This window comes from Novosphingobium sp. NBM11 (genome assembly GCF_015390225.1).
In the GTDB taxonomy this organism is placed as follows: Bacteria; Pseudomonadota; Alphaproteobacteria; order Sphingomonadales; family Sphingomonadaceae; genus Novosphingobium.
In genome coordinates, this window is sequence record NZ_VUOG01000001.1 from 3,252,443 (window position 1) to 3,366,971 (window position 114,529).

Here is a 114,529-nt window from a genome sequence, read left to right on the forward strand (position 1 = left end):
AGGCGCGTTCTGGCTTCATGGTTGCCTTACTGGACGATGAAAGTCTTGAAATAGACCGCGTCGACTCCGCCGAAACCTTCGGCCGAAGTCAGCACCTTGTTGATCGTGGCGGTCAGCCGCTTCTGCAGGCGATCCTTGCCTTCGGCAGTGTGGATGTCTGCTTCGGGCGTGTCGGCCAGATCGGCGAGGATCGCGGATCGGAGCGCCAGTTCATGCTTCTTGAGCCACAGCATCACGCGATAGTCGCGGCGCGTGGAAGCAGCGATGCTGGTCTGCACAAGCGCGTCGGAATCCCTGAGGTTCGACGTGAAATCCTCGGCGAAGCTGAAGTAAAGCGTGCGGTATTCGCTGCCGCCGTCACCCTCGGCGCCTTCGGCCGCCGCGCCCTCACCTTCGCCTTCCTTGGCCACGGGCGCGAAGGGATCCTTGGCGCCCTTGCGGATCAGCTTGGGCGTGTTGTCTTCCTTCTTGGCTTCGTGCGAGCCGCCGATGATCCCGGCCGCGACAAGACCGTAAGCCCCGCCGCCGCCGACGGCGATCAGGCCAACGGCCATGCCGATCTTCATCATCATGCCACCGCCCTTCTTCGGCTTGGCTTCCTTGTCCTTCTTATCGCTCATGCGAGGTCCTTCGATCGGTATTCGTGGAATGGTGGGGCGCGTCAGGCGTAGATGCCGTCAGCGTTGGGATCGGTTGTGGTTTCCTGACCGCCGACGCGCGGCGCGGCGGTCCGGGGAAGCGTATCGGCGATCGGCGCACGACCCTGGCGGCCCTGCGCGTTCGCGCCGTCGGCCGAGGTCTGCGTCTGGCCGCCGGCGTGGCGCTGCTGCGCTTCCGATCGCGGCGCGTTGGCGTCGGCGTTGGTGGAGCCGGCTTCTGCGCGGCTGGCGGCGGCCACGGCAGGGGCAAAGGCCGGGTCGGCGCTGCTCATCGCAACGGAGAGGCCATTGTGTTCCTGGCGGAACTGCAGCGAAACCTTGCCGAATTCGGCGTGGGCGAGCGAGACGCCGACCGTGCCAATGCCGGCTTCTTCCTTCGCGCGGGCGATCGTTTCCACCAGCGTGGCGAAGTTGACGGGCTGTGCCGCCGAAGCGCCGTTGGCTGGCGCGGCGCCCTGGGGCTGCGCGGCGTTGACCGGCGCGCTCTGAACGGCGGCAAGCGAGTAGCCGTCGGTCGGCAGGGCATCGCTCTCTACCTTGGTGGCGGAGACGGCGGCGGCAAGCGTGGCGGACTGTGCCTTGTGGGAGGTTTCGGAAGGCGCCATCGCCTGCGCCAGCATGTCCGCCGTCTGCGGCGCTGCGGCGTGGGCTGCGGCCTGAGCCTTGTCGCCGGTGGTCGCCGCCGGTGCCGCGCCTTGCGGTTCGAGCGTGAGCTTGGCGGTCGCGACGTCTTCGGGAATGCCCAGGGCACCGGCGATCTGCGCGCCAGCGGCCTTGGCCGTTTGCGCGATGGCGACGGGCAGGGCGGGAGCGGTTGCGGCCGCGCTTCCGTCAGCGGTGGCTTCGGAAGCGCCAGTGGCGTTTCCGTTCGCCTGCGTTTGCCGCAGAAGGCTGGCGATCAGCGAGGGATCGATGCTTGTCGCTGCCTTGGCCTCGGCATCCTTGCGATCCTCGTCCTTTTCGGATGCGTCATCGTCATCGTTGCCGGATGCCTTGCCGGCAACCGGCAAGGTTTTGCCGCTTGCCGGCAAATCGTCTGCCGGCTTTGCCGTATCGCGTGCGGTGGACACGGTACGATCATCGTTCGCATTGCGAGCGGCGGACGCCCGGCGTTGATCCAGAACGGCCTGAAATGCCGGACTGCCTGCATTCTCGTCGATCGCGGACAGTGCGGCATCGCTGCCTGCACGCGCGGTCGTCGCAGAATTGAAGGCGGCAATTTCGAACATCGCGGACTCCCTGGTGGTTCCGCGATCTTCTATTCAAGGTTCGTGCCAAATGCCTTTTTTGCCGTCAATGCCACGGTGTTGGCCGCCGTTTTGCGGGCAATGAGCTGGGATTGGGCCTCGACCCTGTCCTCCACCGCCGCCCGCCTGCGTTCGGCTTCAGCGGCTTCGCGCGCCTTGGCATCGGCGATGGCGCGCGCCCGTTCCATGTCGGCGCGGGTTCCATTGGTAACCTCATCCAGCCCGCGCACGAACTGGTGCAGGTGCTGGAGCGCGGCCGCGTCCTGGGCGTCGCTGCGCGCGGCATAGTCGAGCGACATGCGCGCGGTGCGTTCGGCCAGCCCCTGCAACTGGGCAAGGGTGCCCTCCGCGAGCCCGGCTTCGACCAGCGCATTCCGTCGCGCGATGTCGCGGATGCGTTCCAGGCGTTGCAGGCGCGCAAGTTTGGCGCGTTCAGCCTTCATGGTCCAGCAGCTTGGTCAACGCGGCGACGCTCGCATCGAGCGGGACGATTTCGGGCGCGGGCTGGCACAGGAACTGCGTCAGCTCGTCATGCATGGCGATGGCGCGATCCAGTTGCGGGTCCGCGCCCGATCGATAGGCTCCCATCAGCACAAGATCGCGATTGGCTTCGTAACTGGCGATCAGCGCTCGGAAATCGCGCGCCAGCTTCTGGTGCTGCGGCGCGGTGATGTCGTTCATCACGCGGCTGAGCGAGGCGGCGATGTCGATCGCCGGATATTGCCCGCGCTGCGCGAGATCGCGCGAGAGCACGACGTGGCCATCGAGAATCGAGCGGGCGGTATCGACCACCGGATCGTCCTGGTTGTCGCCGTCCGCCAGCACCGTGTAGAGTCCGGTGATCGAACCGCCACTGGCGGCAGAGTTGCCGGCGCGTTCGACCAGCTTGGTGATCGTCGCCAGCGCGGACGGCGGATAGCCGCGCGCCGCGCCGGGTTCACCCAGCAGCAGCGCGATCTCGCGCCCGGCATGGGCCACGCGAGTCAGGCTGTCCATGATGAGCAGGACGCGCTTGCCCTGCGCGCGGAAGTATTCGGCCAGGCTGGTGGCGAGCAACGCCCCGCGAATGCGCAGGTTCGGCGCGTGATCCGCCGGAACGGCCACCACGACGCTGCGCGACCGCTTTTCGCCATTCATGTGGCGTTCGACGAAATCGGATACTTCGCGCGCGCGCTCGCCGATCAGGCCGACGATGACGATTTCCGCTTCGGCCCCGTGCGCGACCATGTCGAGCAGGACCGATTTGCCGACGCCGGAACCGGCCATGATGCCGATGCGCTGGCCGACGCCGAACGTGGTGATGGCATTGAGCGCCCGAACGCCGGTATCGAAGGTCTGGCGGACCGGGCTGCGATCCAGCGCGCCGGCGCGGACGCCGCCCGAAGGCCATTCCTTCTGCGCAACGATCGGGGCGCCGCCATCGATCGGCTTGCCTTCGCCATCGACCGCGCGCCCCAGGAAGGCTTCGCCCACCGGCAACATGCCGGGGCGGCCTTCGGGCCGCACGCGCGCGCCGGGGCGCAGCAGTACGGGATCGCCGAGCAGCATCATCAGGGTATTGCCGTTGCGAAAGCCGATGACCTCGGCCGCCAGCGAACCGCGTCCGTGCATGATCCGGCACTGCGTGCCGATCGGCACGGACAATCCGGTCACTTCCAGCATGCCGCCATCACAGGCGGTCAGCAGGCCATAGCGCGCAGGCGCCAGGTCCGGATCCGCCGCGGCGAAGCGGTGGAGCATCGCCAGGGCGGGGTTCATGCGGGAAGGAGGGATGGCGTCCGGCGCGAGCGCGGGATTCAACATGCGCGAAGCGCCTCCTGCAATGCGATGCGCCATTGTTCCGGCCCATCCTCGACGCCGCCTTGCGCGCCTTCCACGCGGATGGAGCCGCGTTCGAGGGCGGGATCGGGTTCGAAGTGCCAGTCTTCGGGCAGGTTATGGGCAACCAGCGCGAGATCCTCGGGATGCAGCCTGATCACGCGTGCGTCCTGCGCGCGCGCGAGCATTCCGGCGGCGATCCGGACCCGTTCGGTCAGCCGATCGGGCGCGATGGCGGCTTCGTCCAGCACGGACTGGCACAAGGCCAGAACCGTTTCTCGCAGCCGTTCATGCAGCAACGCAAGCTGATCGCCATCCATCCGCGTCATCGCCATTTCGATCCGGTGGCGCGTTGCGTCGGCGATCGCGGCTTCGGCTTCGGCGGCGCTGCGTCCCTCGGCGTGGCCCTTGGCATAGCCATCCGCGAAAGCGCGGGTGACCGGATTTTCCGGTTCCGGTTCGGGGACGTGTTCGACAACGGGGGCAGGCGGCGTGTGGGCGCGACGCGCCAGCGGCGATACTTCCATGCGGCCGCCGCCAACGAAGCGCTTGTCCGGGGCAAAGCCTACGCGCCGTTCCGTCAATGCGGAAAGCGCAACCGCGCGGGTCGGCTCAGACATAATCGTCGTCGCTCGCGCCGAACACGATCACGCCTTCGGCAGCCAGCCGGCGCGCGGCCGTGACCATGGCCTTCTGCGCCTCGATCACTTCGGCCATCTTCATGCGGCCCCGCTCGTTGATCTCGTCGCGCACGCCATCGGCGGCGCGCGAGGACATGGCATCGAAAAACACCTCGCGTTGCGTGTCCGGAATGCCCTTCAGCGCGGCGATCAGCGTGTCGCTGTCCACTTCGCGCAGCAGGGAACCCATCGACTTGCTGTCGAGCACGAACAGGTGCTCGAACTTGAACATCTCGTTCTCGATCTGCTTGGCGAGCTGTTTGTCGATCTTGTTGATCTCGGGCATCACCCGCTTTTCGACCGCGCGTGCGGCGGCGTTGATGATGTCGGCCGCTTCGCGCGGCCCGCCCATCGTCATCACCGACTGGCCATGGCATTCGCCGATCCGGCGATTCAGCATCTGTTCGAGCATTGCGATGGCATCCGGCGAAACCGGCCCCAGCGTGGCGATGCGGTGCACGACCTGCGGCTGGATGTTGTCCGGCAGCGCGTGCAGCACGGCGGCGGCCACTTCCGGGTCAAGCTGCACCAGCAGCACCGCGATCGCCTGCGGATGTTCGTCGCGGATCAGCGGGGTCAGCACCTGGGGCGTCAGCCAGCGCGCAAGTTCCAGCGGCGAGGTGCGCGGCAGGTCGGCCGGCGTGATGCGCTGCATCAGGCTTTCCGCCTTGATCTCGCCCACGGCGCGGGTCATCAGCGAACGGACCTGGCCGATGCGGTCGTGCGCGGTCAGGCCAAGGCGTTCGGTGCGTTCGACGAAGCCGGTGATCGCCTGCGCGATCGCCATCGGGCCGATCTCGCCCAGCGCGCACATCTTCTCGCCCAGCGTCCGCAGCTCTTCGGGTTCCAGCTGGCCAAGGATTTCCGCGGCCTGCTCGTCCTCAAGCAGCATGACCATCACCGCGGCGCGTTCGGCGCCGCTGATGGGAGACAGGTCGCTCATACCGCTTCCTCCGTGTTTTCCTTCAGCATCTGGCGCAGGGCGGCAACGGCGCTGTCAGGCTTTTCCTTCACCAGCCGCTGGGCGATGCCAACCTGGCGGCTCAGCAGTTCGGTATCGACGACGCCCGTGGAGGCGTCCTGCGCCGGGCGCAGATCGGCCTTGGCGACCAGCGGCTTGGGGGCGGAAACGGCGCCTTCGCCATCCTCCGCTGTCTCTTCATCGTCGTTTTCAGCCTTGCTGCGCTTCGATGCGGCCGGATCGCGCTTCAGCGCCTTGATCAGCGGGCGCACGCCCAGCAGCAGCACCAGCAGCACCGCGAGCAGTGCAACGGCATTGCGCAGGATCGTGGCGAACCACGGCGTCTCGTAGAACTTGGGCGCTTCGACAACCGCCGGCTTGAAGCTGCGGATGGCAACGGCGACCTGGTCGCCCCGCGTCGGGTCCGCGCCCACGGCGGCGCTGACGAGCTGCTTGATCTGTTCGATATCGGCGGGCTTGGCCTTGGCCATCGCCTCCTGGCTCACGGCCACGGCAACCGACAGGCGCTTGATCTTGCCCGGCGCCACGTTGGACACGGCCACTTCGCGGCCCAGTTCATAGGTCCGCGTGGACGAGCTTTCGCCATTGGAGGGCGGTGTGGCGGGCGTTCCGGGCGTGCCCGGATTTCCCGGCGCCTGGCCATTGGCGGCCTGCGCCCCCTGAGCCGGCGTGCCTTGCGGCGCACCCGGCTGGGCGGTGGTCGCCGGTGGTGGCGTGTTCGACAGTACGCCCGGTACGCCGATTGCGCCGGCCGCGCCGGCCGACTGGGAAGCGGACTGCGATTCCGTGCGGACCGCGCCCTGCTTGTCATAGCTTTCGCGGGCCGAGGTCACCTGGTCCATGTCGAGATCGACCTGGATCTCGCTCGAAAAGTTGCCGTCGCCCAGCATCGGGGTCAGCAACTGGGAAACCTGCTGGCGGAGCTTGTCCTCCATGCGGCCCTGGATTTCGATGCGGTCGCTATCACCCGCCTTGGCGGCGGACAGCAGGCGGCCATGCTGGTCGATCACCTTGACGGAATCGACCGACAGGCCGGGCACCGACCCTGCCATCAGATTGACGATCGCGGAAACCTGGCTGTCGGAAAGCTGGCGGCCACGGGCAAGCTTGACCATGACCGATGCCGAAGGCGCCACGTTGTCGCGCACGAACACCGACTTTTCCGGTTCGGCAAGATGGACCCGCACGGCTTCCACGCCGTCGATTTCCATCATCGTCAGTTCCAGCTCGCGCTCGCGCGCGGCCTGAAGGCGCTGGCCTTCCAGCGTCCGGCTGGCGCCCATCGGCAGCTTGTCGATCATCTGCTGCCCGGTTTCGGGCGCGGCGATCGCCCCGTCCGAGGCAGCGACCATGCGGGCCTTGTAAAGATCGCTTTCCGGCACGGTGATCGCGCCGGTCGAATTGTCGATCGTGTAGGGGATCGACGCCTTGTCGAGCGCGGCGACCACTTGCGCGCGTTCGTTGTCGGAAAGCTGCGAATAGAGCATCCGCTGCGGGGCAGGGGCCATGGTCATCCACAGCACGCCGGCAAGCCCGGCTGCCGACATGCCGGCAAACCAGGGCAGGGCGCGGCGAACCGACGTCTGGCCCATGAAGGCGCGCAGCCGTGCCGAAGCGCCGCCGAGCGCGGGATCGGTCAGCGGCGTCAGCACCGAAGGAGTACTGCCGCCAGCGACAGCGGGAACAAGGTCACTCATTTATCAGACCCCCATCCGCATGATGTCCTGGTACGCGGACAGCAGGCGGTTGCGAACTTGGAGCGTGGCTTCGAAGGCGACGCCGGCTTCTTGCCGGGCGAGCATGACCTTCGCGACATCGGTCACTTCGCCACGTTCGTAGGCTTCGCTGACCGCTTCCGCCTTGTTCTGCGTGGCGCTGACGCTGTCGAGCGCGGACTTGAGTGCTTCGGTGAAACCGCCGGCCGGACCACTGCTCTGGGTCTCGGCCGCGCCCGACGCGGCTGCATCGGGCTTGTGGATTTGCTGAAGCAGGTTGGAACGATCAATGATCTGCTGACGCAGCGCGATGATCTGCTGCACCCCGGCGGCACTTCCGCCGATTCCGTTGATACCACTCATCGACGACCTCCAGCGACTGCGATGCCGGCTTCACGGAAGCTGGCAAGGCGATAGCGTAGCGTGCGTTCCGAAATGCCGAGCTGGCGTGCCGCGGCCACGCGGCTGCCGCCGCAGGCCTCGAGCGTGGCCAGGATTGCCCGCGCTTCGGAAATCTGAACGATGTTGGAAAGCTTGGCTCCGGACGCGCCCATGTCGTCCGCGACGATTTCGGCGGGCGCGGCCGGTACTGCCGGGTTGATCGGCGTCACCGTGCCCGGCATCGGTGCGGCCTGCGCGCCGTTGCGATCAGTGACCAGGCGGGCAGGGCGATCGAACACGATGTGCTGCGGCAGGATTTCCGGAGCATCGCCTGCAAGAAGCAGCGCGCGGCGCACCACGTTTTCCAGTTCGCGGACGTTGCCCGGCCAGGTGTGCTGGGCCAGCAGCGTGATCGCGGCATCGGAAATCCACGGCGTGTTCATGCCGCGCGGAACGTGGCGCAGCATCATCGCGAAGGCGAGCGGCGCGATATCTTCCGGGCGCTCGCACAGCGCGCCCAGCGAGAGCGGGAAAACGTTGAGGCGGTAGTAAAGGTCCGCGCGGAAGCGGCCTTCCTCGACCTCCAGCGGCAGATCCCGGTTAGCGCAGGCGATCACGCGCACGTCAACCTTGACCGGCTGCGTCGCACCCAGCGGCAGGACTTCGCCTTCCTGCAGGGCGCGCAGCAGCTTTGCCTGGAGCGAAATCGGCATCTCCGCGATTTCGTCGAGCAGCAGCGTGCCACCGTCGGCGGCGCGGAAGAAACCTTCGCTGGCCGCGTTGGCGCCGGTGAAGGCGCCCTTCTGGTGACCGAACAGCAGCGCTTCCAGCATCGTTTCCGGCATCGCGGCGCAGTTGATGGCGATGAACGGCTTGTCGGCGCGGCGCGAACGATCGTGGATGAAGCGGCTCAACACTTCCTTGCCGGTTCCGGTCGGGCCGTTGATGAGCACGGGAATGTCGCTCGCGGCGATGCGTTCGGCCAGGGCGAGGACGGAGAGGCTTTCTGGATCGGCGGCTACGGGCGTGCCGGCGGGGGCGGCACAGGCAAGCAGCGCGGCGAGCGCGCCTTCCGAAGCTCCATCGACATAGCGCAGCGTGAACTGGCGGCCTCCCGGCGCGCGGATCAGTTCGTTGTGCGGTGCGCGTTCAAGGGCGATCGCGATCTTTCTGGGATCATGCTGCACGCATTCTTCCGATGCGTACACATACGTACCAGCGCTGCTGCCGAAGCTCCCGACAATAGCATCCGCCCGCTGAACCAGTGGCGCGTTAACGCTTCCGGCTTGTTCAGAGACGTTCAATCCGTCCGTATGTTGATCCATGTTAATGGCCCCCGTCTTAACCATATCTGGTGACGGTTTGCCTCTAAATCCTAAATGAACCATTAACCTCAGTGTTCGTACTTAGGCGTTGAGCGTAGTTTTTTGCACGCCGCGCATTTTTTCCCCTTAAAAACCCGATCCCCATGCCGGTCTTTGCCTCGACAGCCGCGTTATCCCCGTGACTCGGCGGTCCTCTCGGGAACGATCCTCACTGGAGACTGACATGACCGTTATCAACACCAACATCAGCGCACTGCGCGCGGCGAATGCTTCGAACTCGGCCAGCCAGATGCTGGGCACTGCCATGCAGCGCCTGTCCACCGGCACCCGCATCAACAGCGCGAAGGACGACGCCGCCGGCCTCGCCATCGCCACCTCGATGACCTCGCAGATCACTGGCATGAACCAGGGCATCCGCAACGCCAACGACGGCATCTCGCTGGCGCAGACGGCTGAAGGCGCGCTGGGCGAAGTCACCAACATGCTGCAGCGTATCCGCGAACTGGCCACCCAGTCGGCTTCGGGCACCTATCAGGACAGCACCGACCGCACCTACATGCAGACGGAAGTCGACCAGCTGACCTCGCAGATCGATCAGGTCATCACCAACACCAAGTTCAACGGTGTTGCTCTGTTCGACGGTTCGACCGCGACGGTGACGATCCAGGCCGGCGCGAACGCCAGCGACACGGTTGACCTCTCGATGACCGACCTTACCACGCTGGCTGCCAGCGGCGGCGGGACCGGTTCCTACGACGTTTCGACGGCGACGGCTGCCAATGGCCTGCTGACCTCGCTGAACACGGAACTGGAAGATATCTCGAAGGCCCGTTCGACGCTGGGTGCCGGTCAGAACCGCCTCCAGTCGGCGGTCAACAATCTGACCAGCAACGTCACGAACCTGTCGGATGCCCGCTCGCGCATTCAGGACACCGACTACTCGGCGGAAACGACGGCGCTCGCCAAGGCCCAGATCCTGAGCCAGGCTTCGACGGCGATGATCGCCCAGGCCAACCAGAGCCAGCAGAACGTTCTCTCGCTGCTCCGCTAAGCCTGACGCAACCTGACACCTGCCTCCACCAGGTGGCGGCCCGGCGATCGCGAGATCGCCGGGCCTTCGGTGTTTTCAGCGCGGACATGCGTCTTGCCTTCTTGACTCCGCGCGCGCGAGGCGATTGGCCGGAGCCGTGGCTTCGTCTGGCAAATATCTCGTGCGGTCCGCCGCCATCCGGTTCCGCCGCCGCCTGCGCGAAAGCGAGGCGGCCTTTATCGTGCTCGCGCTGCTGGCCGGGCTTGCGGCCGGTATCCTCACCAATGCGCAGCAGTTCCTGGCGCACGGCATCCAGCACTTCTTCTATGGCGTCACGATCAACCGCCTGAGCGCGCTGGGATCGATCCATCACCCCTGGCGCCTGCTGGCGCTGCCGATCGGCGGGTTGTTGCTGGTGTTCCTGGCGCGATGGCTCCATCGCCGCCGCCGGACGCTGATCGACGTGGTCGAGGCGAATGCGCTGCACGGCGGGCGGTTGCCACTGCCCGACAGCCTGATCATCGCCGGGCAGACCATCGTATCGAATGGCGCGGGCGCTTCGGTCGGGCTCGAAGCCGCCTATGCCCAGATGGGTGGCGGCATCGCCTCCGCGCTGGGGCAGTGGTTCAAGCTGCGCCGCGCGGATCTGCGCACGCTGACCGGGGCAGGGGCCGGCGCGGCCGTCGGCGCGGCTTTCGGCGCGCCATTGGCCGGCGCGTTCTATGCCTTCGAGATCGTGATCGGAACCTACACCCCGGCCGCGATCGCACCGGTGGTCACGGCCGCGTTGTCGGCCGTCTTCGTCACGCGCCTGCTTGGCGTGGAGCCTTATCTGATCGCGACGACGGCGGACCGGGTGCTGCACACGCCCGATTACCTTGTCTATGCGGCGCTCGGGCTGGTCTGCGCCTCCATGGGCATCGTGGTCATGCGCCTGGTCACGGCGATGGAGCTGGTGGTGCAAGCCTGGACGCGCATCGGCGTGTGGCGGCCGGTGATCGGCGGCTTCCTGCTCATGCCGATCGCCTGGCTCTCGCCGCAGGCGCTGTCGGCCGGACATGGCGCGCTGCACCTCAACCTTCTGCTGCATCCGCCGATCATGTTTCTGCTGACCGTGCTGGCCCTGAAGATCGCGGCGTCCGTGATCTCGCTCAGCTTCGGTTTCCGCGGGGGGCTTTTCTTCGCCTCGCTGTTCCTCGGTTCACTGGTCGGGCAGATTTTTGCCGGTGTGGGCAACATGCTGTTTCCGGGCTTGGCGATCGATTCCAACGATGCGGCACTGGTGGGCATGGCCGCATTCAGCGTGTCCGTGGTGGGTGGTCCGATGACGCTGGCCATGCTGATGCTGGAAACCACGCACGATTTCGCGCTGATGGGCGTGGTGCTGACCGCATCGCTTATTTCCAGCGCCGTCACGCGCGAAGCCTTCGGCTATTCCTTTTCCACCTGGCGCCTTCACGTGCGCGGATCGATCGTGCGAAGTCCGCGCGACATCAGCTGGGTCGTGGACCTTCACGCCGGCCGCATCATGCGCAAGGACTGGGTCAGCATCGCGGACGACAGCACCATTGCCGCGTTTCGCGCGGCGATTCCGTTGGGGTCGGCCAGCAAGGCCGTGCTTGTCGATCGCGGAGGGCGTTATCGCGGGATCGTTCCCACGGCGCTGGTCTATCGGTCTGATCTCGACCTGGATGGCCTGGTCAGTTCAGTAGCCACGCTGGTCGACACCACGCTGCATCCCGAGACGGGCATTCAGGAGATGCTGGCCCTGTTCGATCGGCTGGCCGTGGATGAAATGGTGGTGGTCGATGCCGCCCAGCACGTCGTCGGCGTGGTTACCGAGCGCCATGCCCGCCGGCGCTATTTCGAGAAACTCGAAAGCGCGCAGCGGGACATTTTCGGCGAAACCTGAAGGACAGGCGTCAGTTCACCAGCAGGATGGAAATCCGGCGGTTGCGCGGATCGGACGGGTTGTCTTTCACCAGCAGTTCGCGGTCGGCAACGCCTTCGATCCGCCGGAAGCGGCTTTCGGCCACGCCCTGGTGCATCAGCGCCTGTCGCGTGGCTTCGGCGCGGCCGGCGGAAAGCGACCAGTTGTTGGCGGCCTGACCGGGCTTCCACTGCACCGAATCGGTATGGCCGCGCACGGTGATGCCGGATGGATCGGGGCCGATCGCCTGGCCGATTGCCTGCAACAGTTCGGTCGCGTCGGGCGTCAGCAGCGTGGTGCCGAGGCGGAACATCGAGAAGTTGGCGTCGTCGACCAGGTCGATGCGCGTCCCTTCGGTGGTGTCCACCATGCGGACCTGCCGGGCAAGCTGGCGCAGCTTGGCGTTGGCGGCCAGCTTTTCCTGCAATTTCTTCTCGACGGCCGTGCGTTTGGCCTTCGATCCGCCGTCCTTGGCGCCGCCGGTGGCGTCGCGCGGCACGGTCAGAGTCTTGGTGCCGGTCTGCGCGGCCTTGTGCGGATAGTTGTCCGCGTCGGTGATCGAGGAGCCGCCGAGCAGGCCATAGGAGCCGGCTTCGCCTTCCTTCATCTTGACCAGGGTGGGCGTGAAGTAATCGGCAAGGCCCTTGCGCTGCTTCTCCGTGGTTGCGCCCAGCAGCCACAGCAGCAGGAAGAAGGCCATCATCGCGGTCACGAAGTCGGCGTAGGCGACTTTCCACGCGCCGCCATGGTGGCCGCCGGCTACCACCGTCACCTTCTTGACGATGATTGGCGCCGGAGGCGGCTCGTTCTTGCCTCTGGGAGGTTTGGCCATGGTTCAGCCTTCCCTTAGCGGCCGCGCAGCGCGTCGAGCAGTTCGGACAGGCCGGGGCGGAAGGCGTGGCCAAGACCCGACCGCGCGCTTTCCACCACCAGCGGCTGCGGCCACCCGTGAAGCGAAGCGATGATGACCTGCTTGACCGCCTGGAAGATCATCTCGTCCTGATCGAGCACCTGCTTGAGGCGGCTCGCCAGCGGGGCGACGATGCCATAGGCCAGCAGCACGCCCATGAAGGTACCGACCAGCGCCGAACCGATCATGCCGCCCAGGATGGCCGGCGGCTTGTCGATCGAGCCCATGGTCTTCACGACGCCCAGAACCGCCGCGACGATACCCAGCGCGGGGAGGGCGTCGGCCAGGCCCTGCAGCGCGTGCTGCGGTTCGGCTTCTTCATGGAAGTGCGTCTTCATCGCGTGATCCATCACGTCCTCGACGGCGTGGACTTCCAGCGTGCCGGAGGAGACGACGATCAGGGTCAGCGTATCGCAGATCAGCGAAATCAAAGGTTTGTTGGCGAGAAGTCGCGGGAATTCCGCGAAAATCGGCGAGCTGGCGGGATCGGTGACATGGCTTTCCAGCGCCACCGGCCCGTCCGACCGCAGGATCTTCATCAGCTTGGTGCACAGGATGATCGCGTCGATGTGATCCTGCTTGGTGTGCTTCGGCCCCTTGAACACTTTGGCGAAACCGCCGCCGATCGCCTTCAGCTCGTGCATCGAGTTGCCCGTGACCAGCGCGCCGACAGCCGCGCCGCCGATGATGAGCATTTCGTGCGGGATCGCCTCCATGACCGGCCCCAGCGCGCCGCCAGTGATGGCAAAGCCGCCGAAGACCATGACCAGCAGGATAATGATGCCGATACCAGCGTACATGGAAGTTCAACCCTTCAGAATTCGAAAGCGGTGTGGTTCGGGATCAGCTCAACATGCTGAACAGCGAGAGGCCCGAAAGCTTGGTGAAGCTTGCCTGGCTGGCTTCGAGCACGGTCGAAAGTTCCTGCAGCCGCGTGAAGGCTTCGGTGATGTCGGTGCCACCGATGTCCTTCTGCTCGGTCGCGCGCGATGTGGCCATCGCCGTCTGCCGCTGGACGTTGATGTCGATCCAGGACAGTCGCGAACCGACCACCGTTTGCGCGGTGGTGACCGAATCCAGCCCCGCCTGGAGCGACGTCAGCGCATTGTTGGCGGCGGTGGTGGCCCCGGCGCCCCCCGCGTCGAGCGCGTCGGACAGGGTCTTCACTACCGACATGATGTCGGTCTGCGTCCCGTTCACGTTGAACGACAGAAATTCCGGACCGGTCACGCCGCGCGTGACGGTCTGCCCGTCGCCGAGCGCAAGCTGCCCGGCCGAACCGGTACCGATATAGGAGGCGTTGCCCGAAGCATCGACAGTGTAGGCATCGCCGCCCGTCTGGCCACCGAACAGCGCGTGCCCGGCGGAATCGCGCGTATTGGCGAGCGCCACCAGGTTGCCTTGCAACTGCTTCAGTTCGGTGCTGATGCTCGAACGCTGCGTGTCGGACATCGTGCCGCTCGCGGCCTGCGTCGCCAGCTGCTGCACGCGGATGATCGTGTTTGAAAACTCGGTCATTGCCGAATCCGCCAGATTGAGATCCGATGTCGCGCGGTTGGCGGCGTCGGTATCGATCTTGGACAGCGTGTCGGTGCGCGACAGCGCGCGTAGCCGTGATGCCGCGACCGGATCGTCCGACGAGGTCGTCAGCCGATTGCCCGAACTGATCTGCGTCTGCAGCTTTTCCGCCTGGGCGCGAAGCGACGTGAGGTCGAGCGTCGAGCGGCTGTAGAACGCGCTGGTGCTGGTAGCGAAAGTGGTCATGATATCACCTGATGCCTATCAGCGTGTCGAAGATGTTGGAGGCTACCTGCATGACGCGCCCAGATGCCTGGAACGCCTGCTGGTAACGGACGAGATTCACCGCCTCGCTATCGAGATCGACGCCGGACTGTGCGGCCAGCGTGGTCTTGGCGGAATCGGAAATGGTCTTCAGTGCGTCGCGCGTGACCGTGCGGCCCGATACGGCCGACGAGACGTCGAACAGGATCGAGTCCATCTTGCCTGCCGGGTCGGCGTTGCCGAGCGCGTTGCGCAGCGCGTCAAGGTTCGTCGTGTCGAGGCTCTTGGCCGCTGAGCCAGCCGGAGCCGTGGCGATTTGCGAGCCGTTTGTCAGCGCCAGCGAGAAACTGGCCGCATCGGTGCCGGAGAACATGGCCACGCCGGGGTTGCCGTCCACGTCCACGCCGCCGGTCTGGACGCCGTTCACCGTGGTGACGATGTTCGCCGCGAGCGCATCGAGATCGCCATGAAGCTGCGATAGCTTGCCGAGCGCGAGGTTCTGGCCGGCCAGCGAACCGCCGGAAAGGGCAACGCTGGCGCCCGACGCTGTCGAGAACGTGATCGTGCCGTCCGCGGCGGTCGCGGCGGCCAGCGCGTCGGTGGACCCGCCGTTGACGATCGCAGGGCCGGCGGCGCCGCCGATCTGCACTTTCACGGTGCCGTCCGGCGAGAACGTGGTCGCGATGTCGCCGTACTGGCTCATCTGCTGCAACAGATTGTCGCGCTGGTCGAGCAGCGAGGTCTGGTCGCTGGTCGCGTCCGATGCCCGCGCGAGGCGGACGTTGGTGCGGGCCAGTTCCTGCGCCAGGCGGTTCACCTCGGTCACGCCCGCGTTGGCTTCGAAGTGCAGGCCGTTGCCCACCGCGTCGAGCTGCTGCGAGGCGATCTGGAAGGTGTTGGTCATCGTCCGCGCGCTTTCCACGACGGATGCGCGCAGAGAACTGTCGGTCGGATCTTCCTTCAGCTTCTGAAGGGTGGATTCGAACGACGTGATCGAATCATAGACGTTGGACTGTTCCAGCGCCGTTTCGACGTTGCTGAGGCCGGTTACTTCCGCATCGGCGCGCGCCGTGTCGGAGCCGGTCCGGCGCACTTCCGATTGCCGGAAGGCATCGGCGTTGCGCACCACCTGGCTGACGCGGACGCCCGACAGCGAAACATCGGACGTCTGTCCGAAATAGCCCGTGGTCGAAACCTCGGACATCTTGGCCGTGCGGCGGACATAGCCTTCCGTCGACGCGTTCGCGATGTTCTGGGCGGTGACGTCCAGCGCGATCCGTGCAGCTTTCGCGCCGCTGCGGGCAATCGAGAGAAGGTCTGACGACATCGCCGGTTACTCCTTTTTCGCCGAAGCCTGCGGGAAGCGGGCGGCAATCTGCGCCTCGATCTGCTTGGCGAAACCAAGCGTGCCCGTCTTGGAAGCGATGTCGGCGAACTGTTCATCGCGCATCGTGGTAAATGTTTCGTTGCCACGGCCCGCGAAAGGATCGTCCTCGCCGGCAAAATTCGTCTTGTGGGCCGCCGACAGCATCTGCCGCAGGAAAATCGCCTCGAAACCCTGCGCCGCCTGGCGCAGTTTCCCGCGCTCGGTCGAGAGGGCGTCGGTGGCGGCGGATACCACGCCGCCGACGTTGATCGGGAGAATGCTCATATCACCACCATTTCCGCCTTGAGCGATCCGGCCTGCTTCAGCGCTTCCAGGATCGCGACGAGGTCCGAGGGCGTGACGCCCAGCTTGTTGAGGGCATCGACGATCGACGACAGCGAGGCGCCCGGCTTGAACAGGGCGACGTGCGCCTGCTGTTCCTGCACGTCGATCTGGCTGTTCGGCGTTACCGTGGTGCGGCCGTTGCTGAAGGGCGCGGGCTGCGAAACCTGAGGTTTTTCGTCGATCTTCACCACCAGCTTGCCGTGGCTGATCGCGGCCGGCGCAAGGCGCACGGCGCTGTTGATCACCACGGTGCCGGTGCGGCTGTTGACGATCACGCGCGCGGGGGTTTCGGCCGGGTTGACCTCGATCATCTCGACCGCGGCCATCGTGCTCGCACGCGCGTCGGCGCCTTCGGGCAGGTGCAGCGCCAGGGTCACGCCGTCTTCCACCGACGCCATGCCGGGATAGCGCGCGTTGATCGCGTCGCGCACGCGCGATGCGGTCAGGAAGTCCGCGTTGAACAGGTTCCAGCGCAGGATCGGGTTGTCGTCGAAGCCGGTGGCGACCGCGCGTTCCACGCTTGCGCCCTCGGCGATCCGGCCGACGGTGGGAATGTTCACGGTGACTTGCGAACCGTCCTTGGCGGCGACGCCCAGGCCGCCGACAGCCAGGTTGCCCTGCGCCATCGCATAGATCTGCCCATCCGCGCCGTAGAGCGGCGTCATGATGAGCGCGCCACCGCGCAGCGACTTGGCCTTGCCCAGCGTGGAGACGGTAACGTCGATGCGCTGGCCGGGCTTGGCAAAGGCGGGCAGGTCGGCGGTGATGAGCACGGCGGCCGCGTTCTTGAGACCCGGCGACACGCCCGGCGGCAATTGCACGCCCAGCCTGCCAGCGGTGCCTTTCATCGCCTGCGTCAGGTATTCCAGGTTGTCATCGCCCGTTCCGGCCAACCCGACGACGATGCCGTATCCGGTAAGCTGGTTGGTGCGGACGCCCTGAAACGCGCCCAGATCGCGCACGCGCTCGGCATGGGCCGCCACGGGGGCGACAGCGGCGAGCGCGGCGGCGAAGGCGGCGGTCAGGGGAAGGAGCAGGCGGCGCATGACGGACCTCGAGGAAAGCCTCAGAAGGGGCTGAGAATGTTGAAGAACTTGCTGAGCCAACCTTCACGGCTGGCCCGCTGGATCGCGCCGTTTCCGGCATATTCGATCCGCGCGTCGGCGACTTGCGTCGAAACGAGGCTGTTGTTCTGGTCGATGTCGCCAAGGCGCACGATCCCGGAAAACTGAACCCATTCCTGACCCTGGCTCAACAGCAAGCGCTTTTCCCCTCTGACGAGGGCGGTGCCGTTCGGTCGCACTTCCGCGATCGTGACGGACAGCGAACCCCCGAGAGAGTTCGTCTGCGCGGCATTGCCCTTGCCATTGAACGACGATCCGGCCGACGCTTTAAGGGCGTTGGGGTCAAGAAACGACAAAGGGCCTGCACTCGGCGGTACGATATTGGCGCTGCCGGCACGGTCGGTCTTGGAACTGGCCGACTTCGAGGTGGTCATCTGTTCGACCAGCACGATTGTCAGCGGATCGCCGACCGCGTGGGCGCGGCGTCCTTCGACCAGACCCGCATACCCGGCCGACGCATTGAAGATGGCGCCGTCCGCGGGGCGCGGGGCGGGCTGCTGCGGCAAGGTGGCGCCGAAGCCGACCGGCGGCTTGCGACCGGCCCATGCCGGGCCTGCGACGTTCAGCGCGAGCAGCGCCGCACCGACAAGCAGGGCCTTGCCGGCGCGCGCGCGATTGAAGGGAGCAAGCATCATGGTCACAGCGTCTGGTTCGCGTTCTTGAGCATTTCGTCGACGGCGGAGATCATCTTGGAGTTGATCTCGTAGGCGCGCTGGGTCTCGATCATGTCGACCAGCTCCTGCACCACGTTGACGTTGCTCGCTTCGAGGAAGCCCTGCTTGATGTGGCCGCGGCCGTTGTCACCGGGAATGCCGATCTGCGCGGTGCCGCTGGCGGCGGTTTCCATCAGGAAGTTGTCGCTGCTGGCGCGCAGGCCCGCCGGGTTGGCGAAGCTGGCGACCGTCAACTGACCGAGCTGCGTCGGTTCGGCGTTGCCCGGCAGCGTCGCCGATACTGTGCCGTCCTGGGCAACCGTGATCGCCGATGCGCCTTCCGGAATCGTGATCGTGGGCTGCACGACATAGCCCTGCGCGGTGACGAGCTGGCCTTCGGCCGAACGGCTGAAGTTGCCCGCACGTGTATAGGCCAACTGACCGCCCGGCAGAGTCACCTGGAAGAAGCCGTCGCCATCGAGCGCCAGATCCAGCGCGTTGTCGGTGTTCTGCAGCGATCCCTGCGATTCGATGCGCGTGGTCGACTGGATGCCGACGCCGGTGCCGAGGTTGAGGCCCGTGGCATAGGCGGTTTCGTTCGACGATTGCTGGCCGGCCACGCGCGCGTCCTGATAGGCCAGCGTGGCGAAGTTGGCGCGATCGCGCTTGAAGGCGGTCGTCCCGACGTTGGCGAGGTTGTTCGCGATCACGCGCATCCGCGTGTCCTGCGCCTCAAGCCCGGTGCGGGCGACGTGAAGGGCTGAACTGGGCATCGTTCGGTACTCCGTTAGCTGCTGATGCGCATGAGAGCGGCGCTGTTTTCATCAACCTCGCGCGCGGTCGAGATCAGTTTGGTGCGGATGTCGAAGCTGCGTTGCGCCTCGATCATCTGGACCAGGACGTCGGCCGGATTGACGTTCGACTGCTCGAGCGATCCGGTCACGACGCGGGCATCCTCATCGCCGGGCAGCACGCCGCCGCCTTCGACGCGGAAGAAGCCGTCGATGCCCTTCTTGATGGTCGATCCATCGGTGCTGACCAGCTTGATCCGGTCCACCACCTGCGGCGGGGTGTCAGGCGTCGCCGGGTCGGCGGCCATGACGCTGCCGTCGGGCGCGACGGTTATCTTCGAACCGAGCGGCACGGTGATCGGCCCTCCACTGCCGATCACCGGCCGCCCGTCGCCATTGACGAGCAGCCCGGTCGCGTCGACCGAAAGATCGCCACGACGGGTATAGGCCTCGGAACCGTCGTCCGCCTGGACCGTCAGCATGGTCTTGCCGTTCATCGCGATATCCAGCGGATTGTTCGTCGCGATGATCGCTCCCTGCTTCATGTCCGCGCCATAGACCTCGCCGTCCGTCATGGCCCGCGCCTCCAGGCTGGGGCCTTTCAGGGTCATCGGCGTGGTCGTGAGCATTTCGGCACGGAAGCCCACGGTCTGCGAGTTCGCCATGTTGTTGGCGATCATCCGCTGCTTCGTCATTGACGTGCTCATGCCCGAATAGGCGGTGTAGATCAGGCGGTCCATGGTTTAGCCTCAGCTCCGCAGGTTGATCACGGTCTGCGAGATCTGCGTGGCCGTATCGATCGCCTTCGCGTTCGCCTGGAAATTGCGCTGGGCCGTGATCAGCCCGACCAGTTCCTCGGCGATGTCAACGTTCGAACGCTCGACCGCGCCGGCGAGAAGCCCGCCGTACTTGCCGGTCGAAGGCGTGCCATAAGCGGCCGGGCCGGAAATGCCGGTCGCGCTCCAGTTCGAGGAGCCTTCCTGGCGCAAGCCAGTGGGCGTGGTGAACGAGGCCAGCGCGACCGTGCCGATCACAGTGTTCGAACCATCGGCGTAGGACGCCGTGACATCGCCGTTCTCGGCGATGGTGATGCCGGCATATTCCGAACCGGCGCCGTTGGTCAGCGGGATCTGCGCGTCGGTCAGCGTGGAGCCGCCCGGAGCATAGATCTGCAGGCGGTTGTTCGTGTCGTCATGGATATAGCCATTGCTGTCCAGGTCGAACGAGCCGTTGCGGGTGTAATAGGTGTTGCCCGTTACCCCATCGCGCGTGGTGAAGAAGCCTTCGCCCGTGATGGCGACGTCGAGCGCGTTGCCCGTCAGGTCGGTGGCGCCGGCCTTGAAGTTCTGCTTGATCGCCGAAACCTGCGCGCCGATGCCGATGGTCATGGTCGGCGAAGTCTGCGCGGTGGTGGCCACGATATCCGCGAAATCGGTACGGCTCGATTTGAAGCCGTTGGTTTCAGCGTTGGCGATGTTGTTGCTGATGACGCCAAGATCGGTCTGGGCGTTCTTCAGGCCGGTGAGTGAAGTGTAGAAAGACATGGTGGAGGTCCTTTCCGGTTGAAGGTCTTAGCTCGCCGTGCCCGTGAGCTTGGTGTTCAGGGTGGCGATCTGGCTGGAGATGGTCTTGAGCGTGCTGCTCATGTCGTTCGAGGTCGAAAGGCTCGAGAACTGCGCGAGCTGCGCGACCATCTGGGTGTTGTCCACCGGGGCGGTCGGGTCCTGGTTCTGAAGCTGCGTGGTCAGCAGTTTCAGGAAGTCACCCGCGCCCAGCGAGCCCCACGAGTTCTTGGCGGTGGACGTGTTGGCCGTCGAACCGGTGCCCGACGTATTGGAAACGCTGCTGGTCATTATTTCATCCTCATCGTATCGAGCATCAGTTGCTTGGCGGTTTGCATCGCCTCGACAACATTCTGGTACTGGCGAGAGCTTTCGAGCATCTCGACCATTTCCGCACTTTCATCGACCGGAGCGGACCAGACATCGCCGTTCTGGTCGGCGAGCGGGTTGTCCGGCTGGTGATCCTTGATCGGCGTCGCGGACGAACGGTACACGCCGTTGACCTTGACGGTGGCAAGGCCCGTCGACCGGTCCAGTTCTTCGGAGAAGACGGGACGCAGCGGGCGGTAGGCCGTGCTTTCGCTGGACGAGACCGTGCCCGCGTTAGCGAGGTTCGATGCCGCCGCGTTCATGCGCACGAGCTGCGCGGACATCGCGCGGCCAGCCACGTTGAACAGCGTCATGGGGGAGGTGTTTGGGCCTGCCATGGTTATTCGCCCTTGAGCGCGCGCGTGACGTTGTCGATGCGTCCGCGGATGAAGGAGAGTGTCGCGGTGTATCCCACCGCGTTTTCGGCGAAGGCGGTCTGCTCGGTCGCCATCTCGACGGTGTTGCCGTCAAGGCTGGGCATGACCGGCACGCGATAGCGCGTGGCCGATGCCATCGCCTGGTCTTCGCTCGCGCCCGTGGCGCGCGCCTTCAGCGCGGCCTGGAAATCGATGTCCTTGGCCTTGTAGCCCGGTGTTCCGGCGTTCGCGATGTTGGACGTCAGCAGGCCCATGCGCTGCGAACGCAGCTCAAGCGCCTTGCCATGTATCCCGAAAAGACTGTCGCTCATCGTCGGTCAGCTCCGCATAGGTGTTGCCGACATCGATTTTGCAAGCATCGTGCCAAATCGTTTTGCCGCTCCCGCGCATCGTCCAAACGGCAAAATCGCGGCGCATTTCCGGCAAGGGATTGCCGTTTGGCGGCGGATACCGGCAAAGTTCGGCCACTCCCTGAAACCTCGGAAAACAAAGCCGTTCTTCGCCCCGAGCAGGAGTTCCTGATCCATGGATTTCACGCATTTCTACAATCCCGCCGCCGCCGTCATCGTCTTTGGCGGCACCGCGCTGGCCGCGGTGCTGCGCTGTGGCCTGTCTGCGACCGTAACGACGGGGAGGGCGCTGACGGACCTGTTCCGGCCGCGCTTCCGTGCCGATGCCGTCCGCGCCGTCCTGGCCGGGCAGGCCGCCGACATTCGCGCCAATGGCCTGTTGCGTGCCCAGCCTTGCCGCAGCGGTGATCGCGAGTTCGATGAAGCCACCAACGCCATGCTGTCGGCCCGGTCGGTCTCCGGCCTGCTGGAAAAGCACGAGGCCTTTCGCGCCACGCGCCGGACGAAAGCCGGCGAGGCGGCGGGGATGCTGGCGCAGGCGGCCGATCTGGCGCCGGTGTTCGGCCTTGCAGGAACGCTCGTATCGCTGACGCAGCTGCCGGCCGACGGTGTGGCACGCGGCGCTTTTTCCAGCGCCATCGGGATGGCGGTGCTGACCACGCTTTACGGGCTGATCTTCGCCAATCTGGTGCTCGGTCCGCTGGCCAAGATGGTCGAGCGGCGCGCGCGTGACGAAGAAGCTGCGCGTCAGTCGGTGATCGACTGGCTGGTTCAGCAGGTCGCGCTCGCCACGCCGCGCCATGCGCGCCATGAGGCGGATCACCATGGTGGCCACACCGCTGCGCGCCACGGTGCGGACGAACATGCCGCTGCGGCGACGCGTGCGGGGGAAGCGGCATGATCGTTCGCCCGTCGACCGGCTGGCAGACCATTCTGGCCGATCTGTCGATGATCCTGTTCATGATCGCGGCTTCCGCGCTGGCCAACACGCCGGAGAAAGCGCAGCCCGTGGCGAAAGCCCATGCCGCCGTCGCGCATACCCCGCCGCCGGCACCTGTCCAGGCCTCGGTTCGCGCCGAGCCGGTGGGCGTGTGGTCCGATGGCGCGGGCGCTCCGCCTTTGGCGCAATGGCTTGCCGATCAGGGCAGCGATCCGCGTTTGCGCGTGACGATCGTGGTGCGCCATGGCCCAGGCGACCAGGCGGCCGCGTTCGCGCGCGCCGCGGCGCTGGCGCAGAGCGCGGGCGAACGCGGCAAAAACGCGCGCGTTGTCGTGGAGCCGGGCATCTCGCGCGGGGCTACGGTCACGCTTGGCTTCGATACCGAAGAAAGCGCATCGGCAACCTGATGGATGGCACGATGTTTGCTTATTTGCGTGAGACACTTACTTATCCGGGGTCCTTACCCATGACGCGCAAGATTCCTTCTTTCAGCCTTCTGGCCATGGCGCTGGCTGGCGCCGCGATCGGCACGCCGGCACAGGCCCAGCGGGCCGGGCTTGCCGATCTGACCGATATCGACATCGCCGTGGCGCGCTTTACCGGTTCGCCGATCGGCGTGCCTGGCGGCGCTGCCTTGCCGGTGGATCGCCGGATGCGCCTTGCCGCCTGCCGTGCGCCACTGGCGCTCTCCTGGCGGGGCGGCACGCGCGATAGCGTGATCGTTCAGTGTCCGGACGCCGGCAGCTGGCGCATTTTCGTGCCGGTGGTCGGCCTTGCGCCGGCAACCCGGCAAGAAGCTGCCGCCCCGGCGGTTCTGCGCGGCGAAGCCGTGACGGTTTCCGTGACGGGCGAGGGCTTTGCCGTCTCCCAACCCGGAGAAGCCATGGATTCCGGGGCTGTTGGCGCGTGGATACGGGTCAAGACCTCGGCCAAATCCGACCCCGTGCGTGCGCAGATCGTGCGTCCGGGACTGGTGGAACTACCGATCGAATGACCGCCATTCGGCAATTTTTTTCCGGGTGGCCTTAACGCACCGGCTTCAACGCCGTTCTTGGGCATGAGAAACGCTATAGGAGCGGGACCATGCCATCATTTGAAATCGGACCGACGCGCCCGGTTGGCGCGGTTCAGGTCAAGACTGTGAACACCGAGACTGGCCTGCAATCGGTCAAAGCGGACGATCAGCCGGCAACCTCCGGCAGTGTGGCTTCGTCCACACCGCAGGTGGAAACCAGCGAAGCGGTCAAAGCCGGCACTGCGCCGGTCAACTCCGAACGGGTTGCGGAAATCCGCAAGGCGATCGAGAGCGGCCGCTATCCCCTGATCCCCGCCAAGATCGCTGACGCGATGATTGCTGCCGGTATGCTCTGGAGGAGCCCGCAATGAGCCATGAAGCCGCCGTCCGTCCCATCGAAATGCGCGACACGCTGCGGCAGATGGTTGCCGTCCTGCAAAAGGAACGGCACGCGCTTGCCGGCCTTGACGTGGATGCGATCATGGGATGCGCGGTGGACAAGGGCAACCTGTGCGGGCGCCTGGGTGACGCTTCACCGGAACTGGTCGATGAGGAATGCCGCGGCCTTCTGGATGCTGCGCGGCGCCTTAATGAAGCCAACCGCCGCGTGCGCAACCTGATCGCCTCGAATGTTTCGGCGCGTCTGGACGCGATGGTGGGGGCACCGACGCTTTACAATGCGCATCGCTCGACCCGCCGGCTGAACTACCGGGCCTGATATTTATTTCCCTGCGCCCCTTAATCGGGGTGTTTGGCACGATATTTGCTGATCCCTTTCCTGAAGCCGCTTTCGAAATCGGAAGCAGCGTGACGGAAAGGGATTTTTGTGAGTTCAGTCCAGTCTCCCGCCGGGCCGGCCGCATGGGCCGCTGCCATGGATGGAACAACCGGGCCGGGCGATGTGCGCGCCGCCATCTCGCGCGCCGCACAGGCGACGGGGGTCGACTTCGGCTACCTGCTGGCGCAGGCACGGCTTGAATCCGGCCTTAATCCCAACGCACGCGCGCGCACTTCCAGCGCCACCGGGCTTTACCAGTTCACCAATTCCACCTGGCTGCGCACGCTGGACAAGCATGGCGCGGATCATGGCTATGACTGGGCCGGCAGCGTCATCGAGAACGGCAGCGTCCGCGATCCGGCGCTGCGCCAGCAGATCATGTCGATGCGCTCCGATCCGCAGCTTTCGGCGCTGATGGCGGGCGAACTGGCCAACGACAACCGCAACTATCTGTTCGGCGTGCTGGGGCGGCAGCCGGGGAATTCGGAACTCTATCTCGCGCACTTTCTCGGCGCGGAAGGGGCGGGACGCTTCCTGACCGCCATGGCGACCGATCCCTCGCAATCGGCGGCGGCACTGTTGCCGCAGGCCGCGGCTTCGAACCGGTCGATCTTCTATGACGATAGCGGCGCGCCGCGTTCGCTGCAGGGGGTGATGAGCCTGCTCAGCGGCCGCCTTGCCGCCGCCGGTGGCGCGACGGGCAGCGACATGGCCTGGGCCGGCGGCTATTTGCCGGCAGCGTCCGGCAACGCCATGCCGGTCGATAGCACGCCCACGTTCACGGGTGGCCCGATCGCGCAGGAGTTTCAGGCGACGGCCTATGCCGCCGGCCAGCAACCGGTCCGTCCGGCTTCCTCGATGGCAGACACGCTGCGCGATGCCTTCGCGCTGAACGACGCTTCCGCCACGCCCAGCCATGTCCGCGCCGCCTACGACCGGCTCCGCTCTTTCGGACTCTAAGCCACGATGCTCAAGCGCCTAGGCTCACCCAGTGCTCTCGCCTTGCCGGCGGGGATTCTCACGCTCATCGTCCTGATGATCGTGCCGATCCCGTCGTTCATGCTCGACGTGTTCTTCGTCCTCAACATCGCCCTTTCGGTGGCGATCCTGATGGCCTCGATGAATGCCGAGAAGCCGCTGGATTTCTCGTCCTTCCCATCCGTCCTCCTGTTCGGTACCCTGTTGCGCCTCGCGCTCAACGTCGCCTCCACGCGCATCGTGCTGGTCAACGGGCACCAGGGCGGCGCGGCGGCCGGCCATGTGATCGAGGCGTTCGGCGCCTTCCTGATCGGTGGCAACTTCGCCGTTGGCCTGTTCGTATTCATGATCCTGATGATCATCAACCTGATGGTGGTGACCAAGGGTGCTGGCCGCGTTTCGGAAGTGTCCGCGCGCTTCACCCTGGATGCCTTGCCGGGCAAGCAGATGGCGATCGACGCCGACCTTGCCGCTGGGCTGCTCACCGCCGACGAAGCCAAGGCCCGTCGCCGCGAAGTGGCGACCGAGGCGGACTTCTACGGTTCGATGGACGGTGCCAGCAAGTTCGTGAAGGGCGATGCCATTGCGGCCCTGCTGATCCTGGCGGTCAACATCATCGCGGGCTTCTGTCTGGGCATGATCAGCCACGGGCTGACCGCCGGCGATGCTGCTCAGAAATACGTGACGCTGGCGGTTGGCGACGCGCTGGTGGCGCAAGTCCCCTCGTTGCTGCTCTCCATTGCCGCCGCCGTGATCGTGACCCGCGTGTCGGATACCCGCGACCTTGCCGGGCAGATCGGCGGCCAGCTCGCCGATCCGCGCACCTGGCTGCCGGTTGCGGTGATCTTGGGCGCGATCGGCATGATACCGGCGATGCCGCAGTCCATCTTCCTGCCGGCTGCCGGACTTGCGGGCTGGCTGTGGTGGGCGCTGAAGAAGCGCGCGGAACGCCCCGCGCCTGAAGTGGTCGAGGAGGAAATCCCGGTCGATCCCTCGCGCATCACGCTCGAAGAGGTCAGCGACCAGACGCTCGTCACCATCGAGCTGGGCTATGGCCTTGTCCATCTGGTCGATGACCGGCGCGGTTCGCCGCTGGTTGCCCGCATTACCGGCGTGCGCAAGCAGCTCAGCCAGACCTTCGGCTTCATCGTGCCGCAGTTCCGTGTGCGTGATGCGCTCGATCTGCCGCCGAACGATTATCGCATCGTGCTGGGCGGCGTCACGCTGGGCGGGGCGAGCATCAAGGGCGAGAAGATCCTGGCCATCGATGTGGGCGAGGCCCGCGAGAACCACGGGCTGCAGGGCGATGCCACGCGCGATCCCAGCTTCGGCTGCCCGGCGCTGTGGATCGATGCCGCCCAGCGCGACCATGCCATCGCCGAAGGATTCCTGACGGTCGATGCCAGCACGGTCATCGCCACGCACCTCAACCAGCTTCTCGGCGAACGCCCGCAAGTGCTTCTGGGACCGGACGAAGTTCGCGCCATCTTCGACGCGGTCAAGGTCCGCGCGGCCGGCCTGGTGGAAACGATCTACCCTCAGCCGCTGTCGCTGGGCGCCGTCACGCGCCTGTTCCATGCACTGCTGGAAGACGGCGTCAGCATCGCCCATCCGCTGCCGATCCTCTCGGCCTTGAGCGAAGCGGTGCTGCAAACGACCGAGCACGATCGTCTGGTGGACATCCTGCGCGCGCGCCTTGGCGCGATGATCGTCGCACGGGTGTGCGGGCCGAACGATCGCCTGCCGGTGTTGACGCTCGACGGTTCGCTGGAACAGATGATCGTGCAGGGATTGCAGGACCCGGTAACCGGCCAGCCAGTGATCGAGCCCGATCTCGCGCGCGGGATCGGCGAACGGGTGGCGCAGATCATCAGCGATCGCGGGCCGACCGCGTCGCCGGTGGCGCTGGTGGTCCAGCCCCGCGCGCGCCGTGCGCTTTCCGCGCTGCTGCGGATGCGGGCCCCGACCTGTCTTGTCATTTCGATCTCCGAACTGCCGCCGACGCAGCCGATCGAGGTCATTTCCGTCATCGGAAACGAGGCGCCCAGGCCCGTTCCCGCGCTTCCCCAACCGTCAGTGCTGCACCCCGAGGGCCTTGCTGCATGAAACATGATCAACGTCGATTTGCCGCCGCGCGTGCCTACCGTGACGATACCGCGGATCGTATCCGCCGGTTTCTGCCCATGGTCCGGCGCCTGGCGTGGCACATCCATGGGTCCGGGCGCGCCGGCATGGAACTGGAAGATCTGGTGCAGGCCGGGCTGGTCGCCTTGACCGAATGCGCCCAAAAGCACTCTGGCCCGACGGAGGATGGCTTTGCCGCCTATGCCAAGATGCGCGTGCGCGGGGCCATGGTTGATCTGGTGCGTCGTGTGACGCCGCTTTCGCGCAGCGTTTCCGAACGGCGCAGGATGCTGGCCGATCATACCGCGACGCTGCGCAACGAACTGGGGCGCGATCCCACCGATGCCGAACTGGCCGCCGCCATGGGCCTTACCGACCAGGAGCTTGCCACCTTGCACGCCGGGAGCGAACCAGTGCGCTTTGAAACGATCGATAGCGCCTATTCCGACAGCGACCCGGCTTTCGCCGACGACCGCCCGGACAGCTTCGCCTTGCTGGCCGATGAACAGATGCGCGCGCGGGTGGCCTTCGCCATCGCCGCGTTGCCGGAACGGCTCCAGCTCGTCATCCAGCTCTACTTCGTCGAGGAACTGAACCTCGCCGAAATCGCGCAGGTGCTCGACGTCAGCATTCCCCGTGTCCACCAGCTCAAGGCGCAGGCGCTCGAAAAGCTGCGCGCCGCGCTGGGGGACGAGGCCGACATTCTCTGATCGGCTCTTGCCGTGCCGGCTCCCATGATTTAATCGATCGGTTAAATCATGGGAGAGCAAGATGCGGATTGATGCGGGCATGGCCGCCGTCGTTACCGGCGGCGCTTCGGGACTGGGGCGCGCCACGGCAGAGGCGCTGGCCGCCAGCGGAGTCCAGGTCGCGATCTTCGATCTGAACGAGGAACTGGGCCAGGAGGTTGCGAGCGCGATCGGGGGCTTGTTCTGCAAGGTCGATATTACCAGCGAACAATCGGTGGTGGCCGGCTTCGAAAAGGCGCGCGCCGCGCACGGGCAGGAACGCGTCTGCGTCCACTGTGCCATGGCCAATCGCAAGGGCAAGACCGTCGGCCGCAACAAGGAGACCGGCGAGTTCGTGCGCCTTTCGACCGAAGACTACGAATTTGCTGCGCAGGGCATCCTGATCGCCAGCTACCGTGTCGCCTCTTTGTCGGCGCTCGGCATGGCTGGGCTGGACCCGCTGGAGGACGGCGAACGTGGCACCATCATTCTCACCGCCTCGGTCGCCGCGCAGGATGCGCAGGTGGGGCAGGTCGCCTACGGTTCGCTGAAGGCTGGCGTGAACGGCCTTGTGCTGCCGATGGCGCGCGATCTGATGGACCTTGGCATCCGCGTGAACTCGATCATGCCGGGCATCTTCGGCACGCCCTTGCTGGGCCGCCTGCCGGAAAAGGTGCTGGATGGCCTCAACGCCTCGGTCCCGTTCCCGAAGCGGCTGGGCAAGCCCGAGGAATTCGCCTCGCTGGCGATGGAACTGGTGCGCAATTCCTATTTCAACGGCCAGAACATCCGCCTTGACGGCGCGATCCGGATGGCGCCCCGCTGATGCCCATTCGCCTATGCCGCAAGGCTCAGGCGCCCGATGGGGTCTGGGCCTGCTGCTCCACCACGATGGGATCGCCCACGCCGATGCGCTTGCCGTCGGTGATGATGACCTTGTCGCCCAGCTTTGCCTGTTCGAACAGGCGCTTGGCAAAGGCATCCGGCACGCCGATGCAGCCGTTGGTGGCATAGCCCCTTTCCACCTTGCTGCCGTGGATCGAGACGCCGTCGTTGGTCAGCCGCAGCATGTAGGGCATGGGCGCGTCATAGATGTTGGAAACGTGATCGGCGTCCTTTTCGGTGATCGGGAAGACGCCGACAGGAGTGGGCTTGTCGCCATAGCCCTTGAGGATCGCGGTCGCGCCGATCTCGTGGCCGTTGCGGAACACGGACAGGGTGCGCGCCGCGAGATCGACCGTCACGACCAGCGGTCCTGGCTCGCCCTTGCTTTCGTACCAGAAGAACTGGCCGAACTTGATCGGTTCGTCGATTTTCAGGATGGACTTGACCACAAAGGGATCGTCGGCCGGCGGTTGCGGAGCGGCGGCGTTAGCGGCAGGCTGTGGTGCCGTGGCGGCGGGTTTGGCCGGCGCGGGCTTCGCTGCCTCGTCCTTGTGGGGGAAGAACACTTGCGCCGCATCCTGCCCAACATGAAACGCCAGCATCGAGGCGAGCGACATGGCAACGAAACCGGCGGGCACGCGAATCCAGCGCTTGCGCAGCAGGTTCATCGGTCCTTCGTCTGTCACAGGTGCCGGCCTTTCATCGCCTTCGGTCGCGAACCGAGCGTCCATGCTTCGCGCGGCCTTGCGCACGGCTTAACATACAGGGCTGAAAGGGAAGTAAACCCGATTGTTCCTCCCGCTATCGGCGGCAGCCGTTACTCGCTGCGGACGGTGATGTCCTTCGATACGAGGTCCATCGTGCCGTAGCTGGTGAAGAAGCTGGCGTCCGCCGCATCGCGCCCCACGCCGATCACCGCGAAGGCGTCGGGCGTGATCATCCCCGTGGCATCGACGATGCGCCAGCTTCCGCCCTGGCCCGCCGGATCGGCAAGGAACACCTCGGCCACGGCGTGAAAGTCCTGCGGCGATACACCGGGGCCATAGCCGGACGCGAAACGGGCGGGGATGGCCGCCGCGCGGGCAAGGGCGATCAGCGTATGGGCATAGTCGCGGCACACGCCCCGTCGCTCGACGAAGCTGTCCAGCGCGGTGGTCGCGGAATTGCTCGATCCCGGAACGTAACGGAAGTGGCCGGCGATCCAGGCGCGCATCGCCTCCACCTTCGCACCGCCCGCCAGTGCGCCGAATTCCTCCTGCACGAAGGGCTGGAGCCGGCTGGCCGGGCAATAGAGCGAATCGAGCAGATAGGGCACCGCCTCTCCCGGCAGGCGGTGCGGCGGCAGCCCGGCTAGCGACGCCAGGTCGAAATCGTTGCGCAGCACTTCGATCCGCGCATCATAACTGACCGAGAATTCGCCGTCGTGGTGAACCCATATCCTTTCGCCGATGCCATCCTGCGCCCCCACGCGCAGAAAGTGCGGGGTGGGCGTGCTGGCGATGTTTGCGGAAAGGATGGACTGTTGCGAGGTCGGGGCCGCTTCGATCTGGAGCAAGGCATCGGTTGCGCCATACATGCGGCAGGAAAGGCGGGTGGCTATGGTGAGGATCATGATCGCTCCAATGGTTTGACCGCCCATGCGTTCCGATGATGTCAGCCGCGTGAAAGGAAAGGCATGGTACGCGCGATTCGATGGACATGCCGGGAAATCTGATCGCTGCCTTGCCGCCGGCGCTGACCGGTGCCCCGCCGCTGCTTCTGGCGGCGGGCGGCGCGATCGTGCTGGTGATGATCGCCGGCATGATTCGCGGCTTTCTGCCGGTAACCGGGCGGCTGCTGGGCTTTGTCGGCAATGTCGCGTTGCTGGCGGTGTTCGCGCTGACGGTGGTGCGCTTCGTCCATCTCGATCCCACGTTCGATTCCCTCACCTCGAACATCGGGATGCCGGCGCAGACCGTGGCGGGTGGCGAAACGCGCATTCCCCTGGCGGCCGACGGGCACTACTGGATCGAAGCGCGCGTCAACGGCGTGCGCCAGCGCTTCATGGTCGATACCGGGGCCACCATCACGGCGCTGTCCGAAGATGCCGCCGCCGCCGCCGGCATCAGGCCCGATCCGTTGCGCCTGCCGGTATCAGTGCGCACGGCGAACGGAGAAGTGGAGGCGCGCATGGCCCGGGTGGGCGAATTGCGCTTCGGATCGATCGTGGCGCGCGACATGGACGTGATCGTCACCGGATCGACCGGCGGCCTCAATGTGCTGGGCATGAACCTGCTGTCGCGGCTGAAGTCGTGGCGCGTGGAAGGCGGGGTGCTGATCCTGAGTCCCAAGCATCCGCAGAAGGCGGCGGATACGCCATCCTGAGCCGCGGGATCAGGATGGCCTGGCGACGAACAGGAACGTCAGTCGTCGCCACGCCGCTTCCATCGGCCCCTGGCGGAACCGGGCAAGCCACCACGCCGGCCAGGCCAGCATCGCGATCCAGCCGAGTACGACGAAGGCCGGCAGCCACATGCGCAGAAGCTCGGGCCCGAGGCCCAGCCCCCAGCCCGAAAACACGGCACCCATCAGCACCGTGGTCCCCAGGTAGTTGGTGAAGGCGCAGCGTCCGGCGGCTGCGAGGCGGCGGGCGAGCGGATGGGCTCTTGTGCCCGGCCAGCACAGCATCAGCGCGGCGAGGTAGCCCAGCGCCATGATCGCGCGCGGGATGGCCGCAATGTGGTCCATCACCCCCAGCATCGCGCGTGGCGGGAAGTGATGCGCCCAGATCCACCAAAGGACCGGCAGCGTCAGCATCCCGCCGATGCCGATGCCGGCCACCGCCAGGCGGACGATCGCCTGCCGACTCCAGCCGCTGGTGAAAAAGCCGCTGCGGAACAGGGCGATGCCCACCAGCATCAGCGGCAGCGTTTCGGTCGCGGTCGCCAGCGCGATCTTGAACGGCAGGAAAGGCGCCAGAGCAAACCGCAGCCGGATCGCCTGGAGGAAGCCGGCGTTCAGGATCTGCGTGTCCTGCGCCATCGATTGCGCGATCCGCGCCATCATCGCGGCCTGTTCAGCCTGTTCCGCTGCGGTGCCATGCCCGGACAGCACGCGCTGTTCGGCCGCTATGCCGGGTAAGTCGCCGATGCCGTCCAGTCCGTGTGCGGCGCAGAACACCGCGATGGCAATGGCGGCCAGCGCGGCAGGCCGCAGGCGGCGCAACACCAGCGCGCCCAGGCCGCACAGGGCATAGGGGAACAGGATGTCCCCCCACCACAGCAGCAGGTAATGCGCATAGCCGAACAGGGCGAGCCAGAACAGCCGGCGGGCCTGCATCGCATCGCCGTTCAGCCCGCGCCGTTCGGCGGCTTCGATGAACAGCATCATGCTGGCCCCGAACAGCAGCGTGAACAGCGCGCGCATCTTGCCTTCGAACAGCAGGAACGAAAGCGCGAACCACGCATCGGCGCCGGGTTCGACGCGGGGCAGGGCGGGGGAGAAGCTGGCCAGCGTCGGCCCCCAGAACCCGGTGATGTTGATCGTCAGGATGCCCAGCACGGCAATGCCGCGCACGAAATCGATCGCCGCGATCCGCGAAGGATCGCCGCGCGATGGAGATGCGGGGGAAGCGGACTGGTCCGAAGCGTGATCCGTCAAAGCCTTACGGCTTTATCACCAGGCACGCGATGCCACCAGCCTTGAGGCCGTCGCACGCCCTTTCCGCTTCCGCCTGCCCGGCGTAGCCGCCGGTGAGCAGGCGCGTCACGCCGCCGGAGGGAATGTCGATCCGGGGATGGCCGGCCACGCCTGGCCGGGCCTTCACCCGGCTCCACAGCGCATCGGCATTGCCGCGCTGCGAGAACGCGCCCAACTGGATACGCCAGTTGCCTGTGGCGTGGGGGGCGGGCGCCGGTGGCCGGGCCGCAGCGGGCGGGGGCGGCGCCGGCCGGGATACGGCCGGACGCGGCGGCATGGGCGTTGCCGGAGCCGTCGCCACGGTGGAAGCGGGGATGCTCGTGGTGGGCAGCGGTCTTGGCGCGGCGGATCCGGGCGTCTGCAATGCCGGGGCTTTGGCGCCCAGATCGCTGGCGGCGAGTTGCACGCTGCGCGCCTGCTCCGCTTTCCGTTCGAGATCGCCGGCCAGCGAAATGCCCATTTGTCGCTGCTCCAGCGGAATCACGGTGTCCATCGTGGCAAGGCTGGTTGTCGCCTGCGGCAGGCCGCTGGCAGCGGCGCGCGTCATCAGCGCATAGGCGCGCACCCAGTCCTTGCCGACGTAGTCGCCGTTGAAGGCGGCAATGCCGAGGATGTACATCGCGCGCGGCTCTCCGCGATCGGCTGCCGTGTTGAGCCATGGCAGCGCCTCCGTCTGGCGGCCCGACTGGAATAGCACGATGCCATAGTTGTCGCCGGCCTGCGGATGCCCCTTGCGGGCGGCGCGGCCGAAATAGAATTCGGCCTTTGCCATGTCCTGCGGCACGCCTTTGCCCAGCCGATAAGCCTGACCCAGGTTGAACTCCGCGTCCGCATCGCCCCTGGCGGCGGCGGTTTCCCATTGACGGACCGCGCCCGCGAAGTCCTGCCTCTGCCAGGCTTCGACGCCGGACTTGACCACGTTGGCGTTCGCACCGCTCCCCGTTGTCTGGGCATGGACGGACATGACCGGCACAGCCGCGCAGGCTGCCATGATGGCAATTCCTATGGTTATTCCCGCTTTCGGTCGAAGCACGGCAAGGCCCCCGCTCGTGTAATAGCTGCTGCTGATGCGATGGTATTTGTGATCGGTTAACCCCGCATTAGCAAAGAATTCCGGCCTTGCGAGCCAGATTGCCACGAAATCGGGGGCGTGTTGTCCCTTCACCGTCCCGCGCTGCATTAACGGAAATTTCAGTCTGTTCTGCGATCTCCCGTTCAGGACCGTTTCGGTATAAGAGGGGGATACCCATTGCGCGTATTGGCTTTGGCATCGCAGAAGGGCGGATCGGGAAAGACCACCCTGTCCGGTCATCTTGCCGTGCAGGCGCAGCGCGCCGGCGCCGGCCCGGTCGTTCTCATCGACATCGATCCGCAGGGATCGCTGGCTGATTGGTGGAATGAGCGCGAGGCGGAATACCCGGCCTTCGCCCAGACCACCGTGGCCCGTCTGGCCGCCGACCTTGCCGTTCTGCGCCAGCAGGCTTCAAGCTGGCCGTAATCGATACACCACCGGCGATCACGATGGCGATCCAGTCGGTTATCTCCGTGGCGGAACTGATCGTCGTGCCCACGCGCCCCAGCCCGCATGACCTGCGCGCCGTTGGCGCCACGGTCGATCTGTGCGAGCGCGCCGGAAAGCCGCTGATCTTCGTGGTAAACGGCGCGACGCCCAAGGCACGCATCACCTCCGAAGCGGCGATCGCGCTGTCGCAGCACGGCACCGTAGCCCCCGTAACGCTGCACCACCGCACCGATTTCGCGGCCTCGATGATCGATGGGCGCACGGTGATGGAAGTCGATCCCAAGGGGCGTTCGGCGCAGGAAGTCACCGCGCTGTGGACCTATATTTCCGAACGGCTGGAACGCAATTTCCGCCGGACGGTCTTCGCGGTGCCCGCCCAGCCGGCGCCGGTCATTGGCGCTGCACCACGCGCTGCCGGGGGCTTCGGCCGCCGCGTCAGCGGTTCGTGAAGGGAGGAGCCCGATGACCGAACCTCGTGCTTTCGCTTCGCTGACGCCAAGCCTTCTTGCCCGCAAAGGCGGCGCGCGTCCCGCGATGCGCCCGCAGCTTGCGCCGATTTCCTATGACGAACAGCACCGTGTCGGGCTGGGAGGCGGCCATGCTCCTCTCGACGATCTGGGCTGGAACGATATGGGCGAAGCACCGTCGCATGGCTCACCCCATGGTGCGCCATTGCCCGATCATGCCGACGCCGCGCCTGCCGTGCCCGAAGTGGTGCGCCAGATGAAGACGCTCGCGCAGGCCGTGGCCGAGGAAGCTCCGGTTGTGGAAGAAGTTTCGGCCGCAGAGCCGGTATCGGCGCCGTCGGAACCCGAAGTTGCGCCGCAGCCGGCGCGTCGCCACGGTGTTGCCCTCGCTTCGGGCCGCAAAGCCGCTTTCACGCTGCGCCTCGACGCCGATCGCCATTTCCGCCTGCGGCTTGCCAGCACGCTGGAGAACCGCAGCGCGCAGCAGGTCGTGACCGACGCGCTCGACCGCTTTCTCGAAACCGTGCCCGGTCTTGAAGACCTGGCCTGCCGCGCCAAGCGGCCTTGATCCGTTTGCCAGGGGATTTTCCGATCATGCAGCCCTCGATCGATTTTACCGCACCGTGCGCTGCCCCGCTTCGCCGGCGGCTGCGCATGGGGTTAGCCACCGCGCTGGCGGCGGGCCTGCTTGCGGGTTGCGCGGCCGGAGGGCCGCATGCCGACAAGATTGCGGCGAATGCCCGTGCGGAACTGGGTGGCGGCCATGCCGACAAGGCGGTCGCGCTGGCGGAAAAGGCGGTGCTGTCCGATCCGCGCAACGGTGCCTATCGCCTGTTGCTGGGGAACAGCTACTTGCGCGCGGGCCGCTTCGAATCCGCGCGGCAGGCCTATGACGAGGCGATGGAACTGGGCGAGGACAGCGGCAAGGCCGCGTTGAGCCTTGCGCTGGCGGAAATCGGCATGGGCCGCAGCAACGAGGCGGTCGATACGTTGAACAGCTATCGCGATGCCATTCCGGTCGAGGACTATGGGCTGGCGCTGGCGCTGGCCGGCCGCACCGGCGAAGGCATCGAACTGATGGGCAACGCGCTGCGTACCAGCGGGACCAATCCCAAGATACGCCAGAACCTGGCGTTCGCGCTGGCGCTTCATGGCGAGTGGAAGGAAGCCCGGGTGATGGCTTCGTTCGACGTGCCGGCCGACCAGCTTGATGCGCGCATCCAGCAATGGGCGGCCATCGGCAATCCCGAGGACGTGCGCCGCCGTGTGGCGTCGCTGATCGGGGCACCGGTGCGTGAAGATGCCGGCCAACCCACGGCGCTGGCGTTGGCCAACTTCCCGGAAACGGCGCAACTGGCCGCTGCCGCTGCCGCGAAGGCGGAAACGCCCAAGGCAGGAGACGCTGGCGCGGCCCCCGCGCTGGCCAAGGCTGCCGTCGAGGAACTGCCGGCGCTCGATACCGCGCCCGCGCCACGGGTGGCCGATGCTTCGACGCAGCCGCGCCCCGCGCAACTGGCGATGATCGACGCGCCCGCAGCGAAAACCGCGCCAGTCGCGGTGATCCAGCCGCAGGCGCGCCCCTACCGGATCGCCGCAGCGGCGGCGCGTCCTTCCGCGCGCCCGGTGGCAAAGCCAGTGGCGATGTCCGCGGCAAAGCCGGCGGTGCGTCCCACGGTCGCACCGGGCACGCATCTGGTGCAGCTTGGAGCGTTCTCCACCGCCGATGGCGCGCGCCGGGCCTGGCGCCACTTTACCTCGCGCAATCCGGCTCTCGCCAGCTACCGTAACGTGACCACCCAGGTAACCGTGAACGGCCGTCGCTTCTGGCGCGTGCAGGCGGCGGGCTTCGTTGGACAGGCTTCGGCCGCCACGCTGTGCCGCTCGGTCAAGGCGCGCGGCGGCGCGTGCCTGGTCATGGCAGCGCCGCGCGTGGCTCCGCCGCAGCCGGGCCGCACCACCGATACCCGTCTCGCGCGGTTGCGCTGACGGGCTTCGGCCCGCCCGCGTTCAGGCGATCAGCTTGCCGCCCTTGAACAGGGCGTTGACCCGGCCTTCCACCGGCCGTCGGTCGAACGGCGTGTTGCCGGCGCTGGCTGCCATCTTGTCCGAATCGACAATCCAGGGACGGACCGGATCGACCAACGCGATATCGGCTTCCCAGCCCGCTTCCAGCCGCCCCGCATCCACGCCCAGCAGGCGCGCGGGCGCGCCCGCCAGCAGATCGAACGCGCGGGCCAGATCGATATGACCATCGCGCACCATCGTCAGCGTCAGCGGCAACAGCGTTTCCGCCCCGGCCATGCCCGGTTCGGCATCGGCAAAGGGCAGGCGCTTATCCTCGGGGCCGCGCGGATCATGGCCCGATGCGATCACGTCGATCGTGCCGTCGGCGATCGCGGCGATCACCGCCTTGCGATCGGCATCGCTGCGCAGCGGCGGCGAAAGGCGGCAGAACGTCCGGAAATCGGCGAGTTCCAGATCGGACAGCATGAAATGCGCCGGGGTCACGCCCGCGCTGACCGGCACGCCGCGGGCCTTGGCCTTGCGTACGAGATCGAGCGCGCGCGCGGTCGTCACCTGCCGGAAGTGGACGTGGCACCCGGATAGCTCGGCCAGCGTGATGTCGCGCGCCACCGCCAGCGCTTCGGCCTCGGCCGGGGCGGACGGCAGGCCCAGCCGGGTCGCCATCTCGCCGGCGGTGGCCACGGCCGCGCCGGTGACGCCGGCATCCTCGGCATGGGTGATGACGACCAGCCCGAGCATCGCGCAATAGCGCAGCAGCCGAAGCATCACGCCCGAATCGGCGATCCAGTTCCGCCCGGTCGCGACCGCGCGTGCGCCGGCCTCGCGCATCAGGGCCAGTTCGGCGAGTTCCGAGCCTTCCAGCCCGCGTGTGGCGGCGGCGAGCGGGTGGACCCAGAAATCGGGCTTGCCCGATTGCGCGGCAAAGCGGACGCGCGCCGGATGGTCCAGCGGCGGCCCCTGATCGGGCATCAGCGCGGCGCGGGTGATGCCGCCGAAGTGGAACGCCGGCTTGTCGATGGCGAAGACGCCCAGATCGACCAGACCGGGCGCGATCAGCGCGCCGCGCGCGTCGATCACGTCATCGCCTTCCGCTGGCGAAACATTCCCGATCGCCACGATCCGCCCGTTCTCGCAGCGCAGCGCGCCGGCAACGGGTTCGCCTTCGGGCAGCACCAGCCTTCCGCCGGTGATGGTCAGCGGGCGCGGGGTCATGCAAGGACTCCCTGTTCTTCGGCCCAGCCGGGCACGCCTCTCGCGCGCCGTGTCAGCACGTCCAGACAGGCCATGCGGATGGCGACGCCGCGTTCCACCTGCCGGGTAATCAGGCTGCGGGTGGGATGGTCGGCCACCTGGCTGTCGATCTCCACGCCCCGGTTCATGGGGCCGGGATGCATGACGAAGGCATCGGCTTCCGCCTTGGCGAGCCGGTCGAGCGTCAGCCCGTACAGATGCCGGTATTCGCGGGGGGAGGGGATGAACTGGCCGCTCATGCGTTCCTGCTGGAGCCGCAGCATCATGACCACTTGCGCGCCTTTCAGCGCCGCGTCGAAATCGTGGAACGGCGTCACGCCCATCGCCTCGATCTCGGCGGGCATCAGCGCGGGCGGCGCGCAGACGCTGACATCGCAGCCCAGCGCGGTCAGGGCCAGGATGTTGGAGCGGGCCACACGGCTGTGCAGGATGTCCCCGCAGATCGTCACGCGCAGGCCGTTCAGGTCGCTGCCGGGGGCGAGCTTCAGCGCATGGCGGATGGTCAGCGCGTCCAGCAGCGCTTGCGTGGGATGCTCGTGCTGGCCGTCGCCCGCGTTGAGCACCGGGCAATCGACCTTTTCGGCGATCAGCCGCACCGCGCCGGAACTGGCGTGGCGGATGACGATGGCGTCCGCGCGCATCGCGTTCAGCGTCATCGCCGTGTCGATCAGCGTTTCGCCCTTCTTCACGCTGGACGTGGCGGCGTGCATGTTGACCACGTCTGCCCCCAGCCGCTTGCCCGCGATCTCGAACGACAGCAGCGTGCGGGTGGAATTCTCGAAGAAGGCGTTGATGATGGTCAGGCCGGAAAGAACTTCGGCGCGCTTCTGCGATTGCCGGTTCAGCTCCACCCACTGTTCCGCCTCGTCCAGCAGGAACAGGATCTCGTGCCGGGCAAGCCGGCCGATCCCGGTCAGATCGCGATGGGGGAAGGCAAGGCCGCCGGCGGGATAGCGGGCCGATGGCGGTGCGGCGGGGGAGGTGGGGGTCGATGGGTGCATCGAAGACCACGCCCTAGACCCGCGATGGAGGCATCTCAAGCCTTGCGGCTGGAACTCTTCGCGTTCCGGCCGTAGATATCCCCCATGAAGTTCGCTCGCTCGGCCTGGAAGCTCCTCGTCGCCGTCAAGGACGCTCTCGTCCTCCTGTTCCTCCTGCTGTTCTTCTGGGCGCTCTATGCGGTGCTCACGCTGCGTCCGGCGCCCGGCATGGTGCGCGAAGGCGCGCTCTATCTCGTGCTTGATGGCCCGGTGGTGGAGGAGCGCAGCCATATCGATCCGTTCGGCCTGCTCACCAGCGGCGAAAAGCCGCGCCGGGAATACCGCGAACGCGACATCGCGCGCGCGATCGAGCAGGCGGCCACCGATTCGCGGATCAAGGCGATCGTGCTGGATCTCGAAAAGTTCGGCGGCGGGCGGCAGGTGCATCTCAGCCATATCGGCGCGGCGATGGACAAGGCCCGGGCGGCGAAGAAGCCGGTGCTGGTCCGCGCGGTGATGTACCAGGACGATGGCGTGCAACTGGCGGCCCATGCCAGCGAGGTCTGGGTCGATCCGATCGGCGGCGCGATCGTGACCGGCCCCGGCGGCACCAACCTTTATTACAAGGCGCTGCTCGACCGGCTGAAGGTGAAGGCGCACGTCTTCAAGGTCGGCACGTACAAGAGCGCGGTGGAACCCTACATCCGTGACGATGCCTCGCCCGAAGCGAAGGAAGCGCTAAACGCGGTGTACACCGCGCTGTGGGACAGCTGGCAGGCCGAAGTGAAGAAGGCCCGGCCCAAGGCAAATCTGGCGCTGGTGACTGGCGATCCGGTGAAGTGGCTGGCCGAAAGCAACAACGATGCGGCGCAGGCCGCGCTCAAGGCCGGGTTGGTCGACAAGCTGGGCGATCGCATCGCCTTCGGCAAGCGCGTGGCCGAACTGGCGGGCGCCGATCCTGCGGCCGGGCTGGGCGCGTTCCGCTCCACCGACATGGCGACCTATCTCGCCGACAAGCCGGAACCGCGCGAAGGCAAGGCGATCGCCGTGGTGACCATTGCCGGCGAGATCGTCGACGGCGACGCCGGCCCGGGAACCGCCGGCGGTGACCGCATTGCCGCGCTGCTCGACAAGGCGGCGGCCAGCGATGACTACGCCGGACTGGTGGTGCGCGTCGATTCGCCCGGCGGCTCGGTGCTGGCCTCGGAACGGATTCGCGCGGCTATCGAACGGATCAAGGCGAAGGGGCTGCCCGTGGCGGTTTCCATGGCGAATCTGGCGGCGAGCGGCGGGTACTGGGTCTCCACGCCCGGCCAGCGCATCTTCGCCGAACCGGATACAATTACCGGCTCGATCGGCATTTTCGCGGTGATCCCGACCGTCGAGGACACCATCGCGCAGTATGGCGTCCATGCCGACGGCCTGCGCACGACGCCGCTGGCCGGCCAGCCCGACCTGCTGGGCGGGCTGACACCGGCGTTCCAGGGGCTGCTGCAAGGCCAGATCGAAAACAACTACCGCCGCTTCATTGGCCTTGTTGGCGCATCACGCCACAAGACGCCCGAACAGGTCGACGCGATCGGCCAGGGCCGCATCTGGGACGGCGGCACCGCGCGGCAGAACGGGCTTGTCGACCAGTTCGGCGGGCTGGACGATGCGCTGGCGTGGACCGCCAAGGCGGCCAAGGTCGACAAGTGGCATCCGGTTTTTCTGGGATCGGGCGATGGTACGGTGCGCAGCCTGCTGGAACAGATGGTGAGCGACGACGGGGACGCGGCGGCGGCACCGTCGGGTGATCTTGCCGGCTTCGTCTCGCTGCGCCAGCAGGCGCTGGCCGACCGGCTGATGGCCGATGCCGCGCGCTTGCTCTCGGGTCGCGGTGCGCAGGCCTATTGCCTGGAATGCGCGGTCGACTATCGGTCCGCAGCGCGCCCCGCACCGCTTCCGGGACGGGGGTGGCTGGCCTTGCTGGCGCGCCTTGCACCCTGATCGGAAGGCTTCCCGCGTACCGCATTGCCCGATCAGTGCCCGTTGAGGCCCAAGGCGCTTGCCCTTTTCCCGCCGCTGCGATAGGGGCACCGCCTGCTTTTCGCCGGATGCGGGCGTGGCGGAACTGGTAGACGCGCTGGATTTAGGTTCCAGTATCGCAAGATGTGGGGGTTCGAGTCCCTTCGCCCGCACCAGCCGCTGCGCCATGCTCCGACCCGAGGACGACGCGCCGCGCGGTGCGTCAATGACGTACAGAAAGTTGGATCAGGATGCAGATCGTCGAGACCACCAACGAGGGCCTGAAGCGCGCCTACACCGTGACCATCCCGGCCGCCGACATCGCGTCGCGCGTTGAAGGGGAAGTGAAGAAGATCACGCCGCAGGTGCGGATGCCCGGCTTCCGCCCCGGCAAGGTGCCCGCGAACCTCGTGCGCAAGATTCACGGCCCGGCGCTTCACCAGGAAGCGCTCAACACCACCATCCGCGCGGCGCTGGACCAGCTCGTCGCCGATCACAAGCTGCGCCCCGCCGTGCAGCCCTCGGTCGCGCTGGGCGATGGCTATGCCGAAGGGCAGGACGCCGAACTGACCGTCGCGCTCGAAGTCCTGCCGGATATCGCCGCGCCGTCGCTCGAAGGGCTGAAGCTTGAAAAGCTGGTGGTTCCCGTGGGCGAGGATCAGGTGGACGAAGCCGTCAACCGCATCGCCGCCGGGCAGAAGAAGTTCACCGACGCGCCGAAGAACGCCAAGGCCAAGGAAGGCGATCAGCTGATCATCGATTTCCTCGGCAAGGTCGATGGCGTCGCGTTCGAGGGCGGCACCGCCGAGGACCAGGCGCTGGAAATCGGTTCGGGCCGCTTCATCCCCGGCTTCGAGGAACAGCTCACGGGCGTGAAGGTGGGTGACGAAAAGGTCATCACCGTCACGTTCCCGGAAGACTATCCGGCCGAGAACCTGAAGGGCAAGGAAGCCACCTTCGACATCACGGTGAAGGCGGTGAAGCACGGCGGCGAGTTCGTGGCCGATGACGAGTTTGCCAAGATGCTCGGCCTCGAAAGCCTGGAGCAGCTGCGCGGCCTCCTCAAGGGCCAGCTCGAACAGGAAACCGCTGGTCTCACCCGCACCCAGATGAAGCGCGCGCTGCTCGATCAGCTGGCCGCCGGCCACGATTTCGCCGTGCCGCCGTCGATGGTCGAAGCCGAATTCGAGCAGATCTGGCAGCAGCTGACCCACGAAGCGAGCCACGAGGAAAACCCCGAGGAAGCGCTGAAGGAGATCGAGGCGGAGAAGGAAGACTACCGCAAGATCGCCGAACGCCGCGTCCGCCTGGGCCTGCTCCTTTCCGAAATCGGCCAGGCCAACGGTGTGCAGGTTTCCGCGCAGGAAATGGAAATGCTGATCCGCCAGGCGGCCCAGCAGTACCGCGAGGAAGATCGCCAGCGCTTTATCGAATACGTCCGTTCAGAGCCGCTTGCCGCCGCGCAGCTGCGCGCGCCGCTCTATGAGGACAAGGTCGTCGACTTCCTGTTCGACAAGGCCGAAGTGGCCGAGCGCGAAGTGACGCGTGACGAGCTGCAGGCCGCGATCGAAGCCGAAGAAGGCGTGACGCCGGCGGCCGAAGCGAAGCCCGCCGCGAAGAAGAAGGCCCCGGCCAAGAAGAAGGCAGAAGCCGCCGCCGAGGAAGCGCCCGCCGCCGAAGCACCTGCGGAGGAAGCCAAGCCCGCCGCGAAGAAGGCCGCGCCGAAGAAGAAGGCGGCCGCTCCCGCCGAAGCGCCGGCCGAGGAAGCCGCTGCCGAAAAGCCGGCTCCCAAGAAGAAGGCTCCCGCCAAGAAGAAGGCCGAAGAGGCCTGATCTTTGGCGCTGTCGCCCCCTTCCGGGGCTGACTGACGAAACAGGAAGGGCGTGCCGCACAGGGCGCGCCCTTTTTGTTTGTCGCGATCCTGTCATGCCCGTGTCGCATGCGTCGCCACGATGCGGACATACGCGCGGGAGTGATCGTCGATGGCCGAAGGCTGGCGGAAATTGCGCGTGGGCTATCGCTGCGGCCGCGCGCTCGGTTCGCTCGTTCTCGTGTTGATGCTGTCGGTGCCCTGGCGGCTGGCGGGGCGGTGGCGCACGTCGCGCCGGGCGATCGAGAACGCGGCGTGGGACATTCTGCTGCGAGGCTTCGGCATTCGTGTCCGGTGCCATGGCGATCGTCGTCTGGCGCCGGGGACTCTGGTGTTGGCGAATCACCTGTCGTGGGTCGATATCGCGGTGCTGGCGCGCGTGGCGGACGTGGGTTTCGTGGCCAAGGCCGATGTTGCCGGCTGGCCCCTGCTGGGTATTCTGGCGCAACGGCACGGCAGCGTGTTCGTCGACCGCCATCGCCGGGCGGGCGTGGTCGAGGCGCGGGGGGAGCTTGTCGTGCGGCTGGCGTCGGGGCGCTCGCTGGTTCTCTTTGCCGAGGGTACGACCAGTACGGGCGAAGGCGTGATGCCGTTCCATGCCAGCATGGTTCCGGATGCCACGGCGGATCGTGGCATGATCTGCCCGGTCACGCTGGCCTGCCGCGATCCGCGCCAGCGGGCGTTGGTCGCCTGGGTCGGGGACGACGCCCTGCTGCCGCACGCGCTGGCGCTGGCCGCTGCCGGGGGCGCGACCATCGATGTCGATTTCGGCAAACCGCTAGGCGGCGGCGATCGCAAGCAGGTCGTCCGTGAAGCGCAGGCCCGAATCGCGCTGCGCCTTGCCGACCTGCTGGGCGGTGGGGCCGCCCCGACGGAAGATCAGGCCGCCACGCTGAAACGGGCGGCGTAGCGTTCCGAGATCAGCTCCACTGGCATCACCACGCAGACGTCGATCGTGTTGAATTCACGGTCGACGAACGCTCCGTCACCGAAACGCGCGCCCGCGCGCAGATAGCCCTTGATCAGCGGCGGCAATTGCACCAGCGCCCGCCGCTCGTCATAGCTGCCGCGCGGCAGCCGTTCGAGCGCGATGCCCTTGCCGGGAAGCACCGCAGGCCGCTGGTAGTCTGGCGCAAGGCAGACGTGATGGAGGTAGGACAGCGCCGCCGCGTGCGCGTCTGGGTCGATGCCGGGGAACGAGGCGCAGCCGAACATCAGCCCGATGTCATGGAGCGCGAGATAGTCCGCGATGCCGCGCCAGAGCAGCGAGATGGTCGCGCTGGTGCGATAGGCGGGCAGCACGCACGAACGCCCCAGTTCGAGCAGTTCGCCGCCCCCGCTACGCGCACCGGCCAGCCGGGACAGGTCGAACTCGCCTTCCGAATAGAAGCCGCTGGCCTTGCGCGCCACGCTTTCGCGCAGCAGGCGATAGGTCCCAACCACCAGCGGCCCCCTCCCGCCATCTTCGGCGCACCCGTCCTCGTCGACCACGAGCAGGTGATCGCACAGCGAGTCATAGGGATCGCTGTCGATGCAGGATTCGCCGCCGGCGGATGGGCCGCTGACGGGAATGTTCGCGCCCATCTCTGCGGCGAAGACCTGCCAGCGCAGTTTCTGCACGGCCACCAGATCGCCGTGGTCGCGCGCCAGCCGGACCGAAAGTCTGCGAAGTTGCGTGTGCGAACCCATGGTGTCCTCCGATCCTTGATCGTAGGGTGCCTTCGTGACCGCTGCGCGTCGAAGCGGTGACAGTTTGACGGCATGGACGGCGGTTTCGCCACGGTTCCGTCAAGATCGCGCGGGACATTTTCGCGTTTCATCCGCCGATGGGGACGGTATTTCCGGCATGGACGGGTTAACGCCCTTGAACATCTTCCCGTGGCACGCGACATAGACGCGGCAACCACAAGAGGGATTCATGCTCGACCTGTTCGGCCACAACAGCGGCGCCTATGGCGCTCAAGGCAAGTTCACCACCGATCCTGTCACCGGCGCGCTCGTTCCCGTCGTCGTCGAACAGACCAGCCGCGGCGAACGCAGCTTCGATATCTTTAGCCGCCTGCTGCGCGAGCGCATCATCTTCGTGACGGGCCAGGTAGAAGACCACATGGCGGCCCTGATCACCGCGCAGCTGCTGTTCCTCGAATCGGAAAACCCGTCGAAGGACATCTCGATGTACATCAACTCGCCGGGCGGCGTCGTCACGGCGGGCATGGCGATCCATGATACCATGCAGTACATCCGCCCGCGCGTTTCCACCGTGTGCATCGGCCAGGCCTGCTCGATGGGCAGCTTCCTGCTGGCGGCGGGCGAGCCGGGTATGCGCATCGCACTGCCCAACGCGCGAATCATGATTCACCAGCCGTCCGGCGGGGCTCAGGGCATGGCCTCCGACATCGAGATCCAGGCGCGCGAGATCCTGCGCATCCGTGAGCGGATGAACAAGCTCTACGTCAAGTACACCGGCCGCACGCTGGAAGAGATCGAGCGGGCGATGGATCGCGATACCTTCCTCGAAGCCGACGAGGCGCAGAAATTCGGCCTTGTCGACAAGGTTTTCGAATCGCGTCCGGCCACCGACCAGACCGGTGTTGAGGAAGGTTCGGGCGGCGCGCCGGCCGCCTGAAGGGAGTATCTTGCAGGGCCGCGAGGCGCTTAACCTTGGCGAAAGGCGCCGCGCGGTAACCTGATTTTCGCTTTGAACGTGTCCGGTTGATTAATGCCCTTGGGGTAGTAGGATGATCGGGCCGGCCTTCCGTGGGAAGGCGCCTGGGATGATAGAATGACGAAGCTTTCCGGATCGGATACCAAGAGCACCCTGTACTGCAGCTTCTGCGGCAAGAGCCAGCACGAGGTGCGCAAGCTTATTGCAGGGCCGACCGTGTTCATCTGCGATGAATGCGTCGAACTGTGCAACGACATCATCCGTGAAGAGACCAAGGCCGGGATCGCCGGGAAGAAGGATGGCGGCATACCCACGCCGCGTGACATCTTCGAGACGCTGAACGATTACGTGATCGGCCAGGACCGCGCCAAGCGCGTGCTCTCGGTGGCCGTCCACAACCACTACAAGCGCCTCAAGCACAGCGGCAAGGGCAGCGAGGTCGAACTCTCGAAGTCGAACATCCTGCTGGTCGGGCCGACCGGTTCGGGCAAGACCCTGCTGGCGCAGACGCTGGCCAAGACGTTCGACGTGCCGTTCACGATGGCCGACGCCACCACGCTGACCGAAGCCGGCTACGTGGGCGAGGACGTCGAGAACATCATCCTCAAGCTGCTCCAGGCATCGGACTACAATGTCGAGAAGGCGCAGCACGGCATCGTCTATATCGACGAGATCGACAAGATCAGCCGCAAGGCGGAAAACCCCTCGATCACGCGCGACGTTTCGGGCGAGGGCGTGCAGCAGGCGCTGCTCAAGCTGATGGAAGGCACCACCGCCTCCGTTCCGCCGCAGGGCGGTCGCAAGCATCCGCAGCAGGAATTCCTGCAGGTGGACACGACCAACATCCTGTTCATCTGCGGCGGCGCCTTCGCGGGGCTGGAAAAGATCATCGCCGATCGCCTGCAGAAGCGTTCGATCGGGTTCGGCGCGCACGTCGCCGATCCGGACAAGCGCAAGGTGGGCGAACTGCTCCAGAAGGCGGAGCCGGAAGACCTGCTCAAGTTCGGCCTGATCCCCGAATTCGTCGGCCGTCTGCCGGTGATCGCCACGCTCAACGATCTCGATATCGAGGCGCTGGTGAAGATTCTGCGCGAACCCAAGAACGCGCTGGTCAAGCAGTACCAGCGCCTGTTCGAGCTGGAGGACGTGCAGCTTACCTTCACCGACGACGCGCTGGAAGCGATCGCCAAGAAGGCCATCGAGCGCAAGACCGGAGCGCGCGGGTTGCGGTCGATCGTCGAAGGGCTGCTGCTCGATACGATGTTCGACCTGCCGACGCTGGAAGGCGTGACCGAAGTGGTCGTCGACAAGGATGTCGTCGATGGCCGCAAGGAACCGGTTCAGGTGCTCAAGGGCAAGGAAGAAGCGGCCTGACGGCAGCGCTTACCCTTCGCTGAACTTCTGAAGAAGCGGGGTTCCTTCGGGATGCCCGCCTCTTTCGCGTTCAGCCCCTTTTCCGGATTCAGCCGTCGCACCCGTGCGCGCAATCGAGCATGGGCTGGGCTTCGATCTGGACGGTGGTGTGGCCGATCCCGAAATCGTACTCCAGTTCGTGCGCCAGTTCGCGCAGGAAGCCGTCGCCGGGGTGGCCTTGCGGCATGACCAGATGCGCGGTCAGCGCGGTTTCGGTCGTGCTCATCGGCCAGATGTGCAGGTCGTGGACGGCGGTGACCCCGGGCTGGCCACACAGGAAGCTGCGCACCGCGCCTTCGTCGATGCTGGCGGGCACGCCGTGCAAGCCCATCTTCACCGAATCGCGCAGCAGGTCCCACGTGCCGATGGCGATCACCGCCACGATGATAAGGCTGGTTACCGGATCGATCCAGGCGAAGCCGGTCATGGTGATGAGGAAGCCGGCCCCGACGACGCCCGCCGAAACCGCTGCGTCGGCGGCCATGTGCAGATAGGCGCCGCGAATGTTGATGTCGTGCTTGCTGCCGCGCATGAACAGCAGCGCGGTGGCGGCGTTGATGACGATGCCGATCGCGGCGACGATCATCACCGGGCCGCCGGCCACCGGTTCCGGCTCGATCAGCCGCCGGACCGTTTCCACCACGATCGCGCCCAGCGCCAGCAGCAGCAGCGAGGCGTTGGCCAGCGCCGCCAGGATCGAGCTGGACTTGAAGCCATAGGTGAACCGGGCGGAGGGCGGCCGTGCGGTGAGCACGCTGGCGCCCCAGGCGATCACCAGGCCCAACACATCCGAAAGGTTGTGCCCGGCATCGGCCACCAGCGCCATCGATCCGGCCACGATGCCATAGGCGGCCTCGACCACGACGAAGCCCAGGTTGAGCGCGATGCCGATCGCGAAGGCGCGGCCAAAGCTAGCCGGGGCGTGGTGATGCCCGTGCCCGTGGCTATGCCCCGAGCCGTGGTCATGCCCGTGGTGATCGTGATGGTGGTGATGGCCGACTGACATGATCGCCTCCTAGCCCGGACCGGGCCGGCAGGAAAATGCTTTGCGGATGCGATGATATGCCAGGGGGCCTGTAAGCCGGGTTCTGTCCCGCCGACGGTATGCCATTCGGCACCGTATCGGCGGGGGCAGCCATTCCTCTCGGCGACACGTTGCCGTGCCGCTCCAGCAACCAACCCGGACATTGCAGGTCCGAAGACCTTGGCGCGAAACACGCCTGCCGGTTGCCCGGCGCGCCGTCCCTATTCGGTCTTGCTCCGGGTGGGGTTTGCCGTGCCGCTTCCGTTGCCGGTCGCGCGGTGCGCTCTTGCCGCACCCTTTCACCCTTGCCTGCGCCTTGCGACGCATAGGCGGTCTGCTCTCTGTGGCACTTTCCCTGACCCCCGCTTGCGCGGAAGCCGGCGGGCGTTACCCGCCACCCTGTTTCGTGGAGCCCGGACTTTCCTCGGCATCTTGCGATGACGCGGCTGCCCGGCCCCCTGGCGAAGGGTCACCTAGCATGGCCGAGGTCGCGTTCCAACAGCAGCTCGAACAGAAGGCCACCGATTTGTCCGTCGATCTCGCCGGTGATCTTGTGCGGACGCCAGCGCCGCTGGAAGGCGCGCACGGCGGCGCGGCCGTCGGATATGTCGTAGCCGAAGCGTTCTAGCGCGAGAAAGAACGCCCCGTCGTTGTCGTAGAGCAGCCGCATCGTCGGCTTGGGGATGGGCAGCGCCAGACGATAGCGGGCGAGCAGCGGCCAGTCGAACAGTTCCCCCGGATCGTCCTTGCGCGCCGGGGCGATGTCCGAATGGCCCACCACGTTGGCACGGGGAATGTTGTGGCGCTTCACGATGTCGGCCAGCAGCGGGATCAGAGCCTCCATCTGCGCGTCCGGGAAAGGGCGGTATCCCCACTCGTGCCCCGGATTGACCAGTTCGATGCCGATGCTGGCCGAATTGACGTCGGTAATCCCGCGCCAATAGGACCGGCCGGCGTGCCAGGCACGCTTCTCCTCGGGCACCAACAGCGTGACCGTGCCGTCCTCGTCGATCATGTAGTGCGCGGAAACTTCCGCGGCGGGATCGCACATGCGGTCCAGCGCTTCGGCGGCGGTGCGCATCCCGGTGTAGTGGAGCACCACCATCGACACCGGCAGCTTGCGCTCGTTCCAGTTGGGCGAGGGAACCTCGCGATGGATCAGCCACCGGTTCATCGCCATGCGGGGGCGCCTCTATGCCGCGGGCACCACCGCGCCCATCACCAGGGCGTCGTCGGAAAGGTGATACTGCAAGCCGCCGCCCATGCTGGCCACCAGCTGGTGGAGCATCGCCGCCGGCGCGGTGCGGCTGGACAGTTCCTCCGGCCCGGCGCTGCCATCCAGCGCGCGGCCGATCGCCGGATCGAAAGCAATCCGCTGCCCCGACGCGCGCACCACGATCTCGCTCGTTCCGTCGCGCGGCTCCGCGCCGATGTCGAGCGTGCCGCCGCGCACCAGCGAATCGAGCGCGATCAGCGAGAGGTTGAGGAGCACTTTCACCGCCGGCTTGGGCAGGCTGTCTCCGCCCAGCACCCAGTTCACCGTCACGCGGCCGTTGTTGCCGACCAGCGCGTCGACCAGCGCCTTGGGTTCGGAAAGCGGCACCGAATCGCCGAAGCCGCCGGCCGCGCCGAAGGCCAGCCGGAAGAAGCGCAGCTTGTCGGTGGAGATCTTGGCACTCTGTTCCAGCAGTTCGAAGCAGCGCTTGCGCATCTCCGGGTCTTTTTCATCGGCCAAAAGCTCAAGCCCGTTGGAGAGCGCGCCTACCGGGCTGAGCATGTCGTGGCACAGCCGGGAGCAGAGCAGGCTGGCGAGTTCGAGTGCTTCGGTAGTCATGATCCGGCGCTTGCTTTCGGGAATGGAGTGTTCGGGGCTGACGAAATTGACACGGTGGCGCGCACCTGATCCGTCCCGGAACGGGATGGCCGGCAAAGCGGCGCGTGCGCGGTCCTCTCGGCATATCGGTACGGCATCGTTGCTTCCGCCTTAACCTTCTACGGTGTCATAGGAAAGCGGTTCGAAACCGGATGGCGCATCCTTCCACAAGGTGATGCGCCCGCGCGCCACGATGGCCCAGACCCGCCCATCGCCGGCGGCATTGACCTGGTCGGTCTGGGATGGACGCGCCAGGCCGTTGGGGTGGGAGTGGAAATAGCCGACGATGCCCGGCCCGCCGGCGCGGGCGGCCCGGTGCGCGGCGATCAGGAGGACCGGATCGATCTCGAAATGCCGCAACGGATCGGCGGCCACGTTGGCGGTCGCCACGGCGCGATGGACATGGGTTCCGGTGCCGAGCAGCAGACCGCAGGCCTCGCCGGGCGCAGCCAGCCGTTCGGCGCGGAGCATTTCCGAAAGGGCTTGGCGGTGAAGGGTGTAAGCGGAGGGCATGGCAAGCGGTCGAAAACCCGAATACGAGACGGTGGTCGAGCATATCGGAAGTTTACGACCTGACAGCTGCTGTCAAGCAGGAGCGGGCGGCGGCGCGTCCGGTGATGTCCGCCATTCGCGCCAAAGCGCGATGCGCTGAAGGACGCTCCCGCCGGTCAACGACGGCAAGGCATCCAGCGGGAAGAAACGCGCATCTTCCAGTTCCCGGTGCTCCGCATGCGGTTCGTCATCGGTAATACCTGCGACCAGTTCTACCCGGTTGCGCCAGCCGCCCCGGATGGTCATCACGTCGGTCGCGAACCAATGCGCCTTGTGCAGCCGGCATCCGGTTTCCTCGAAAAGTTCCCGCGCGGCAGCGGTGACCGGGTCTTCGCGGCGGCGCAGCCCGCCGCCGGGGAGCATCCAGTGCTGCGGGTTCTGGTAGCTGTGGCGGACGAGCAGCAACTGCCCATGCCGGTCGAACGCCAGCGCATTGCACCCATGCACTTCCGCCCGCGTCCAGCTCCATACCGTAGTGCGCATCCGATGGGCGACCGTCAGCAAGCGGCGATGGATTGGAGCGGGCAGCCTGGAAAGCATGAGCCGTGTTCTGGGTTATCCGGAGGGCCATGACAAGCTGGGACGCCAGCGTGCACTGCGATGGCGTTCCCGGTAAGCGCCGCCTTCGGGCGAAAGCGTCCTGCACGGCGGTGCCCGGATATTCGCAGATGCACATTGTGCGCTTGCGTTGCTGCACCGCGCATGTAGTACTATTCCAAAATGGAGGCATCGGGAGAGTGTGCGTTCGCGGTGCGACCCGTGTTCGTGCCCGCAATGTGGAAGGTATTGAAGAAATTGCCTTTTAGGGTTTTGCTTTTTTCGGCATTGTATCCGCCGCACGTGCTCGGGGGTGCGGAAAATTCGGCGCGCAATCTCGCCGAATGGCTGCGTGCGCAGGGTGTGGACGTTGGCGTGGTCCGCGCAACCGATGAAGGCGAAGCTCCGGGCGAAGACGTGACGCCCACGGGCATCCGCATCTGGCGCGTCGAAACGCCGCACATCTATTCCACGGTGCGGTTCCCTTCCGCGCCGGCATGGAAAAAGCCGATCTGGCATTTGCAGGATCATCTGGACCCCCGTATCCGTAAGCCAATCGGCGCGGTCCTGGATCAATTCAAGCCCGATCTTGTCAACGTGCACATTCTCCAGGGCCTGGGCTATCCCGCACTGCTGGAAACCGCGCGCCGCCGCATCCCGGTGAACTACGTCTTGCCCGACCTTGGTCTTGCCTGCGTCAGGATGTCGATGTTCAAGCGTGGCAAGGACTGCGTGCGGCAATTCACCGGCTGCCGGCTTTCCTCGTGGTACAAAAGCAAGCTCGTCCAGCGGCAGGAGGAGATCTCCTTCGTTTCGCCTTCGCACGCCAATCTTGAAACGCTTTCGCGGTTCTTTCCGGTGCGGAACTATCGCAGCACGTCCATCCTGAATCCTAACGCCTATCCCAAACCGCGTGTGGAACGCTCGTCCGCGCCTGGGCTGCGCCTGCTCTATGCTGGCCGCATCCACGAATCGAAAGGGGTGGACTTGCTGTTGCAAGCGGTGGACCGGCTGGCCGATCGCCATGCCGTTACCCTTTCCATTGCGGGCAAGGGGCAACAGGAAGCGGAATTGCGCGAAACCTATGGCGGCAAGCCGTGGTGCCGTTTCCTGGGTTTTCTGTCGCAGGGCGATCTTGCGGACGAGATGATGCGCAGCGACCTGCTTTGCATTCCGTCGATCTGGGCGGAGAATTCGCCGGGCGTGGTCATCCAGGCGCTGGGTCTGGGATTGCCGGTGCTGGGCAGCAACTGGGGAGGGATACCCGAACTTGTCCATGATGGCGAGAACGGGCGGCTGGTGACGGAATCGACGGCGGACGCCTGGGCGGTCGCCATCGAAGACTGCATCCTGCACCCGGAGGAACTGGAGCAATGGCGCGCCAAGGCCCTGGCCCAGGCACAGGACTTCGATCAGGACGCTATCGGCGCGCGGTTGCTCGCCTGGATGAAGGAAACCGCGTTTCGCGGCCGTATCGACGGCGTTTCGCCGACCGATGCCCCGTCATAGGCGCGCTGCATCGTGGACTGCCTGGGCCACGATGGCATAGCTCCGGTCCCAGTCATAGAGCGATGCGATATCCGCTCGCTGTGCGCGGCTGACATCCGCGCGATGGGCTTGTTCTATGCCTGCGGCAATGGCTTCTGTATCGTTCGGGTCAACCCATGCGCAGCCTTCGCGGGCTACTTCGCGAAACACCCCGATGTCCGATGCCACTACCGCGCATCCGCAGGTCAGCGCTTCGATCAGGGGGAGCCCGAAGCCCTCGGTCAGCGAGCAGAACAGCAGTGCCCGTGCGCGCAACAGCAGGTTCACCAGCGCTGTGTCGTCTATCCGGCCGACGAACGACGCGTTCCTGACGCCAGCCCGGGCGGCGAGATCCTGCGCGGGCGATTCGGGACCAACAAGCCATACGGGCGCGTCGGCGTCCGGCCCTGCCTTGGCCTGCCAGGCGGCAATGGCGGCAAGCATGCGGGGCAGGTTCTTGTGCCAGCGGTTGTTGGTAAACAGCACAAGACCCGATCGCGCTGCAGCGGGGTCGGTATCCACCGCCTGGGCAAAGACCGCGGACAGGCCATTGGGTGCGACCCTGATGCGCTTGCGCGCTTCGGGCCAGCGTCGCGTGATTTCGGCCGCAGAGGCATCAGACACGGTGAGCACCGTGCCGAGCGCGGCAGCGGCTCGCGTAACCGTGCTGTAGTATAACCGCTTGCGAAAGCCGCCAGGTTCCGCGGCGCCGAAGTGGATGAGGTCGTGAATCATGAAGACCTGCCGGCGGCCGGCGAGCGGGGTGCCGTTGTAGCCGGGCGTGAACAGCACGTCGGCCTCCGCTTTCCGGAAGGCGCGGGCCAGCGTGAGGAAATCCGTGGGCGCGGAGGGCTTGGCGGCATCCTGCACATCGATAACGGAAAAATCCTTTGCCAGCCGGTTGCGGTATTCCGACGCCACGCGCCCGATTCCGTGTGGGGCGATCCACCGGCTGTCGAAAAGAACGCGAGTCATGAGCCCCCCATTGCTGTCGCATGGCGACCTAGATGGTTTGTGTGCGGCGCACAATATTGCTATACGCCGTGTCGGGGATCGCTTCGGGCGTTTGCGGAGCAATGGTAATGGCGGGCGTTAGGTGAGGGTCGCTGCGTTTAACGCCGGCTTGCGGATCACTGGGCTAGGTTCACGATTTGTCCTGTCGATGTTCATGGCCCGGTTCATGACATTGCAGGACATCGGTACGTTCGCATTGCTGACCGGCGTGACCGGCCTGTTGCCATCCGTGGCGGGACTCGGTCTCAATTTCTTTCTGTCGCGCGCGCTGGTCGGACTGGATCACGAACGTGCGATCCGGCTGACGTTCGACCGCATGGTGATAACGTTGATCGCCTCGTTAATCGCCTGCGCGCTCGCCGTCGTGCTAGCCGGTGCCGGCCTGGTGGATATTCCCCTGCCGTTGGCGATCGTTTCGGGCATCATCATTCTGGAACTGGCCGGTTTCGACATCCAGATGGCTCTCCTCGCGCGCAGTCGATCGACATTCGCGAATTTCCTGTTGTTCTTCAGAACGGGGTTCTGGCCCCTGCCGTTCATGATGGCGGCTTACGCGTTTCCGTCGCTCAGAAACGTGACCGACCTGGGTGTGTTTTGGCTTGGTGGATTGGTCGTAAGCCATATCGTGACTTGGGTGGTCTATAAGAAGTCAATTATTTCAGTATTTAAGTCCGTTTCCCAATGGAAAGCGGATTTTCTTCGCGGCCTGGGGTCAAGTATATGGAAGATCTATCTCAGCGACCTGGGGCTAGCGGGAAGCGTCTATATAGATAGATTTATCATAAGTTATTTCTTGGGGTTATATTTCGTTGGTGCATATTTTTTCTACTCATCAATAATAAATTCTATTTATATCGTTTGCATGGCTGCTACTGTGCAGATATATCAACCTGAGATGCGAAAAGCCTTCTCCGAAGGTGGTATTAATCAGCTGCATGTTGATTTGGTTGAAAAATTGAAGAAAACTGTTTTAGTGACATTTGTAATGTTCGCGATTTCCATGCCAATGATTTATGCTGTATGCTTGGTGACAGGTAAAAGCGATATAATGAAGTATTTTTATATTGTTCCGATTCTCATGGTATCTTATCTTGCAAAGATAGTATCGGATTTTCTTGGCGTGGCTTTGGCGTCGGCCGAGCATGATGGATACTATGCATATTTTAATATGGTGAATCTGGTTATCACATCGGTGCTTTGTGTGATTCTGGTATTTGCCCTGGGAGTTACCGGCGCGGCGCTTGCAAACCTGTTTGCGGGCCTTGCGATGGTTGCCATCCGGGTCATGCACTGGAGAAAAGTGGTAGTGTGATTCTTCTGTTTCAGGGTCGAGATCCTTGTTCGATGTGATCAAATCAGATTTCCGGCGCTATTCGAGAGCGGTGGATCCAGGTCGCAAGCGGCCGAGGGTCTTTCTGTTCTTGTTGATATTGTTTCTCAATCCTGGCTTTCAATTCGTGTTGCTGTGCCGGTTGCAGCGTTGGGTCGCCACGATCCCGGCGGTTGGCAAGCTCCTGCGATTTCTGCTGTGGTACGTAACGACGCGGCAGTTTTGTTGCGACGTCGATCCGCATGCTTCGATCGGTCCTGGATTTTACGTGCCGCATCCCATCGGCATCGTGATCGGCGGCAAAGTGCGGATTGGCGCAGAATGCACGCTGCTCCAGAACGTGACGATCGGGCGCGGCGTGGGGGGCGACGCGGATCCGGTGATCGGCGATCGCGTGTTCCTCTACACGGGCGCGGTCGTTTCCGGGGCAGTGACCATCGGCGATGATGCGCAGATCGGCGCCAACAGCGTGGTGGTGCGCGACGTTCCGGCCGCGACGTTTGTCGGTGGCGTTCCTGCCCGAACGATCAAGCTACTGCCCTAGGTCATATTTTCCAGCGGAGGTTGAGCGCATGCGAATTCTGCTGATTTCCGCACTCTATCCGCCCCTGATGCTGGGCGGTGCGGAGGACAGCGCGCGCAACTGGGCCGCGTGGCTCGTGGCCAATGGCCACGATGTCTCGGTCATTCGTTCGGCCGACCGCGACGAGGCGGAACGCACCTATGTCGAAAGCGACGGCGTGCGGGTGCACGTATTGCGCGTGCCCTTCGTGTATCCGACCTTCCGGTTCGGCGAGGCACCCGCGTGGCAGAAGCCGATCTGGCATCTCCAGGACCATTTCTCGAAGGGGTGCAACGCGGCGGTCGGGCGCATTCTCGACCAGGAGCAGCCGGATTTCGTGAATGTTCATCTCGTGCAGGGGCTGGGCTATTCGATCCTCTCCGAAATCGGGGCGCGACGGATACCGCTGGTGTTCACGCTCCATGATCTGGGGCTAGCCTGCTTGCGCATGTCGATGTTCAAGAACGGCGAGAATTGCCCGGGCCAATGTCTGCCGTGCCGTATTTCGGCACGCCGCAAGCGCTCCCTGGTCGAACGGCAGCACAAGGTGGCGTTCGTATCGCCTTCGCGCGCCAACCTCGAGACGTTGGAGCGTTACTTCCCGCTCCAGGCCTACCCTTGCGCCGTGCATCTCAATCCGAATGCCTATCCGGTGCCCCGCGTCGCGCGGACCGAAAGTGCGGAATTACGCCTGCTCTATGCTGGGCGCATTCATTCGTCCAAGGGAGTAGACATCCTGCTGGAGGCGGTCGCGCAACTGGCGGATCACTTCCCGGTCCGCCTTGCTCTGGCAGGGCGCGGGCAGCAGGAAGCGGAACTGCGCGCACGCTATGGGGACAAGCCATGGTGCCGGTTCCTGGGCTTTGTGTCTCAACAGGAACTGGCGGATCACATGGCGCAGAGCGACTTGCTCTGCGCTCCGTCCATCTGGGCGGAAAATTCGCCCGGTGTAGTGGTGCAGGCCCTGGCGACCGCCTTGCCAGTGATGGCCAGCGACCGCGGCGGAATTCCGGAGCTGGTGCGCGATGGCGTGAACGGACGGCTGGTGAGCGTGACGTCCGCTTCCGAGTGGGCCAAGGCCATCCGCCGCGTGATTGTCGGCGAGGAAGCACTGGCGGACTGGCGGGCATACGCGCGGGAAAACGCGAGGAAGTTCGCGCAGGACACGATAGCGCGGCGGCTGCTTGCGTGGATCACCGATTTTGTGGGTCAACCGGCGTAGAGCGTGTAGGGCTGCACTTTGCCGCCGCGCGCGGTGGCTTCCAGAATCCGGACATCGTGCCCCAGGAACGCGGCCCCGCTCAGCCGGCCGGACATGTAAGCTCCGCTATCAAGGCACAGGCGGCCGGGCGCGCCATACACCGCTTCTCCCGGCGTATGCCCGTGTACTATCAGGCGGGAATCGTCCTGGTCCGTTTCAAGGAATTCGCTGCGGATCCACAGCAGGTCGCGCAGGCTTTGCGCGTCCAGGTCCACGCCGGGGCGCAGGCCGGCATGAACGAAAACGATGTGGTTGACGGTTATGAACGGTTCCAGCCGGCTCAGGAAATCTAGGTGCTGGCGCGGCAGTGCCTGCGCGAGCGCGGTGCGCGCGGCGGCCCACGGCTCGGGCATGTTCATCGGCGGTGGCGCCACTCCATAGGAGCGAAGCGTGGCCGTGCCGCCGTGCTTTCCCCAACCGATGCCCGAACTGCGCTCTTCCAGGAAATCGAGCATCGCTTCTTCATGGTTGCCCAGCAGAAACCGTGACTCGAACGCCGGGGTGGCGGAAAAATCCAGCAGCGTATCGATTACCTGCCGGGATTGCCCGCCGCGATCGATGTAATCGCCGAGAAAGACCACCATGGGCCGTTCACCGCCTTCGGGCGCGTGCTGTGATGCGTCGGACTGGATGAGATCCAGCATGGACCGCAGGAGATCGTCCCTGCCATGAATATCGCCGACAGCATAAACGATGCCCTGGCGCGTCTGCGCCGTCATCGTGCGCGGCCCGGGAAAGCAGCAGGCCTGGCCGAAGAATGGCGGTTCAAAAGGAACATGGAGGAAAACATCATGCACGAAATCGGGTTGATCGCGGTCAAAAGGCTACCTTCGATTCCGAACCATACGAAAACGCAGATGGCGATCCGCATGTTCGGGGGGCGATCGAACATCGTCCACGTGAAGAACGCGTAGAACAGCAATCCGGCAATCAGGCCGTACTCGACAATGGCCTTGGTAATCGGCCACCACTGGAACTGGCCGGCTTTCTCGATCATGCCGGGGCCGATGCCCGAATAGACGCCTTCGGGCTGCCGGATTGCCTGCATGATACGGTTGAATGGCTCCACGAAGCGCATGTTGCCGCTCGTGCCGCCGCGTTGAAATTCGTTGAGGCGATGCGCGATCAGATCGAACCAACCCAGTTCGGATGCCACCAGGCCTACGGCAAGCAGGACCCCGATGATGATAACGCCGCGACCGATGCGCTTCGGATCGATCAGGATCGGCGCGGTCAGCAGCAACAGCAAGGGGCCTGTTCCCGCGAACGTGGCCAGGATCGCGCCGGCGAACACCACCAGGCGCCACATCCGCTGAAACAGGACCGCTTCGACGATGAAGGCCATCGCCAGATACTGCGAGAGGTATGATACCTCGAGAAAGACGATCGCGTTCGGCTTCATGTATGGAATGTTCCACACGATCGGCTGAATGTAGTTGTAGTTGGGAATGAGCATCGTCGACGGCAGCAGCGTGTTCAGATTCGGCCATGCGCGCCACCCGATGGTCAATTGGGTGGCGTGTTGCAGCATTTCGATGCCCACGATCACCAGCGCCATGTTGCTGTAGAAGCGCATACAGCGCCGGTACGTTTTCTCGGTGGTCGGGAAGGTGACGATCAGCGGAATGTACAGCGCGGCGTAGAGCAGGAACGAGGCCGCAGAATAGTTGGCGACAAAGGCGGCGGTGGTAGCGCCGGAAACGATGACGAACAGCAAGTAGAGCGCGACGCGGACGGGTTGGAAAATCGGCTTTGCCAGAACCACCCCGATCGCGATCGTCAAAAGCGCGATCGGCAGGACCAGCGGCACGATGGTATCGGGCGTTGGCCCGAAACCGAACTTCTGCAGGAACGTGGTGCTGATCGCCAGCGTCACGAAAATCCCGAACACCGCCGCTTGTTCAGCCGGCGTGCTTACCGGACCGGACGGATTCCTTCTCGAACGGATTGGCATGCCATATTTGTCGAGCATCGGCTGCGGCGTGTTTGAAGCCGCGATTGCCGGCGAATGTTCACGCAATCCAGGCTCTCCAGCGAAACGCACTTTTCACAGCATTTTGCATCGCAAAAAAACATCTTCGAGTCCACCGCTCAAGGCAGGAATCCGCAGTCCTACAACGGGATGGGTGGCATATATGCCCCGCCTTCATTCGAACGATGGAGGTAATCCTTGGCCGATGCATTCAAGAATCTGGGCGACAGCACCTCTGCGCCGTCGCGCAAGCCGTTTGCCATCCAACCCGATGACACCAACGAATTGCCGAGCATTCCGAAGGGTATTTATGTCGGGTCTGGCGGTGATATCACGTTGCGCGGGGTCGATGGCGATGCCGACGTGACCTACCGCAACCTTCCCGATGCGAGCTACGTCGCGGTGCGTGCACGGTATGTCCGCGCCACCGGCACGACGGCCACCAACCTGATCGGGGAGGCCTGACGCCATGACGCGCATATCGGGATCCATTGGTGGGCAGCGGTTGCGCCGCCTGCCGCACGTCGCCGTCGGGATCGGCGACAGTCGTGTGGACGCCATCTACCAGGATGGCGCCGGCACCGGGCGGAACGGCTACAATTACGGCGCGTTCTCGCCGCTCAACTGGGCCAACGCGCTGATGGGGCAGCGCCTGGTGCTGCTGGGCCAGCAATACGGCGTTTCGGGCGACCGTACCGACCAGATGCTGGCGCGGATCGATGCCGCCGTGGCGAGCGGCGCCGGGCTGCTCTACATCCAGGGCGGCGTAAACGACATCACGCAGCAATATCCGAGCGCCGGCACCAGCGGGGCGACGGCCGCCGCCAATATCGTCACCATGGCCGAAAAAGGCCGGCGCGCGGGCATGGTCGTCGTCATCGAAATGGAAGTGGGCACCGGCGCGTGGACCGATGCCTCGCGTCTGGGCCAGTGGCTGGAACTGAACCGCCGGCTGCGCGACTACACGGACGTGACGCCGGGCGTCTATCCGCACGATGCGCGTTCCATCGTGCTCGACCCGGCGACGGCATCAAACGCGATCGCCTATCGCAGCGGTTACAGCTGGGACCCGACGCACGCCAACGGCCGGGGCGCCTATCGCTGGGGCAAGAGCCTGGCGACGCTGCTTGCCTCGATCGTGCCGGTCCGCGCGCCGCTGCTGCTGGCCTCGCGCGCCGAGGGCGATGTGGCAAACGGCCGGCGCCAGCTGGCCGACAATCCGCTGTTCACCACGGCCAGCGGCGGCACGCTGATGAACGGGGCCACGGGCACCGGGCCGCAAAGCTGGCTGTTTGGCCCGACCGCAGCGGGGCCGACGGCGACGATTTCCACCGAGGCCAACGCGATCGCCAACGCGGCTGTGTGCGACATCACGTTCACGGCGGCGGCACAGGAAATCCGCTATCAGCAGTCCGTCAACCTCGCCAACTGGCAGGCGGGCGACGTGGTGCAGATGATCGCGGACGTGGAGATCGTGACGCCGGGCGTTCTTTCCGGGGTTTACGGCACGCTGGACATCAACGTCGCCGGCGTGAGCAAGACGATGTACGCGCTCTTTTCCCTCGCGGGCGCGGCCTATCTCGGGCCGGACGAAGCGTGCCGCTACACCCTGCTGACCCGGCCCTTCACGATTCCGGCAGGCGCGAAGGGATGGATGGTTCCGGCCGTCCGCGCGGCGTCGTCGGCAGCGGGGGGCGGGAAATTCAAGGTCCATCAGTGCGCCGTGCTGCGGCGGGCTGATCAGGGAATGTAGCAAGCGGTGATGGCGTGTTTTCTTCCCGTCACCCCGGGCTGCTGGACGGAGAAGGGGAGAAAGCACGCAGCGCCCGCCGGGGCCGCGAGGTTCCGAATCAAGCCCGGCGGGAACCCTTCGTCCCCTTGAAAATTGTTTCGTTGTCCCACTTTGAAACAGCAAAATTTAATGATATAGGTCATTAAAATAACACAATAACGGGGTCGGGAAGATGTCTGGTGCCTTGGAAGAGCAGTTAACACCGTCCATTTCGCCGCGCTGCATCATTACGTCTGGCGCTATTTCAGCGGGGCTGTGGGCCATTATCTTATGGCAGGTTGCCGTTCTAACGCATTGAACCGGCCACTATCGGCGATGTAACCGGTCGACCAGTTTTGCCGCGAACCGTTCAAGAACCTTTGGCCGGTAAGTTGTGCGATAGTCTATCGGCGCCGAGGCAATGTCATCGAACAATCGCAGCGGCGCGAATGTTGTGGTCGGGCGCGTCGTGATGCCGGTGGTGCCGGCGCGATGGATCAACAGGGTCAGTTCGTTAAGGTGAATAAGAAAATCGGCCGGCATCGGCTGTGATCTATTCTCCGCGATCGCTTTACCCATCTCCGCAATGCCGAGCAGCTTGTCTTGCGCGTAGATCTCCCGGCGGCGCAACCAGCTGACCGCGCGATGCTTCAGGGACCGCCCCACGCCCTTTTCGGCTTCCACCGCGTGCGATTTCCAGCGGCGAACAAGTTTCAGCGCCGTGCCGCCCACACCGAAGCGCTGGCCCAGAAGGGGCTGGTTGCGCATGGAGAAGGCCTTGCGCGCGGTCAGGCTGACGCGGGAAAACCGTTCGAGCCGCACCGGCGACTGATCGTGAAAGGCATTGTCGACAGAGAGTTCGCCCTCGTCGCCGATGATCCGCATCCGGTGATCGCGCGGGGCAACCCAGCTGCACGTGACGCGCGCGGCCACGCCGTTTTCGAAATCAAGGCAGGCCACTGAGAAATCAGGCGTGTCAGGCGGGGAGAGCGGTGTGGCCACCTTGTCTGGAACAAGCCACTTCGAAAAGGCGGTGACACCGACAACCGGCCCGAACATCGCGCACATCCACGCCAGATGATAGCCCACATGTTCGATGGTGCAGCCTTCCTGCAGTTCCTCGGCATAGGGGAAGGGGGCGCCGGTCGGGCTCTGTACCGTATCAAGGCGCATGAGGTGCGCGGGATTGTCATCCATTTCCGCGTAGATCAGCACGGGCTTGCCGATCGCGCCGTCGGTAACGGCCTTCCAGATCGTGCTGACCGCATCGGAATGCAGATTGCATGGCGCGGCGGCGAGGACGCGGCCGCGCGCCTCGGCCAGAGCGAAAAGCGCGCGCGTGCCGTCGAGATCGGTCGTGATGGGCTTTTCGGTATAGACGTGCTTGCCGGCTTCCAGCGCCTTTCGCGTCACTTCGTCATGGGAGGCGATATTGGTCAGGTTGACCACGATATCGACCGTCGGGTCGGTCAGCAGCGCTTCAAGGTCCGGGTAGACATTCAGGCCATAATGCTTGCGCACAACCTCCGATCGCGCGGTGTCCACATCGAATACGCCCGCGATCCCGATCTCCGGATAGGCCCAGCGGGTCCGCATGTAGATGTCAAAGACATACCCGCAACCAACGAAGGCAATATTCATGGGGCCGTTTCCAGGTCAGTCGGGGCGTCCACGCATGCGATGAATTGCGCGATGTCGCGCACCCGGTCGATCCGCCGCGAACCGATCAGCGTGGAGGCCACAAAAGGCAGCCGCACGGCGTTTGCAACCGCGTCGGGTGCGGGGATGCCGGGCTGGAGACGAATCACCTCGCGCGCGATCACGGCGATTCGGCGCGCGCCAATCGCGGCAGCCCTGGGTGTTCCCGCGATGCCTGCCAGAATATCCCACGGCAGTTCCAGAACCTGCGTTACCGGTATCGCCAGGGCGGCGTCGAGCGCGGCCAGATCGTCACACGCCACGCCGACGGCGCGCGCTTTGCCCGATGCAAGCGCGCGATCCAGCGCGGCGATCGTCTCTTCCCTGACAACGATATCGGCCGGGGGGCTGTGTAGCAGGAAGATGTCGACATGCGTCATGCGCAAGCGCCGCAGCGAGCCTTCGAGGCTGCGCAGAAGGCCATTCGCGCTCCAGTCGGTGCGCAGCGTCGCATCGCGCTGCGCGGTAACCGCTCCGCCCGCGCTCCGTCCCGCGACCAGAGGGCGAAGCAGCGGCTTCAGCGGGCGCATGACGCGCATCCTGGCGGAAAAGGCGTTGCCGGCCTTCGTCACCACAATGGCCCGGTCGCGCGAACCCTTGAGGCCATGGCCGATGGCGCGCTCGCTGTCGCCCTGGCCATAGATGTTGGCGGTGTCGAACAGGGAAACGCCCATATCCAGGGCATGCCGGACGAGGTTCACGCTTTCCGCGAAAGTCTGCTCGTTGTTGAAAGACCCCATGCGCGCGCACCCCAGGCCGAGAAGCGGCAGCGTGATCGGCGCCGAGCGCGGTGTGCCGGTCATGGCAGAGCGTAGGCCCGCACCCAATCGATCTTCATGTGCGCGGGAAAGCGCGTGGTCTTGTCGGGCGCGCCCGGCCATTCGCCGCCCACCGCGAGATTCAGCAGCATGTAGGCGGGCCGCTTGAAATCGACGTTGCTGACGCGGCGCACTTCACGGTCGTCGAAGTACCAGACGATTTCGGTGTCGGTCACTTTCACGCCATAGGTATGGTATTGCGTGAGGTCGCTGCCGGTATCGTAAAAGCTTCCGTCCTTGACCTTGTTGCCCTGATCGTCGGTAAAGACCGTGTGATAGATCCGGCCGGGCTCGCTGACCGATTCCATCACATCGAGTTCCTGCTTTCCCGGCTCCATGGGGTTGCCGTTTTCCATGCGCGGAACGGGCAGCAGCCAGAAGGCGGGCCAGAGGCCCTTGCCGCTGGGCAGCGCCAGACGCGCTTCGAAATAGCCGGTGGCGGCGGAAAATGACTTCTCCGTCGTGATCAGACCGGAAATGTAAGGCAGGCCGTGGGTGCGGGAATCCGAGGGATTGGGGTTGGGACGCGCGACGATCGTCAGCACGCCATCCTTCCATTCGAACGGACTTGCCACTCCGAATACCGGAGGCGCGTAATACTGCATCTCCTTGTTGCCCTCGATGGTGCGCGATCCCCACCCGATCGGATGGTTGATGTCCTGCACGCCGAAGAAGTAGTTGGTTTTCCAGCGCCCGTCCGGCGCGTTCGTGGCATCGTAGAACGACGGCGCCTTGTCGAACTCTTCGTCGAAAACGAGCCGGAAGCCGCGCTTGTCGATCGTCGGCGCGCTGGCCGAGGCGGAATAGAGCGCCAGCGCCCCGGCCGGCGCCAGGATGGCGGTGATCTTCAGCAAGGTCGATGCCATGGGCGAGAATATCCGCATCGTCAGGCTACCTCCATACCGCGCCGCCGCAGGAACGGATATACCGGACGGCGCGTGATCCGATCGGGCGGCGTTCCGGCCGGCCGGGCTTTTTCAGCCAGGCCCGAAACTGGCGTATCGCGCCCGCCACGTCCATTTCTCCGCGCGCGAACAGATAGGCATAGGGCACGAACGCAATCATGTTGATCCAAACATAGGGCTGCGGCATGCGCAAGAAGCTGATGATGAACTTGTTGGCAAGCCGATCTGTCTGCACATCGCGCTTCGGGCGTCGACCAGAGGGGTGCTCCAACTCCTCGCAAACAATGTCGGGAGTGTAGAGGATTTTCCATCCCAGATCGATCAGTCTATAGGAAAGTTCAATTTCTTCAAGCCCATAGAAGAAGTCCGGAAGAAACCCTCCCGTTTCGCGCAGCGCGCGGAGACGAAAGCCGACGCACCCGCCCACGAACCGGAAGGTAAGAAAGGACCGGGTCAGGTCGATCGACTTGTCGGTATGGGGGATCAGGTCGACCCGCCGCCGCGTTTCCCCGCGCACATATTTCCGGACGGTGATCGCGCCCAGCGCCGGATCTTCCTCGAAGAGGGCGGCGAAGCGTTCGAGCATGTCTGGCGTTTCAACGAACACGTCATCGTCCAGCAGCACCACGAATTCACCCTTGGCGGCCGCAAACCCCTGGTTTCGCGCCACCACCCCCTTGTTGGCACCGTTCCACACCACCTGGCGCACCGGGAAGGGGGCGAGTTGGTCCGAGCGATCGACCGCATCCGTGTTGTTGTCGATGAGGATCAGTTCGCAGTCGGTCCGCCCGCCGATGTGGCTGGCCAGCCTTTCCAGCGTTTGCGCCAGCACCGCGTCCCGCGCGTAGGTCAATATCACGATCGAAAAGCGGACCTTGTCCGGCAAGGTTTCGGGATGGGTCATGATGCCGGGCCGGTTGCGGACCTGGCCAGGCGCCGTTCCGTCAAAGCCAGCAGGGCCAGGTTGATCGCCTGCGTGAGGCAGATGGCGCCGGCCATGCCGATCACGCCCCAGGGCCGCGCCGCAAACAGCGCCGCGATGGTGGCGGCCGCGGTGATGCTGCGCACGGTGAGCAGGGCGCGGCCGGCGCGCAGGACGATCATGATCGTTTCCGACGGCTGATTCAGCCCGAAAAGAAAGAAGGCAAGCGCCAGCAGCCTGATCGGCAACGCGAGATCCGGGAACTGGCCATGGAATACGGCCTTGGCAAGCGGCGCGGCAAACACGGCAACGAGGCCCAGATAAAGGCCGGTGGACACCACGATCAGCAATCGGGTCTGCATGACGCTGTGGACCAGCGCGCCGACGCCGCCGTTCGCCAGCGCCCGCGCGGCGCGCGGTTTGTCGGTCGAATCGATAGCGGAAACCAGACTGATCGCGGGGTTGGTCAGCGTTCTCGCCGCCGTGAAGACACCTGCGGCAGCGGGGCCGAACAGTATGCCGATCACCACCACCACCGTTGCGCTGCTGTAAACCGCATAGGGCAGGTGCGTGGCGGCCAGCACGCCGCCCAGTCCGCGATTCTCGCGCGCAAGCGCGCGTACCTTGCGCAACGGGACAAAGCGCGGCCATGCGAACGGCAATGTGATCGCGGTGGCCACGGCGCTGGCGACGATCCAGCCGACGCAAACCGAGCGCGCGGTGGGATTGATGGACGCGGCGGCAGCCGCCGTCAGGCACAGCGTTGCGGCAAAGCCGAACGATGCGGCCGCAACGATTTCCGCGCGGCCGATCTTGAAGAGCCAGCGGCGCGCGAATTCCCATATCAGCATCGCGGGAGAGATCGCGGCGGCCAGAAACAGGGCGGTGATGGCCCATTGCCACGCCTGCGGCGCAAGTGCCTTCAGGCAGAGCGCAATGCCCGCAAGGCCGGCGGAAAGGCCGATGGCACACAGCAATCCAAGCCAGCACCACGCGGAATTGCGGGATGCGCCGGCTTGCTCTTGTCCTTCTTCGCGATGATCAATCGTGAACGGCAGCACGATCGCTGAACGGTGAAACCCCGCGATGAAGTAGTGCACGCCGATCATCATGCCGACCGCGCCGTACTGCTCCACCGGCATGGCGCGGCCCAGGTAGGCGAACACCGCGATGTTGCCGACTCCGGTAAACCCCTGGTCGGCCAAGGCCCATATCCGGGAAAGGCCCACGCCGTTCCGCAACTTCGACGACGTCCTATGCCAGACTGAGCGGGCCGGGGGCGCAGCGATCATGTGTTGACCCTTCGCGGAAACCGGCGGCCTTATTCGGCGGCGTAGTAGTCCTTCATTTCCTTGTAGTAATAGGACGCATCGCCATAGCCGGACTGGGCCTGAGTCCGCAGGTTGACCATGGTCATCGCCACCCCGCTGACCTTGCCGCCGATGGTTTCGATCTGGTGGATCGCGGCGCGAATGGCCTTGATCGGCGTCTGGCGCCACCGGGCAAGCATGATCAGGCTGTCGAAGTTGTCGAGCATCGTCCTGGTATCGACGACCGCCAGTACCGGGGCGGTATCGATCACGATCACGTCATAGGCGCCGCGCAGCGTGTTGATGACCTTGGAGAAGTGCGAATTGTCGAATGTGCGCTGCGTCGCCGCCGCGTTGGGGCCGGCCGGCAGCAGCACCATACCCGAGCTGTCCTGCATCGACACGTCTGCCAGCGACGCCGCATCGCCGGCCACGTCGTTCCAGCCAGAGGCGGCGTCGGGGGCAAGAACGTTGGTGGTGGACCGCCGGCGCACGTCGGCGTCGATGAGCACCACCTTGGTGCCTCCCATCGCCAGGACGCGGGCCATGGCAATGCTGGTGGTGGTCTTGCCTTCGCGGGGCAGGGCCGACGTGATGCCGATGACCTTGCCGCCGCGCTCCGGATTTGCCGAGAACAGCGCCGTCGCGGCCAGATTGCGATAGGCTTCCGTGAAGGCCGACATCGGATGCTGCATCACCGCGTCGACCGGGCTCTTGGTCTTGGGGGATTTGACCGCGGATGACAGCGTGGGAATGGAATTCAGGAAATCCACACCCAGCAGACGATCGATATCTTCGACCGTGTCGATCTTCTTCGTCCAGCGCTCGCGAAGGAAGGCAAGCGTGAGACCGATGGCGAGACCTACGCCCATGCCCACCAGCAGATTGATGAGCATGTTGGGCGAACTGGGCTGCAGCGGCGGTGTGGCCGGGGCGACCAGGCGGGAATCGGGTTGAACAAGCGCGCGCTGCGCGGTTTGTTCGCCTCGCGTGGAAAGCAGGCTCTGATAAAGCTGGCGAGCGGTTTCCGCCTTACGTTCGAGGTCGCCAAGCTGGGCGCTGGCACGAACGTTGGCCGCAAGCCGGCCCTTGGCTCCGGCAAGGCTGCCGGCCAGCGACGCGGCGCGGGCAGACACCGCGCTGGCTTCCGCGCCCGCCGTCCGGGTCATCTGTTGCCGCTGCCCGGCCAGCTGGCTTTCGACGGCTTGCAGGCGTTCGCGCGCGGCGATCACCTGCGGATGGCGGTCGCCGTAGCGGCCTTCAAGCCCGGCGAGTTCGGCCGCAGCCACGGCGCGCTGTTCCTGCAGTCGCGATATGGTGGTGATGTCGATGCCGCTGCCGACACCGCCGCCGACGATCGTGCTGCCGCTGGCGGCGCTGCGAGTGCGGGCGAGTGCCGCTTCACCGCGCGCCTGGGCGAGTTGCGAGCTGATTGCGGTGATTTCCTGATCCTGCGAGACCGAATCAGGATCGCTGATGATGTTGTTGCGGACGCGGAATGCGGCCACTTCGGCATCCGCCGCTTCGGCCTGCTTGCGCAGCAGTTCCACCCGCTGTTCCAGTTGTCCCGAGGTCGCGTCGCTCTGCGCGATCTTCATCTGGACCTGGCGTTCGAGATAGGCTTCCGCAAACGCGTTGGCGATGCGGGCCGCTTCAAGCGGGTCAGAGGCGACGTAGCTGATCCGGAACAGCGATGTCTGACCAACGCGCCGCGCGCTGACGTCGCGCAGCAGGGCGGCGGCCATTGCTTCTTTCGGGTTCCCGCGCGCCGCGAACTTGCCGGCCGCCTTGCGCAGATCCGGATCGTTGTTGAGGTTGGCCTTGTCGAGGACGTGCATGGCCACGGGCAGCGACGATACCAGCTGCAATTGCGCATCAATCGCGGCATCGCGCTGCGCATCGGAAAGCGATTGCTCGTTGCTGCCCTTCACCAGCGATAGCTGGGGGGCGAAGTTCATCTCGGTAGTGGCCGTGTACTGCCGGGGCATGAAATGCGTGGCGACTCCAGCCAGAAGCGTGGTCGAAGCCAGTATCCCTGCGATCATCGGCAAGTGCCGACGGGACCGCGAGACGATGCCCGCCAGATCGTTCTGGCCAGTTTCGTGGCTGGTCGTCGTTTCCTGGTTCATCTTTTCATCCCACTGGAACTGTCAGCAGCGAACACGCAAGGACGCTATTGCTGCAACGTGATGCTTAAAAGGCCGCGAAATTCGCGGATATCGGGTCCGGCGTCGATTCCGGAGCTTTCGCGACGGATGTACTCGATTCTGGGGCGGAAGGCCCAATGGCGCGTGGCACGGTATTCGGCGCCGAAGCTCGCGTTGAACAGACTGTCACGCCGGTCGATATTCTGGAACCGGTCGCGCTGGTATTCGCCCGCCAGTTTCAGACGCAAGTTGCGCAGCAGCTCATGATCGATGCTGAAGCCGCCGCGTGTGGCGACATAGCCGGACGAATTGGCCAGCGTTGCTTCTTCGATCTTGCGGCTTGCGATCAGCGACACCGTGGTCAGCGTGGTAACGAAGTAGTCGGCGCGGGCATCGACCGCCACACCGCCGATCGTCCGGAACGTGGGGTTCTGGTAAGTCCTGCGGTAGTAGCCGACGCCCAGCGCCACGCGGATGAGGCTGGTGGCGTCCGCGATGGCCCCTCCCAGGACACGCCATTCGTTGCTGGTGCGGTCATTCGCCACCGAGCGGTCATCGTAATCCGTCTTGCGATAAGTCAGCTGGACGAAAAAGGCGTTCTCGGCATTCAGCAAATATTCCAGTCGCGCACTGCCGCGAAAGACCGACCGGTTTCTGAATCCCTGACGGAGCAGGGTGCCGGATGTGGACACCGTGTCCGAATAGGTCAGGCGGTTGAAGTCGGTGCTTCCGGTCAGGCGCAGCCTGTTGATGACATGCGTGCCGCGGAGCAGCGCCGACGTCTGATCGACCGCGATGGCGCCGCCACCGTTCGCCGGGAACGAACCGACCGTCTGGTCTTCATACGTGCGGCGCTGCGCGGCCTGGAGCTCGACCTTGGATTGGCCGACGATATCGATCCGGCCGTCCAGCTGGGCCAGATATCCGTCCTGGTCCTTCTGCGGCGTCCTGAAATAGCGACGCCCGTCAAAATAGCTTGTCAGCCGCAGGGAATGGCGGTTCCACTGGCTCTGCGCGACGATCTGCGGCACAACCTGCGCATAGAAATCGCTCTTGGGATTCTGCTCCGCGCCGACAACGTTGGTTGTGTAGCCGATTGCGCCGACGAGGGAAGGATAGACGCGAAAGCCTCCCGCCGGGATGCCCTGCGGCTCCAGTTTCTCGAAATAGCGATCGAGAACGCCAAGATTGCGGCCCGTCTTCGTCGACAGCGGGATTTCAGAATCGAGCAGTTCGCCAAAGGCTTGTGCCCGCGCGAGTGGGGCATGGCAGGCCATCGCCGCCAGCGACGCAACCGCAAGGGCGCGGCGCCGGCCAGGCCCGATCCAGTGGTTGCAATGCTGTGATGACCCCCGGCACGACAGCATTAGAAATGCCGTTCTCCAACCCGGATGGTATCGCCGGGCTGAACCAGAAGATCTGAAGTCAGGTTCACCTTGTCCTCATGATCCGCGCCTTCGCGTTTCAGGAACACGTAGTTTTTGCGCGCACGATAGGTGAAGCCTTCGGCCTTCGCAATCGCAGCAAAAACAGACATGCCCTTCACATAGTCGTACTGGCCGGGCCGGTTGACTTCGCCCAGAATGTAAAACGGCCGGTAGGACACCAGATTGACGGTAACGCTGGGGTTGCGGATGAACCCGTTGGCGAGCCGCAGGCGGATATCGGTCGTGAGATCGAAGGCGGTGCGGCCCGCTGCCGGCACCGGTCCGATGAGCGCAACCGTTACGGTGCCGTCCGGGCCAACGATTTGTTCGCCACTGAGATTTGGCTCGTCGTAAACCAGGATGGATATCTTGTCGCCCGCGCCAAGGATATAGCCGTCCTGGGCGCTTTGCGAGGATGGAACGGTCAGCCCGGACGGCTGACTGCCCGCCGCCGGCGCCGCCTGCGCCAGCATCCCGAACGAGCAAAACGCGAGCACTGCCAAGATTAGCGAAAACTTACGCATTTTTTAACACCCGTTTTCCGTGGGAACTTTAACTACGTGGATGGCTCCGCCCCGTCAACATACCGCAGTGCGACAAATTTTTGCGACCATTCCCACTTTTGCACAAAAACAAGATTTTGCAGCGCGAGTGATCAAGTTAACAGGCTTGCAACCGAATCGACACTAGGCAATCTTGTCGCGGCGGATGCCTTTGATTGTGCGACCCTGAAAGGGATGTGGGACCATTCATACGATCGCTCTTGTGACGGCTTCGGCCGCGAGCGTGCTGTTTTTGGCGCTCGCCTTCCATTCCTTGGTGACATACCCGATTTCGCTGCAACTGCTCTCGCGGCGGCAGCCGCCGCTCTCGCTGGAGCCCCGAGATTCCGCGCGGCCCAGCCTTGCCATATGCGTTTCGGCCTATAACGAGCAGGAGGTCATTGCCGAAAAGATAACGTGCCTGCTGGCGATGGCGCAGGCCTACGGTCCGGCCACGGTGCATGTCTTCGCGGATTGCCCAACCGATGGAACGGTGGGCATCCTGCGCGGCTTCGCCGATCGCATCGACCTTGTCGAAAGCGATCAGCGGAGGGGCAAGACTTACGGCATGAACATGCTGGCGGCGCGGTCCGATAGCGATCTCATCATGTTTACCGATGCCAACGTCCGCAGTTCGGACGATGCGGCGCTTGAACTCGTGCGTCCGTTCGGCGATCCGTCGGTAGGCATGGTCACGGCAAAACTCGTCTATTCCAATCCGGGGGAGACGCCGACCAGCACGCTCGGGGCGACATACTGGTCGATCGAAGAGAGGATCAAGCGCATCGAAACCCGGACAGTAGGCCTGATCGGGTGCGACGGTGCGATGTTCGTCATCCGCCGTTCCGCGTATGAAGTGCCGCCGGCGCACCTGATCGACGACCTGTATCTCAGCCTCACCGTGCTGATAAAGGGCCTGCGCGTTGTTTCGGTCGATCATGTGCTGGTTTTCGAACGCAGCGCAACCGGATCGATCGAGGAAAAGAGGCGCAAGCAGCGGATATCCTGCCAGGCCATCAAAGTGCACCGGTTCCTGTGGCCGCAGTTGCGGCTGATGCCGGCCCTTCCGCTCTACGCCTATATCTCGCACCGGGTGCTGAAGTGGATGATGCCGTTTTCGCTGCTGGGCCTGGCGATCAGTGCAACGCTGCTCCTTGGCCTTGCCATCTCTCCGCTCGCCGCCGCCGCCGTCATCCCGGCGGCGGCGGCGCTGCTCTATGTTGGCGATCGGCTGGGCATACACCAGGCGTCGCTGGCCATTTCCGCGATCATAAGCCTTCACGGCGTTGGCCTGGGTGTGCTGGAAGGGGCATTTACCCGCAAGACCTATGCCGTTTGGGAACCCGCGATATCGGTCCGCAGCGAAGAGGTGGAGGCACGATGATCCCGAAGGACCGTCAGCCCTAAGCGACGGTTGTTCGGAGGGCGTTCCTGTTTTGCAGATGCTTGATGTCATGGGGATAATGTTGCGTCGCAGCATCAGCCCGGATAGTGGTCGGCTGGAATTGAAAGCGGTCCTGCGGATGGCAGGAACCCTTTGCAGAGGTTTGATGGATTATGCGTATTGCAATGATTGGATCGGGCTACGTCGGACTCGTTTCGGGGGCGTGCTTTGCCGATTTCGGCCACGACGTGATCTGCGTGGACAAGATCGAGGAGAAGATCGAGGCATTGCGCGCCAATCGCATTCCGATCTTCGAACCGGGGCTGGATCAGCTCGTCGCCAGCAACGTGAAGGCTGAGCGCCTGTCGTTCACCACGGATCTGGCCGCGGCTACCCGCAGCGCCGATGCCATTTTCATCGCGGTGGGAACGCCCTCGCGCCGGGGCGATGGCCACGCTGACCTTTCGTATGTCTATGCGGCGGCGGAGGAAATCGCCCATTCGCTGGACGGCTTTACGGTCGTGGTCAACAAGTCCACGGTACCGGTGGGAACCGGCGACGAAGTCGAACGCATCATTCGCGAAGCCAACCCCGGCGCGGATTTTGCGGTTGTTTCCAATCCCGAATTTTTGCGCGAAGGGGCCGCGATCGACGATTTCAAGCGGCCTGACCGTGTGGTGATCGGGGGCAACGATCCCCGCGCGCTGGAGGTGATGCGCGCGATCTATCGTCCGCTTGCCCTCGGGCGGTCGCCGGTGATCGAGATGAGCCGCCGCGGCGCCGAACTGACGAAGTATGCTGGCAACGCGTTCCTGGCGACCAAGATCACCTTCATCAACGAGATCGCCGATCTGTGCGAGAAGGTGGGGGCCGATGTGCAGGACGTTGCACGGGGCATCGGTCTCGATAACCGCATCGGGTCGAAGTTCCTGCACGCCGGACCGGGCTATGGCGGCAGCTGCTTCCCCAAGGATACGCTGGCGTTGCTGAAGACGGCCGAGGATTTCGAAGCACCGCAGCGGATCGTCGAAGCGGTGGTCTCGGTCAACGAAAGCCGCAAGCGCGCCATGGGCCGCCGGGTCATCGCCGCCATGGGCGGTGACGTGCGTGGCGCGACCGTTGCGCTTCTGGGCCTGACCTTCAAGCCCAATACGGACGACATGCGGGACTCCCCGTCGATCGCCATTGTGCAGGCGCTGCAGGATGCGGGAGCGATCATACATGCGCATGACCCCGAAGGGACGGAGCAGGCCAAGGCGGTTCTGCAGAACGTGGCCTATTTCGATGGCCCCTACGCGGCGATCGAAGGAGCGGACGCGGTGGTGATCGTGACGGAATGGGACGCCTTCCGCGCGCTGGATTTTGCGCGCATGTCCGGCCTTGTGCGGCGGCGCCTGCTGGTCGATCTCCGGAATATCTACGCCCGCGACACAGTCGAGGGGGCCGGGTTCGAATATCACGCGGTCGGTCGTTGATCTCTGCCCCGGCGCAATACTTCAGCAGGAATTCAATTCCAGATGCGTAAGGTTCTCGTTACCGGATCCGCCGGATTCATAGGTTACCATCTGTCCCAGCTTTTGCTGAACGAAGGCTTTGCCGTCGTCGGGTTTGACGGCCTGACCGACTATTACGATGTCGCTTTGAAGCAGCGCCGGCACCAGATGCTGTTGCAGAACCAGCATTTCCGGGCGCAGGAGGGGATGCTTGAGGATTTCGATCTGCTGCGTTCGTTCTGCGAGGCCGAAAGGCCCGATGTCGTAGTGCACCTGGCGGCGCAGGCAGGCGTCCGTTACAGTCTCGAAAACCCGCGCGCCTACCTGGAAAGCAATCTCGTGGGCACGTTCAACGTCATGGAATGCGCGCGCGAGCTGGCGGTCGATCATTTGCTGATGGCGTCAACATCCTCGGTCTATGGCGCCAATACGCAGATGCCTTATGCGGAGCAGCACAAGACAGATACGCCGCTGACCTTCTACGCCGCAACGAAGAAGGCCAACGAAGCCATGAGCCACAGCTACGCCCATCTCTGGAATCTGCCGACCACGATGTTCCGGTTCTTCACGGTCTACGGGCCGTGGGGGCGGCCGGACATGGCGCTTTACAAGTTTACGCGCGGTATCCTCGAAGGGACGCCAATCGACATCGACAACAACGGCGAGATGTATCGCGATTTCACCTATGTGACGGATCTGGTTAAGGGGATAAGGCTGCTGATCGATGCCGTGCCGCAGCGCCCCGAACACGCCGAAGATGTTCCAGAATGGGATTCGCTGAGCCCGGCGGCACCATGGCGCGTGGTGAACATCGGCAATTCCGACAAGGTGAAACTGACGGACTTTGTCGATGCCGTGGAAGCCGAATGCGGCCGTCCCGCGATCCGCAATTATATGGACATGCAGAAGGGCGATGTTCCCGCCACATGGGCGGATGCCACGCTGCTGCGCAACCTGACCGGCTATGCCCCGCAAACCGATGTTCGCGAAGGTGTCGCACGATTTGTGTCATGGTATAGGGAGTATTTCGGTATCTAACGACGGCGGGCGCGGGGGGCGTTACTTGCGCGTTGGAGTAAACGGGCCGATTTCCGTAAGTGGGGTGTGAACTTGGACAAGCAGATGCCCGTGATAACCGCCGCTTCCGATCCCGATGCGGATCTGGAAGCCGGCCTGGCTGCACGCTTCGCCGGCCTCCGCGTCGCGATCGTGCATTACTGGCTGGTGGGGCCGGGCGGCGGCGAGAACGTCGTGAAAACGATGCTGCGGATATTTCCGCAGGCCGACGTGCATACCATGGTGGCGAAGCTGGATTATGCGGATACCGTTGTTCCCCGGCACCGCTTGCGCACCAGCCTGCTGCAAAAGATTCCCGGCGCGCCGAAGATGCACCGCGCGCTTCTTCCGCTCGCGCCGTTCGCGCTGGAGAACCTTAACCTCGACGACTACGACCTGATCATTTCCAGCGAATCCGGCCCCGCGAAGGGCATTCTGCCGCCTCTTGGGGCGGTTCACGTGTGCTACTGCCATTCCCCGATGCGCTATATCTGGGACCAGTATCACCAGTATCGTGCGAGCACCGGCTGGCTTCAGCGTACCGCGGTGTCCTTGACGATCGACAAGCTTAGAATATGGGATGTCACCAACGCAAAGCGCGTCGACCGCTTCATTGCGAACTCCCACCACGTCGCCAAGCGGATATCCAAGTATTATCGGCGCCCTTCGACGGTGATATACCCGCCGGTGGAAGTCGGAGAGTTCTCCACGGCCGGAAGTATCGAGGACTTTTACCTGATCACCGGCCGGCACGTTTCCTACAAGCGGATCGATCTGGCGATCGAAGCCTGCAACCGGCTGGGGCGCCGGCTCGTGATCACTGGCACGGGGCCTGAAACGCCCCGCCTGCGCAAGCTGGCGGGGCCTACGATCGAGTTCGCGGGACAGTGCAGGTTTGAAGACCTGAAGACCTATTACCGGACCGCGCGCGCCTTCTTGATGCCGGGAGAGGAGGACTTCGGGATCGCTCCGGTGGAAGCAATGGCATCTGGCCGTCCGGTCATCGCGTTCGCGTCGGGCGGGGCCACGGAAACGGTGGTTCCCGGCCTTTCTGGCCTGCATTTCCAGGATCAGACAGCCGAGGGGCTGATACAGGCGATCGAGGCGTTCGAAGCCACCGAGACCGCGTTCGATCCCGCGGCGATCCGCGCGCATGCCATGCGCTTCAGCCGGGAACGTTTCCTGCGCGAATTTTCCGACTTCGTCAGCGAGGCGCTTTCCGCTGCCCGGACGGAAGGCGACGCCTATCGATGATGCCTATCGGGGCGCTATCGGCGCCCGCCGGATTCGCCCCGGCCTCACGCCAGGGCTGGTCAGGCGTTGGCCGCGAACCGCGATTGCGGCATGTTCAGCGCGATCGTCTTGCGCATCAGCTTGGCGGCCATTCCGCCATCAAACGGCAACCCCCGGTTCAGCTTGCAATTGTCGACGCTCGCTTCCTGCATGGCGACCTTGGTGTCTTCGCATTTTTCCTGCAGCCAGCTGTCGCGGTCGCTCAAGCCCCAGGTCGTGATGCTGCGCATGGCGGGTTCGCTGCACGCAACGTCGAGCAGGCCCTGCACCATATCCGCAACGCGCGCATCCCGTTGATCAACCGGCAAGGAGCGGTCGTCTTCCAGCACGTCCAGTTCGGTGAGAGCGAGTTCCACCCCGGTATCCGCCAGATCCCTGAGGAAGCGGGCGAAGCGCTTCTGCGGCACCGGACCCTTGACGATTTCCAGATGCCCCTGGATGCCGACGATATCCAGCGGCACGTCTTCGGCCTTGAGCTTTTCCACCAGCTTGAGCAGCGCCTTGCGCCGGGCCTCGTCGGTGGGGTTTTCATGGTACAGCGCGTAATCGTTGATCATCAGCCGGGCCGATGGATCGATCGCGTGGGCCGTGTGCAGGGCTTGCGCGACATAGCCGTTGCCGAACGCGCGTTGAAAGCTGTTGCGGCGGATGTCCTGGCGACCATGTTCGGTGTCGATCATTTCGTTGACCACCACCCACTCCGCGATCTTGCCGCGATAGCGCCCCACAAGGTTGCCGAAATGCCGCTCGATCGTGCGCCAGTCGCGCTGCTGGCGCATTTCCTGGCGTGCCCATTCGGGCGTCATCTGTTCCCATATCAGGGAATGGCCGCGCACGGTCTGGTTGTTCAGTGCGGCAAAGGCGACGATCGCGTCATAGTTGCCAAACCACGGGTCGCCCCGGCGCCACTCCACGGCGCTCCACTGGCCATGGTATTCGGGCACGAGCAGATCGCATTCGCGAATCGCGCTGGCAAGCGGCGCAGCTCCGAACAGCTGTTCCGGCCGGACCGCGGTTCCGAACCGCAGCCGACCGGGGGGGTGGGGCTGTTCGAGGTCGTTTTGCTGCAGCGGCGCCATTTTCCCGTAATCCCACGCAAACGGCTTCGTGCCGCCCGCCAGCGGCACGAACGCGAGAGATTTGAGTACGGAGCGACGAGACGCAAGCACAAGTCACCGCAAACTTGTTCATCGGAGCAGACCCGATGGACCCGTTTCGGTTAAGATCGCTTGCCGCGATGAGGTTAACGCACGGTTCACCCCGATATCCGTGGCGCAGGCTTACCGGCGCAGCGCCTTCATCAATGCCCGGTACATCGGCTTCTGGCGCAAGTCGCTGTCCAGCGGCAGCCCGCGGTTAAGGCCCGCTGTCTCGCTTGGCAGGGGCAGCCACGAATAGCGATCCGACAGGCCCCAGCACGTTACGCTGACAAGCGCGGGGCAATCGGCGGCAACGTCGAGAACCGCCGCGGTGGCATCGGCGACGAGCGCGTCGCGTTGTTCGACCGGGATGGCGGTCTCGTGCTCGCGGACGTCGAATTCGCTTATTCGGATCGCGCAGCCCATGTCGGCAACGCTCTTGAGAAAGCGGGCGAAGGTTTCCTGACGAAACGTACCCGTGCGCTCCAGATCGACGTGGCCCTGGATGCCCAGGCCGTCGACGGGGACGCTGTGCTTCTTCAGCGCTTCCAGCAACCGTAACGCGGCGGTGCGACGGGCTTCCGATTCGCTGTCGTCGTAGAGGAAGCCATAATCGTTGAGATAGAGCTTGGCGGTCGGTGCCAACGATCTGGCCCGCTCGAACGCCCGCCGGATATAGTCCGGCCCGAATGCCGTGAGGAACGGCGATACGCGCAGCCCGTCGGGGCGACCGTTGTCCGCGAACGGTTCGTTAACAACGTCCCAGCTTTCCACCACCCCGGCATAACGCGGGACGATCCGCTGGATGAAAGCGTCGATGATGCGCCAGTCGGGATTGGTCATCATCTGGCTGGCTGCCCAGTCCGGCGTGCTTTTATGCCAGATCAGCGCGTGCCCATGCATGCGCTTGCCAAAGCGCCGTGCGAAATTGCTCATCTGGTCGGCGGGGGCCAGATTGGCCGAACCCTGGTTTTCTTCGACAAACCCCCATTTCATTTCGAGTTCCGGGGTCAGGATATCGCATTCGCGGACGACGGCGTCGCGAAATCCGGGATCGGTCAACAGCTGCCGCGTTTGCGCTGCGATGCCGAACGCGACTCGCGGTCCGCCCTGGATGGCGGCCAAAGCCCTGCTGCTGGCCAGGCCGGGCAGAGCGGCCGGCAGCGCAATGGCATGGCGGAGCAATTGTCGCCTTTTCATTCCTGCCCGAGAGGCCCTTCCTGACGTGCTGCCGCGCGGACGGCTTGCCTGGGGGCGGATAGGGTGTGGTGGCGGCTTTTGGCAAGACGGCGCAGGCAGCACGTGCAAAACCGGGACATCCACGGCCCGGTCGCCTGGCCGATCAGGCGCCGGGTGTTAACCCTTTTCAATAAGGATCTCGTCAAATTGGTCCCATTGCGGTACGACCTAGAATCGGCGGGTCGGCAAGAAAAAAAGTCTGCTACAACAGCATCCTGAACAGGGGCCGATACACATGCCATCAGTGAAGTCGAATGCCTTTAAGGGCTGGATGCTGCCGTTTGCCGTAGCCGCGGCGATGGTCGGCGAACCTGCATGGGCGGATGCGTTCGTCCAGCAAAAGGGGCAGGCCCGGGTCATCGTCACCACCGTTCTGACCGATAGTGCCAAAGGTTTCGATGACAACGGCGACGTGGCCAGCATTAACAAATACAAGCTGCGCCAAGTTTACGTTAATGCGGAATATGGCGTCACGGACAACCTGACGGTCATCGCCGCGCCCAGCTTCCGGCACGTGCATATCGACAACGCGGATCAGACGACCGGTTTCGGCTATTCCGAACTCGGAGCGCGGCTGCAATTGGCGCGGGGTTCGCACTGGGCTGTTTCGACGCAGGCGCTGGTGCGTATCGCCGGACATGGCAACACCGGGAACGTCGCGCAGCTTGGCAACACCGGCACGGACTTCGATGCCAGACTCGCTGCGGCCTACTTCGATTCGCGCGTGTTTGTGTCCGCGGAAGCGGGTTACCGTGTCCGCTCTGGCGATCTGCCCAACGAAACCCACATCGATGGCAGTGCCGGCGTTCATTTGAGCCCGAAGTTCATGGTACTCGCATCGAGTGCCAATACAATTTCGGACGGAGCCGGGCGCGGTGTATTCAACCGGCCCTATCGTTACGGCGATGGTTTCCTTTCGCTTGTTTATAGCGTCAATAAAAATATCTCTTTTCAGGCAGGCTATACTGCAACTCTGTATGGCAGGAATGCCTTGCGTCAACGCGGTTTGACGTTCGGGGTGTGGTATAATTTCTGAATACCTGATTTTATCATTGGAGGTTGGCATTGGGACGATCGATTGACAGCAAAAGCCCTGTCGCTGGTGCGATTGGTTCCGGAAGCCCCGCTGCCGCGCCAGCGGCACCGCGCCCGGCGCGCGGCGATGGCACGCATGCCAGGCGATTCCCGGTGATCGAGCAAAAGGCGAAAACCATCCTCGTGACCGGCGGAGCGGGCTTTCTCGGTTCGCACCTTGCCGAACGCCTCGCCAGTGTCGGACACGATGTCTATTGTCTCGACAACCTGCACACCGGCAGCCGCGAAAACCTTTTCGGCTTCACCGGCACGGGCAAGATTCACCTTGTCGAACACGATATCGTCAAGCCGCTGCCCGAACTGCCGAAGTTCGACGAGATTTACAACCTGGCCTGCCCGGCATCCCCGGTCCACTACCAGGAAGATCCGGTCGCCACCTTGCGCGTGTGCTCGGAGGGCGTCTGGAACGTGCTGGCTCGCGCGGCGCACGACCGTGCCGATGTGTTCCACACATCGACGTCCGAAGTCTACGGCGATCCGCTGGTGCATCCGCAACGGGAAGGATACCATGGCAACGTCAATACCGTAGGGCCGCGCTCGTGCTACGACGAAGGAAAGCGGTTTGCGGAAACGATGCTGACCGATTTTTGCCGGATGCATGATCTGCGGCTGCGCATGGTGCGCATCTTCAATACCTATGGACCCAGAATGCACCCGCAGGATGGACGCGTTGTTTCGAACTTCATCATGCAGGCGTTGCGGAACGAACCGATCACCATCAACGGCGATGGATCACAGACCCGGTCGTTCTGCTATGTCGATGATATGATCGAGGGCTTTCAGATGCTGATGGCCGGCGGAGACGACGCGCGCGGTCCGATGAATATTGGCAATCCCGCGGAGATCACGGTGGGCGAACTCGCCGAACTGGTCGTCAAGATGACCGGTTCCCGTTCCCCCATTGTATATCTGCCGCTTCCCAAGGATGATCCTTTGCGGCGCAGGCCGGATATCACGCGCGCGCAGAAGGTGCTGGGGTGGAAGCCGCGAACGCATCTGGAGCAAGGGCTGAAGGCGACGATAGCCTACTTCGAGGGAATCATCGAACGCGATTCGTGGCGGGTTGCGCTCGATGCGTAACGTGACTCCAAGTGGAATGTGATGATGCAATGCAAGGCGGGGGACTACGGTCGTGACGATGCTTAACACGGTCCTGATCTGGGTATTTGTGATCACCCAGTTCCTCTATCTCGCCGCGATGCTGGTTGACGGGTATTTCTATACCCGTCCGGTAAACCGCGTGGACATGAGCCAGCTGAGCCGCATCCCCAAGGAGGAGTACCCGTTCATCGTTCTGTTCTATCCGGTCCTGCGGGAGCTGGAGGAGACGATGCGGACGACGTTCCATTCGCTCGCCCGGCTCGACTATCCATCGGACAAGTACACGATCATTGCCATTCCGAACGAAAGCGATGTCGAAACCGTCGCCAGCCTGCGCCGTTTGCAGGCGGAATTTCCTTTCCTGGAAATCATGGAGGTTCCGGCCACGTCCGATCCCCGCTGGCAAGTGGTATGGGACGCCTGGGAAGGCAATCCGCACGCCTACTGGTACAACCGGGGAGCGCGCGCCGGGGTCCGTGACTTGCCGGCCAAGAAGACGCGCCAGCTGATCTACGCGTTCTACAACGTTCACAAGAGCCGGCCGGGAGACTTCCTGGTCAACTACATCGACGCCGACAGCGCGCCGTTGCCGGACCACTTCCTGGCCGGCGCTGTGGGGATCCGGCAGTACGATGTGCTGCAATCCACGAACATCGCCGGCAATCTGCTGGCGTCGCTCCCGGCAAGCTGGTTCGCCTTCGATCATATTGTCTGGGACGCCAACAAGTTCGGCCACCTTACCGCCAACGGCAAGCACCCGTACTGGGTGCTGGGCAAGGGCTTGTTCTTCAAGGCGTCGGATCTTTTCGAGTTTGGCGGCTTCCACACGTGGATTACGATCGAGGATCCCGAAGTGGGTATGCGGCTCTGGAAAAACGGTAAGAAGCTGGGCCTTATCGAGGCACCGCTGATCGAGGAAGTGCCCGAGACTCTGGGCAACGGGATCACGCAGCGCAAGCGCTGGGTCGCCGGCTTTTTCCAGTCGCTCGACGTGCCGCTCAAGGAGATGGGCTTTACCCGCCTCGAACGGATCAAGGCCTGGCTGAACTTCCTGCCGTGCATGTCGCTGACTCTGAACTGCATCGGCATTCCGATCGGAATCTGGGCGTTGGCCAAATGGGCGCAGGGGAACAGCCCGGTGCCGGAATGGACGATCTGGCTGGCCTGTGTGAACTTCTTCGTGCTGCTGTTGATGTGGTGCAAGTTCTACATCGTGGCGTGGACCAAGTCGAAGATCGTGCTGCCCGGCCGGCTCGCGCGCTTGTGGTACATTCTGCGGGTCAATCCGCTGTTCCTGCTGGTTTTCTGGTTCATCTGGATCATCCCCTTCTGGCTGGGATGGCGCATGTATCGCAACGATACCGGCCTGACGTGGGAGCGTACCCACAAGGTCAATGCCAACAACGACATCGTGCGTGAGGGCAGGGTTCAAGGCTGAGGCCTGGATTTCGAGGAGTTCATTCGTGGCAAGAAAACACGCCCTTGTAACCGGCGGCGCGGGCTTCATCGGCTCGCACCTGACCGACACGCTGCTTGAACGCGGCTATGAGGTAACGGTGCTGGATGCGCTGCTTCCGCAGGTCCATGCCGACGCCGAATGCGATGCGGAAGGTTGGCCGGTCTATCTCAATCCTGCCGCCCGGCGCATCAAGGGCAACCTGCTGGACGACGGCGTCTTCGAAGCAGCGCTGCGGGGGGTTACCCACCTTGTCCATCTCGCGGCGTCGGTGGGCGTTGGCCAGAGCATGACCAACATCGTGGATTACACCCGCAACAACGTGATGGCATCTGCCATCATGCTGGAAGCGTTGACCAAGGCGGACCACACGGTGGAGCGAATCGCCGTGGCATCGTCCATGTCGATCTATGGCGAAGGTGAATACCTCGGCCCCGACGGTCAACGTGTCGGAGCGGCGCTGCGTGGCCGCGAGCAACTCCAGGCCAAGCAGTGGGAACTGGCGACGTCTGAAGGCCCGCTTACCCCGGTGCCCACGCGGGAGGGCAAGTTGCTTGAGCCGGCCTCGATCTATGCGGTGAACAAGCGGGATCATGAGGAAATGTTCCTTGCCGTGGGGCGGGCGCTGGACATCCCCACCGTCGCACTTCGCCTGTTCAACGCCTATGGATCGCGCCAGGCGCTCAGCAATCCCTACACCGGTGTCGCGGCGATTTTCATATCGCGCCTGCTCAACGACAATCCTCCGCTGGTTTTCGAGGATGGCGAACAGAAGCGCGATTTCGTGCACGTGGGCGATGTCGCGAACGCATTCGCGACGGTACTCGACAGCGACAAGCGCGTGTGGGACGTGTTCAACGTCGGCAGCGGCAGGGCCATCACCGTCAACGAGATCGCCCGCACCCTGGCGCGCCTGTTGCACAAGAACATCGCACCGGAAATTCTTGGAGAATACCGTGTCGGCGACATTCGCCATTGCTTCGCGGATGTCACGAAGCTGCGCGAGACGTTCGACGTTCGCGAGCCCCGCGCGTTCGAGGATGGCGTGGCGGAATTGATCGAGTGGGTGCAGCACGCGGCCCGTCCGGTCGATCGCACCGCGGAAAGCCTGGGCCAGCTGCGCAAGCAGAAACTGGTGGTGTAACGCCCGATACCCGAGACGGGAGGGCGCCTGGTGAGCGCTTGTGGCTGATTCTGGTCGGATCGAAACTGGCGCTAACGCGGTCGCCTGGTCGCCCAGGAAGAGGAAGTCAGGTCGGAACCCGCCACCAGACCATCGGCAGCGGGCCGGGGGACTTTTGACGAGCGCCGTCTCGGGGCGTTCCAGCGCCACCGTCGAAAATGGCTGACGACGACAAGGACCGTGGGCCAGAACAGAGTCAACAGCACATCGGTAAACGTATCGGCCGCGCGCCAGGAGTCAAAATAGAAGCGATCGCAGATCTCGTTGAACGCTTCAAACAGCGCCACGCAGCCCAAGGCCGGAAACGACCCGCGCCGCGTTCCCCATACCAACTGGAACAGGACGTAGATCGCCAGCCCCGTGTGGACATGCATGAGCGAGTGGTTCTGGCCGACAAAGGCGACCATAGCCTCCTTAAAGGCATGATATCTGTCGGCGAATTCCATATTCCGGAAGCTAGAAGAAGAACCTTAGCACTTCGTTAGCGCGCGGCCGGAACTCCGCGAAAAAGATCGGGAAGGTTCCCAAATTTCAGATATTTGGGTTCAGTTGCGTGCGAGGGCAGCCGATGTTCGGATGTTCTCGCCCCTAGGGTCAGGACCCATTACTGGCGCGGTCGAGGTTTGAGGCAAAATGGCCCGGCGCAAGGAGGAGGGGCGCAGGAATATGTCGATATTTCAAGTCCCTCCGACGCCGCGCTGGGCCATTTTGGTCAAATCCCTGCGGGACGTCCAAATGGCTTCCATCTCGAACCGAAAGGCGCTGGCAAAGGCAACCAGCCTTCGCGACGCGCCTTTCGGCCCAATATGTTCGCCATTTGGACGCCTCGACCGCGCCAGTAATGGGTCCTGACCCTAACGGAGCGCGAGAACCAGGCAAAGGCTCGGCTTCAGTTCCAACGACGCGAATCCTGACGGAGCAAAATCACGGAAAATTCAGGATCGGCGAAATCAGTACGATCCCTGCTGCATCATAACCGAGGGAATGGTGCCAAACAGAATGCGCAGATACAGCTTCACCGACAACGTGCGGCAGAAGATCACGTCGAACGCGATCCGGCGGCGGTAAGACGTGTCGTTCCGGCCGCTGATCTGCCACAGGCCCGTGATCCCCGGGCGAACGCTGCAATAGTGCTGAAAGTAGCGCCCATAGCGGGGCACTTCCGCGGTAACGATCGGCCGTGGGCCAACGATGCTCATCTCGCCACGCAGCACGTTGAACAACTGGGGAAGCTCGTCAATGCTGCTCTTGCGTAGAAACTTGCCGATGCCAATGACCCGGGGATCGTTGCGCAACTTGTGGTCCTTTTCCCACTCGGCGCGTGCGGCGGGGTCGTTGCGCAGAAGATCGCGCAAGCGCTCCTCCGCGTTCACGACCATCGATCGGAATTTCAAACAGCGAAAGACGCGGCCATTCCGGCCAACGCGCACGTGCGCAAAGAAAATGGGGCCCGGATCAAGCACATATATCGTAATCGCGACGATAATCATCAGCGGCGCCAAGAATACCAGCGCAGCGCAAGCGATGATGACGTCGAACACACGCATCACGCCTTCGCCCAAGCGGGAAGATGACATCGACGCGGTATCGTGCTCCGTCAAAAACGCGCTCTTGGGCAAATTGCCCAGGGTGGCCATATTCATGGTGAGACTCCCCGACGAAACCGTCGTATCGCAATGCAGCATACATAATTGCTTTAGCCATGGGAATATCCGTTAGGTGTGCATTAACCCACTTTCTGACGTTTTTGGGGTCGCTTTCGCCTTAAAATGGCACGGTTCGGCGCTTCGTCCCGGAACTTCGGGATCGCACTACCTTGCACTACAGCAAGAGCCCGATCGCCGATCCGTCCGGCCAAGACCGAATCGCTCCGTACTCGTCATCGTTCCGGGCATCGGGCCAGGCCGGGGTCCGGGCCATTGTTCAATGGGTTAGGCCGTGGCGGAGCGTGAGGACAGGGCCGGTCCGCACCGGAAAGCGCCTGCGCGCCATTTGCCGGTTTTGCCGCACGTTGATTGCGCAATTACTTCAGCGCGCCTCGCCACTATTTCTGCTGTAACCGTTTTCTCGCCCGCATCTGCTTTTGGAGCAGAGTCACCGCGAGCGGATGCCTGCTGAGGCTCCACATCGCAAGTTCCGGCCAGACATTGTCCCTTATCTCGCGGCCAAGCGCCCGAGACACAAGGTCGGTCTTGCCTCCGGCCACCAGTGATCCCGTCGGATCGCTGGAAATCTCCGCGCCGATTCCCCACGTTTCAAACGCGCGGGCGGTGATCGCGTCGGGCCGGGTAAGAATATCCGCCAGGGCGTCGCGCCGCAGCGCCTCATCGTCGCTACCCGCGGATTGCGCCAGGAAATCGCCAAGGTGTTGGCGCAGGCTTTCGCAATAAGCCGCCGGTGCCACGTCGCCTTCGGCATCCTTGAACACGGGCGCCCACCCGTTTTGCGTCGCGCGATACCCGGTGCAGGACCCTTGCCGATAACCGGAAAGCGCTTCCGCCCCGGCCTGGTTCAGGATTGTCCGGTCCCAGCCGCAGAAAACGCGGCTGCGTGCGCGTGTTGCCGGCTCTGCCTCGTCCGAAAGCGACATGTAGAAGCCGAAAACCTCCACGTCGGGGAGCGCGGTTTGGATTGCGATCTGGACACGGCCTTTCCATCCGATGTCCACGATCAGAATCCGTTCGACAGCCGGTTCCACCATTGCCTGATAGGCCGCGATCAGGTCCTTGCCGGCGCGGCGGTCGTCATCGGTCGCGGGCCGGTTCCGCCAGCGCGCGAACACCGTCTCGTCGCTATGGGCGAGAATGGGATACGTGGCGGCGCGGGATGTGTGGACATAGCGCGTGGGAATCGCGCCGGCCGGTGCGGTGCCGCTTGCCAGCACATCATGGATGCTTTCGCAATCGCGGGAAAGGAGCCAGATTTCCTGCGCGCCAACATCCTGAGCATAGCGGTGCGCCTGTTTGACGAAATCCGCCAGCACGATCGCCCAGCGCCACGCAATTTCACGCTGCGCGCGTTCGCTGGGCGTGTCCGGTGATGGACGGTCATAGGGCGTGTCGAGCGTCAGGGCGCCCTGGCTGGCGCCGTAGCGCAGATAGCGCGCGTTGCGGGCAAGGAAGTCCGGGCGTTGCCACCGCACGAGGCATGGCGTGATCCCATGGCCGCGCGCCATGGTTACATCGGATCGGGCGTTATCACCAAAATGGACAATGCGCTGGCCGGGAAACATCGTGACCAGGTCTTTGAAAGCGGTGCCGTGGCGCTTGGTGTTCCCCCGTTCCGACGAGCAATAGAGCGTAAAGCTGCAAGGCAGGATGCCGTCGAGTATCTCCTGGATGAAGGTGCGCGGAAGGTAGGTGTCGGTCGTCACCACGATGGTCTTCCCGCTGCCTTGGCAGGCTTGCAAGGCTTGGGCGACGTCCGGATAAGGGCGGATCACGCTGCGTTCGATCGCGATTTCCGCCATTATCATTCGCGCGATGGTGTCGGGATCGAGGCCGAGTTGCGATCCGATCGCGTCATATATCTCCTGGATGTCGATCTCGCGGTCGGGGTGGGCCTCGCTCAGGCGGCGTTCGGCTTCCTGCCGTATCGCTTTCCATCCGGCAGCGTCGCCGACCTGCGGGATGTGGCTGGCGATAGCGGCGTATTGCAGGACGAATACCGTTGCCGGCGTCGCGCAGCGGCGAAAGACGATGGTGTCGAACAGGTCGATGGATACTACGTCTGCCCGGCAAGCGTCCGCGAAACGCTGCAATTCCGCGCCCGACCTTACGCCTTTGGCGAAACGGGCGGTCCATCGGGTATGCGCCGCTCGGTCGACGCGTTTCAGCAGGCCAGGCTTCGTCAAGGAACGCTCCGTGAGAGATTGCACTGAAAGCAGGATAGCCGGTGCATGAAGGAAATCGCGCTCTTTTGCGCGTCCTTTAATGCGGATGCGTTGCAGATCGAACGCACATGCCCGTTTTCGATCCGTCTAGTGGCACGCAACCGGGCGGGCGCCATGGTATCGGACGTAGATCGGCGAGGCTTCGGCCCACACGCGCCACTGTTCGCCGTCCTTCGTGGCACGCGGGACGGGTTGCCCGAACAGGTCCACGATCGATGGCGCATCCTGCGCACCTGGCAGGGCGAGCACGACGGAACTCGCGACGGACGGCGTCAGCCCCCATGTGCGGTTCCACGCAACGACGAGCTGGTCCGCCTCGTTGCCGGGGGACCAGGCATAGATGGCCACTTGCTGCCCGTCCTTTATCATGCACTGCCGCGATCGACCGGCCAGTTGCTGGTTCATCACCTGCAGCGCGGTCAACGCCGGCTTGGCATTGCCCCACGAATCGACCAAGCCATAGTTCTGTTCAGGGCTGCTGCGATCGCTTCCGTCATTCTTCCAATCGTACCAGATCGTGACCGGGACCCCCGAAAAGTAATCGTACAGCCGCATGCGCACGAGATAGGATGCCTGCGTGTTGGCCGTGACATGCGCGGCGTAGTTGCTGATGCCGCTTTCCGAACTGACAAGCGGCTTGCCAGCCGCCGCGACGGTGGCGCGCGTTCGCTGCCAGAAGTCGGGCAGCGAATCGATCGAGCCCCAGAACACGTAAGGGTGGACGCTGATTGCCGAAAGGCATGCCGGCAGGGGCGACGCCACGACCCGCCGCAGGAAGGCGGAATTGTATGCCCGTTCGCCGGCATCTTTGTTGGCGAGTGCCGGCCCCCATATCACGGCATCGGGCCGGGCCTTGCGAATCGTGGAGCAAGCTCGGGTCGCCATGCGAATGTAACTGTCGGCGTCGGGCGCCGGGCGCCAGAAGCCCTCGGTGTTCGGCTCGTTCCAAAGCTCAAGCACCGCATCCGAACCATAGCGCGCCGCGACGGCGGCCGCCCAGTCGGCGTAGGCGGAGACCGCTTTGTCGCTTTGCGGCGGCAACCTGTCGCCAAAGGCGCGCGCGGCACCTGTGGGAGGGGGCGCATAGACGGGGTTGCCGTATGCCAGGATAAGGATCGGCTTCAAACCCTGGGCGCGAACCTGGGCCATCCGCGCGTCCGCATCGGCCCATTCGTACTGTCCGGGCTTCGGCTCCATTTTCGCCCAGGCCAGATCCATGCGCACCCAGCGGGCACCGGCGGAACGGATCGCCGCCAGTTCCTGCGCGGGCGCCTCCAGGTGGTGGACGTTGACGCCCATGCCCTCCAGCACGTCGCCCCGTGCCTGTACCGCGTTGTCGTGGTTCGATGGCGCCATCGAGAACGCCAGATGGGCAACTGCCAGCAGTGTCGCGACCACGACGGCGGTCAACCTTCGGCCGGTCAGACGCCCGTTCACGTTTCACGCTGCAGATCGGCGATCGGCAATCCCGCCTCCGCGCGACGCGACCGCTGCCGTGCGCAGATCATGCCCAGCACCATCACCGGGAAGATGCTCTCGATCACGTTCGCCATCGATCCGATACCCAGCACGGCGACAATCATCGCAAAGTCGCGCCGTCCCCGTCCGCCGGCTTCGATGGCACGCAGGCCACCCCGGAAAATCAGATAGACGAAGCCCAGCGAGAGGAGGCCGAAAGATACCATCAGGTACACCGCCATGTTGTCGCCCGGGTTCATGATATCGGCATGGAACAGCGTTTGCGGAGAGCCTATCCCGCCAAGACCCGCCCCTACCAGCCACTCGGCGGGATTCCGCCAGTCGACGAGGCGCAGCGCGTTCGGCCACGTGTTCAGCACGCGATCCGCAAACGAACTGTAACCAATGCCATAGCCGACGCCGGCGGGAAAAAGACGGGTGCCATAGGGCAGCGAAAGCAGCGGCCCTGCGAAAACCACCAGCAACCACGCGCTGATCACCGCGATGGCGCCCCATTTCTGCCGCACGCCATCGGTCTGGCGAAGCCGGCCGATGACGAGATAGGTCACGGGCAATGCCGCCATTGCAAGTTCCGGCGATTTCGACGTGGTGTAGTGGATCGCAGCTATGCCGGCCACCCAGGCGATCGATCGCCAGACGAGCGGCCGGACCCGGTATTCGAGGGCGCAATAGCAGATCAGGATCTGCGCCGCGGCGGTATAGCTGGCGCGGCTCAAGCCACTAAGGCGCTGCACGCCGTAAGCCTTCCAGTCGCGGGCGGCTTCCTTCTGGACGCCGAGGACCTCGTACGTGGCGTCCACCCACGGATAATTCACGAAAATGTTGATGAGAACGCCTGCGGTGGCGATGAAGAACAGCGGGATCATGGCGTTGATGACGCGATCCTGCATCCGCCGCTGCGCCAGCGCTGCGCCGACGAAGAACGGGATCCAGATGTAGATGGCGAACAGGATCTCGGCGACATTGCGGCCCATCAGCAGCGACACGAGGATCGCTATCGTCGAGAACACCAGTGCCGTTGTCATGGAGATGACCGAATTGCCATCCCCCATCCGCCCGACCGCGTGGGCGAGGAGGGCAAGAATGGCGATACCCGCCGGCGCATAGGCGAGCAGGGTCAGCCCCGCCATCGGGAATACCCAACGAATGACGCCGCCAAACGTATCGAAGTAAAGATATCCCACGGCCGCGACGACAAGCATCAGCCCGGCAAACTCATCGAGCACGGTGAGGCCGCGGACTTCGCCCGCCTTTCGCCGCAGACTGAATGTGGAACTGATGGCTTGCGCCCAACTCATGCCAAACTCCTGACGGGAGCCAGGTCCCGCTGGCGATCGCCTGTTACCCGTATCATCAGTGAACCGTCTGCTGCAAGTGCGAGCATTTGCCAAGGCACTTTGCGGTCAGCCGCCAATTCTCGCGGCAGAACGCGCATCATATGTGTAAGCTGGGCAGTCGTTTACCGCATGATATCCGAAAAAATGGTGCACATGACGACGCTGTTCCTGATCCACAGCGCACTCCACCTGGCGCCTGTTCGCAAGGCGCCGGGGCAAAAAGCCGTTTGCCGGCACCCGCGTTTTCCCTCTTGCAGCGCGCGGGCCGGCCACCGACATAGGGTGGAACATGGGGAAAGCCGAAGACATCATAGAGGGCGTTTTCGCGGCGGGCGGGCTGCGGCTTGACCGGGCGCTCGCCGATGTCTCCGGCCTCTCGCGCGAGCGGATCAAGGCGTTGATCGAGGAGGGCAGGGTCGAAGTGGCCGGGCGCGTTGCGACGCAGGCCTCGTCCAGACCCCTGGAAGGCTCGCCTTATGCCATCCGCGTGCCGGAGACGGCGCCGGCGGAAGCGGTGGCCCAGGATATTCCGCTGGCGGTCGTTTACGAAGACGCGGACCTGATCGTGATCGACAAGCCGGCGGGGCTGGTCGTCCACCCGGCGGCGGGCAATCCCGACGGTACGCTGGTCAACGCCCTGCTGCACCATTGCCGTGGCCAGCTTTCGGGCATCGGCGGCGTTGCGCGGCCGGGGATCGTCCATCGCATCGACAAGGATACTTCCGGCCTGCTGGTCGTGGCCAAGACCGATGTCGCCCACGAAGGGCTGGCGAAGCAGTTCGCCGACCACTCGATCACGCGGGCCTATCGCTGCGTCACCGCCGGCCGGCCGCTGCCACCGGCGGGCACGATCCGGGGGGCGATCGGACGCTCCAGCCACGATCGCAAGAAGATGGCGCTGGTCGAGGAGGGCCGGGGCAAGCACGCGGTAACGCATTACCGCACGCTGGCGCCACTGCACGAGGCCGCGCTGGTGGAATGCCGTCTCGAAACCGGAAGAACCCACCAGGTGCGCGTTCACCTTGCGTCAATCGGCCATCCGCTATTGGGGGACCCTGTATATGGACGCACCCCCTCCCGGCTTCGGCCGCTTCTTTCCCGGCTCGGTTTCCGCCGCCAGGCGCTGCACGCGGCCGAGCTTGGATTTCTCCACCCGGTCGGCGGCCAGCCGCTCCACTTCGCCAGCCCGACGCCCGTCGATATGCGGGAACTGATCGTCGAATTGTGCGTTGAGGGGCAGAATGCCGTGGCTATGTCCAATCTGTAGCATTAGCATCCACTGGTATAATAGATATCAACCCGCGAAGATTCCATGTGTGGTCCCACCGTCGAACGCCCATTAGGGGTTCAGGCACTGGGGTTCCGACGCGAAGAAAGGAAGTGTTCAGGTGAGTGAACAGAAGAACGCGCTGTCCGTCCCCTCGTTGAACGGGGAAGCCAGCCTCAACCGCTATCTGGCCGAAATCCGCAAGTTCCCGGTGCTGACCGCCGAGCAGGAATACATGCTCGCGAAGCGCTATCAGGAACATCAGGACCCGCAGGCCGCCGCCCAGCTCGTAACCAGCCACCTCCGGCTCGTGGCCAAGATCGCGATGGGCTATCGCGGCTATGGCCTGCCGGTTTCGGAGCTGATCTCCGAAGGCAACATCGGCCTGATGCAGGGCGTCAAGAAGTTCGAGCCGGATCGCGGCTTCCGCCTGGCCACCTACGCGATGTGGTGGATCAAGGCGTCGATGCAGGAATTCATCCTGCGGTCGTGGAGCCTGGTGAAGATCGGCACCACCGCCGCGCAGAAGAAGCTGTTCTTCAACCTGCGACGGATGAAGAAGAACCTGGAGGCGTTCGAGGATTCGGACCTCCATCCTGACGACGTGCGCAAGATCGCGACCGATCTCGGCGTGCCCGAGCAGGAAGTGGTCAACATGAACCGCCGGATGATGATGGGTGGCGATGCCAGCCTCAACGTCCCCATGCGCGAGGATGGCGAGGGCAGCTGGCAGGACTGGCTGACCGACGACCGCCCGTTGCAGGACGAGACGGTGGCCGATGCCGAGGAAGCCCAGTTCCGCCACGAAATGCTGGTGGAAGCGATGGACAGCCTCAACGACCGCGAACGCCACATCCTGACCGACCGCCGCCTGATCGACGAGCCGAAGACGCTCGAGGAACTGAGCCAGGTTTACAACGTCAGCCGCGAGCGCGTGCGCCAGATCGAGGTGCGGGCGTTCGAGAAGTTGCAGAAGGCGATGCAGCGGATCGCGGGCGAACGGCATCTTCTGCCGGCCGGCTGATCGTTTTCCTTCGCGCGGACAGGAACAAAGGCCGGGGAATTTCCCCGGCCTTTTTCGTTCTGAAGCCTGTTTCTCCGCTGCGAAACGTCAGGGCTGGCTTGCCACCTTCACCGGCGGGATCTGCCCACCGCCCAGCGCCATGAACAGGCCCACCGTGTCGGTCAGCCGCGCGGCGCGCGCGGTGATGAGTTGCTGGCGCGCCGCCGCCTGCGTGGCCGAGGCGTTGAGCACCGACAGCGTGCCGACCGCGCCAAGCTGCAACTGGCGCGTGGCGAAGCCCAGGCTGGTGCTGGCCGAACGGTCACCCCGGTCGGCCGCGTCCAGCGCCGCGCCGTCGGTCTGGAGCGCGGTGAGCGCGTTCGAGACATCGGCGAAGGACTGGAGCGCGGTGGCCCGGTAATTGGCCTTGGCCGCTTCCAGCGCGTCTTCCGCAGCGTGCTGCTGGTGGCGCAGCGAACCGCCGTGGAACAGCGGCGCGCCGATCGAGCCGATCAGCGCCCAGAACGGGTTGCCGCTGGCGAACATGCTGGCGAAGTCCAGCGCGGCGCCGCCCGCGTTCGCGCCCAGCGTGATCGAGGGCAGGCGCGCGGCGATGGCGGTCTTCACGTCCGCCGCCGCGCCTTCCATCGTCGCCGCAGCAGCGACCACATCGGGCCGGGTGGCGACCAGATCGGACGGCAGGCTGAGTGGCAGGTCCCCCGGCAGCGCCAGCGCGTCGAGTGAGGGCAGGGCGGGCAGGGGTGCTCCCGGCGCGACGCCGAGCAGCACCTGCAGGGCGCTGCGGTTGGCGGAGAGCGCGCGGTCCAGCGGAGGCAGCGCGCCTTCGGCCGCCGCCAGCGCCGCTTCCTGCGCCGCCACGTCGGCCGCGCCGACCGCGCCCAGCGCCTGCCGCTGGCGCAGCAGGTTCAGGATGTCGCGGTTGCTGGCCACGGCGCTGCGGGCGGCTGCCGCCTGCGCTTCCAGCGCGGCGTTCTGGATCACCGCCAGCGCGGTGTTGCCCGCGACCATGGTCTTCACGCCCGCCAGCCGCGCCTGTTGCGCGCGCGCGGCCGCCTGCGCGGAGCGGATGCGCGAGCGCGTCTCGCCGAACAGGTCGAGCGTATAGGTCAGGTTGACCTGCGCGGTGTGCAGCGTGAACAGTGAGGGGTCCTGCGACGACAGCGGCGAGGACAGGACCTGGCTGACGCGCTGACGCGAGGCCTGGTAGCCCGCGTCGATCTGGGGGAACAGGCCGCCCCGCACCACGCGGGTCAGCTCGCTTGCCTGCTTGAGCGTGGCTTGCGCCACCTGGATGTCGTTGTTGGCGGCCAGCGCCTGCGCGACAAGGCCGTCGAGAGCGGGGCTGCCGAACGCCTTCCACCATTCGCCGTCCACCGCCGTTCCCGGATGAACCGCCTGCGCGGTTCCGGCCTGGGGCGCGATCGGCGTGTCCAGCACGCTGGCGGGCGCGTTGCCCGCCGGCGTGGGCGGCTGCGGCAGGTCGACCTTGACCGGCGCGGCCAGCGCGGGCGTGGCGGTCGCGATCAGCAGCGCGGCCTTGAGCGCGGCGTTCATCAGGGGACGCGTCATGCCGGCACCTCCGTTCCTTCTTCGCCTTCGTCGCCTTCTCCCTCGGCCTTTTTCGCCCAATTGGGCTGCAGGCGGCTGGAGAAACGGTCGATCAGCAGGGGCAGGACCAGCAGGATCAGCACGGGGGCGAGCGTCATGCCGCCGACCACGACAAGCGCCAGCGGCTTCTGCACCTGGCTGCCGATACCGGTGGAAAGCGCCGCCGGCAGCAGGCCGATCGCGGCGACGAGGCAGGTCATTACCACCGGCCGCAGCGAATTGGTCATCGCGGTCCTCAACGCCGAGGCGCGGTCGGCCCCTTCGTCTATCGCCTGGTTGAAGTTCGTCACCACCAGGATGCCGTCCATCACCGATATGCCGAACAGCGCGACGAAGCCGATCGCGGCGGAGATGCTGAATGCCGTCCCCGTCAGCAGCAGGCCCAGCACGCCGCCGATGATCGCCATCGGGATGACGCTGAACGCCAGGAAGGTATCCCGCAGCGAGCCGAAGTTGGCGTAGAGCAGGCCGATGATGATGACGAGGCTGATCGGCACCACGATCTCCAGCCGCGCGATGGCGTTCTGCAGGTTGGCGAGTTCGCCCGCCCATTCCAGCGAATAGCCTGGCGGCAGCACCACGTGCTTGGCGATGTTCGCCTGCGCTTCGGCCACGGCGCTGCCAAGGTCGCGGTCGCGGACCGAGAACTTGATCGGGATGTAGCGGGACTGGTGCTCGCGGTAGATGAACGAGGCGCCGGTCGTCAGCTTGATCTCCGCGAGTTCCGACAGCGGCACCTGGATCGGCGTGCCATCGGGCGAGGTCGCGCCAACGGTGATGCGCTTGACCGCCTCGATGCTGTCGCGCTGTTCGGGCTTCAGGCGCACCACGATCGGGAAGTGCCGGTCGGTGTGCGGTTCGTAGATGTCGCCGGGCGAGGTGCCCCCGATGGCGGCGGCGACGGTCTGGTTGATGTCATCAGGCGTCAGGCCATAGCGGGCGGCCTTTTCGCGATCGATGTCGATGCGCACGGTCGGCTGGCCCAGCGACTGGAAGATGCCAAGGTCGGTGATCCCGCGCACCTTCTGCATCTGGTCCTTGATCTGGCTCGCCAGCTTTTCCAGCGTTTCGAGGTCGGGGCCGAACAGTTTGACCGAGTTCGCGCCCTTCACGCCCGAAGCCGCTTCCTCCACGTTGTCCTCGATGATCTGCGAGAACGAGAAGTCGACGCCGGGATACTTCTCCTGGAACTTCTGCGAGAGTTCCTTGATCAGCTTTTCCTTGTCCATGCCCGATGGCCATTCATCGAACGGCTTGAGCGGGACGAAGTATTCGATGTTGAAGAAGCCGGTGGCGTCGGTCCCATCGTCCGGGCGGCCGTGGGCCGAAAGGACGGCGGTGACTTCGGGGTACTTCAGCATATCGCGTCGGATCGACTGCGCGGTCTTTTCGCCCGCTTCCAGCGAGATCGAGGCCGGCAGCGACGCGCGGATGTACATGTTGCCTTCTTCAAGGTGCGGCAGGAACTCGATACCGAGCGAGCGCACCCCGATCAGCGCGCCCACCAGCAGCAGACAGGCCCCGCCGATCGTGAACAGGCGGTTCTTCATCGCGAAAGCGGCCGACGGGCCATAGACGCCACGCATCTTCGTGACGATCCACGTTTCCACTTCGCTCAGCTTGTCGGGCAGCAGCATGGCGGAAAGCGCCGGGGCCACGGTGAACGTGGCGATCAGGCCGCCGATGATGGCATAGGCATAAGTCTTGGCCATCGGGCCGAAGATGTGGCCTTCCACGCCGGTCAGCGTGAACAGCGGCAGGAAGCTGGCGATGATGATCGCGGCGGCGAAGAAGATGCCCCGGCTGACTTCGCTGGACGCGCCCAGCACCGCCGAGAGCCGGCTGGCGAAGGTATAGTGCGCGCCGGTGTCCTTGTGGGCTTCCACCTCGTGTGATCGTTCGGCCATGTGCCGGAATATGTTCTCGACCATGATCACGGTCGCGTCGACGACAAGGCCGAAGTCGAGCGCGCCGACCGAGAGCAGGTTGGCGGATTCCCCCTGGAGCGTGAGGATCAGCACGGCGAAGGCGAGGGCGAAGGGAATCGTCGCCGCCACGATCAGCGCGCTGCGCAGGTTGCCGAGGAAGGCCCACTGCAGGAAGAAGATCAGCAGCACGCCCGCGACGAGGTTTTCCATCACGGTATGCGTGGTGACGCCGATCAGGTCCGAACGGTCGTAGATGCGCTCCAGCTGCACGCCGGGCGGCAGCACGCCGGTGGTGTTGATCTTCTCGACTTCGGCCTTGACCGCCTGGATCGTGGGCATGGACTGCGCGCCACGGCGCATCAGCACGATACCCTGGACGATATCGTCGTCGTTGTTGAGGCCGGCGATGCCGTTGCGTGGCAGGTTGCCGATGCGGATCGTGGCCACGTCCTTGACCAGCACGGGGGCATTGCCATCGCGGGCGACGACGACGTCCTCGATCTGGCTGACCGACTGGATCAGGCCGATGCCGCGCACGATGGCCGCTTGCGCACCGAAGTTGATCGTCTGGCCGCCGACGTTGGCGTTGCTGTGGCTGATCGCGGTGATGACCTGGCCGACGTTGGTGTGATGAGCGACCAGCTTGTCGTGGTCGATCACCACTTCATAAGAGCGTTCCTTGCCGCCCCAGCCGGTCACGTCGACCACGCCGGGGATGGCGCGGAAGCGTCGCTGGAGCACCCAGTCCTGCAGGGTCTTGAGGTCCTCGACCGAATAGCCCGCCGGTTGCCTTGATGCGGTAGCGGTAGATTTCGCCGACCGGGCTGGTGGGCGAAATCTGCGGCACTACACCGCCGGGCAACGGCGGCAACTGGGCCAGGCGGTTCACCACCTGCTGCAGCGCCTGATCGTAGTTGTAGTCGTAGGTGAACTGGATCTTCACGTCCGACAGGCCGAACAGCGAGATCGCGCGGATCGCGTTCATGTGCGGCAGGCCCGACATCTGGACCTCGATCGGGATGGTGACGTTGCGTTCCATCTCCTCGGCCGAAAGGCCGGAAGACTGCGTCACCAGCTCGACCATCGGCGGAACCGGATCGGGATAGGCTTCAATGTTGAGGTTGTAGAACGCGATGCCGCCGGCGACGAGCATCGCGACGAAGAAGCCGACGATCGTCAGCCTTTGCCGCAGGGCGAAACGGACGAGTCTGACCATCAGTCGCCAAGCCCCGCTTCGTTGACGAACAGGGCGCCGTCGGTGATGATCTTGGTGCCCGGCGCGATGCCGGAGGTGATGGTGACGTAGCCATCATGGCTTTCGCCCACGGTCACGTTCTGCGCCTTGACCCGGCCCTTGCCGAGATAGACCCAGACCCGGGCGGTATCGCCTTCGTTGATCACGGCGACGGCCGGAACCGCCAGCGCGCCGGGCGTGCTGCTGGGCGCCTTGATGGTGAAGCTGGCGAACATCTGCGGCTTCAGTGCGCCATCGGCATTGGCGATGGTGGCGCGCACGGGCAGGCGGTGGGTGACGGGATCAAGCTGCGCGCCGACATTGTCGATCACCGCATCGAACACGCGGCCGGGCCAGGCATTGGTGGTGACGTTGACATGATCGCCAACCTTCACCCGCGTGGCGTCGCTTTCCGCGACTTGCGCGATCAGCCACACCCGCGACAGGTCGGCGATCACGAAGGCCGGCTGGCTGCCGCCCACCTGCACGAACTGCCCGGCGGAAACCGCGCGGGTGGCCACGACGCCGGAGATCGGCGCGCGCAGGGTGGCCAGCGCGCCGCTGCCGCCGCCGCCGCCGAACACCGAAAGCTTGCCGCGCGCCGCCGCCGCCGCCGCATCGGCCACGCGGACGGCGGACTGGGCGCTGGCGAGGTCGGCCTGCGCCTGCTGGTAGTCCTTCAGCGCGCCGCCGGCGGTCTTGTAGACCTGTTCGGCCCGGGCGGCGTTTTCCTGCGCGACGCGGAGCGATGTGCCGGCCGCCGCGCGCTGCGCATCGGCCGACATCAGCGCGTTGCGGGCATCGGCGATATCGCCGGTGCGGATGCTGAGCAGCGGCTGGCCGGCGCCCACGCGCGCACCGGCTTCGACGGCCACGCTGACGACCTGGCCCGAATAGGGCAGGAACACCGGGGTGCTTTGCGTGCCGTCCACGTCGATCATGCCGGTGGCGCCGGTGCGGATTTCGCCGTCGTCCGCCTGCACCGTCTGGATCTTCATGCTGGCGATCTGCCCCTGGGTCAGTTGCAGTTCGCCGGGCGGCAGCGCCGGAGGGGCCGTTTCGGGGTGTCGGAATAGCGCGCGGGCCAGCGTGATCGCGCCGTAGATCGCCACCACGGCGATAACGGCGATGATCAGCAGCCGGATCTGCCGCGACCGGCTGAGCGCCGGAACATCATGTTCGAAAGTCATCGATACCCCACGTCAAGCGCGATGCGTGCCGGGCGGCTATTGCCCCTGCATGTGTTCGCGAAGTGCGTCGCCGGGGCCGTTACGGTCAACTTAAACATGCGTAATGTGCAGGCAAGAATCCCTGATTTCCGCGCCTTTCAAAGGCTCTTTGCTTGCCGCGCGGCATTGGGTAAGCAAAGGACATGTTCGAGAGCCTGAAGCCCTCCCGCCCGACCCGCAACCATGGCTTCGCCTATCGCGCCGGCTGGTGGATAGGCCGCGCGATCGTGGCCTTTCTGGTGCTCAGCGTGGGCCTGACGGTGCTGTACAAGTTCGTGCCCGTGCCCGTAACGGCGACCATGCTGATGGACCCCAACGGTTTCACCAAAGACTGGACCTCGCTGGACGCCATCGATCGCAACATGGTCGATGCGGCGATCGCCGGCGAGGACGCCAAGTTCTGCCTCCATTCCGGCTTCGATGAGGACGCGATCCTCACCGCCTGGCGCCGCAACCAGCAGGGCGGGCGCATTCGCGGCGGCTCCACGATCAGCCAGCAGACGGCCAAGAACGTGTTCCTGTGGCAGGGCGGCGGCTATTTCCGCAAGGGGCTGGAAGCCTGGTTTACCGTGCTGATCGAGACGATCTGGGGCAAGCGGCGGATCATGGAGGTCTATCTCAACGTCGCCGAAACCGGGATCGGGACGTATGGCGTCGAAGCCGGCGCCCAGCGGTACTACAACAAGGGGGCGCGGCACCTTTCCCGCATCGAGGCCGCCCGCATTGCCGCCGCTTTCCCGCAACCCAAGGTGCGCGCGGTGACAGGGGCTACCGGCTTCACCCGCCGCCACGGCAACGCCATCGCCGCGCGCGTCAACACGGTTCGCGCCGATTACGACACCTGCGTCTATCGCTGAACGAAGTTGGCAGCGGGAGGAGGCTTGCCGGCGTCTCCCGAGGCATCAGGAGTTCTCCCCGGCCGGGATCGAGTCGGCCGCGAACCGCACCGCCGGCCTGTGCGATGTTGGTTCGACGTTGAGACGACGCGGACCAGCCGTTCCCACCCGCGGAAAGGACGCCTGTCCAAAAATTCATGAAACGGCGGGCAGGAGAATAAAGGTGGCGTCCGGATGGCGCCGGCTATGCAAGGCAGGCCGGGAAAATCCCCGGCCTGTCCGCGGTTTCAGTTTCCGGCTTCCTTGACGATCAGCGTGTAATCGCCGCCATCGTCGCCCACGCTGAACGCGCGGACCCGCACGAGCAACTGCCCGCTGGTGCGCGCGGTGATGTTCATCTTCTCGGTGCCCGAGGTGTTGTCGTCCACGGTGCGGCTGGCGGCAAAGCCCGAGCCGTCCTTGCCGTCTTCGGGCTCCAGCGGATCGGGCTGGCCTACTTCCAGCACGGCGTCATAGGGCGCGTTGAGTTCAAGGCGATAGGACCGCCCGGCCACGACCGGCAGGGTATAGAGCCGGGTATCATCGCTGCTGGCCAGCTTGCCCTGAACCGGAGCGCCGGCACGGAGCGCGGCGGGCGGCGGAGGCGGGGGCGGGGCCTGTGTCGGCTGGACCACGACGGTCGCGTCGTTGGTTTCGTCGGACAGCGATTCCAGCTGGACGTAATAGATGCCCGTGGCCGGCAGCTTGCGCTGGATCTTGGGGTTCAGCCCGTCGCTGTCGTCGTTGTCGGCAATCACTTCATAGCCGCCGCCGGCAACAGGCGCGGCCAGGTGCAGCACGGTATCGCTTTCCGAGGTCGCGGTGATCTTGACCCACTGGCCCGCCTTGCCGGCGAACGACCAGACGCGCGGCGCGCCCTTGCTGATTTTCACGAAATCGCTGCCGCCGATCTCCAGCGGTGTGGCCGGGCGGGGCTGGGCGGAAACAGCGCGCGGGCGCAGCAGGATTTCGCGGGCCACGTCGGCGGCGTCGGTGGCGATCACGTAGCGTCCGGCCTTGGGGGCGGACAGGCGCAGCGTCAGCGTGCCATCGTCCGCGCGCGCCAGGCTGCCGCCGCTGGCGAAGACTTCGCTGGGCAACGGTGCGACGATCCTACCGGTCGCGTCGCAGGCGGAAAGACCGGTAGCGGGTGTCTTGCCGTCGTGTTCGTCACCGTCGTCGGAACCGGCCGCAGCAACCGGCGCCAGCTCGATCTGGAGGCCTTCGCCGGCCGCGAGATCGACGGCGAAGCGCGGGGCGGAGCCTGCGGGCACCTGCTCAAGCTTGCCCACGGGCAAGGCGCGGGCGCCGTCGGCGGAACAGGCCGCCAGAGCCGGATCGGCAAGCGCGATCGTGGCGAGGGCGAACGAGGCGGAAAGAAGCAGTCTGGTCTTCATTTCGAGAAACGGTCCCATGCGCCGGGTCCGAGATGGAAACCGGCGGCGATGTCATGCCATGAAGCGCGCGCCGATGCAGTGGGGAATCGCACACCGATCCGCACACTATTCCGTTTCGGAGATGTCTGTTTCGCCAACGAAAAACGCGGGAGGAAGCCGTGCTTCCCCCCGCGCTTTGCGTGTGCCGTTCTGCGCTGCGATCAGAAGCTGATGCGCGCGCCGATGCGGATGGTGTAGAGCGAGGAGCCGTTGGTGGTCACCAGTTCGTCGGCCAGAATAGTGTCAGAGCTGGGCGAGGAGTAGGTGTAGGCACCACACGGGTTTGCGCCGACAGCGGTGCAGGTCACCTTCGCTACGGTTTTGCGATAGGGGAAGCTGGCGCGCAGTTGCTGGCCCCACGAGCTCTTCAGCAGATTGGTGAAGTTCTCGATGTCTCCAAATACGGAGAAGCGCGCGCCCAGCGGCAGAGGCAGTTCCTGTTCCAGATGCAGGTCGATGCGGGTGAACGCCTTGGAACGGAAGGCATTGCGCGGTGCAACCTGCCCGCGATAGGCGGCGAGGCCCGAACCGTTGATGATCGCGTCAATTCGCGCACCCGTCGCCGGTGTATCGTAGAGCACCTTGGGGTCATTCAGTCCCGTCGGTACATAGAACAGGTAGCGGGTGTTGGTACCTGCCGTGCCGAAAGTGTTCGACCGACTGCCCGAAACATCCTGCATGGAGTAACTGAACGGACTGCCCGCGCGGGTCGTGCCGAACAGGTCGAGCCGGGTCTTGTAGTCGCCGAAGAAGGCATGTTCGTAAGACAGGTTGTATCGGAACGCCCAGCGCACTTCGTCGTTCGCGTGGCCGGGCGAGATCGAATTCGGGTCGTAGTATGTCGAGTTGCCGTAGTTCGACGAAGCGATCGACGAGGTCAGCGCACCGGCATCACGCACGTCCTGCCGGGTATAGGCACCGCCGATGGTCAGGCCGAAGTCCCAGGTCTTGTCGAAGCGAACCACACCGATCCAGCTGCGGCCGTAGTCGGTGTTGGTCAGCAGCAGATCCTGCCCGGTGTCGCGCGGATTGGGTACTTCGAGGCCGTTCTGGTAGCGCTGACGCCCGTCAGGCGTGAATGCCCCTGGCGAAGCACTTGATATAGCCTTCGAACGCAGGTCAACGATAGTCACCTGGCTGCGGACCTTCGAATAGAGCAGATCGGCGCCGAAGTGCCAGCCATCGCCGAGCGGACCGAGATCGGCAGTATAATCCGCCGACAGCGTCGCGCGCCATTGGTTGGGCATCTTCAGGTTGGGGTCGATCGCGTTGATCGTGGTCGTGGCGTTGGGGTTTGACGTCAGCGCTCCCGCCGCAGCCTGAACTGCCGTGTTTGCTGCGTTGGGGACTACCGTGAATGAGGGATTGTTCAGGATCTGCGAAGCAATGGTCGGGTTGTTGCCCGCGCCCGAGCCGTTGAGTTGATAATTGCCGGCATCGGTGACCAAGGCAGAGATGGAGGTATTGATCACGCCGGTATTGGAGAACGAGTTTCCAAGATAGACGTCCGGCGAACCGCCACCGAAGATGCCGCCGCCACCACGAACGGTCAGGCGCGGCGTTGGCTTGAAAGTGAAGCCAAGGCGCGGCTGGACGAGGCCCATGCCTTCGATGGAGTAGGTGTTGGGAAAGCCATAACGACGCAGGAAATTAGGGTTGAGTTGCGGGTGCGACGACGTGCCAAAGATGTCATAGCGAACGCCCGCCGAAACGCTCAGCACGCTGTTGACGCGCCAGTCGTCCTGAAGGCCGAAGGTGAAGGCATCGTAAGCGAAATTTGCGGCCGCATCATTTGGATTCAGCGTACCCGCATTGTTGTAGCTGAACGACTGGGCATTGCCGTTCTGGAAATCGGCGATGGTATCGAAGTAATAAGTACCGGCCGATGGATTGACGAACAGGTTGAACGTCTTGGTGTGGTTCCATTCGCCCAGCAGGCGGAAGTTGTGATCGCCTGCGCGCAGCTTGGCCGAAATCGAGCCGCCCCATGTGCGGACACGGAGAATGTTCGACTGGCTGGGGCCGCCCGAACCCATAATGTACTGTGGTGTACCTGTAGGGCAGATCACGCTGACATTGGTGGTATCCAAGGCGGCATTACGGTTGGGTGCGTTGTGGTCCGCGCAGATCGCGAACTGCGCGGTGCGGCCCATCAGCGGGAACTGGCCGCTGTCATAGGCCTTGTAGAGCGCGCGGAATTCGGTCGAGAACTTTTCCGACCAGTCGGCGTTCCAGTTCAGGATGCCGGCGCGCAGCTTGTTGGGCTTGGTATAGGCGTTGGACGAGAGGCCCAGGTTGGTACTGCCGGTCGTGGTGTTCACGATCAGCGAATCCTTGGTGTACAGGCCGGTCAGCGAAACGCGCTGCGTTTCCGAAAGGTTGGCGTCGAGACGGCCGACGATGCGATCGTCCTTGTCGCCGTCGGTCTTCAGGATGCCACCCGGATCGAAGCTGTACTTGGTCTTCGCGATGCTCTGGATCAGGGCAAGGTCGGCATTGGTCGCGCCGGTGACGGGCGTGCCGGAATTGTCCTCGACCGTACCGGGCTGCACGGGGCGTGCCGCGCGAACGCGCTCGGCCGAAACCATGAAGAACAGCTTGTCCTTGATGATCGGGCCGGAAAGCGTGGCGCCGAAGTCCTTGCTTTCGAACGAGGGCAGCGGGATCCGGCCATCGGGGCGCGTGATATAGGGCGCGGTCTTCTTGCCGGTCAGCGCATCGGAGCTGTAGGTGAAGAATGCGGTGCCATGCCAATCGTTGGTGCCCGATTTCAGGATCGCGTTGCTGACGCCGCCCTGGAAGAAGCCTTCGCGGATGTCATAGGGCGCGACCTTGGTTTCGAACTGGCCGATCGAATCCAGCGGCACCGGCCCGCGGCGGGAAGGCAGAGCGTCGGGGTTCAGGCCGAAGCTGTCGGTGATCGGCACGCCGTCGATGGTGAAGCGGTTGAAGCGCGGGTTCTGGCCGGCGAAGGATACCTGGCGACCGTTGGTCGAACTGGTGTCGAGCGTGGCGAAGGGGTTGCGCGCGGCAAGGTCGCGGATGTCGCGGTTGACCGAAGCCACCTTCGAAATCTGTTCCGAGGTCAGCACGGTCACCGGGCCGGCGGAGAGGTTGCCGGCGCCCTTGATGCGGGTCGCGGTCACGATGATCGGGGCGCCCTGGTCTGCGCCGGTTTCGGCGGCGGACAGTTCGATGGGCAGCGAGAAGGTCTGGCCGACGACGGTGTAGACATCGGTCACGGTCGCGCCGGGGTGGCCGGGGGCGGTGACCTTGACGGAGTAGGGGCCGCCAGGACGAAGGCTGTTGGCGGTGAACACGCCGCTACCGTCGGTGGTGGCGCTGGTGATCGTTCCGGTGGGCAGGTGCTCGATGGTGATCGTCGCGCCGGCGATAGCGGTCCCGGCGTCAGTAACCGAGCCGCGCATCGAGGCGGAGGTTTCCTGCGCATAAGCGGGCGTGGCTATGGCGGTCGCCAGCGAAAGGCCAGCCACGCTGGCGGCAAGGAAGAATCTGAACTGCATGTCGAACCCCGTTTTGGACCGGAAAACCAGCCTTTGAGCGTCCATCGCCCGACGTTTTCCGTATCCTTCGCGGATGCGGAATCACCCCTCGGAGCAATGGGCGGGCAACTCTTAGCGGCCCTGCCGGAAGACTCGAACAGGTTGCAGATGACACCGATATTGCAATGTTTAGACATTGTGACGACATGTGCCGACGCACGCGGAAAAAATGTGCGATCTTTGGCGAAGAGAAGACGCAAAAGGTCCTCCCTGCGGTCATTTTGCGTAATATTATTGCATATGTTGCCATACTGCAACGCAGCAGGAATTTTCGATGCAGAGCGGCCTCGCCAATGGCGCGGCACCGCCCTGGTCAGGAAATTCCGGTCGGGTCGTTGTCCGACACCGTTACCAGCCACTGTCGCGTGCCTTCGAGGCCGATGGCTGTGAGACGGCCGGATTGAAAGGCTCCGGTATCCAGCCCGATGCGGTTGGGAGTGAATTCCGGCTCGTCCACGATCGTGTGCCCGTGCACCACCATGAATTCGCGAACCGACCGGTCCTGGAGAAATTCGCCACGGATCCAGCGCAGGTCCGATCCGGTCTGCTCGGCGATCGGCACGCCCGGGCGGATCCCGGCGTGGACGAAGAGGTAGTCGCCGATGTGGACGCGTTCTTCCATCGCCCGCAGGAAGGCGATGTCTGCCGGGGGCACGCGTGTCGCCATGGCCTTGCGCAGATCCGCCATGGCAGCATGGTCGCCCGCGTCCGGATCTATCTGATAGCTGGCAAGGGTTTCACGGCCGCCGTACCGCAGGAAATGGCGCAGCGTTTCGTCGTCGTCGAAGCTGCCGAGGAACATCTCCTCGTGGTTGCCCTGGACAAGGCGGACCCGGCGTTGCCGGCCCCATGTCCGCGCCGCGTCGATCACGCCGGCACTGTCGGGGCCGCGATCGACCAGATCGCCCAGCAGGATCACCGTTGTTTCGGCCGGATCGCGGGCCGCGTCGTCGGCGTCGATCCGGTCGATCATCGTCCGGAACAGGTCGAGCCGCCCGTGGATGTCGCCGATCGCATAGAGGCGCTGGCCAGGCGGAACCGCCGCCCAGGACACCATCGTGGCAGCATCCGTGGCGCGACGCCGTAACAGCGGCCGGAACAGGGAACGGAGCGTGCTGATCATGACTTTCCGGGATTCCAGCAACAGATATGCGCAGTGCCGCGAGGCGAAACAAGCGGATTGCGCTTGATGATGCAGAAAAGACATATTCATTTACAATCGGGCAACATCAGGCAATTTTCATCTTGTGCATTGCAGCACGGAAATGCACTTCTCGGCCGGCAAGCCTAAAGCCGGTCCAGATATACGAGACCGGCGGGGCTCCGCAGGCGGGACGACGCGTCAAGAACAAGCAAAAGGAAATGCTCATGCGTACGTCCATCAAGGCCCTTCTGGCCTCGACTCTTCTCGTCTCGACGCTGGCCGCTGCTTCGCCCGCTCTGGCGGACGAGACCGCACCGCCGAGCGATTTCAAGATCACCGGAAGCGCCGCCGTGGTCAGCCAGTACCGGTTCCGCGGCATCTCGCAGTCGAACAACCGCCCGGCGGTTCAGGGTGCGATCACCGTGGCCCACAGCTCGGGCTTCTACGTTTCGACCTGGGGGTCGAGCGCCTCGGCCGGCAACAGCACGGTCAACATCGGCGGCACCGAAATCGACGTTTACGGCGGCTACACCCACGGTCTGGGCAGCAGCGGCGTGACGATCGACGCGGGTCTCTATGGCTATATCTATCCGGGTGCGCCGGGCCTCAACTACTACGAAATCTACGGCTCGCTCGCCAAGACGGTCGGCCCGGTCAATGCCAAGGCGGGCGTGTTCTTCGCTCCGAAGCAGACCGTGCTCGATGCGACGCCGACGCACCACAGCACCTATGTTTATGGTGAACTCAGCGGCGGCATTCCGGGCACGCCGATCACGCTGCACTCGCACCTGGGCCACACCGGCGGCGGCTTCAACTACACGAAGCAGTACATCGACTACAACGTGGGTGCCAGCCTCACCTGGAAGAACCTGACGTTCGACGCTTCGGTCGTCGGCACCAACGTCAGCAAGTCGGATGCGGCGGCGGCGCCTTTCGCCGACCAGACCGGCACGGCTTCGCCCTTCGAAACCTATCGCGCGGCCAAGGCCGTGGGCGTGTTCTCGGTAACCGCCAGCTTCTAACCTTCCGGCCGAAAGGCAGGATGACGCGGGGGCCAGCGCCGGAAATCGGCGCTGGCCTTTCGTTTGGGAAAACCTTTCCGCGCACCGCCCTTGGGTTTGGCGGGGAAGGGCACTACCTTGGGCGCGGACGTCCTCCAGACAGAGCGAGTGCTGCGTGACCAAGTATCTGCATACCATGATCCGGGTGACCGACCCGGAGGCCACCATCCGCTTCTTCGAGCTTATCGGCGTGCACGAAGTGCGCCGGATGGAAAGCGAGAAGGGCCGCTTCACCCTGATCTTCCTGGCCGCGCCCGGCGGGGAAGGCGTGGCCGAAGTGGAACTGACCTACAACTGGCCGCCCGAGGACGGCGAAGGCGAAACCTATTCCGGAGGCCGCAATTTCGGCCATCTCGCCTATCGCGTCGAGAACATCTACGAAACCTGCCAGAAGCTGGCCGATGCCGGCCACATCATCCACCGCCCTCCGCGGGACGGGCACATGGCCTTCGTGAAAACGCCCGATGGCATATCGGTGGAACTGCTGCAGGACGGGCATCTCGAACCGGCCGAGCCGTGGGCCAGCATGCCCAACACCGGCAGCTGGTAAGGCTGACGCGACCGGGAAAACGAAAAGGGCCGCTCCCGGAAAGGAGCGGCCCTTTTCATGGGTCCGAGCCCGGCAAGCGCGAGAGGCGTCAGCCCTCGACGTGCTCCGCCAGCACGGTCAGCCCCTTGGCGCTGACTTCGGCGAAGCCCCCCTGGACCTGGATTTCCTCCGGCGCGGCGCCCTGGCTCTTGAAGAGTTTGATCGTGCCGTCCTTGACCGTGGACATGAACGGCGCGTGGCCTTCCAGCACACCGAATTCCCCGTCGGTGCCGGGAACGACGACCATGTAGACCTCTTCCGAACGGACGAGGCGGGCCGGGGTGACGAGTTCGAAGTGCAGCATCTTGAACCTCTTCTCCCCTCCCGCTTGCGGGAGGGGCCGGGGGTGGGCAGGGGTGCGGCACTTGCCCACCCCAAACCCCTCCCGCAGGCGGGAGGGGCTTACCGGAGCATCAGGCCTCTTCGGCCAGCTTCTTGGCCTTGGCGACCGCTTCGTCGATGCCGCCGACCATGTAGAACGCGGCTTCGGGCAGGTGGTCGTATTCGCCGTCCACGACAGCCTTGAACGAACGCACGGTGTCTTCGACCTGCACGAACTTGCCGCTGATGCCGGTGAACACTTCGGCGACGTGGAACGGCTGGCTGAGGAAGCGCTGGATCTTGCGGGCGCGGGCGACGGTGAGCTTATCCTCTTCCGAAAGCTCGTCCATGCCCAGGATCGCGATGATGTCCTGCAGCGACTTGTACTTCTGCAACGTTTCCTGAACGCGGCGCGCGGTGTCGTAGTGCTCCTGGCCGACAACGGCGGGCGTCAGCACGCGCGAGGTCGAGTCGAGCGGGTCGACCGCCGGGTAGATGCCGAGTTCCGAGATCGCGCGGTTCAGCGTGGTCGTCGCGTCAAGGTGCGCGAACGAGGCGGCCGGCGCCGGGTCGGTAAGGTCGTCCGCGGGAACGTAGATGGCCTGAACCGAAGTGATCGAACCCTTGGTGGTCGAGGTGATGCGTTCCTGCAGCTGGCCCATGTCCGTGGCAAGCGTCGGCTGGTAGCCCACGGCCGAAGGAATACGGCCGAGCAGCGCCGAGACTTCCGAACCCGCCTGGGTGAAGCGGAAGATATTGTCGACGAAGAACAGCACGTCCTGGCCTTCCTGGTCGCGGAAGTATTCGGCCATGGTCAGGCCCGAAAGCGCGACGCGGGCGCGGGCGCCCGGGGGCTCGTTCATCTGACCGAACACGAGGGCGACCTTCGAGCCGTCCGGCGTCGGGTTGCCGTCGGCGTCCTTGGCGATAACGCCGGCGTCGAGGAACTCGTGGTAGAGGTCGTTGCCTTCACGGGTGCGTTCGCCCACGCCCGCGAACACCGAGACGCCGCCGTGGCCCTTGGCGATGTTGTTGATCAGTTCCTGGATCAGCACGGTCTTGCCCACGCCGGCGCCGCCGAACAGGCCGATCTTGCCGCCGCGCGCATAGGGGGCGAGCAGGTCGATCACCTTGATGCCGGTGACGAGGATCGCGGCTTCGGTCGACTGGTCGATGAATTCCGGAGCCTTGGCGTGGATCGGGGCGGTCTGGTCCGCGCCCACGGGGCCGCGTTCGTCGATCGGTTCGCCGATCACGTTCATGATGCGGCCCAGCGTCTTGGGGCCGACCGGCACCGAGATCTGCGCACCGGTGTTGCTCACCGGCTGGCCGCGGGTCAGACCGTCGGTCGAGTCCATCGCGATGGTGCGGACGGTGTTTTCGCCCAGGTGCTGCGCCACTTCGAGAACGAGGCGGTTGCCGTTGTTGTCGGTTTCGAGCGCGGAGAGGATCGCCGGCAGCTCGCCATCGAAGCTCACGTCGACGACGGCGCCGATGACCTGGCTGATCTTGCCGGTGGAGGTCGCTACTGCGGTGGCCATGGTTCTTTCCTTGCCTTCTGTCCCGATCGTCAGAGCGCTTCTGCGCCCGCGATGATTTCGATGAGTTCGGTGGTGATCGCGGCCTGGCGGCTGCGGTTGTACTGAATGGTCAGCTTGTTGATCAGCTCGCCGGCGTTACGCGTGGCATTGTCCATCGCGGTCATCGACGCGCCCTGTTCGGACGCTTCGCGTTCCAGCAGCGCGCCGAACACCTGCGTGGTGACGTAGCGCGGCAGCAGTTCCTCGAGGATTTCCTCCTCGCCCGGTTCGTACTCCACCACCGCATCAGCCGAGGCGGCGGCGGTGGGGGCGGGAACCGGGATGATCTGCGTGGTCACCGGGTCCTGCGCCAGCGCCGACTTGAACTTCGGCGCCACGAGGTGGGCGACGTCGAACTTGCCCGCTTCGAACATGGCGAGAATCTGGTGCGCGATCGCGCTGGCTTCGTCGAAGCCGGGCGTGCGCACCGTGCTGGTGTCGAAGTTCTCCGCGATAGCCTTGGGATAATCGCGGCGCAGCGGGGCGCGGCCCTTCTTGCCGACGAGGTAGAAGGTCACGGTCTTGCCGGCGGCGATCAGCGCGCGGGCCTGGGCCTTGGCTTCCTTGACGATGTTCGAATTGAGGCCGCCGCACAGGCCCTTGTCGGTGTTGACCACGACAAGCAGGTGGCGCTGGTCGGAACCGGTGCCGCGCATCAGCAGCGGCCCGTTGTCCTGCCCGGCGACCTTGGCGGCAAGGCTGCCCATGACTTCGGCCAGGCGGCTGGCATAGGGGCGCGCGGCCTCGGCCGCCGCCTGCGCCTTGCGCAGCTTGGCTGCCGCGACCATCTGCTTGGCCTTGGTGATCTTCTGGGTCGACTTGACCGAGTTGATCCGGCCTTTGAGTTCCTTCAGCGAAGCCACTCAATTTTCTCCAATTCGTCACCCCGGCGAACGCTGGGGTCCCTATCCACTAGGCCGTACCTGGCGGCACGAGATCCCGGCTTGCGCCGGGATGACGTGTGTTACGCGAACTGCTTGGCGAACGCGTCGAGCGCGGCGACCAGCTTGCCCTTGGCTTCGTCGCCCAGGTCCTTGGTGTCGCGGATCAGGCCGAGCAGGTCGGCATGGCTCGTACGCAGGAAGCTGAGCAGCTCGGCTTCGTACTCGGTCACGCGGCTGGTCGGCACGGCATCGAGGTAGCCCTGCGTACCGGCGAAGATCACGCAGGTCTGTTCTTCGAAGCCCAGCGGCGAGAACTGCGGCTGCTTGAGCAGCTCGGTCAGGCGCGCGCCGCGGTTGAGCAGCTTCTGGGTCGAAGCGTCGAGGTCCGAACCGAACTGCGCGAAGGCCGCCATTTCGCGGTACTGCGCGAGCTCCAGCTTGATCGAGCCGGCCACCTTCTTCATCGCCTTGGTCTGCGCCGACGAACCGACGCGCGACACCGAGAGACCGACGTTGATGGCCGGACGGATGCCCTGGTAGAACAGGCCGGTTTCAAGGAAGATCTGGCCGTCGGTGATCGAGATCACGTTGGTCGGAATGTAGGCGGAAACGTCGCCCGCCTGGGTTTCGATGATCGGCAGCGCGGTCAGCGAGCCTGCGCCGTTCTCGTCGTTCATCTTCGCGGCGCGCTCGAGCAGGCGGCTGTGGAGATAGAACACGTCGCCCGGATAGGCTTCACGGCCCGGCGGGCGGCGGAGCAGCAGCGACATCTGGCGATAGGCGACGGCCTGCTTGGAAAGGTCGTCATACACGATCACGGCGTGCATGCCGTTGTCGCGGAAGAACTCGCCCATGGTCGCACCGGTGTAGGGCGCGAGGTACTGCAGCGGCGCCGGTTCCGAAGCGGTGGCGGCGATGACGATGGAATATTCCATCGCGCCGTTCTCTTCGAGCTGGCGGACGATCTGGGCGACGGTCGAGCGCTTCTGGCCGACGGCGACGTAGATGCAGTAGAGCTTCTTGCCTTCGTCGGTGCCGGCGTTGACGGCCTTCTGGTTGATGAAGGTGTCGATGGCGACGGCGGTCTTGCCGGTCTGGCGGTCACCGATGATCAGCTCGCGCTGGCCACGGCCGACGGGAACGAGGGCGTCGATCGCCTTGAGGCCGGTCTGCACGGGTTCGTGCACCGACTTGCGGGGGATGATGCCCGGCGCCTTGACTTCCACGCGCTGGCGGCTGGCGGCCTCGATCGGGCCCTTGCCGTCGATCGGGTTGCCCAGCGCGTCGACGACGCGGCCCAGCAGGCCCTTGCCCACGGGCACGTCCACGATCGTGCCGGTGCGCTTGACGGTATCGCCTTCCTTGATCTCGGCGTCCGAGCCGAAGATCACGACGCCGACGTTGTCGGCTTCGAGGTTGAGCGCCATGCCCTTCACGCCGTTGGTGAATTCCACCATTTCACCCGCCTGGACCTTGTCCAGCCCGTGAATGCGGGCGATGCCGTCACCCACGGACAGCACGGAGCCGACTTCCGAGACCTGGGCCTCGGTGCCGAAGCTGGCGATCTGGTCCTTGATGACCTTCGAGATTTCAGCGGCGCGGATTTCCATGTTCAGCCTTTCGTAGAACCTGTGGGGCTTTTCAGCCCTTCATCGCCTGGGCGAGAGAATTGAGACGGGTGCGGATGGAGCTGTCGATCATCGTGCTGCCGATGCGCACGACAAGACCGCCCAGAATTTCGGGATCGACGCTGGCCTTTACCTTCACGTCGCGCCCTTCGCGTTCCTTGAGCTTGGCCGAAAGGTCGGCAAGCTGCGCGGCGTCGAGCGGGTGCGCCGTGGTCACTTCGGCCGTCACCTCGCCGCGCGCGGCGGCGGCGATCGCCGAGAAGGCGCGCACCACGTCGGGCAGGGCGGACAGGCGTCGGTTGCCGGCCAGCACGCCCAGGAAGTTCTTCGTCAGCGGCGCCAGATCCAGCAGGCTGGCGATTCCCTCGACGACCTTGCCGGCGGCTTCGCGGCTGACTTGCGGGTTGCGGATCAGCGCGGCCAGATCAGCCGATTCGCGGATCGCGGCAGACAGCTTTTCGAGATCGCCTTCCACGGTGGAAACGGCGTCCTGCTCGCGCGCCAGATCATAGAGCGCCGATGCGTAACGCCCTTGCAGACTGGCCGTAATGCCGCTGGAAACTTCCACGCGCTCAGGTCCCCCTTCATTCGGATAAGCCGATTGGGCCACGCACACGCTTTAACACGTGGTAGCCCGCAGACGGGGCGCGCCTAGCAACGTAACCGTCGTATTACAAGATGCGAGTTTCGCGCCTTCGACCTAGGTCGCGCAATCGTATTCGTTACGGATCGTATCGCGCCGGCCGGCTTTGAAACGGACTCTCAGGGCTGTGGCTGGCAGTTATAGCGCATCCGCTCGTTCGGTTCGGCCGGAAGCAGCGCCTTGATCGCCTGCTGCGCCTCGCCAAAGCGGCGCGCGGCGTCGGTCGGGGCGCCGCACGCCGGGGCTACGATTTTCTTCCGTTCGGCACGCGCCTTGTTCATGTCATCAAGGCTCATCAGGAACCGCTCGACAATGTAGGTCCGCGTCGCCGGGTCGTAACGGTTGACCGAAATCGTCTCCTCACTGTCCGGAACGAGGATTCGCGTCCAGCCGTCCTGGGCCAGCCCATATTGCGCCCGGCCGTTGACGCAGCCGTCCGCGCTCCATGCCAGCGGCACGTCGGTGATGTCCGAAACGGTGACGCGGCTGCGCTGGGTGTCGATCACGCAGACCAGGCGCCCGGTGCCGTCGGTTGCCCCGCCCGATGGCGTGGCGCCGGGCGTCGGGCTGGCGGTGGCGAGGATGTCCTCCGCGCGCGCCTCGATCGATTCGAGCGAGGGGCGCACCAGCCAGGTCACGATCGCGGCCAGCAGCAGCACGCCCCCGGCGCCGCCCGCGATCCGGACGTTGCGTGCCTCGTCGCGCTGCGCGAACAGCAAGGCACTGCCGCCGGCCAGCAGCGCCGCCACCAGCAGCAAGGCCGCCAGCGCCATGCCGTTGTCGCGTTCCGAAAGAACCGCGATTTCCGCATCGCGACGCGCTTTTTCCAGAGCTTTCGCCTTGGTGGCGCTCCTCGCTTCGGCATCGGCGGCCTGGCGGGCCTGATCGCTGGCGGCGCGTTCGCTTTCGGCGCGGTCGAGGTCGGCGATCGAGGTGCAGGGGAGCCCGCTGACGTGGGCTTCCACCTTGGCCTGTCTCAGGAAGGCGGCCAGTTCGCGCATCGAAATGGCGAAATAGAACGCCGAATCGGTACTGTTGTCGCTGACGGTGCCGAAACTGTTCACGCCCAGCACGCGCCCGCACGAATCGAACAGCGGTCCGCCCGAATTGCCCGCGCCGATGGGGGCTGTGTGCAACAGCGTGTCGAACGATTTGGACGTGCGCCCGGCCGAAACGTAACCGCGTGCTTTCACGGGGGCCTGCGGCGTCACCAGATCGGCCATCGACAGGCCCTGCGCCAGATCGACGTTGCCTGGATAGCCGACGGCATAGACTTCGGCGCTGTCCGCCGGAGCGCCCGAAAACAGGGTGACCGGCGAAAGCGCGGCCTTGCCGTCGATTCTCAGCAGCGCCAGATCGTTGCGGGGCGAATAGGCGACAAGGCGTGCCTGATAGCCGCTGCGCCCTTCGGCGGGCACCACACCCACGATCAGCGAATCGTCCTGGCGCAGCTGCTCGACGACATGCGCGTTGGTCACCACCAGATCGGGCGCGATGGCAAAGCCGCTGCCGTGCGTGATGAGCTGGGCGTCGCTGCCATCGTTCTGGATGATGACCACGCGGACCACGCTCCGGCTCGCCGCCGCGATGTCGGCGGGATCGGCCAGCGCGGGCGCCGGAATGGCGATAAAAGCAAGGAGCAGAAGGGCGATGACGCGGGCGGTGCGGCGGATGCTCGGCATAGCCGAGCGTTCTCGCGCCGTTTTGCTTTGACCGCAAGTTTCGGGAAGCGGCTGCCATGCGATGGCGATAGAAGGGGGCCATGACATCGCCCGAAGCCCTGATCGACAGCACGCCTTACGGGGCCGCCGGAAGCGGCTCCGGCATCGATTTCGACTGGGCCTATGGCGCGTTCGAGCGGCGGGACCGCAGCCTGGACGGGCGGTTCGTTGGCGCGGTGCTGACTACCGGTATCTACTGCAAGCCGAGCTGCCCGGCGCGGCGCCCCCGGCGCGAGAACGTGGTGTTCTATCCCGATGGCCAGGCGGCGCGGGCAGCGGGCTTCCGGGCCTGCCGGCGCTGCCTGCCCGACGAGGTCGGCCGCGATCGCATCGCGGTCGAACGGGCGGTGGCGCTGTTGCAGGAGGAAAACGCGCCCAGGCTTGAGGAACTGGCGGCCCTGGTCGGCTATGCGCCGCACCACTTCCAGCGGCTGTTCAAGCGCGAAACCGGCCTTTCGCCCGCCCGCTATGCGCGCGAAAGGCGGGCCGAACGGGCGCGGCGGGCGCTTGAGGCGACGGGCAACGTGACCGAAGCGATCTATGCGGCGGGCTATGCAGCGCCCAGCCGCTTTTACGCGGAAACCGGAAAGGAACTGGGGATGACGCCATCGGCCTGGCGCAACGGCGGCGCGAACGTCGAGATTCACTGGGACATCGCGGAGACGAGCCTTGCGCCCATGCTGCTGGCGGCAACCGCGCGGGGAATCTGCCGGCTTTCGTTCAACGAGGACGAGGCTGATCTGCGCGCCCGCTTTCCCCATGCCACGCTGGTGCGCGGCGGCGAATACGTGGCGGTCCTGCGCGAAGCGGCCATCGCCGCCTGCGACCGTCCGGCGGAAATGCCGGACCTGCCGCTCGATGTGGATGGCACCGCGTTCCAGCAGGCGGTGTGGCGCGAACTGCGCCGCATTCCGCCGGGTGAAACGCGCAGTTACGCCGAAGTCGCCGCCGCGGTGGGCAAGCCCTCCGCCGTGCGAGCGGCCGGGTCCGCCAACGGCGCGAACAACATCGCCGTGCTGATCCCGTGCCACCGGGTGATTCGTTCGGACGGCACGCTGGGGGGCTATGCCTATGGCCTCGACATCAAGCGCGCGCTGCTGGAACGCGAAAGCGCTTGATTCCGGGCGGGAAAGCAGCAGTCCGGCCCGGCAAGGAAGCGGATGACAGGCGCTATTTCAGTGCGCTGCGTTGACCGAGGCCTTGCCGTCCTTCTTCTCCTGATCCCGGTGCTTCTGCATTTCCCGCAACGATAGGAGCACGGAGATTCCCGCCTGGGCATTGTGCGGGTCGAAAGCGATGGGCCGGACCACCGCCAGCGCGTTGGTGAAATCGTCATGCCGGGCAAGATCAAAGGCATAGGCGACGCGGATATCCGTCACGTCGGGCGCAAGCTGGAATGCACGAGCCAGCGCGTCCCGAGCATTCTGCGGAGGTGCCTCGCGGCGCAACCCGAAATTCCTGTACCATTGATACAGCACGAGCGGATCGTTGGGATTGCCCGCGTTCGCCCTGCGCAGCAGCGTGCCGACTTCCTTCCAGCGCGCGGGATCGTTATTGCCGATGAAGTGCAGATGTTCGGCCTGCGCCTCGGCCTTGTAGAGCAGAGCGCGAACATGCGCTGGATCGAGCGCGAGCACGCGATCCAGTGCGTCGGCGGCGCGTTGCCGCAGAGCCGCCTTGGCACTGCTGTCCGAAGCTTCGTTCGCGGTAACGGTGGCGGCGCGGGCGAATTC

Annotated in this window: 105 protein-coding genes, 1 tRNA gene, 1 other RNA gene and 3 pseudogenes (2 of these 110 cut by a window edge); 41 read left to right on the forward strand and 69 right to left on the reverse strand. The window is 64.8% G+C overall.

What is annotated here, in order from left to right; translation table 11 throughout:
• The 10 genes in view from F1640_RS15935 to F1640_RS15980 are tightly spaced (at most 56 nt apart) and all read right to left on the reverse strand, a layout consistent with a single transcriptional unit that may run on beyond the window.
• Positions 1-19 carry the 5' end (the start) of a FliM/FliN family flagellar motor switch protein gene (locus F1640_RS15935; protein WP_194920049.1) on the reverse strand. The gene continues 878 nt to the left of window position 1, outside the view, so the window shows 19 of its 897 coding nt (coding positions 1-19); its start codon is at positions 17-19; its stop codon lies beyond the left edge, outside the window.
• A 7-nt stretch (positions 20-26) separates the two neighbouring features.
• The gene (locus tag F1640_RS15940) at positions 27-620 is read right to left on the reverse strand and encodes a flagellar basal body-associated FliL family protein (protein ID WP_124809262.1); all 594 of its coding nucleotides are present in this window, start codon (positions 618-620) and stop codon (positions 27-29) included.
• Positions 621-661: 41 nt separating this feature from the next.
• Entirely contained in the window at positions 662-1,888 is a 1,227-nt protein-coding gene (locus F1640_RS15945; protein ID WP_194920051.1) for a hypothetical protein, read from the reverse strand.
• Positions 1,889-1,917: 29 nt separating this feature from the next.
• Positions 1,918-2,349 carry a hypothetical protein gene (locus F1640_RS15950; protein WP_124809260.1) on the reverse strand — a complete coding sequence of 144 codons (432 nt, stop codon included), beginning with the start codon at positions 2,347-2,349 and terminating at the stop codon, positions 1,918-1,920.
• On the reverse strand, positions 2,339-3,646 hold the full coding sequence (locus F1640_RS15955) for a FliI/YscN family ATPase (RefSeq protein WP_370449684.1): 1,308 nt from the start codon (positions 3,644-3,646) through the stop codon (positions 2,339-2,341). Before F1640_RS15955 ends, F1640_RS15950 begins: the two co-directional genes overlap by 11 nt.
• Positions 3,647-3,702: 56 nt before the next feature.
• Positions 3,703-4,344, reverse strand: a complete 642-nt coding sequence (locus F1640_RS15960) for a FliH/SctL family protein (RefSeq protein WP_124809259.1) — start codon at positions 4,342-4,344, stop codon at positions 3,703-3,705.
• Complete coding sequence (fliG, locus tag F1640_RS15965) at positions 4,337-5,347, reverse strand: flagellar motor switch protein FliG (RefSeq protein ID WP_124809258.1); 1,011 nt, start codon at positions 5,345-5,347, stop codon at positions 4,337-4,339. Before fliG ends, F1640_RS15960 begins: the two co-directional genes overlap by 8 nt.
• A complete protein-coding gene (fliF, locus tag F1640_RS15970) occupies positions 5,344-7,083 on the reverse strand; it encodes a flagellar basal-body MS-ring/collar protein FliF (RefSeq protein ID WP_194920053.1) in 1,740 nt (579 codons plus the stop codon). The genes fliG and fliF overlap by 4 nt, the downstream gene beginning before the upstream one ends.
• A gap of 3 nt (positions 7,084-7,086) precedes the next feature.
• Positions 7,087-7,464 carry a flagellar hook-basal body complex protein FliE gene (gene fliE / locus F1640_RS15975; protein ID WP_124809256.1) on the reverse strand — a complete coding sequence of 126 codons (378 nt, stop codon included), beginning with the start codon at positions 7,462-7,464 and terminating at the stop codon, positions 7,087-7,089.
• Positions 7,461-8,669, reverse strand: a complete 1,209-nt coding sequence (locus F1640_RS15980) for a sigma-54-dependent Fis family transcriptional regulator (protein ID WP_223806612.1) — start codon at positions 8,667-8,669, stop codon at positions 7,461-7,463. Before F1640_RS15980 ends, fliE begins: the two co-directional genes overlap by 4 nt.
• Before the next feature lie 361 nt (positions 8,670-9,030).
• On the opposite strand from F1640_RS15980, the gene F1640_RS15985 reads away from it, so the two are divergent.
• Both F1640_RS15985 and F1640_RS15990 read left to right on the forward strand, forming a co-directional pair.
• Positions 9,031-9,858: a flagellin gene (locus F1640_RS15985; protein WP_194920054.1), complete on the forward strand. Its 828-nt coding sequence runs from the start codon at positions 9,031-9,033 to the stop codon at positions 9,856-9,858.
• Positions 9,859-9,994: 136 nt separating this feature from the next.
• A complete protein-coding gene (locus F1640_RS15990) occupies positions 9,995-11,749 on the forward strand; it encodes a chloride channel protein (RefSeq protein WP_309229280.1) in 1,755 nt (584 codons plus the stop codon).
• A gap of 10 nt (positions 11,750-11,759) precedes the next feature.
• Here F1640_RS15990 and F1640_RS15995 read toward each other — a convergent pair whose 3' ends face one another.
• The 14 genes from F1640_RS15995 to F1640_RS16060 are packed head-to-tail and all read right to left on the reverse strand — an operon-like array spanning position 11,760 to position 21,586.
• Entirely contained in the window at positions 11,760-12,599 is an 840-nt protein-coding gene (locus F1640_RS15995; protein WP_124809253.1) for a flagellar motor protein MotB, read from the reverse strand.
• Between the two features lie 14 nt (positions 12,600-12,613).
• Positions 12,614-13,477, reverse strand: a complete 864-nt coding sequence (gene motA, locus F1640_RS16000; RefSeq protein ID WP_124809252.1) for a flagellar motor stator protein MotA — start codon at positions 13,475-13,477, stop codon at positions 12,614-12,616.
• A gap of 43 nt (positions 13,478-13,520) precedes the next feature.
• Positions 13,521-14,441, reverse strand: a complete 921-nt coding sequence (locus F1640_RS16005) for a flagellar biosynthesis protein FlgL (protein ID WP_124809251.1) — start codon at positions 14,439-14,441, stop codon at positions 13,521-13,523.
• 4 nt (positions 14,442-14,445) lie between these two features.
• A complete protein-coding gene (gene flgK / locus F1640_RS16010) occupies positions 14,446-15,786 on the reverse strand; it encodes a flagellar hook-associated protein FlgK (protein ID WP_124809250.1) in 1,341 nt (446 codons plus the stop codon).
• 6 nt (positions 15,787-15,792) lie between these two features.
• Complete coding sequence (locus F1640_RS16015) at positions 15,793-16,110, reverse strand: rod-binding protein (RefSeq protein ID WP_124809249.1); 318 nt, start codon at positions 16,108-16,110, stop codon at positions 15,793-15,795.
• The gene (locus F1640_RS16020; RefSeq protein ID WP_194920056.1) at positions 16,107-17,216 is read right to left on the reverse strand and encodes a flagellar basal body P-ring protein FlgI; all 1,110 of its coding nucleotides are present in this window, start codon (positions 17,214-17,216) and stop codon (positions 16,107-16,109) included. Before F1640_RS16020 ends, F1640_RS16015 begins: the two co-directional genes overlap by 4 nt.
• Before the next feature lie 20 nt (positions 17,217-17,236).
• Positions 17,237-17,926: a flagellar basal body L-ring protein FlgH gene (locus F1640_RS16025; RefSeq protein ID WP_190287228.1), complete on the reverse strand. Its 690-nt coding sequence runs from the start codon at positions 17,924-17,926 to the stop codon at positions 17,237-17,239.
• A 5-nt stretch (positions 17,927-17,931) separates the two neighbouring features.
• Positions 17,932-18,720, reverse strand: a complete 789-nt coding sequence (gene flgG / locus F1640_RS16030; protein ID WP_124809246.1) for a flagellar basal-body rod protein FlgG — start codon at positions 18,718-18,720, stop codon at positions 17,932-17,934.
• A 14-nt stretch (positions 18,721-18,734) separates the two neighbouring features.
• On the reverse strand, positions 18,735-19,478 hold the full coding sequence (locus F1640_RS16035; protein ID WP_194920057.1) for a flagellar basal body rod protein FlgF: 744 nt from the start codon (positions 19,476-19,478) through the stop codon (positions 18,735-18,737).
• A 9-nt stretch (positions 19,479-19,487) separates the two neighbouring features.
• Positions 19,488-20,282 (reverse strand): flagellar hook-basal body protein, encoded by a 795-nt coding sequence (locus F1640_RS16040; RefSeq protein ID WP_194920058.1) that lies wholly within the window; start codon positions 20,280-20,282, stop codon positions 19,488-19,490.
• A 27-nt stretch (positions 20,283-20,309) separates the two neighbouring features.
• Complete coding sequence (locus F1640_RS16045) at positions 20,310-20,591, reverse strand: flagellar hook assembly protein FlgD (protein ID WP_194920059.1); 282 nt, start codon at positions 20,589-20,591, stop codon at positions 20,310-20,312.
• A complete protein-coding gene (gene flgC, locus F1640_RS16050; RefSeq protein WP_124809242.1) occupies positions 20,591-21,007 on the reverse strand; it encodes a flagellar basal body rod protein FlgC in 417 nt (138 codons plus the stop codon). Before flgC ends, F1640_RS16045 begins: the two co-directional genes overlap by 1 nt.
• A gap of 2 nt (positions 21,008-21,009) precedes the next feature.
• Complete coding sequence (gene flgB, locus F1640_RS16055) at positions 21,010-21,357, reverse strand: flagellar basal body rod protein FlgB (RefSeq protein WP_125954937.1); 348 nt, start codon at positions 21,355-21,357, stop codon at positions 21,010-21,012.
• Positions 21,317-21,586: a hypothetical protein gene (locus tag F1640_RS16060; protein ID WP_194920060.1), complete on the reverse strand. Its 270-nt coding sequence runs from the start codon at positions 21,584-21,586 to the stop codon at positions 21,317-21,319. The genes flgB and F1640_RS16060 overlap by 41 nt, the downstream gene beginning before the upstream one ends.
• Between F1640_RS16060 and F1640_RS16065 the strand changes: the two genes are divergently transcribed.
• From F1640_RS16065 to F1640_RS16105, 9 genes are all read left to right on the forward strand, one after another.
• Positions 21,572-22,297 (forward strand): MotA/TolQ/ExbB proton channel family protein, encoded by a 726-nt coding sequence (locus tag F1640_RS16065; RefSeq protein WP_194920061.1) that lies wholly within the window; start codon positions 21,572-21,574, stop codon positions 22,295-22,297. The genes F1640_RS16060 and F1640_RS16065 overlap by 15 nt on opposite strands.
• The gene (locus F1640_RS16070) at positions 22,294-22,743 is read left to right on the forward strand and encodes a hypothetical protein (RefSeq protein WP_194920063.1); all 450 of its coding nucleotides are present in this window, start codon (positions 22,294-22,296) and stop codon (positions 22,741-22,743) included. The genes F1640_RS16065 and F1640_RS16070 overlap by 4 nt, the downstream gene beginning before the upstream one ends.
• A 59-nt stretch (positions 22,744-22,802) precedes the next feature.
• The gene (locus F1640_RS16075; protein ID WP_194920064.1) at positions 22,803-23,330 is read left to right on the forward strand and encodes a flagella basal body P-ring formation protein FlgA; all 528 of its coding nucleotides are present in this window, start codon (positions 22,803-22,805) and stop codon (positions 23,328-23,330) included.
• 89 nt (positions 23,331-23,419) lie between these two features.
• A complete protein-coding gene (gene flgM, locus F1640_RS16080) occupies positions 23,420-23,722 on the forward strand; it encodes a flagellar biosynthesis anti-sigma factor FlgM (RefSeq protein ID WP_125954939.1) in 303 nt (100 codons plus the stop codon).
• Positions 23,719-24,069, forward strand: a complete 351-nt coding sequence (locus tag F1640_RS16085) for a flagellar protein FlgN (RefSeq protein WP_125954940.1) — start codon at positions 23,719-23,721, stop codon at positions 24,067-24,069. Before flgM ends, F1640_RS16085 begins: the two co-directional genes overlap by 4 nt.
• Positions 24,070-24,177: 108 nt before the next feature.
• The gene (locus F1640_RS16090; protein ID WP_309229281.1) at positions 24,178-25,089 is read left to right on the forward strand and encodes a transglycosylase SLT domain-containing protein; all 912 of its coding nucleotides are present in this window, start codon (positions 24,178-24,180) and stop codon (positions 25,087-25,089) included.
• A 6-nt stretch (positions 25,090-25,095) separates the two neighbouring features.
• On the forward strand, positions 25,096-27,213 hold the full coding sequence (locus F1640_RS16095) for a flagellar biosynthesis protein FlhA (protein WP_124809234.1): 2,118 nt from the start codon (positions 25,096-25,098) through the stop codon (positions 27,211-27,213).
• The gene (locus F1640_RS16100) at positions 27,210-27,941 is read left to right on the forward strand and encodes a sigma-70 family RNA polymerase sigma factor (RefSeq protein WP_124809233.1); all 732 of its coding nucleotides are present in this window, start codon (positions 27,210-27,212) and stop codon (positions 27,939-27,941) included. Before F1640_RS16095 ends, F1640_RS16100 begins: the two co-directional genes overlap by 4 nt.
• A 61-nt stretch (positions 27,942-28,002) precedes the next feature.
• The gene (locus F1640_RS16105) at positions 28,003-28,785 is read left to right on the forward strand and encodes an SDR family oxidoreductase (protein WP_125954942.1); all 783 of its coding nucleotides are present in this window, start codon (positions 28,003-28,005) and stop codon (positions 28,783-28,785) included.
• 25 nt (positions 28,786-28,810) lie between these two features.
• Here the strand turns inward: F1640_RS16105 and F1640_RS16110 are convergent, their stop codons facing one another.
• Positions 28,811-29,512, reverse strand: a complete 702-nt coding sequence (locus tag F1640_RS16110) for a L,D-transpeptidase family protein (RefSeq protein ID WP_194920066.1) — start codon at positions 29,510-29,512, stop codon at positions 28,811-28,813.
• A 149-nt stretch (positions 29,513-29,661) separates the two neighbouring features.
• Positions 29,662-30,456 carry a transglutaminase family protein gene (locus F1640_RS16115; protein WP_124809231.1) on the reverse strand — a complete coding sequence of 265 codons (795 nt, stop codon included), beginning with the start codon at positions 30,454-30,456 and terminating at the stop codon, positions 29,662-29,664.
• 86 nt (positions 30,457-30,542) lie between these two features.
• Here F1640_RS16115 and F1640_RS16120 point away from each other — a divergent pair, with 86 nt between their 5' ends.
• Positions 30,543-31,208 carry a TIGR02281 family clan AA aspartic protease gene (locus tag F1640_RS16120; protein ID WP_194920068.1) on the forward strand — a complete coding sequence of 222 codons (666 nt, stop codon included), beginning with the start codon at positions 30,543-30,545 and terminating at the stop codon, positions 31,206-31,208.
• A 9-nt stretch (positions 31,209-31,217) separates the two neighbouring features.
• Here the strand turns inward: F1640_RS16120 and F1640_RS16125 are convergent, their stop codons facing one another.
• Positions 31,218-32,483: a DUF418 domain-containing protein gene (locus F1640_RS16125; RefSeq protein ID WP_194920069.1), complete on the reverse strand. Its 1,266-nt coding sequence runs from the start codon at positions 32,481-32,483 to the stop codon at positions 31,218-31,220.
• 4 nt (positions 32,484-32,487) lie between these two features.
• Entirely contained in the window at positions 32,488-33,513 is a 1,026-nt protein-coding gene (locus F1640_RS16130) for an SPOR domain-containing protein (RefSeq protein ID WP_255530389.1), read from the reverse strand.
• A gap of 258 nt (positions 33,514-33,771) precedes the next feature.
• Between F1640_RS16130 and F1640_RS16135 the strand changes: the two are divergent.
• The 3 genes and pseudogenes from F1640_RS16135 to F1640_RS16145 all read left to right on the forward strand — a co-directional run bounded on the left by F1640_RS16135 (position 33,772) and on the right by F1640_RS16145 (position 36,497).
• A pseudogene (locus F1640_RS16135) lies at positions 33,772-34,493 on the forward strand (AAA family ATPase).
• A gap of 13 nt (positions 34,494-34,506) precedes the next feature.
• The gene (locus F1640_RS16140; protein ID WP_194920073.1) at positions 34,507-35,079 is read left to right on the forward strand and encodes a hypothetical protein; all 573 of its coding nucleotides are present in this window, start codon (positions 34,507-34,509) and stop codon (positions 35,077-35,079) included.
• A gap of 86 nt (positions 35,080-35,165) precedes the next feature.
• Positions 35,166-36,497, forward strand: coding sequence for an SPOR domain-containing protein (locus F1640_RS16145; RefSeq protein WP_194920075.1), 1,332 nt, complete (start codon positions 35,166-35,168; stop codon positions 36,495-36,497).
• 21 nt (positions 36,498-36,518) lie between these two features.
• Here F1640_RS16145 and F1640_RS16150 read toward each other — a convergent pair whose 3' ends face one another.
• Both F1640_RS16150 and F1640_RS16155 read right to left on the reverse strand, forming a co-directional pair.
• Entirely contained in the window at positions 36,519-37,748 is a 1,230-nt protein-coding gene (locus F1640_RS16150; RefSeq protein ID WP_194920077.1) for a dihydroorotase family protein, read from the reverse strand.
• Positions 37,745-38,788 (reverse strand): aspartate carbamoyltransferase catalytic subunit, encoded by a 1,044-nt coding sequence (locus F1640_RS16155; protein WP_194920079.1) that lies wholly within the window; start codon positions 38,786-38,788, stop codon positions 37,745-37,747. The genes F1640_RS16150 and F1640_RS16155 overlap by 4 nt, the downstream gene beginning before the upstream one ends.
• A gap of 84 nt (positions 38,789-38,872) precedes the next feature.
• On the opposite strand from F1640_RS16155, the gene sppA reads away from it, so the two are divergent.
• From sppA to F1640_RS16175, 4 genes are all read left to right on the forward strand, one after another.
• Entirely contained in the window at positions 38,873-40,756 is a 1,884-nt protein-coding gene (gene sppA, locus F1640_RS16160) for a signal peptide peptidase SppA (protein ID WP_194920081.1), read from the forward strand.
• A 109-nt stretch (positions 40,757-40,865) separates the two neighbouring features.
• A tRNA-Leu gene (locus F1640_RS16165) sits at positions 40,866-40,950 on the forward strand.
• Between the two features lie 75 nt (positions 40,951-41,025).
• Positions 41,026-42,606 (forward strand): trigger factor, encoded by a 1,581-nt coding sequence (tig, locus tag F1640_RS16170; protein ID WP_194920083.1) that lies wholly within the window; start codon positions 41,026-41,028, stop codon positions 42,604-42,606.
• A 150-nt stretch (positions 42,607-42,756) separates the two neighbouring features.
• Positions 42,757-43,554: a lysophospholipid acyltransferase family protein gene (locus F1640_RS16175; protein ID WP_194920086.1), complete on the forward strand. Its 798-nt coding sequence runs from the start codon at positions 42,757-42,759 to the stop codon at positions 43,552-43,554.
• Here the strand turns inward: F1640_RS16175 and F1640_RS16180 are convergent.
• Positions 43,524-44,333, reverse strand: a complete 810-nt coding sequence (locus F1640_RS16180; protein WP_194920088.1) for a GNAT family N-acetyltransferase — start codon at positions 44,331-44,333, stop codon at positions 43,524-43,526. The two genes, F1640_RS16175 and F1640_RS16180, sit on opposite strands and share 31 nt — an antisense overlap.
• 229 nt (positions 44,334-44,562) lie before the next feature.
• On the opposite strand from F1640_RS16180, the gene clpP reads away from it, so the two are divergent.
• Together clpP and clpX are read left to right on the forward strand one after the other, a co-directional pair.
• On the forward strand, positions 44,563-45,270 hold the full coding sequence (clpP, locus tag F1640_RS16185) for an ATP-dependent Clp endopeptidase proteolytic subunit ClpP (protein ID WP_136955388.1): 708 nt from the start codon (positions 44,563-44,565) through the stop codon (positions 45,268-45,270).
• A gap of 156 nt (positions 45,271-45,426) precedes the next feature.
• The gene (gene clpX, locus F1640_RS16190; RefSeq protein WP_124809217.1) at positions 45,427-46,683 is read left to right on the forward strand and encodes an ATP-dependent Clp protease ATP-binding subunit ClpX; all 1,257 of its coding nucleotides are present in this window, start codon (positions 45,427-45,429) and stop codon (positions 46,681-46,683) included.
• 88 nt (positions 46,684-46,771) lie between these two features.
• Here the strand turns inward: clpX and F1640_RS16195 are convergent, their stop codons facing one another.
• The 6 genes from F1640_RS16195 to F1640_RS16220 form a co-directional block, all read right to left on the reverse strand.
• Positions 46,772-47,728 carry a cation diffusion facilitator family transporter gene (locus F1640_RS16195; protein WP_194920090.1) on the reverse strand — a complete coding sequence of 319 codons (957 nt, stop codon included), beginning with the start codon at positions 47,726-47,728 and terminating at the stop codon, positions 46,772-46,774.
• Positions 47,729-47,783: 55 nt separating this feature from the next.
• An RNA gene (gene rnpB / locus F1640_RS16200) (RNase P RNA component class A) lies at positions 47,784-48,208 on the reverse strand.
• A gap of 7 nt (positions 48,209-48,215) precedes the next feature.
• Entirely contained in the window at positions 48,216-48,920 is a 705-nt protein-coding gene (locus F1640_RS16205; protein ID WP_194921481.1) for an N-acetylmuramoyl-L-alanine amidase, read from the reverse strand.
• Positions 48,921-48,938: 18 nt separating this feature from the next.
• A complete protein-coding gene (locus tag F1640_RS16210) occupies positions 48,939-49,580 on the reverse strand; it encodes a histidine phosphotransferase family protein (RefSeq protein WP_194920092.1) in 642 nt (213 codons plus the stop codon).
• Between the two features lie 150 nt (positions 49,581-49,730).
• Positions 49,731-50,132, reverse strand: coding sequence for a Mov34/MPN/PAD-1 family protein (locus F1640_RS16215; RefSeq protein ID WP_194920095.1), 402 nt, complete (start codon positions 50,130-50,132; stop codon positions 49,731-49,733).
• Positions 50,133-50,204: 72 nt separating this feature from the next.
• Positions 50,205-50,654: an NUDIX domain-containing protein gene (locus tag F1640_RS16220; RefSeq protein WP_194920097.1), complete on the reverse strand. Its 450-nt coding sequence runs from the start codon at positions 50,652-50,654 to the stop codon at positions 50,205-50,207.
• 357 nt (positions 50,655-51,011) lie between these two features.
• Here F1640_RS16220 and F1640_RS16225 point away from each other — a divergent pair, with 357 nt between their 5' ends.
• The gene (locus tag F1640_RS16225) at positions 51,012-52,217 is read left to right on the forward strand and encodes a glycosyltransferase (RefSeq protein WP_194920098.1); all 1,206 of its coding nucleotides are present in this window, start codon (positions 51,012-51,014) and stop codon (positions 52,215-52,217) included.
• Here the strand turns inward: F1640_RS16225 and F1640_RS16230 are convergent.
• Entirely contained in the window at positions 52,212-53,105 is an 894-nt protein-coding gene (locus F1640_RS16230) for a glycosyltransferase (protein WP_194920100.1), read from the reverse strand. The two genes, F1640_RS16225 and F1640_RS16230, sit on opposite strands and share 6 nt — an antisense overlap.
• Positions 53,106-53,403: 298 nt before the next feature.
• On the opposite strand from F1640_RS16230, the gene F1640_RS16235 reads away from it, so the two are divergent.
• Genes F1640_RS16235 through F1640_RS16245 form a run of 3 tightly spaced genes read left to right on the forward strand, consistent with a single transcriptional unit; the run spans position 53,404 to position 56,363 of the window.
• The gene (locus F1640_RS16235; protein WP_206694699.1) at positions 53,404-54,561 is read left to right on the forward strand and encodes a lipopolysaccharide biosynthesis protein; all 1,158 of its coding nucleotides are present in this window, start codon (positions 53,404-53,406) and stop codon (positions 54,559-54,561) included.
• Between the two features lie 34 nt (positions 54,562-54,595).
• Positions 54,596-55,123, forward strand: coding sequence for a serine acetyltransferase (locus F1640_RS16240; protein ID WP_309229322.1), 528 nt, complete (start codon positions 54,596-54,598; stop codon positions 55,121-55,123).
• Between the two features lie 28 nt (positions 55,124-55,151).
• A complete protein-coding gene (locus tag F1640_RS16245) occupies positions 55,152-56,363 on the forward strand; it encodes a glycosyltransferase family 4 protein (protein WP_194920105.1) in 1,212 nt (403 codons plus the stop codon).
• Here F1640_RS16245 and F1640_RS16250 read toward each other — a convergent pair.
• Entirely contained in the window at positions 56,351-57,121 is a 771-nt protein-coding gene (locus tag F1640_RS16250) for a metallophosphoesterase family protein (RefSeq protein ID WP_194920107.1), read from the reverse strand. The two genes, F1640_RS16245 and F1640_RS16250, sit on opposite strands and share 13 nt — an antisense overlap.
• A complete protein-coding gene (locus F1640_RS16255) occupies positions 57,118-58,422 on the reverse strand; it encodes a hypothetical protein (protein ID WP_194920109.1) in 1,305 nt (434 codons plus the stop codon). Before F1640_RS16255 ends, F1640_RS16250 begins: the two co-directional genes overlap by 4 nt.
• Positions 58,423-58,572: 150 nt before the next feature.
• On the opposite strand from F1640_RS16255, the gene F1640_RS16260 reads away from it, so the two are divergent.
• Both F1640_RS16260 and F1640_RS16265 read left to right on the forward strand, forming a co-directional pair.
• A complete protein-coding gene (locus F1640_RS16260) occupies positions 58,573-58,839 on the forward strand; it encodes a hypothetical protein (protein WP_194920111.1) in 267 nt (88 codons plus the stop codon).
• 4 nt (positions 58,840-58,843) lie between these two features.
• Entirely contained in the window at positions 58,844-60,127 is a 1,284-nt protein-coding gene (locus tag F1640_RS16265; protein WP_194920113.1) for a GDSL-type esterase/lipase family protein, read from the forward strand.
• A gap of 345 nt (positions 60,128-60,472) precedes the next feature.
• Here the strand turns inward: F1640_RS16265 and F1640_RS16270 are convergent, their stop codons facing one another.
• The 8 genes from F1640_RS16270 to F1640_RS16305 form a co-directional block, all read right to left on the reverse strand.
• On the reverse strand, positions 60,473-61,786 hold the full coding sequence (locus F1640_RS16270) for a Gfo/Idh/MocA family protein (RefSeq protein WP_194920115.1): 1,314 nt from the start codon (positions 61,784-61,786) through the stop codon (positions 60,473-60,475).
• A complete protein-coding gene (locus tag F1640_RS16275; RefSeq protein WP_194920116.1) occupies positions 61,783-62,724 on the reverse strand; it encodes an aldo/keto reductase in 942 nt (313 codons plus the stop codon). Before F1640_RS16275 ends, F1640_RS16270 begins: the two co-directional genes overlap by 4 nt.
• Positions 62,643-63,527: a family 16 glycosylhydrolase gene (locus tag F1640_RS16280; RefSeq protein WP_194920118.1), complete on the reverse strand. Its 885-nt coding sequence runs from the start codon at positions 63,525-63,527 to the stop codon at positions 62,643-62,645. Before F1640_RS16280 ends, F1640_RS16275 begins: the two co-directional genes overlap by 82 nt.
• A 25-nt stretch (positions 63,528-63,552) precedes the next feature.
• A complete protein-coding gene (locus tag F1640_RS16285; protein ID WP_194920119.1) occupies positions 63,553-64,470 on the reverse strand; it encodes a glycosyltransferase family 2 protein in 918 nt (305 codons plus the stop codon).
• Positions 64,467-65,693, reverse strand: coding sequence for a lipopolysaccharide biosynthesis protein (locus F1640_RS16290; RefSeq protein ID WP_194920121.1), 1,227 nt, complete (start codon positions 65,691-65,693; stop codon positions 64,467-64,469). The genes F1640_RS16285 and F1640_RS16290 overlap by 4 nt, the downstream gene beginning before the upstream one ends.
• 116 nt (positions 65,694-65,809) lie before the next feature.
• A complete protein-coding gene (locus F1640_RS16295; RefSeq protein WP_194920123.1) occupies positions 65,810-67,927 on the reverse strand; it encodes an AAA family ATPase in 2,118 nt (705 codons plus the stop codon).
• 44 nt (positions 67,928-67,971) lie between these two features.
• Positions 67,972-69,222 carry an outer membrane beta-barrel protein gene (locus F1640_RS16300; protein WP_194920125.1) on the reverse strand — a complete coding sequence of 417 codons (1,251 nt, stop codon included), beginning with the start codon at positions 69,220-69,222 and terminating at the stop codon, positions 67,972-67,974.
• Between the two features lie 89 nt (positions 69,223-69,311).
• Positions 69,312-69,896: a polysaccharide biosynthesis/export family protein gene (locus F1640_RS16305; RefSeq protein ID WP_194920127.1), complete on the reverse strand. Its 585-nt coding sequence runs from the start codon at positions 69,894-69,896 to the stop codon at positions 69,312-69,314.
• A gap of 241 nt (positions 69,897-70,137) precedes the next feature.
• On the opposite strand from F1640_RS16305, the gene F1640_RS16310 reads away from it, so the two are divergent.
• The 4 genes from F1640_RS16310 (at position 70,138) to F1640_RS16325 (ending at position 75,101) form a co-directional block, all read left to right on the forward strand.
• The gene (locus F1640_RS16310; protein WP_194920129.1) at positions 70,138-71,298 is read left to right on the forward strand and encodes a glycosyltransferase; all 1,161 of its coding nucleotides are present in this window, start codon (positions 70,138-70,140) and stop codon (positions 71,296-71,298) included.
• 173 nt (positions 71,299-71,471) lie between these two features.
• A complete protein-coding gene (locus F1640_RS16315) occupies positions 71,472-72,773 on the forward strand; it encodes a UDP-glucose/GDP-mannose dehydrogenase family protein (protein WP_194920130.1) in 1,302 nt (433 codons plus the stop codon).
• Between the two features lie 42 nt (positions 72,774-72,815).
• Positions 72,816-73,829 carry an NAD-dependent epimerase/dehydratase family protein gene (locus F1640_RS16320; RefSeq protein ID WP_194920132.1) on the forward strand — a complete coding sequence of 338 codons (1,014 nt, stop codon included), beginning with the start codon at positions 72,816-72,818 and terminating at the stop codon, positions 73,827-73,829.
• Positions 73,830-73,913: 84 nt separating this feature from the next.
• A complete protein-coding gene (locus F1640_RS16325) occupies positions 73,914-75,101 on the forward strand; it encodes a glycosyltransferase (RefSeq protein WP_194920134.1) in 1,188 nt (395 codons plus the stop codon).
• A 59-nt stretch (positions 75,102-75,160) separates the two neighbouring features.
• Here F1640_RS16325 and F1640_RS16330 read toward each other — a convergent pair whose 3' ends face one another.
• Together F1640_RS16330 and F1640_RS16335 are read right to left on the reverse strand one after the other, a co-directional pair.
• The gene (locus F1640_RS16330) at positions 75,161-76,219 is read right to left on the reverse strand and encodes an endo-1,4-beta-xylanase (RefSeq protein WP_194920135.1); all 1,059 of its coding nucleotides are present in this window, start codon (positions 76,217-76,219) and stop codon (positions 75,161-75,163) included.
• Positions 76,220-76,420: 201 nt separating this feature from the next.
• A complete protein-coding gene (locus F1640_RS16335) occupies positions 76,421-77,581 on the reverse strand; it encodes an endo-1,4-beta-xylanase (protein WP_194920136.1) in 1,161 nt (386 codons plus the stop codon).
• 172 nt (positions 77,582-77,753) lie between these two features.
• Between F1640_RS16335 and F1640_RS16340 the strand changes: the two genes are divergently transcribed.
• The 4 genes from F1640_RS16340 to F1640_RS16355 all read left to right on the forward strand — a co-directional run bounded on the left by F1640_RS16340 (position 77,754) and on the right by F1640_RS16355 (position 82,314).
• Positions 77,754-78,554: a hypothetical protein gene (locus F1640_RS16340; protein ID WP_194920137.1), complete on the forward strand. Its 801-nt coding sequence runs from the start codon at positions 77,754-77,756 to the stop codon at positions 78,552-78,554.
• A gap of 152 nt (positions 78,555-78,706) precedes the next feature.
• Positions 78,707-79,693, forward strand: coding sequence for an SDR family oxidoreductase (locus F1640_RS16345; RefSeq protein ID WP_309229282.1), 987 nt, complete (start codon positions 78,707-78,709; stop codon positions 79,691-79,693).
• Between the two features lie 58 nt (positions 79,694-79,751).
• On the forward strand, positions 79,752-81,152 hold the full coding sequence (locus tag F1640_RS16350; RefSeq protein ID WP_194921486.1) for a glycosyltransferase family 2 protein: 1,401 nt from the start codon (positions 79,752-79,754) through the stop codon (positions 81,150-81,152).
• 25 nt (positions 81,153-81,177) lie between these two features.
• Complete coding sequence (locus F1640_RS16355) at positions 81,178-82,314, forward strand: NAD-dependent epimerase/dehydratase family protein (RefSeq protein WP_194920138.1); 1,137 nt, start codon at positions 81,178-81,180, stop codon at positions 82,312-82,314.
• Between the two features lie 71 nt (positions 82,315-82,385).
• Here the strand turns inward: F1640_RS16355 and F1640_RS16360 are convergent, their stop codons facing one another.
• From F1640_RS16360 to F1640_RS16385, 6 genes and pseudogenes are all read right to left on the reverse strand, one after another.
• Positions 82,386-82,760 carry a hypothetical protein gene (locus F1640_RS16360; RefSeq protein ID WP_194920139.1) on the reverse strand — a complete coding sequence of 125 codons (375 nt, stop codon included), beginning with the start codon at positions 82,758-82,760 and terminating at the stop codon, positions 82,386-82,388.
• A gap of 543 nt (positions 82,761-83,303) precedes the next feature.
• Positions 83,304-83,996 carry a sugar transferase gene (locus F1640_RS16365; RefSeq protein WP_309229284.1) on the reverse strand — a complete coding sequence of 231 codons (693 nt, stop codon included), beginning with the start codon at positions 83,994-83,996 and terminating at the stop codon, positions 83,304-83,306.
• A 401-nt stretch (positions 83,997-84,397) separates the two neighbouring features.
• Positions 84,398-85,336: a hypothetical protein gene (locus F1640_RS16370; RefSeq protein WP_194920140.1), complete on the reverse strand. Its 939-nt coding sequence runs from the start codon at positions 85,334-85,336 to the stop codon at positions 84,398-84,400.
• Between the two features lie 234 nt (positions 85,337-85,570).
• Positions 85,571-86,230 (reverse strand): annotated as a pseudogene (locus F1640_RS26050) (HAD family hydrolase); the annotation flags it as partial.
• Between the two features lie 102 nt (positions 86,231-86,332).
• Positions 86,333-87,682, reverse strand: coding sequence for a cellulase family glycosylhydrolase (locus tag F1640_RS16380; protein WP_194920142.1), 1,350 nt, complete (start codon positions 87,680-87,682; stop codon positions 86,333-86,335).
• Complete coding sequence (locus F1640_RS16385; RefSeq protein ID WP_194920144.1) at positions 87,679-89,115, reverse strand: hypothetical protein; 1,437 nt, start codon at positions 89,113-89,115, stop codon at positions 87,679-87,681. The genes F1640_RS16380 and F1640_RS16385 overlap by 4 nt, the downstream gene beginning before the upstream one ends.
• A gap of 235 nt (positions 89,116-89,350) precedes the next feature.
• On the opposite strand from F1640_RS16385, the gene F1640_RS16390 reads away from it, so the two are divergent.
• Entirely contained in the window at positions 89,351-90,328 is a 978-nt protein-coding gene (locus F1640_RS16390; RefSeq protein ID WP_194920145.1) for an RluA family pseudouridine synthase, read from the forward strand.
• A gap of 121 nt (positions 90,329-90,449) precedes the next feature.
• Positions 90,450-91,352 carry an RNA polymerase sigma factor RpoH gene (gene rpoH, locus F1640_RS16395; protein ID WP_124808017.1) on the forward strand — a complete coding sequence of 301 codons (903 nt, stop codon included), beginning with the start codon at positions 90,450-90,452 and terminating at the stop codon, positions 91,350-91,352.
• An 87-nt stretch (positions 91,353-91,439) separates the two neighbouring features.
• On the opposite strand, the gene F1640_RS16400 is transcribed toward rpoH, so the two are convergent.
• From F1640_RS16400 to F1640_RS16410, 3 genes and pseudogenes are all read right to left on the reverse strand, one after another.
• Positions 91,440-92,921 carry an efflux transporter outer membrane subunit gene (locus F1640_RS16400; RefSeq protein WP_255530391.1) on the reverse strand — a complete coding sequence of 494 codons (1,482 nt, stop codon included), beginning with the start codon at positions 92,919-92,921 and terminating at the stop codon, positions 91,440-91,442.
• Positions 92,918-96,104: pseudogene (locus F1640_RS16405) on the reverse strand (efflux RND transporter permease subunit). The gene F1640_RS16400 and the pseudogene F1640_RS16405 overlap by 4 nt, the downstream one beginning before the upstream one ends.
• A complete protein-coding gene (locus tag F1640_RS16410; RefSeq protein WP_194920147.1) occupies positions 96,104-97,312 on the reverse strand; it encodes an efflux RND transporter periplasmic adaptor subunit in 1,209 nt (402 codons plus the stop codon). The pseudogene F1640_RS16405 and the gene F1640_RS16410 overlap by 1 nt, the downstream one beginning before the upstream one ends.
• A gap of 182 nt (positions 97,313-97,494) precedes the next feature.
• On the opposite strand from F1640_RS16410, the gene mtgA reads away from it, so the two are divergent.
• Positions 97,495-98,208, forward strand: coding sequence for a monofunctional biosynthetic peptidoglycan transglycosylase (gene mtgA, locus F1640_RS16415; RefSeq protein WP_124808013.1), 714 nt, complete (start codon positions 97,495-97,497; stop codon positions 98,206-98,208).
• Positions 98,209-98,474: 266 nt separating this feature from the next.
• Here the strand turns inward: mtgA and F1640_RS16420 are convergent, their stop codons facing one another.
• The 3 genes from F1640_RS16420 to F1640_RS16430 form a co-directional block, all read right to left on the reverse strand.
• Positions 98,475-99,623, reverse strand: a complete 1,149-nt coding sequence (locus tag F1640_RS16420; protein ID WP_194920149.1) for a hypothetical protein — start codon at positions 99,621-99,623, stop codon at positions 98,475-98,477.
• 200 nt (positions 99,624-99,823) lie between these two features.
• Positions 99,824-103,186 (reverse strand): carboxypeptidase regulatory-like domain-containing protein, encoded by a 3,363-nt coding sequence (locus F1640_RS16425; protein WP_194920151.1) that lies wholly within the window; start codon positions 103,184-103,186, stop codon positions 99,824-99,826.
• A 352-nt stretch (positions 103,187-103,538) separates the two neighbouring features.
• The gene (locus F1640_RS16430; protein WP_194920153.1) at positions 103,539-104,348 is read right to left on the reverse strand and encodes a metallophosphoesterase family protein; all 810 of its coding nucleotides are present in this window, start codon (positions 104,346-104,348) and stop codon (positions 103,539-103,541) included.
• A 245-nt stretch (positions 104,349-104,593) separates the two neighbouring features.
• On the opposite strand from F1640_RS16430, the gene F1640_RS16435 reads away from it, so the two are divergent.
• Positions 104,594-105,391 (forward strand): TorF family putative porin, encoded by a 798-nt coding sequence (locus tag F1640_RS16435; protein WP_124808008.1) that lies wholly within the window; start codon positions 104,594-104,596, stop codon positions 105,389-105,391.
• Between the two features lie 154 nt (positions 105,392-105,545).
• Positions 105,546-105,980 carry a VOC family protein gene (locus tag F1640_RS16440; RefSeq protein WP_124808007.1) on the forward strand — a complete coding sequence of 145 codons (435 nt, stop codon included), beginning with the start codon at positions 105,546-105,548 and terminating at the stop codon, positions 105,978-105,980.
• 88 nt (positions 105,981-106,068) lie between these two features.
• On the opposite strand, the gene F1640_RS16445 is transcribed toward F1640_RS16440, so the two are convergent.
• The 6 genes from F1640_RS16445 to F1640_RS16470 form a co-directional block, all read right to left on the reverse strand.
• On the reverse strand, positions 106,069-106,323 hold the full coding sequence (locus tag F1640_RS16445; RefSeq protein WP_194920155.1) for an ATP synthase F1 subunit epsilon: 255 nt from the start codon (positions 106,321-106,323) through the stop codon (positions 106,069-106,071).
• A 109-nt stretch (positions 106,324-106,432) separates the two neighbouring features.
• Positions 106,433-107,881, reverse strand: a complete 1,449-nt coding sequence (gene atpD, locus F1640_RS16450) for a F0F1 ATP synthase subunit beta (protein ID WP_124808005.1) — start codon at positions 107,879-107,881, stop codon at positions 106,433-106,435.
• Positions 107,882-107,910: 29 nt separating this feature from the next.
• Complete coding sequence (locus tag F1640_RS16455; RefSeq protein ID WP_124808004.1) at positions 107,911-108,783, reverse strand: F0F1 ATP synthase subunit gamma; 873 nt, start codon at positions 108,781-108,783, stop codon at positions 107,911-107,913.
• Positions 108,784-108,884: 101 nt separating this feature from the next.
• Positions 108,885-110,414: a F0F1 ATP synthase subunit alpha gene (gene atpA, locus F1640_RS16460; protein ID WP_124808003.1), complete on the reverse strand. Its 1,530-nt coding sequence runs from the start codon at positions 110,412-110,414 to the stop codon at positions 108,885-108,887.
• A 31-nt stretch (positions 110,415-110,445) separates the two neighbouring features.
• Complete coding sequence (locus F1640_RS16465; protein WP_124808002.1) at positions 110,446-111,000, reverse strand: F0F1 ATP synthase subunit delta; 555 nt, start codon at positions 110,998-111,000, stop codon at positions 110,446-110,448.
• Positions 111,001-111,194: 194 nt separating this feature from the next.
• Positions 111,195-112,757 carry a S1C family serine protease gene (locus F1640_RS16470; RefSeq protein ID WP_255530392.1) on the reverse strand — a complete coding sequence of 521 codons (1,563 nt, stop codon included), beginning with the start codon at positions 112,755-112,757 and terminating at the stop codon, positions 111,195-111,197.
• A gap of 80 nt (positions 112,758-112,837) precedes the next feature.
• On the opposite strand from F1640_RS16470, the gene F1640_RS16475 reads away from it, so the two are divergent.
• Positions 112,838-113,914, forward strand: coding sequence for a bifunctional transcriptional activator/DNA repair enzyme AdaA (locus F1640_RS16475; protein ID WP_194920158.1), 1,077 nt, complete (start codon positions 112,838-112,840; stop codon positions 113,912-113,914).
• A 57-nt stretch (positions 113,915-113,971) separates the two neighbouring features.
• Here the strand turns inward: F1640_RS16475 and F1640_RS16480 are convergent, their stop codons facing one another.
• Positions 113,972-114,529 carry the 3' end of a hypothetical protein gene (locus F1640_RS16480; RefSeq protein ID WP_194920159.1) on the reverse strand. The gene runs 942 nt beyond the window's last position, so the window shows 558 of its 1,500 coding nt (coding positions 943-1,500); its start codon lies off the right edge, out of view; it ends in the stop codon at positions 113,972-113,974.

Bases quoted from the DNA above. Each gene is read 5' to 3' on its own strand.
- flgG (WP_124809246.1), bottom strand. From the start codon at position 18,720: ATGCCCAGTTCAGCCCTTCACGTCGCCCGCACCGGGCTTGAGGCGCAG.
- F1640_RS16400 (WP_255530391.1), bottom strand. From the start codon at position 92,921: ATGACGCGTCCCCTGATGAACGCCGCGCTCAAGGCCGCGCTGCTGATC.
- F1640_RS16410 (WP_194920147.1), bottom strand. From the start codon at position 97,312: ATGACTTTCGAACATGATGTTCCGGCGCTCAGCCGGTCGCGGCAGATC.
- F1640_RS16470 (WP_255530392.1), bottom strand. From the start codon at position 112,757: ATGCCGAGCATCCGCCGCACCGCCCGCGTCATCGCCCTTCTGCTCCTT.
- F1640_RS16205 (WP_194921481.1), bottom strand. From the start codon at position 48,920: ATGAACCGGTGGCTGATCCATCGCGAGGTTCCCTCGCCCAACTGGAAC.
- F1640_RS16315 (WP_194920130.1), top strand. From the start codon at position 71,472: ATGCGTATTGCAATGATTGGATCGGGCTACGTCGGACTCGTTTCGGGG.
- fliE (WP_124809256.1), bottom strand. From the start codon at position 7,464: ATGAGTGGTATCAACGGAATCGGCGGAAGTGCCGCCGGGGTGCAGCAG.
- F1640_RS16115 (WP_124809231.1), bottom strand. From the start codon at position 30,456: ATGATCCTCACCATAGCCACCCGCCTTTCCTGCCGCATGTATGGCGCA.
- F1640_RS16025 (WP_190287228.1), bottom strand. From the start codon at position 17,926: ATGCTTGCTCCCTTCAATCGCGCGCGCGCCGGCAAGGCCCTGCTTGTC.
- F1640_RS16320 (WP_194920132.1), top strand. From the start codon at position 72,816: ATGCGTAAGGTTCTCGTTACCGGATCCGCCGGATTCATAGGTTACCAT.
- F1640_RS15955 (WP_370449684.1), bottom strand. From the start codon at position 3,646: ATGCTCCACCGCTTCGCCGCGGCGGATCCGGACCTGGCGCCTGCGCGC.
- fliG (WP_124809258.1), bottom strand. From the start codon at position 5,347: ATGAGCGACCTGTCTCCCATCAGCGGCGCCGAACGCGCCGCGGTGATG.
- flgB (WP_125954937.1), bottom strand. From the start codon at position 21,357: ATGAGCGACAGTCTTTTCGGGATACATGGCAAGGCGCTTGAGCTGCGT.
- F1640_RS16475 (WP_194920158.1), top strand. From the start codon at position 112,838: ATGACATCGCCCGAAGCCCTGATCGACAGCACGCCTTACGGGGCCGCC.
- F1640_RS16445 (WP_194920155.1), bottom strand. From the start codon at position 106,323: ATGCTGCACTTCGAACTCGTCACCCCGGCCCGCCTCGTCCGTTCGGAA.
- F1640_RS16350 (WP_194921486.1), top strand. From the start codon at position 79,752: ATGCTTAACACGGTCCTGATCTGGGTATTTGTGATCACCCAGTTCCTC.
- F1640_RS16360 (WP_194920139.1), bottom strand. From the start codon at position 82,760: ATGGTCGCCTTTGTCGGCCAGAACCACTCGCTCATGCATGTCCACACG.
- F1640_RS16040 (WP_194920058.1), bottom strand. From the start codon at position 20,282: ATGTCTTTCTACACTTCACTCACCGGCCTGAAGAACGCCCAGACCGAT.
- F1640_RS16045 (WP_194920059.1), bottom strand. From the start codon at position 20,591: ATGACCAGCAGCGTTTCCAATACGTCGGGCACCGGTTCGACGGCCAAC.
- F1640_RS16150 (WP_194920077.1), bottom strand. From the start codon at position 37,748: ATGACCCCGCGCCCGCTGACCATCACCGGCGGAAGGCTGGTGCTGCCC.
- F1640_RS16285 (WP_194920119.1), bottom strand. From the start codon at position 64,470: ATGACCCATCCCGAAACCTTGCCGGACAAGGTCCGCTTTTCGATCGTG.
- F1640_RS16105 (WP_125954942.1), top strand. From the start codon at position 28,003: ATGCGGATTGATGCGGGCATGGCCGCCGTCGTTACCGGCGGCGCTTCG.
- F1640_RS16140 (WP_194920073.1), top strand. From the start codon at position 34,507: ATGACCGAACCTCGTGCTTTCGCTTCGCTGACGCCAAGCCTTCTTGCC.
- fliF (WP_194920053.1), bottom strand. From the start codon at position 7,083: ATGAGTGACCTTGTTCCCGCTGTCGCTGGCGGCAGTACTCCTTCGGTG.
- atpA (WP_124808003.1), bottom strand. From the start codon at position 110,414: ATGGAAATCCGCGCCGCTGAAATCTCGAAGGTCATCAAGGACCAGATC.
- F1640_RS16005 (WP_124809251.1), bottom strand. From the start codon at position 14,441: ATGACCACTTTCGCTACCAGCACCAGCGCGTTCTACAGCCGCTCGACG.
- F1640_RS16110 (WP_194920066.1), bottom strand. From the start codon at position 29,512: ATGAACCTGCTGCGCAAGCGCTGGATTCGCGTGCCCGCCGGTTTCGTT.
- F1640_RS16365 (WP_309229284.1), bottom strand. From the start codon at position 83,996: ATGAATATGGCCACCCTGGGCAATTTGCCCAAGAGCGCGTTTTTGACG.
- F1640_RS16430 (WP_194920153.1), bottom strand. From the start codon at position 104,348: ATGATCAGCACGCTCCGTTCCCTGTTCCGGCCGCTGTTACGGCGTCGC.
- F1640_RS16065 (WP_194920061.1), top strand. From the start codon at position 21,572: ATGGATTTCACGCATTTCTACAATCCCGCCGCCGCCGTCATCGTCTTT.
- F1640_RS16425 (WP_194920151.1), bottom strand. From the start codon at position 103,186: ATGCAGTTCAGATTCTTCCTTGCCGCCAGCGTGGCTGGCCTTTCGCTG.
- F1640_RS16305 (WP_194920127.1), bottom strand. From the start codon at position 69,896: ATGCGTAAGTTTTCGCTAATCTTGGCAGTGCTCGCGTTTTGCTCGTTC.
- atpD (WP_124808005.1), bottom strand. From the start codon at position 107,881: ATGGCCACCGCAGTAGCGACCTCCACCGGCAAGATCAGCCAGGTCATC.
- clpX (WP_124809217.1), top strand. From the start codon at position 45,427: ATGACGAAGCTTTCCGGATCGGATACCAAGAGCACCCTGTACTGCAGC.
- F1640_RS16245 (WP_194920105.1), top strand. From the start codon at position 55,152: ATGCGAATTCTGCTGATTTCCGCACTCTATCCGCCCCTGATGCTGGGC.
- F1640_RS16100 (WP_124809233.1), top strand. From the start codon at position 27,210: ATGAAACATGATCAACGTCGATTTGCCGCCGCGCGTGCCTACCGTGAC.
- F1640_RS16180 (WP_194920088.1), bottom strand. From the start codon at position 44,333: ATGGGTTCGCACACGCAACTTCGCAGACTTTCGGTCCGGCTGGCGCGC.
- F1640_RS16325 (WP_194920134.1), top strand. From the start codon at position 73,914: ATGCCCGTGATAACCGCCGCTTCCGATCCCGATGCGGATCTGGAAGCC.
- F1640_RS16015 (WP_124809249.1), bottom strand. From the start codon at position 16,110: ATGAGCATTCTCCCGATCAACGTCGGCGGCGTGGTATCCGCCGCCACC.
- F1640_RS16340 (WP_194920137.1), top strand. From the start codon at position 77,754: ATGCCATCAGTGAAGTCGAATGCCTTTAAGGGCTGGATGCTGCCGTTT.
- sppA (WP_194920081.1), top strand. From the start codon at position 38,873: ATGAAGTTCGCTCGCTCGGCCTGGAAGCTCCTCGTCGCCGTCAAGGAC.
- F1640_RS16085 (WP_125954940.1), top strand. From the start codon at position 23,719: ATGAGCCATGAAGCCGCCGTCCGTCCCATCGAAATGCGCGACACGCTG.
- F1640_RS16120 (WP_194920068.1), top strand. From the start codon at position 30,543: ATGCCGGGAAATCTGATCGCTGCCTTGCCGCCGGCGCTGACCGGTGCC.
- F1640_RS16275 (WP_194920116.1), bottom strand. From the start codon at position 62,724: ATGGCCGGGCGCGCCCGACAAGACCACGCGCTTTCCCGCGCACATGAA.
- F1640_RS16155 (WP_194920079.1), bottom strand. From the start codon at position 38,788: ATGCACCCATCGACCCCCACCTCCCCCGCCGCACCGCCATCGGCCCGC.
- F1640_RS16420 (WP_194920149.1), bottom strand. From the start codon at position 99,623: ATGAAGACCAGACTGCTTCTTTCCGCCTCGTTCGCCCTCGCCACGATC.
- F1640_RS15950 (WP_124809260.1), bottom strand. From the start codon at position 2,349: ATGAAGGCTGAACGCGCCAAACTTGCGCGCCTGCAACGCCTGGAACGC.
- mtgA (WP_124808013.1), top strand. From the start codon at position 97,495: ATGTTCGAGAGCCTGAAGCCCTCCCGCCCGACCCGCAACCATGGCTTC.
- F1640_RS16295 (WP_194920123.1), bottom strand. From the start codon at position 67,927: ATGAACCAGGAAACGACGACCAGCCACGAAACTGGCCAGAACGATCTG.
- motA (WP_124809252.1), bottom strand. From the start codon at position 13,477: ATGTACGCTGGTATCGGCATCATTATCCTGCTGGTCATGGTCTTCGGC.
- F1640_RS16075 (WP_194920064.1), top strand. From the start codon at position 22,803: ATGACGCGCAAGATTCCTTCTTTCAGCCTTCTGGCCATGGCGCTGGCT.
- F1640_RS16130 (WP_255530389.1), bottom strand. From the start codon at position 33,513: ATGGCAGCCTGCGCGGCTGTGCCGGTCATGTCCGTCCATGCCCAGACA.
- F1640_RS16280 (WP_194920118.1), bottom strand. From the start codon at position 63,527: ATGGCATCGACCTTGCTGAAGATCACCGCCATCCTGGCGCCGGCCGGG.
- F1640_RS16035 (WP_194920057.1), bottom strand. From the start codon at position 19,478: ATGGACCGCCTGATCTACACCGCCTATTCGGGCATGAGCACGTCAATG.
- F1640_RS16175 (WP_194920086.1), top strand. From the start codon at position 42,757: ATGGCCGAAGGCTGGCGGAAATTGCGCGTGGGCTATCGCTGCGGCCGC.
- F1640_RS16220 (WP_194920097.1), bottom strand. From the start codon at position 50,654: ATGCGCACTACGGTATGGAGCTGGACGCGGGCGGAAGTGCATGGGTGC.
- F1640_RS16145 (WP_194920075.1), top strand. From the start codon at position 35,166: ATGGGGTTAGCCACCGCGCTGGCGGCGGGCCTGCTTGCGGGTTGCGCG.
- F1640_RS16215 (WP_194920095.1), bottom strand. From the start codon at position 50,132: ATGCCCTCCGCTTACACCCTTCACCGCCAAGCCCTTTCGGAAATGCTC.
- flgM (WP_125954939.1), top strand. From the start codon at position 23,420: ATGCCATCATTTGAAATCGGACCGACGCGCCCGGTTGGCGCGGTTCAG.
- F1640_RS15940 (WP_124809262.1), bottom strand. From the start codon at position 620: ATGAGCGATAAGAAGGACAAGGAAGCCAAGCCGAAGAAGGGCGGTGGC.
- F1640_RS15995 (WP_124809253.1), bottom strand. From the start codon at position 12,599: ATGGCCAAACCTCCCAGAGGCAAGAACGAGCCGCCTCCGGCGCCAATC.
- F1640_RS15985 (WP_194920054.1), top strand. From the start codon at position 9,031: ATGACCGTTATCAACACCAACATCAGCGCACTGCGCGCGGCGAATGCT.
- clpP (WP_136955388.1), top strand. From the start codon at position 44,563: ATGCTCGACCTGTTCGGCCACAACAGCGGCGCCTATGGCGCTCAAGGC.
- F1640_RS15960 (WP_124809259.1), bottom strand. From the start codon at position 4,344: ATGTCTGAGCCGACCCGCGCGGTTGCGCTTTCCGCATTGACGGAACGG.
- F1640_RS16060 (WP_194920060.1), bottom strand. From the start codon at position 21,586: ATGCGTGAAATCCATGGATCAGGAACTCCTGCTCGGGGCGAAGAACGG.
- F1640_RS16020 (WP_194920056.1), bottom strand. From the start codon at position 17,216: ATGCGCCGCCTGCTCCTTCCCCTGACCGCCGCCTTCGCCGCCGCGCTC.
- F1640_RS16195 (WP_194920090.1), bottom strand. From the start codon at position 47,728: ATGTCAGTCGGCCATCACCACCATCACGATCACCACGGGCATGACCAC.
- F1640_RS16235 (WP_206694699.1), top strand. From the start codon at position 53,404: ATGGCCCGGTTCATGACATTGCAGGACATCGGTACGTTCGCATTGCTG.
- F1640_RS16390 (WP_194920145.1), top strand. From the start codon at position 89,351: ATGGGGAAAGCCGAAGACATCATAGAGGGCGTTTTCGCGGCGGGCGGG.
- F1640_RS16270 (WP_194920115.1), bottom strand. From the start codon at position 61,786: ATGAATATTGCCTTCGTTGGTTGCGGGTATGTCTTTGACATCTACATG.
- F1640_RS16070 (WP_194920063.1), top strand. From the start codon at position 22,294: ATGATCGTTCGCCCGTCGACCGGCTGGCAGACCATTCTGGCCGATCTG.
- F1640_RS16095 (WP_124809234.1), top strand. From the start codon at position 25,096: ATGCTCAAGCGCCTAGGCTCACCCAGTGCTCTCGCCTTGCCGGCGGGG.
- flgC (WP_124809242.1), bottom strand. From the start codon at position 21,007: ATGGCAGGCCCAAACACCTCCCCCATGACGCTGTTCAACGTGGCTGGC.
- F1640_RS16435 (WP_124808008.1), top strand. From the start codon at position 104,594: ATGCGTACGTCCATCAAGGCCCTTCTGGCCTCGACTCTTCTCGTCTCG.
- F1640_RS16210 (WP_194920092.1), bottom strand. From the start codon at position 49,580: ATGACTACCGAAGCACTCGAACTCGCCAGCCTGCTCTGCTCCCGGCTG.
- F1640_RS16265 (WP_194920113.1), top strand. From the start codon at position 58,844: ATGACGCGCATATCGGGATCCATTGGTGGGCAGCGGTTGCGCCGCCTG.
- F1640_RS16330 (WP_194920135.1), bottom strand. From the start codon at position 76,219: ATGGCGCCGCTGCAGCAAAACGACCTCGAACAGCCCCACCCCCCCGGT.
- flgK (WP_124809250.1), bottom strand. From the start codon at position 15,786: ATGTCGTCAGACCTTCTCTCGATTGCCCGCAGCGGCGCGAAAGCTGCA.
- F1640_RS16250 (WP_194920107.1), bottom strand. From the start codon at position 57,121: ATGACGGCGCAGACGCGCCAGGGCATCGTTTATGCTGTCGGCGATATT.
- F1640_RS16300 (WP_194920125.1), bottom strand. From the start codon at position 69,222: ATGGCCTGCCATGCCCCACTCGCGCGGGCACAAGCCTTTGGCGAACTG.
- F1640_RS15945 (WP_194920051.1), bottom strand. From the start codon at position 1,888: ATGTTCGAAATTGCCGCCTTCAATTCTGCGACGACCGCGCGTGCAGGC.
- tig (WP_194920083.1), top strand. From the start codon at position 41,026: ATGCAGATCGTCGAGACCACCAACGAGGGCCTGAAGCGCGCCTACACC.